Source organism: Novosphingobium sp. GW821-FHT09E05 (assembly GCF_059416165.1).
Window position 1 is genome coordinate 55692 of the sequence record NZ_JBWKOQ010000001.1, and the last position, 113564, is coordinate 169255.

Here is a 113564-nt window from a genome sequence, read left to right on the forward strand (position 1 = left end):
CTCTCGCGCCGACCGGGCTCGCCGAAGGTCGGCAGCGTTTCGAATTCGTAGATGCTTCCGTACACGGCGCCTATGTAATGGCGCGCGGTCGAAAAATCACGAAGAAACATGCTGTGACACATTAAGGTTACAGTTCGATGGCAGCTGTTGCCGTACCGCCACGACGATGGCGGACACGCTTCGCGCCCTCCCCGGCGATTGCCAGCCTGCCGCCAAGCCATTACGGGCTGGGACATGAGCCAGCAAAACCAGGTGTTGCCCGTAGCCACGATCGGCGAGAATTCCGTCAAGCTCTGGGGCCTCACCATGGCGCAGCGCGTCGGACGGATCGCACGCGCGGCCGGGCTCGAACCCGTCGATGGCCCGCCGACGGGACCGGCGATCCTGTCCAACGCGGCGCATGCCTGGGATCCGGCGTGGTTCGGCAACGTGGTCGGCCGGCCCGGCATGGTGCTGACGCTGGGCGGCGTCCCGGCGCTCGCCCATGCCGCCGACGGCGCGCAGACCGCCCGAATCGCGCAGGCCATGGCCGGGGGCACGCCGCTCGGCGACATCGCCGGACTGGAGGTGATCGCCTACGAGGATGGCCCGACGATCGAGAACAAGACGCTGAGGAAGCGCGAGACGCCGTTCCTCCGCGCGCTCACCCCCGCGACCGTGCGGCCGATCGAGCGCGCCAGCTACTTCGGCGCCTACAAGGGCGTGACCGACGTGCTGACCAAGTATCTCTGGCCCGAATGGGCGCTGGTGCTTACCCGGATCTGCGCGAAACTGGGCATCACGCCCAACATGGTGACGGCGGTCGGCGCGGTGTTCTGCGTCATGGCGACGGTGCTGTTCGCCTACGGGCACTACTGGGCGGGCATGGCGGCGGGGCTGGTGTTCATGGTGCTCGACACCGTGGACGGCAAGCTGGCGCGCTGCACGATCACCTCGTCGTACTGGGGCAACGTGGCGGATCACGGCATGGATCTCGTCCATCCGCCGTTCTGGTGGTGGTTCTGGGCGACCGGCCTCGGCAGCTGGGGGCTGGCCTACGATCCGGCGACCTTCTGGTGGGTGCAGGGCGCGATCCAGGGTGGCTACGTCGTCCAGCGCCTGATCGAAGGGGCCTTCATCCGCTGGAACGGCATGCACATCCACGTCTGGCGCCGCTTCGACAGCCGGTTCCGCCTCGTCACCGCGCGGCGCAACCCGAACATGGTGATCCTGTTCGTCTCGGTGGTCTTCGGTCGGCCCGATCTCGGCCTCATCGCAGTGGCCTGGTGGACCGTCGTCTCGTGCCTGATCCACGCCGTGCGGCTGGTCCAGGCCTCGCGTCTCAAGGCGCGGAGCGGCACGATCACCTCCTGGCTGTCGGAAGGCTGAGCGCATGAACGCGACGATCGAGAAGTTCGGCTGGCCCGCGAGCCTCGTCGCGGAGTTCGAGCATTGGCTCGTCCTCGCCCGCCCCGCCCAGCCGACGCTCGGCGCGCTGGTGCTGGCCGCGAAAAGCGACGCCACCGCGTTCGGCGACATCCCCGCCGAGGCGCACGGCGAGCTCAAGACCGTCACCGCCGCCATCGAGGCCGCGCTGGGCGCGGCGGTGGGCTATGCGAAGCTCAACTACCTGATGCTGATGATGGTGGACCCCCACGTCCACTTCCACGTCATTCCCCGCTACGAAGGCGGGCGCGCATGGCAGGGGCGCGAATTCGTCGACTGCGGCTGGCCCAAGGTGCCCGACCTCGGCCACGCGGTGGCGCTGGAGGGCGAGGAGCTTGGCGCGCTGGTGGATTGGCTGAAGGGGCACTTTGCCCAGGCGGCTTGGACAAATTCGACGTCCGCCGAATGACCGAGACGGGTGGTTATCGGTCGTTATCGTTTCAATCAGGCAACTGGCAGCTTTGACAAGTTTTATCAAAAAGCCAGTAAGGCATGAAAAATACGAAATATTGTTGACCGCATTGACCGCATTTCCAAAATAATGCCAAAATCGGAAATGCAACAGAACTGATCATCATAGGCAAGATACACGATAGGAACAAAGCCGTAGGGATACTGATGTATTCTGGAGAAAAGAAGAATGTCAGGACCGCAGCGGTGAAGGTCACCATAAACGGTATTATGCCTATTACTGTCAGCCAAAAGCGCGCGCGTTCGTGTGCCACCGAAAAAATCCCAAAACACAGCCCGACATTTTTTCCAACGCATTCGCTTCTATCTGGCTTTCAAGCGACCGCAATGGGGCGTTTGAAGACTGTCCGAAGTTGTTCATCGACCTAGCGGCCCGACCCTAAGCCGGGCATCGGGCGCCCGCCACCGATGGGTTTTCACACCCAACTATCGGTCAGCTTGGTCGCGATCTCGATGTCGTTGAGGAAGTCGACCTCGGCCCAGTCCAGTCCCTCGATCGAAACGGTGCCGACCTTGCCGGTGGGGGCGATCGAATCGATCACCTTGAGATACCAGTGCTGGACTCCCTCGGGGGTGCGCATGGCCTGGCGCACGGTCTCGCGGAACAGGTCGACGCCCTCGCCGCGGAAGGCGAGGAAGCCGATCGATTCGGCGTTCGACTGCGCCGCCGTCAGCGTCTTGCCGATGTGGACGAGGCGGCCGTCGGCGGTGCGCTCCACCTTCATGTCGTCGCTGTCGTAGCCTTCGGCCTTGACGTCCACCGTCACCGTGACCGGCCAGGGCCTGCCGTCGGGGCCGAGCGCGCCCTGCTGGACCTTGCGCACGATGTCCTCGGACACCAGCGTGTCGCCGTTGAGGATCATGAAGTCGCCCTGCATCGCCTCGCGCGCGATCCAGCACGAGCCGAGGTTGTCGGCGACCTTGAAGAAGGGATTGAAACGGATCGCGATTTCCACGCGCGGATCGCTGATGGCGGCGAGGTGCTCCTCCAGCATGTCGGTCATGAAGCCGGTGACCACGTCGATCTTCTTCACCCCGCCGCGGGCGAGCATCTCGATCTGCCACTCGATCAGCGAGCGGCCCGAGAAGTCGATCAGGCACTTGGGCCGCTCGGCGGTGAGCGGCAGCAGGCGCGAGCCCTGTCCGGCGCTGAGGAGGATGGCGTGTTCGATCATGGTTCAGGTTCAGTCTGCTTCAGGGGGAGCCGCGCCAGATAGCGACTGCGGCGCGAAAGGAAAAGCTCTGGCGGGAGCGGACCCATCGCTTCGTTCCCCCAACTACGAGTGATCCCTTGCAAGTGACAGCCCCCTCGTCCAAATGCACGCCGATGCCCGCCAAACGCGACCGCCAGGAGAGCGCCTCTCCGCTAGGGCGGATACTCCAGAACACGGCCTGGCTGCTCGGCGGCAAGGGCTTCGGCGCGATCTGCGGGCTCGCCTATCTCGCCATCCTGACCCGCACGCTGGGACTGAAGGACTTCGGCCACTTCTCGCTGATCTTCGGGACGGCGCAGGCGATCACTTCGATCGCCGGCTTCCAGACCTGGCGCGTCGTGGTCCGCTACGGCACCGAACACATCCACAACCGCGACTGGGACAAGTTCGGCAGGCTGGGCATGCTCTGCGGCGTGCTCGACGGCGTCGGCGCCCTGATCGGCTGCGCTCTCGCGGCGGTGACGATCTACGGCTTCGCGCACGTGCTGGAGCTCAACCCCGGCTACATCGACGTCGCCTTCTGGTTCTGCTGCGGCTCGCTCTGGGCGCTGGTCTCGGCGCCGACGGGCATCGTGCGCGCGCTCAACCGGTTCGACATGGCGGTCTACGTCGAGGCCATCGTGCCCAGCGGACGACTGGTCGCCGCCCTCGTCATCTGGTTCACCGGTCCGACCGTCGGCCGGTTCCTGGCGGCCTGGGCGCTGATCGATATCCTCGAGGCCATCCTCTACTGGATCATGGCGCGGCGGCTCTGCCCGCAGGCGGTGCGGATCTCGAACCTCGGCAAGTGGCGCCTGGCGCTGGCCGAGAACCCCGGCGTCACGCGATTCTTCCTCATCACCTATGCGGGCTCGACCATCGATGCGGCCATGAAGAACGGCCCGCTGCTGGTCGTCGGCGGCTGGGTCGGCACCCGCGCGGCGGGCCTCTACCGCCTCGCCTCGCAGCTCTCGCAGGCGCTGAGCAAGCTTTCGACGCTGCTGACCCGCTCGGTCTATGCCGAGGTCGCCCGCGTGCGCGTCGCCTCCAAGGCGGCGGAATTCCGCAAGCTGGCGCTCCAGACCACGCTGATCGCGGGCGCGGCGGGCATCGTCGTCGTGCTCATCGCGGTCGTCGCGGGCGAGCAGCTGCTGGCGATGATCGGCGGCGAGGCGTTCGAGAGCGGCGCGGGCATCCTCGTGCCGCTCGCCATCGCCGCGAGCTTCGACCTCGCCAGCGTCGCCTTCGAGCCGGTGCTCCATGCGACCGGGCGCGCGCGGCTGTCGCTGGTGGCGCGCCTCATCGCCGTCGTGGCGCTGGGCGTGGGCCTGTGGCAGTTCATCCCGATCGGCCCGAGCGGCGCGGCCTGGGCGGTCGCGCTGGCCGGGGCGGTGTCCTATCTCGCGATGGGAGTGATGGCCTGGCGCACGCTGCAGAAGGTCGACGCGGGCCAGATCACCGTCGGCATCGACGAGGACGCGCTCGACTGACCCGACCCGGCTCGACACGGGGGCCAGCCTGCGTATCATGCCGTGATGCCCGCATCCCTCGTCGCCGAAGCCGCCGCACTCTCCGACCGCATCACCGCGCTGCGCCGCGCGGTCCATGCCGAGCCGGAGATCGGCCTCCACACGCCCAAGACCCGCGACAAGATCCGCGCCGCGCTGGCTCACCTGCCGCTCGAGTGGGCGGAGGGGCCCTCCACCACCGGCCTCGTCGCCACGCTGCGGGGCGGTCAGCCCGGCCGCAGCGTACTCCTGCGCGGCGACATGGACGCGCTGCCGATGCCCGAGGAGACCGGGCTGGACTTCGCCTCGACTGTTCCCGGCATGATGCATGCCTGCGGCCACGACGCCCACGTCGCCATGCTGGCCGGCGCGGCGGAAATCCTCGCGCTTCAAGCGGACAGCCTCGCCGGCGAAGTGCGCTTCATGTTCCAGCCGGGCGAGGAGGGCTACCACGGCGCCCGCTTCATGCTGGAGGACGGCCTGCTCGGCGGCGAGGGTTTCGGCCATGCGCTGCCCGACGCCGCCTTCGCGCTCCACGTCATGCCCAATGCGCCGCACGGGCTGATTGGCGGGCGCGCCGGGCCGCTGCTCGCCGCCGCCGACCAGCTGCAGATCACCGTGACCGGGCGCGGCGGCCATGCCTCGATGCCGCACGACACGCTCGACCCGGTGCCGATCGCCTGCGAGATCGTCGGAGCCATCCAGACCATGGTCGCGCGCCGCTTCAGCGTGTTCGACCCGGTGGTGGTGACCATCTCCAAGATCGAGGCGGGCACCGCGCACAACGTGATTTCCGACAGCGCGAAGCTTACCGGCACCATGCGCACGCTCTCGGCGGCCAACCGCGCGCGGCTGAGGGACGAACTGCCGCTGCTCGCCGCCGGGATCGCCGGCGCGCATGGGCTGAGCGCCGAGACGACCGTGCTCGAAGGCTTCCCGGTCACCCTGTGCGACGCGGGCGCGGTGGACTTCGGCGAGAAGGTGGCGCGCGCCATGCTGGGCGAGGGCGCCTTCCAGCGCCTCGCCGACCCGATCATGGGCGCGGAGGACTTCGCCTACGTGCTGGAGAAGGTCCCCGGCGCGATGTTCTTCCTCGGCTTCGCGCCTGCGGGCGACGACTGGCGGCAGTGCTGCGGCATCCACTCGACGAAAATGATGCTCGACGAGACGGTGATGCCGCGCGGCGCCGCGTTCCTAGCGGGACTGGCGACGACTTTCCTGGCGCGCGGCTGGGGCTGACCTGTCGGGCCGGCGTCGGTTGAAGTACCTGCACGCGGCGTCCCTCCTTGAAGGGATGTTCGGCGGCTTGGCGCTCCCTGGCACCACGACGCGGCCTCGAAGGAACAAGCGGGGTCCCCGCCTACGCGGGGACGACGTAGCTTTTTGATCCGGCCTCGCCGATGGGTCGTCCACGCTCCAGCCCCGCCCATTGTCGATCCTCCCGCGCGTCCTGCGCTTGCCAAGCCCGGCGCGGTTTGCTGACCTGCGCGCGACAAACGTGGGAGAGGACATGGACGCCATCGCGCGGCTCGAGGCGATCGAGCGGATCCGCAACCTGAAGGCGCGTTATTTCCGGTTGATAGACACCAGGCAGTGGGACGAACTGGCGCAGGTCTTCACCCACGACATGAAGGTGCTCACTCCCGACGGCCGCATCTGGCTCTGCGGCGGCGAGGCTTATGCCGACAGCCTGCGGACCTCGCTCGAACACGCGGTCTCGTGCCACCAGGGCCTGACCGCCGAGATCGAGGTCCACGACGCCGCCACCGCCTCGGGCATCTGGGCGATGCAGGACGTCATCACCTGGACCCGCGCCCATCCGCGCGAGGGCTGGAAGGCGATTGTCGGGCGCGGCCACTACCACGAAACCTACCGCTTCGAAGACGGCGAGTGGCGCATCGCCACGCTCACCCTGACGCGCCTCAGTCTCCAGATCGAATGGCCCGAAGGAGTACGCGCGGCATGAATGACCTGACATTCGCCGACCACTTCGGCGAAGGCCGCGACGACAACCCCTACTGGAACGAAAGCGTGTGGTTCTCGCTCTCGATCCCCGAGCGCCATGTCCACGGCATGATCCAGTACTACTTCCGCCCCAACATGGGGATGCTCAACGGCGGCCCGGTGCTGTGGGACCCCTCGGGCACCTTCCAGCACGACTGCCTGCACTACCAGTGGAGCCACCTGCAGGCGCTCCCGGCGGGCACGCGCGGCAAGTTCGACATGCAGGCGCGCAATTCGCTCTCGTGCCGGATGATCGAGCCGATGGCGAAGTACAAGCTCGACTACGACCGCGACGGGTTGCTGCTCGACCTCACCTGGACCGCGATCGGACCCGCGCACGAACTGCGCACAGGGGATGCCGGGCAGGCCTCGACCGCGAAGTTCCACATCGAGCAGCCCGGCCGCATGACCGGCGCCGTGCGCCGCCACGGCGAGGAATGGGCCATCGACTGCTGGTCGATGCGCGACACCTCCTACGGCGCGCGCGAGTACGAATCGCTGGCCTGCGGGGGCTACTTCTGGGGCATTGCAGAGGGAAGTGCCTTCCACGCGATCGCCATGGGCGAGGGCACCGAGGCGCGGTCGATCGGTGGCTTCATCTGGAAGGACGGCGAAATGGCCAGCCTCGCCTCCGGCCGGCGCGAGGTGCTGGAGTGGGGCCGGTTCGGCCCGGCAAAGGTGCTGTGGCAGGGCACCGATACGCTGGGGCGCACGATGGAGGCCACCGGCACGATCGACCCCGGCCTCGTCTTCACCGGCTATACCGACCACTCGGTGGTCTGGTCGCTGGTGCGCTGGGACTGGGACGGCGTCGAGCACTGGGGCGACAACCAGGAATTTTCCCCCGCCGAACGCTTCCGCCGCATCGCGCGCGGCGAGATCGCGCTGGGGAGCCCGCTATGACCCTGGGCCAGATCGTCGTCGTCAACGGCACCTCGGGTTCGGGCAAGTCGACCACCTGCGAGCTGTTCCAGAAGAGCCGCGAGGATTACTGGCTGCTCTACGGCATCGACCACTTCACCGCGCAGACCCTGCCGGCGAAATACGGCCACCACGGGCCGCTCGCTGCGCAGGGAATCGAGGCCGTGCCGGTCGATCCCGCCGACCCCGATGGCCCGCTGCGCTGGCGGTTCGGGCCCGAGGGCACGAAGGCCTTCTCCGCGCTTCACGAATGGATGGCAGCCAGTTCGCGGCAAGGCCTCAATGTCGTGTTCGACCACCTGCTGATGAGCGACCCGCCGGTTCTCCAGGACCTCGTCGCCCGCACCGCGGGGCTGCCGGTGCTGCTGGTGACGCTCAAGCCGCCGTTCGCAGTGCTGGAACGCCGCGTCGCCGAGCGGCGGATGGACAAGAAGATCCCCACCGACCTGCTCGGCGAGGATGCCGTGCGCAAGATCGTCGACCGGCTGACCCGGCTGCGCACGTGGTTCTACGAGGAGGTCTATCGCAACGCGGTTTCGGACCTGATTATCGACACGTCGGTGCATGGGCCGGAGGCGGTCTGCGCGATGATCTCGGCGCGGCTGGCCGAGGGGCCGGGCACGGCGTTCGATGAACTGCGGGCGCATTGGTCGTCATCCCCGGCTTGACCGGGGAGCGCCGGGTACCCTTGAGGCGATAGCTCGCCATGGGCCACTGCGGCGCGGCGCCTGGCCTTGAGTCGGGCGCGGCCTTGCCAGCGGTCCCGGATCAGGTCCGGGACCGCTGGCGGGTTCACAATGTTCGGCCCCGGGCGGCAGGACTGACTGATCCTGCTGTGGGGAGCCGTCGTACCCTCAAATCGTCGTCCCCGCGCAGGCGGGGACCCCGCTTGTTCTTTCGGGCCTCGGAGTAGAAGCGGGACCCCCGCCTTCGCGGGGGCGACGGTGGTCTAAAGGACGGATTTCTGCCCCCGCGCCCCCATCAGGCCCGCACGTCGGCCCATTCCGGATGCCGCCTGAACGCCACGTCCACGTAGCTGCACAAGGGCCCGATCCTGAACCCTTCCTCGCGCGCGTCGGCGACCATGGCCTCGACCAGCCGCATCGCCACGCCGCGCCCGCCGATGGCGGGGGGGACCAACGTGTGCTCGGCGTAGCGGACCCCGCCGCGCTCCGACCAGGTCAGGCGGCCGATGTGGTCGCTGTCGGCGATGTGGGCTTGGTATTCGCCGGTCGAGCCGGTCTCGTGCTTGGTGATGGTGACGCCGACCATGGACGGTTCTCCTCGTTGAAGTGCACGCGCGCTTGACGGAAACGGTCCGCGCTTTCAGGGCATATGGTCATGCAGTTCAACTCCGACAATGCCGCCGCCGTCCACCCCGCCGTCTGGAAGGCGATGATGGCGGCCGACGCTCCCGACGCGCCCTACGACGGCGATGCGCTCAGCCGCACCCTCGACGCCGCGTTCACGCAGCTGTTCGGGCGCGAGTGCGCGGTGCTCTGGGTAGCGAGCGGCACGGCGGCGAACTGCCTCGCGCTCGCATCTCTGGTGCCGCCGCACGGCGCGGTCGTCTGCCACCGCGAGGCGCATATCGAGATGGACGAGGCCGGCGCGCCGGGTTTCTTCCTCCACGGCGCCAAGCTGCTGCTCGCCGAGGGCGCCAGCGCCAAGGTCACGCCCGAGGCGCTGGCGGCAGTGATCGACCCGATCCGCGACGACGTCCACCAGGTCCAGCCCCACGCGATCTCGATCACCCAGGCGAGCGAATACGGCTGCGTCTACCGCCCCGCCGAGGTCGCCGCGATCGCCGCCTTCGCCAAGGCGCGCGGGCTCGGCCTGCACATGGACGGCGCGCGTTTCGCCAATGCCGTCGCGCATCTCGGCTGCTCCCCCGCCGAGGCCGCGCGCGGTGTCGACGTGCTGAGCTTCGGCTTCGTCAAGAACGGCGGCATGGGCGCCGAGGCCATCGTGTTCTTCGACGTCGAGGCGGCGAAGGTCATCCGCTACCGTCGCAAGCGCGCCGGGCACCTGCAGAGCAAGGGTCGTTTCCTGGCGGCGCAGATTCTGGCGATGCTCGAGGACGACCTGTGGCTCGACAACGCGCGCGCCGCCAATGCCGCTGCCGCCGGGATCGCCGCCGCCGCCCCTGAACGCCTGCTCCACCCGGTGGAGGCGAACGAGGTGTTCCTTGCCTGCACCGCCGACGAACGCGTGGCGCTGCGCGAATCCGGCTTCGCCTTCTATGACTGGGGCCCGGACGCCGCGCGGCTGGTGACCTCGTGGGACGCCAAGACCGGCGACATCGCGGCGCTGGCCCGGGCTATCGCCGGGCTATGAGCGCGGGGCACGAACCGGCGCCGTCGCTGCTGCGGCCGGCGGTGGCGTTGCCGTTCCTGATCGTCGCGCTGATCTGGGGGTCAACCTGGTGGGTCATCACCGGCCAGATCGGCGACGTGCCGGCGAGCTGGTCGGTGACCTGGCGTTTCGCGCTGGCGACCCCGGCGATGTTCCTCGTCGCCGCGGCGATGGGGCGCAGCCTGCGGATCGGGCGCGACGGGCAGGGCCTCGCGTTTCTCGTCGGGCTGACCCAGTTCTGCGGCAACTACAACTTCGTCTACCGCGCCGAGGCGCACCTGACCTCGGGCATCGTCGCGCTGATGATCGCGCTGCTGCTGGTGCCCAACGCGCTGCTGGCGCGCCTGATGCTCAAGCAGCCGATCAGCGCCCGCTTCGCCATCGGGAGCGGGATCGCCATCGCCGGCATCGCCCTGCTGCTCCTCCACGAATCGCGCGCCGCCCCGACCGGAGAAACCGGTGGCAGCGTCCTCGTCGGCATCGGCCTGGCGCTGGCGGCGATGCTCTGCGCCTCGGTCTCGAACGTGATCCAGGCCAACGAGGTCGGCAGCCGGTTGCCGATGGTGAGCCTGCTGGCCTGGGCGATGCTCTACGGCACCCTGTGCGACGCCGGGCTGGCGCTGGCGACCTCGGGCCCGCCGGTGCTGCCGAGCGGCACGAGCTACTGGCTGGGCACCGCCTACCTCGCTTTCGCGGGTTCGGTGGTGACGTTCCCGCTCTACTTCACGCTGATCCGCCAGCTCGGCGCGGGCCGCGCGGCGTACAATGGCGTCGCGGTGGTGGTGATCGCGATGGTCTTCTCGACCGTGCTGGAGGGCTACCGCTGGTCGCTGCTGGCCGCAGGCGGCGCGGCGCTGGCGACCGTGGGCCTCGCGGTGGCGCTGAGCGCGCGCAAGCCCTCGACGTAACTGGGATAGCGCGGCCGCCAGCCCAGCACGGCCTTCGCCTTGCCGTTGGCGACGCGGCGGTTCTCCGCATAGAAGCCGCGCGCCATGGGGGACAGCCCGGCCTCGTCCAGCGATTGCAGTGGCGGCAGCGGCAGTCCGGTGAGGCGGCATGCTTCCTCCACCAGCCGGTTCTGCCCGCAGGGCAGGTCGTCGGCGAGGTTGTAGGCCCCGCCCGGCGCGGCGATCCCGGCGAGCACGCCGGCGGTGATATCCTCGACATGGACGCGGCTGAACACCTGGCCCGGCAGGTCGATCCGGTGCGCGCGGCCTTCCGCCAGCCGTTCGAAGATCGAGCGCCCCGGTCCATAAATCCCCGGCAGCCGGTAGACCCGCGCGCCCCGCGCCAGCCACTCGGCGTCCGCCTCGGCCCGCGCGGTGCGCCGCCCGGTGCCGACCGGCGCCCCCTCGTCCACCCATGCGCCGCCGGTGTCGCCATAGACGCCGGTGGAGGAAAGGTAGGACAGCGCCGTGCCGCGCAGCGCGTCGCCGTAGAGGTCGAGCACCGGGTCGAGCGGCTCGCCGCGTCCCTCGCTGCCGGGCGGGACGGAGGAGAGCACATGGTCGGCATCGGCCAGCGCGACGCGCACGCTGCCTGCGTCGTCGAAAGCGAGGGTGCCCTCGCTCCCGGTGGAGACGACTTCCCAGCCCCGCGCCGCGAAACGGGCGGCGATGGCGCTGGCGGTGTAACCGAGGCCGAAGATGAACAGGCGAGGCATCGCGGCCAGACCTAGCATCCCGGCGCGGACCCGCAACCCTGCGCCGAAATCGCTCCACCGCCGCTGGCAATCCGCCTCCGAGCGGTTAAGTATGCGGCATGGATATCGCCAGCAGACCCTCCGAGCCCGTGGACAACACCCAGGTCGCCGACGCCGCGCCGCCCCCAGCGGCGCCGCCGGTCATCCGCCGCGAGGACTACCTGCCGCCGGCCTGGCTGATCCCCGAGGTCTCGCTCGACTTCCGCCTCGGCGTCGAGGCCACGCATGTCGTTTCGAAGCTGACGGTCACTCGCAACCCCGAAGGCAACGGCACTGCCACGCTCCGCCTCAACGGCGACCAGATCGTCCCGCTCGCCGTCCGCGTCGACGGGCGCGACATCAAAGACTGGCGGCTCGACGGTGCCGACCTGCTGGTCGAACTCCCCGGCGAGGCGCACCAGGTCGAGGTCGAGACCAGCGTCAATCCCGCCGCCAACAGCCAGCTCATGGGCCTCTATGCCTCGAACGGCATGCTCTGCACCCAGTGCGAGGCCGAGGGCTTCCGCCGCATCACCTTCTTCCCCGACCGCCCCGACGTGCTCTCGACCTATTCGGTGCGGATGAGCGGCGACAAGGCGGGCTTCCCGATCCTGCTCGCTAACGGCAACTGCACCGCCACCGGCGATGCCGAGGACGGCACCCACTGGGCCGAGTGGCACGATCCCTGGCCCAAGCCGAGCTACCTCTTCGCGCTGGTCGCCGGCGATCTCGTGGCCAACCACTCCACCTTCACGACCTCGGGCGGGCGCGTGGTCGACCTCAACATCTGGGTCCGCCCGGGCGACGAGGACCGCACCCAGCACGCGATGGATTCGCTCATCAACTCGATGAAGTGGGACGAGGAAGCGTTCGGGCGCGAATACGACCTCGACCTGTTCAACATCGTCGCGGTGTCCGACTTCAACATGGGCGCGATGGAGAACAAGGGCCTCAACGTCTTCAACACCCGCTACGTCCTCGCCGACCCGGAAACCGCCACCGACGGGGACTATGACGCGGTCGAGGGGGTGATCGGCCACGAATACTTCCACAACTGGTCGGGCAACCGCGTCACCTGCCGCGACTGGTTCCAGCTGAGCCTCAAGGAAGGCTTCACGGTGCTGCGCGACCAGCTGTTCAGCGCAGACATGGGCAGCGAGGCGGTCAAGCGGATCGAGGACGTGCGCGTCCTGCGCATCGCCCAGTTCCCCGAGGACTCCGGCCCGCTGGCGCATCCGATCCGCCCGGATTCGTTCCAGGAAATCAGCAACTTCTACACCGCGACGATCTACAACAAGGGCGCCGAGGTGATCCGCATGATGCGCACCATGGCGGGGCCCGAGCGGTTCCGGCAGGGCACCGACCTCTACTTCGAACGCCACGACGGCGAGGCCGCGACCTGCGAGGACTTCGTCAAGGCGATCGAGGACGGCGCGGGCCTCGACCTCACGCAATTCCGCCTCTGGTACTCGCAGGCCGGCACGCCGCAGGTCTCGGTGGAGCTGGACCATGACGGCACCCGGACGACCCTGAACCTGACCCAGAGCGTCCCCGCGACGCCGGGCCAGCCGGAAAAGCAGCCGATGCCGATCCCGCTGCGCATCGCCCTCTACGACCGCGACAGCGGCGAGCATGCGGGCGAGCAGCTGATCGTGCTCGACACGGAGTCCGGCAGCTTCACCTTCGACGGTTTCGCGAAAGCGCCGGTGCTGTCGATCAACCGGGGCTTCTCCGCCCCCGTCGCCATCGACTTCCAGCGCGCCGCCGAGGACCTCGTGTTCCTCGCCGCGCATGACGACGATCCTTTCGCCCGCTACGAGGCGATGCAGGGCCTCGTCGTCCAGCACCTCGTCGCCGGGGTGAGCGGGCGGCTCGACGAGGTTGCGCGCGCGCAGGGTCGGACCGCGATCGGCGCGGCCTTCGCGGCGGTGATCGCCGATCCCGCGCTCGACGACCTGATGCGCGGCGAACTGATGATCCTGCCCGCCGAGACCTACCTCGCCGAGCAGCTGGCGATCTCCGATCCCGGCGCCATCCATGCGGAGCGCGAGGCGCTGAAGGCTTGGCTCGGCGCCGAGTGCGCCCAAGCGCTGAAGGCCCTCCACGACCGCGCGGTGGCGGTGCCCTATGGCCGCGATGCCGCGGCCCGGGGCGCGCGCAAGATCAAGACCCAGGCGCTAGCCCTCATCGCCGCCGGCGATCCGGCCGAGGGCGCGGTGCGCGCCTTCGCGCAGTACCGTGCGGCCGAGACCATGACCGACCGCCAAGGCGCGCTGATGGTCCTCGCGAGCCTCGACGCTCCCGAGCGCGCCGAGGCGCTGGCTGACTTCCACAAGCGTCACGCCGGCAACGCGCTGGTGATCGACAAGTGGTTCTCGCTCCAGGCGGGCTCGTTCCATGCGGGCGTGCTCGCGCATATCCGCGAACTGGCCGCGCACGGCGACTTCACCGTGACCAACCCCAACCGCGTGCGCGCGCTCTACATGGCGGCGGCGGGTAACCCGCAGGCGTTCCACGACGCAAGCGGCGAGGGCTACCGCATGATCGGCGACCTGATCCGCCGCCTCGACCCGGTGAACCCGCAGACGGCGGCGCGCTTCGTGCCCGCGCTGGGCCGCTGGCGCCGGATCGAGCCGGTCCGCGCGGCGATGATGCGCGAGGAACTCGAACGCATCGCCGCCGTGCCAACTCTCTCGCGCGACGTGCGCGAGCAGGTGACCAAGAGCCTTGGCTGACGCCGTCGAAGTCAACCGCGCGCCGCTGCTCGAGGATCTGCCGCACGGCTTCCTCGGCCGGCGCGGCGGGGTCAGCACCGGGGACGTGGCCGGCCTCAACGTCGGCCTCGGCTCGGGCGACGAGCCGGCGCTGATCGCCCGCAACCGCGAGCTGGCGGCCGACGCGGTGCTGCCCGGCGCCCGGCTGGCGACGGTCTATCAGGTCCACTTGGCCGATTGTGTAGTGGCAGGAGACTGGCCCGACGCCGGGCGCCCCCACGCCGACGCCCTGGTTACCGACAGGCCCGGGGTGCTGCTCGGCATCCTCACCGCCGACTGCGCGCCGGTGCTCTTCGCCGACCGCGAGGCGGGCGTGATCGGCGCCGCCCATGCCGGTTGGAAGGGCGCGATCGGCGGTGTCACCGACGCCACCGTCGCCGCCATGGAGGCGCTGGGCGCCCGGCGCGCCGATATCGTGGCGGCGGTGGGGCCCTGCATCGCGCAGGCATCCTATGAAGTGGACGAGGCGTTCGCGGCGCGATTCGTCGCCGAAGACGCTGCCAACGCCCGGCATTTCCTTGGCGGAAGGGCCGGTCATCACCAGTTCGACCTCGAAGGCTACGTCCTCGAACGCCTGCGCCGGGCCGGCATCGCCGCAGCGGAGGGACTTGCGCTCGACACATATAGTGCACCGCAGCAATTCTACTCCTTCCGCCGGGCCACGCATCGGGCAGAACCGTCCTACGGGCGGCAGATATCGTTGATCGGATTGGCTTGATTACTTTCCGATCTACTGTCGGCTTGCTGCCCGCAGCCGTCCATCGCCGACCAAAAAGGCGGTTGGCACGATCGTCTTTCGCGTATATCAGGCCCGCAAAGTCGGAAGAGAGCCGGGCCGCGTCCGGTACTTGAACCGACACGGGGGATTTCCAGGCTACCATTGGTCAGGATAGACCTCCTGCCGGTCCCCCGGCAGTGGGTTGTCGAAAGCAAGGCAAGGGCAGACATGGCAGAAACAGAGGGCGTGCGGCGGCGCGATTTCATCAATATCGCCGCAGTAAGCGCCGCAGGTGTCGCGGGCATCGGGATCGTCATCCCGCTCATCAGCCAGATGTCGGCATCGGCCGACGTCCTCGCGGCTTCCTCCACCGAGATCGACATCTCCGCGATCAAGGCCGGCCAGGCGATCAAGGCTGTGTTCCGCAAGCAGCCCGTCTTCGTGCGCAACCTCACTCCCAAGGAGATCGAGGAAGCCAACGCGGTCGACACCGGCTCGTTGCGCGATCCCCAGACGCTTGCCGAACGCACCAAGGAAGGCAAGGAGAACTGGCTGATCACGATGGGTGTCTGCACCCACCTGGGCTGTGTGCCGCTCGGCGCCGGCGAGGGCGAGATCAAGGGCGAGTTCGGCGGGTACTTCTGCCCCTGCCACGGTTCCGCCTACGACACCGCCGCCCGTATCCGTAAGGGCCCCGCGCCCAAGAACCTCGAGGTTCCGGAATACGCCTTCACTTCAGATACCGTCGTCCAGATCGGTTGAGGCCAAGAGAGAGGATCACGAACATGAGCTTTCCCTGGGCCAACGAATACAAGCCGAGCCATCCCTTCATGCAGTGGATGGACGAGAGGCTGCCCCTGCCGCGCCTCGTCTACAACTCGGTCGGCGGCGGCTATCCCGTGCCGCGCAACCTCAACTACTTCTGGAACTTCGGTTTCCTGGCGCTGATCTGCCTGGTCATCCAGATCGTCACCGGCATCGTCATGGCCATGCACTACGCGGCCAACACGGCGGTGGCGTTCGACACGGTCGAGATGACCGTGCGCGACGTGAACTGGGGCTGGCTGATGCGCTACATGCACGCGAACGGCGCCTCGGCGTTCTTCGTGGTCATCTACGTGCACATCTTCCGCGGCTTCTACTACGGCTCGTACAAGGCCCCGCGCGAGATGGTGTGGCTGCTCGGCGTCGTCATCTTCCTGCTGATGATGGCCACCGCGTTCATGGGCTACGTGCTGCCCTGGGGCCAGATGAGCTTCTGGGGCGCCAAGGTCATCACCGGCCTGTTCGGCGCGATTCCCTTCGTCGGCGAGCCGCTCCAGCAGTGGCTGCTCGGCGGCTTCGCGCCTGACAACGCCGCGCTCAACCGCTTCTTCTCGCTGCACTACCTGCTGCCGTTCGTCATCGTCGGCGTGGTCGTGCTGCACATCTGGGCGCTGCATATCCCGGGCTCCTCGAACCCCACCGGCGTCGAGGTCAAGACCGAGAGCGACACCGTTCCGTTCTACCCCTACTACATCGCCAAGGACGGCTGGGCCGTGGGCGCCTTCCTGTTCCTGCTGGCCATCGCGGTGTTCTACTACCCGAACCAGCTGGGCCACCCGGACAACTACATCCCGGCCAACCCGATGAGCACCCCGGCGCACATCGTTCCCGAATGGTACTTCTGGCCGTTCTACGCGATCCTGCGCGCCTTCACCCAGGACTTCTTCATCATCCCGGCCAAGCTGATGGGCGTGCTCGCCATGTTCGGCGCGATCCTGGTGTGGTTCTTCTTGCCCTGGCTCGACCGTTCGCCGGTCCGCTCGGGCAACTACCGCCCGCTGTACAAGAAGTTCTTCTGGTTCGGCCTGATCCCCGCGATGGCGGTCCTGTTCTACTGCGGCGGCGCCGCGGCGGCGGAGCCCTACGTGATGATCAGCCAGCTGGCCGCGCTGTACTACTTCGCGCACTTCCTGATCATCCTGCCGATCATCTCGGCGATCGAGAAGCCGCTGCCGCTGCCCTACTCGATCACCGAGTCGGTCCTCGGCGATGACGACGCCGCCCAGCTCGCTCCCGTAGCGACCGCCTGATCAGCCAGAACGAAAGACGAAAGACATGGCACGCATTCTCTCGATCCTCGTCGGGCTGTTCTTCACGGTGGCATTGGCCTGGTCCTTCGGGCTCGGCTTCTACACCTGGGCGACCGACCCGGCCGGCCCGACCGCCGAGCACGAGTTCCACCTCCACCCCAAGGAAGTGGCCTTCGCCAGCGACGGCGCGTTCGGCAAGTTCGACAAGCAGCAGCTCCAGCGCGGCTTCCAGGTCTACAAGGAAGTCTGCTCGGCCTGCCACTCGCTGAACCACGTCGCCTTCCGCGACCTGGCGCAGCTCGGCTACTCCGAAGGCCAGGTGAAGGCGATCGCCGCCGGCTTCCAGGTCCCGGGCACCGATCCCACCACGGGTGAAGTGAACTCGCGTCCCGGCATGCCGACGGACTACTTCCCCAAGCCCTTCGCCAACGACATCGCCGCGCGCGCCGCCAACAACAACGCGGTTCCGCCCGACCTGTCGCTGATGACCAAGGCCCGCCACGACGGTCCGGCCTACGTCTACTCGCTGCTGACCGGCTTCCAGGCCCAGCCTGCCAAGCTGCTGAAGGAGTTCCCGGACTCCAAGACGCCCGCCGGCCTGCACTACAACCCGTACTTCGCGAACCTCAACCTCGCGATGGCGCCGCCGCTGACCGGCACCGGCCAGGTCGAATACGGCCCGGGCAACCCCAAGCCGACGGTCGACCAGATGGCGAAGGACGTCTCGGCCTTCCTGATCTGGACCGCCGAACCCTCGCTCGACAAGCGCAAGCAGACCGGCCTCGCCGTGACCCTGTTCCTGCTCTTCGCGACCGTGCTGGGCTACATGTCCTACCGGAACATCTGGGCCGGGAAGAAGCACTGACGTCGCCTGAGAAGACTGTTAAAGGCTCCGCGCCCCGTCATCCCAGCGATGGCGGGGCGCTTCGCATTTGCGGCGACCCAACGGAGAATACCAACGTGACGCTCGAAGACCTGCGCGAACTCGTCCGCACGATCCCGGACTTCCCCAAGCCCGGCATCCTGTTCCGTGACGTGACCACGCTGATCGGCGATGGCCCCGGCTTCGCCGCCGCCGTCGGCCACATGGCGGAGCGCGCGCAGGCTGTGGGCGCGCAGGTCATCGCCGGTATCGAGGCGCGCGGCTTCATCTTCGGCGCCGCCGTCGCCGCGCGGATGGGCCTGCCTTTCGTGCCGGTGCGCAAGCCGGGCAAACTGCCGGTCCCGGTCCTCGCCATCGACTATGCGCTGGAATACGGCACCGACACGCTCGAGGTCGATCCCGGCGCTGTCCCGGACGGCGCGAAGGTGGTGGTGATCGACGACCTCATCGCCACCGGCGGCACTGCGCTGGCGGCGGTCGAACTGCTGCGCCGCGCCGGCGGCACGGTGGCGGGGGCGCTGTTCGCGATCGACCTGCCTGAGCTCGGTGGAGCGCAAAGGCTGCGCGATGCGGGCGTGCCGACGGATGCCTTGCTGGCGTTCGAGGGGCACTGAGACACCCGTCGTCCCCGCGAAGGCGGGGACCGCTGGGTGCCCTTCAGGCGATACCTAGCCGACAGCCTCGCCGAGAACAGGGCGCGGCTCGGCCAGTGGTCCCCGGTCAACCCGGGGACGACGGGCTAGCTGAGGGACGACCCTCAGGCCGCCACGGTATCCTTAGCCGCCTTGCCCTTCTTCGCCGCGGGTTCCGGCTCCAGCAGCGCCTGCACCGCCTTCGACGTCGCTACCGTCCCCAGTTCGGTCAGCGCGAAGACATTGGCCTCGATGTCGGCGAGTTCGTAGAGGTAGTTCACCATGACCCCATGCGACTGCTTCTGCCCATTGGCGGAGAGGTCGGCATTGGCGTGGACCGCCTCCAGCCGCGCGCCGTTGCCGAGGTGGAAGCGCGCGACCGGGTCGGCGGGCTGGCCGCCCTTGCCCTTGCCCTCGACGAGGAAGCGCGCGGCGAGCTGGCGCAGGTCCCTGGCGCCCGGCACCGGGGCATCCGCCGCCTGTTCCTTGCCCAGCCACTTGGCGAAGCCCGGCACCGGCGAGAGCGTGGCGAAGGTCTTGAGGTGCGGCAACTCCTCCTTGAGCAGGCCGACCACGCGCTTGATCAGGTGGTTGCCGAAGGGGATGCCCTTGAGGCCCACCTGGCAGTTGCTGATCGAGTAGAAGATCGCGCAGTTCGCCTCGCGCGGGTCGATGGTCTCGCGCTCCTCGGAGATGATCTGGTGGATCGCGCCGGGGATCTGCGGGGTCAGCGCCACTTCGACGAAGATCAGCGGATCGTCGCGCATCTGTGGGTGGAAGAAGCCGTAGCAGCGCCGGTCGACCGGCTCGACGCGGCGCCTGAGGTCGTCCCAGCCCTGAATCTGGTGGACCGCCTCGTAGCGGATGATGCGTTCGAGCAGCTGGGCCGAGCTGTCCCAGCCGATCCGCCGCAGTTCCAGGAACCCGGCGTTGAACCACGCGGTGAAGGCGTTCTCCAGATCGCGGTCGAGTGCCAGCAGCCCCGGCGTGGTCGCCGCGCGCGGCACCGCCAGCAGGTCCTCGCGCAGCCCGATCAGCCGCTGCGTGCCCTGCGGTGCGAGGTTGAGCTGGTTGATGAGGCGGCGGCTGGGCGACTTGCTCGCCGCGTTGAGCGCCAGCGCCGAGGCCTCGTCGCGCTTCTCGGTCCACCGCGCGATGGCCTTGTCGATCGCCTTGGCGTCGGCGGGGTGCAGGTCGTGGATCTTGCCGAGGAAGTCCTGCCGGGCTTCCAGGTCGCTGGCCTCGTAAAGGTCGAAGAAGGCGGAGGCCAGCGCCGGTCCGGAAGCCCGCCCGCGCAGCGAGAGCAGCGCGTCGGCGAGGTCGAGCAGGCTTTCGCCGCTGTCCTGCCGGGGCGCGACGCCGATGCCGCGCAGCATCTTGCCGAGCCCGGAATTCATCAGCAGGTCGAGCGGGCTGCGCCGCCGCCCCGCCGCGCCTCCGGCGGTGCCCGAAGCCGGACCATCGGAGGGGGCGCGGGTCCGTGAAGTGTTCATGGCGATCTCGATCCTGTGCTTCTGCTGGGCACAGGCTATCATCGCTCCCGCTTCGAGAGAATACGGTGAAGCCGGCAGGATGGCACCGGAACGGCGCAAGTCCCGCCGTTTGCGGGCCTCCTCCGCAGAGAAGCCGCCCGGGCGATTGTCCGCCGGGGCAAGAGAGTCGTTGACGAGGCGGGCCCGCCCGTGGCAAGCGCCTGCGACCACAAGGCCCGGGCGGGTATAGCTTAGTGGTAAAGCTCCAGCCTTCCAAGCTGGCTATGCGGGTTCGATTCCCGCTACCCGCTCCAGCCTTTCACGACATCTCGGGATGAGAAGAAATCCGCCCGTCGGGGCCGGATGCAGCCGTGGGCCAAACGGCGCAGCGGGGTTTTCAGGTTTTGGACGAAGCACTCGACAAAGCGGTATCGCAGGCGATGACCGACGCGGCGCAGCGAGCGATCCTACCCCGGTTCACGCCCGGCAGCGCGCTGTCCTCTCACTACAAGTCCGCCGGGGAAGTCGTCACCGCCGCCGATCGCGAAAGCGAGGCGATCCTCGGCGAACATCTGTCCCGGATCATTCCCGGCGCCCGTCTGGTGGGCGAGGAGGCGGTCCATGACGATCCCTCGCTGCTCGACGACCTTTCGTCCGCCCACTGCTGGATCATCGACCCCCTCGACGGCACCGGGAACTTCGCCGCCGGAACCGGGCCCTTCGGGGTCCTGGTTTCGCTCGCGCAGGACGGGATTCCGATCGGCGGCTGGCTTCTCGATCCGCTGACGGGGCGTTTCTGTTCGGCGCAGTCCGGCAAGGGCGCGCGCATCGATTTCGAGCCCTATCGCGCCGCCGCTCCCGGAACTTCCCCGACAGCCGCCGTAACCCGCCTTTTCGCGGACGCCGAGCAGCGCGGCCACATCACCTCGGCGCTCTCGGCCGATTACCGGGTGGAGGATGCCCCGCGCTGCGCGGCGGATGTCTACCCGCAGATCGCCGCGGCCGGAATCGATGTCGCGGTCTTCACGCGCGTCTTGCCATGGGATCATGCCGCCGGCGTGGTGTTCCTGAACGAAGCCGGCGGCCTTGCCCTCAGGCCGGACGGGCGGGGCTATCGATGCGACGACACGTCCATCGGCCTCGTCGCGGCGAACTCCCATGGGGCCTGGCGCCGCGCCGCGGCGGCTCTGGGGCAGGCGCAGATCCGGCTGGAGCAGGTTGCCATACCGGGGTGATCCGGCATCTCCCGCGTGCATCGGGAGCGCGGTCACGCATTGAAATTGCGACAAATTGATCACTCAGTCTGGCAGGCGGCAGCGTAGGGTCCGCGCCCGTTTCGCACTGCCCTGCGATGACAGGTGCCGAATATCCGACGAAGGCCGCTCGTCCACCACATTGGCGTCTCGACATGGCCAAACTTAGCCGGGAGTTTGGTGCAGCGCCGAATGCCAGGCAGATCGCGCTCGCCGAAATCGTGGATGAGCCGACGTTGCAAGCCGCAAAAGTGCCTAACCCCATGAAAGAAATTATTCTTCCCGGTGACGGCAGACCCGGTTGCACCGGGTGGCGAGCATTCTAAAGGCTTTGAAAACTAAACAGGGGCTCTCATGCTTATTTCACCCACAATCGATGCCGGAGACCGCATCGCCATCATCCGGCGCGGTGCCGAAGTCGTCCAGATCGAGGCCGACGCGCTCCAGCGCCTGGCCAATGTGCTCGACGATGCCTTCGTCGAGGCCTGCTCGCTCATTCGCGGCATTTCGGGCCGTCTGGTCATCACCGGCATGGGCAAGTCCGGGCATATCGGCCGCAAGGCCGCCGCGACCTTCTCCGCCACCGGAACCCCCGCGAATTACGTGCACCCCGGCGAAGCCGCGCACGGCGACCTCGGCATGCTCGTCAAGGGCGACGTGTTGATGGTGATTTCCAACTCGGGCAACACCGCGGAACTCAAGGCCTTCCTGACCTACGCCGAGGCATTGGGCGTCCCGGTGATCGGCGTCGCCTCGCGGATCAATTCGCTGGTCATGCGGTATGCCGCGGTCAAGCTGTGCCTGCCCGAAGCCCGCGAGGCCTGCAGCGCGAACATCGCCCCGACCACATCCACGACGCTGCAGCTCGCGCTGTGCGATGCCCTGGCCATGACGGTCATGGAACTGCGCGGCTTCTCGCGCGATGGCATGAAGCTTCTGCACCCGGGCGGCGCGATCGGGCTTCGCCTGCTGCCGGTCAGCGAAATGATGCACACGGGCCCCTCGATGCCGCTCATTGGCGCGGAGACCTCCATGGCCGATGTCCTCTCGGTGATGACCTCGCGCGGGTTCGGTATCGCCGGCATCGTCAGCGCCGACGGCGAGCTGCTCGGCGTGATCACCGACGGCGACCTGCGTCGCAACTTCGAGCGCCTTCAGGACTGCTGCGCCGGGGACGTCATGACGCCGTCGCCCAAGACGCTCGACTGCGACATGAGCGCCGAGACCGCGCTGGAGATGCTCAACGACGAGAAGATCACCGCGGCCTTCGTCCACGAACCCGGCAGGAACAATCCCATCGGCATCGTCCATATCCACGACTTCGTCCGTGTCGGCCTGAGCTGACGGTCGGTAGAACAGCCATGACACTGCCCAGCTTCGCCATCATCATCCCGGCGCGTTACGCATCCACCCGGTACCCCGGCAAACCGCTCGTGCCGCTCACCGGCAGCTCGGGCGAAGCCAAGACGCTGATCCGGCGAAGCTGGGAATGCGCCAGCGCCATCGACGGGGCGGTCGGCGTCTGGGTGGCGACGGATGACGAGCGCATCGCCGACGAGGTGCGCAGCTTCGGCGGGCAGGTCGTCATGACCGACGAGCGATGCGCGAACGGCACCGAACGGTGTGCCGACGCCATCGCCCGGCTCGGCGATGTCGCGGACGTCATCGTCAACCTGCAGGGAGACGCGCCGCTGTCGCCGTCCTTCGTGGTGAAGCAGCTGGTGCAGCGCCTCGATGACGACCGCGATCTGGTGATGACGACGCCGGGCCTGCGCTGCGCCCGCTCGACGTACGAGCATCTGTCCGAGGATGCCGCCAACGGCCGTGTCGGCGGGACGACGGTGGTTTTCAACCGTTCGGGACATGCGCTCTACTTCTCCAAGCGGTTGCTGCCGTTCCTGCCGGCGCATGTCGAAGGGCAGGACTTTCCGCCCGTGCACCTGCATCTTGGGCTCTACGCCTACCGCCCCCATGCGCTGCGGCTCTACGCGGCGGCGGAGACCTCGAGCCTCGAGCAGTTCGAAGGGCTCGAGCAGCTGCGCTTCCTCGACATCGGCCAGACCGTCGGCGTCGTGCAGCTCGATCCGCTCGACTGGGATTCGATCGAACTCAACAACCCGAGCGACGTCGCGGCGATCGAACGCATCCTTGCGCAACGCGGTATCGTCTGACCCGGTCCCGTCTTGTCAGATACCGATACCCCAACCCCGAAGAGCGCCCTGCGGAAACGATGGCTCAGGGCACGGGTGCATTTCGACGCCCTCAAAGGTGAGCCCGCGGCCTACTTCACGGCAGTGAAGTCGCGGATCTGCGGGCTCAGGCTACGCTCCCGCAACCAGTTCTCGGCGCTGCTGGGCCATTCCGCGTCCGCCTACGACCTGTGGATCGCGTCGCGGGAGCCGGAGCGGCTGGGGCAGCTGGCGACCACAGGCCGCGGGGCAGGTCCGCAGATCACCGCGGTGATCGACTGCCGGCGCACATCGCGTGGCGTCGATCGCTCGATAGCCGCTTTGCAGGCGGCATCGAGCGACGGTATCGTCATACTCGGAGCCGACGAGCCTGTCCGGCACCGGTGCGACGGGGTGACGGCGCTCGCCGACGTTCCGGCACTGGCCGGCTATCTCGCGGCGCTGGACCGCGAGAAGGTCTGGGTGCTGTCGATCGAGGCGGGCGACCGCGTGAGCACCTGCGCGATCGGGGCCTACCGCGCGGCCATCGCGGCCAGTCCCGCGGCCCGCCGGTTCTACGCCGACGACGATCTCGTGGACCATCGCGGCCGCCGCCACTCCCCGCATTTCAAGCCCGCCTGGAATGCCGAGCTGATACGGCACTTCGACTATGCATCGGGCGCCAGCGTTTTCGCGTGCGATCCCCGGCTGATCGGGCAGGCGTGGCCTGCCGGCGAACGGACGGGGAGCGAACCGGTCCGCATCCCTCATGTGCTGCACCACCGCCTGAGCCGGCCCGGCGCGCGCCCGGCCGCCCCGGCGGCGGGTTTCAGGTTGCCGCACGTGACCGTGATCGTCCCCTCGCGCGACGCCGAGGCGCTTCTGCGCAAATGCATGGAGGGCCTGGCGGCGACGCGCTATCCCTCGTTCGACTGCATCGTCATCGACAATGCCTCCACCGATCCGGGCGCGCTTGCCTTCCTCGGCGAGATCGAGGCGGGCGGGGCCACCATCATCCGTGAGCCCGGCGCCTTCAACTACGCGGCCATGCACAACCGGGCGGTACGGCATGCGCGCGGCGAAGTGCTCTGCCTGCTGAACAACGACATCGAGATGATCGAGACCGACTGGCTGGAGCGGATGGTGGCGCATGCCATCCGCAGCGACGTCGGCGCGGTGGGCGCCAAGCTGCTTTACCCCGACATGACCATCCAGCACGCCGGCGTCGTCACCGGCGTCGGCGGCGGCGCGGCGCATGCCCACAGGGCGCAGGATGACCGCGACCCGGGCTATTTCTCGCGTGCGCACCTGCCGCAGTTCGTGTCCGCCGTCACCGCAGCCTGCATGGTCGTCGAGCGCAAGAAGTTCGATGCGGTCGGCGGCTTCAACGCGGAGGATTTTCCGGTCGCGTTCAACGATGTCGACCTGTGCCTCAAGCTCAACCGCGAGGGGTGGCAGAGCTTCTACGAGCCGGGCGCGGTGCTGATCCATCACGAATCCAAGTCGCGGGGGCAGGACGACACCGAAGCCAAGCGCATCCGTTTCGCCGGCGAGCTCGCGGCGCTCAAGCGCCTGTGGCACACCGACCTGGAGCGCGACCCGTACCACCACCCCGAGCTCAGCGCGTTCTGCGAGCAGTTCGTGGTCGGTCTGTGACAGCGCCCCTCGATCTTTCCGGGGTGTGCCTGTGCGCGGCCGCGTCGGTCAACGTGTCGGCCACCCTGCGCGCGCTCGTGCGCTGCATGGAAGCCGCGGACTTCGGCGAGGTCGTCCTGTTCACCGACGCGCGCGACATCGCGCCGCCTCCCGGCATCCGCATCGTCGAAATCGAGCGGCTGGCATCGTCGCAGGCCTACTCGGCGTTCATGCTCGAGGAGCTGCACCGTTGGGTGACGCGGGACCATTGCCTGGTGGTGCAGTGGGATGGCTTCATCCTCGATCCCGGGGCGTGGGATCCCGGTTTCCTCGCGTTCGACTATATCGGGGCGCCCTGGCCGCAGTTCAGTGACGGTCACGACGTCGGGAATGGCGGCTTTTCGCTGAGAAGCCGGCGGCTGCTCCAGGCCTGTACCCGCATTTCATACGGGCCGCGAGAGCCTGAGGACGTGGCGATCTGCCGGTCCAATCGCGCCTATCTGGAGAGCAGCGGCATCCGGTTCGGCGATGCCGACACGGCCTCGCGCTTTGCCTTCGAGCGTGACCGCCGCGCGCCGCGCAGTTTCGGCTTCCACGGCGTCTTCAATCTTGTCGACGCGGTGGGGGCCGACGCGTTCTGGGACATCTACAGCGAGCTCGACGATCGCCGTACCGTCTGGGTGGACTTCTGGCTGATCGTGAAAACCTACTTGCGAAGGGGAGGGCGGCTGAGCCGGGCGCTGAGGATCATCGGACACCGCTGCTTCGGCGCCTGACGGATCGCATCGGGCCGTGACCGGGGGCGACGCAAGGCCGCCCATTTTGCGCCGATCGCCGGCGCGTCAGGCGACCTTTTCGAGCCCTGCCGCTTCGGAGCGAAGGTAGAGATCGCGCTCATGAAGCCAGAGGTCGGCATAATCGACGTTCTGCCACTCGTCGAACCACGGTCCGCCGTTGGTGAAATGGATCACGCGCGGCAGCTTGTCGGGCCTGGGATATTCACCCTCGAGGAAGTTCCAGTCGAGCGGCAGCGCTCCTATGTGAGACTGGTCCGCGATCCATTCGAAGCGGTGCAGGAATGCCGGCGAAGCGCTGTTGACGACCTGTGGCGTGAGCGCAAGCACATCGGGGTGCGCGCAGTTGAACACCATGAACGACGACCAGTTCTTGCGCGGGTAGGTCGTCTGCTGCTTGCCGTCCATCTTGATCGAATGGGAGGGGTCGTATTCGTGCTGAACGACGTACACCGCCTTTTCCGGATCGAGGCCGTCGAGGACACCGCGAATATCCGTGGTGTAGAGGAAGTCGCAGTCGCAGAACACCACCCACCCCTCGGTCTGCGCCGCAAGGTACGGCGTAAGAAAGCGGGTGAGAGAAAATTCAGTCGTCGCAGTGGCGTCGAGAGGGCGAGTGTATAGTCCCAGTTCACGAACTACTGATTGTCTTATGGGATAGACCAGAATTTCGTCATTAGAATGACGCAACAGTGAATATCGAGCAACTTGCCAGGCTATATCTTCGCGCGTATCGTATCCGACGAATATCTTGGCAGGAATTGTTTCGGTCATTGCAGGCACTGCGCTCTGGATCCTAAAAGTTGATCTGTCGGCATAAGATAAAGGGTTTCAAGCCTTTGTGGTTGCCTTGAGCAATGATGGATGCGGCGCGGATGTCAATCCGCAAGATTGTCGCACTTACGGCAAGACACCTAAATTTCGACGCTATGCCGTGGACAAGCGACGGGCGCCCGGGATCGGCGTTGCCCTGAATCGGCGTTTGCGCGTAGGGCGATGCCACATGGCACAGTAGCAGGCAGGGCACCGGGTTCTTGGGCGGGCAGACGATGACGCAGTTGGTTGGACCGCCCCTTGCGTTTCCGCGATGCCCGAGGGTGTCGGCGGCGCGCCGGCAGGCGCGGGGGCCCGATGCTTAAGCTGCCGATCGCCCCGCCCGGCGGGCAACCCGGCAATCCTCGGCGCGGCGAAACCGGAGTGCGCGCGTGGCTGGACAGGCTCGGCGGAGTCCTCGCCGATCGCCGGTCGGTGCGCCGTGCAAAGCGGGCCATCGCGGGGTCGCCCTGGTTCGATGCGGACTGGTATGCGGCCCGCAATCCGCGTGCGGCGCATGATCCCCTCGGGCATTACTGCCGCCGGGGCTGGCGGGAGGGCTGCGATCCCGGGCCCGGTTTCAGCACCAGCGGCTACCTGAGCACCCATCCGGACGTGGCCCGCGCGGGCGTCAATCCGCTTCTCCATTTCGTGACCACCGGCCAGTGGGAGGGCCGATGGCCGGCGGGTTCGATGCCGGGCGGCAAGGAACGCTTCCCCCGCATCGATGCGGCGAGCCAACCCGGCGCGGCGGCCGGGGAGCCGGGGGCGGTGTTCCTCGTCGACCTCGTTCAGGACGTGAGCGTGCTGCGGCCGCTGATGCTGCTGGCCGCCGACCTGGAGCTGACCCTCCTGATCCTGCTGTCCGGCAGGTTCGCGTTCCTCGACCGGGAGGGCGCGTGGCAGGACGAGATCGCGGCGATCGCGGACCGGACCGGGGCAAGGGTCCTCGTCTTCGGGTCGGCGCCAGAGGCCGTGGGGGTCCTTCCCCGGCGCGGCCTGGTCTTTTCGGCGAGCGAATCCTCCGCGCCTGCGCACGCCCTCAACCACGCCGTTTTCACCCAGGCGTCGCTGCACCTGCGCAAGGTGACGGTACAGCATGGGTTCGAGTGCCTGGGCTTCCGGCACAACCGCGAGCACGACCGCGTCCACGGGGAGACCATCCGCTTCGCTGCGGACAGCGTCTGCGCGTGGTATGCCCTCCCGGCGCTCACCGCCTTCGAGCAGGGCGGGGGCACGGGCCTTCGCGTGACGGGGCCGACGAGCCTGCTGTATCCGCCCCCGGCGGAGCGACCATCGCCTGCACCTGGCGGCGGTTCCGCTCCCGGCCTGATATGCGAGAACCTGCATTCTGTGCGCTATTCGGCGGATGAGGGACTTGCCGGCGAGTTCCTCCACGGACTTTCGCAGCTTGCCGCGGCGGAAGGCGGACGAACGATTTCGCTGCGCCCGCACCCCGCCGGCGCGTTCATCGCCAACCACCGCGGCGCGCTGCCCGGCAGTGTCCGGCTCAAGGAAGGACCGCTCTGGAACATCGGGCTGGAGCATCATGCCTATGCGATCTGCTCGGCGTCGTCGTTTGCGATCGACGCCATGCTGGCAGGACTCCCCACGGCGATCTGGCAGGACAGCAACGGACTTGTCGACACCTCGGCGTTTGACGGCCTGCCCAAGGTTTCCAGCCCCGCCGAATGGATCGAATTCGCGCACGAGGCCCGCGCGAAGCCCGATGTGTTCACAAGCAATCAGTGGAACTGGCTGGAGGGCCTGGGATTCGTGACGGACCCCGCGAAAGTCCGTGAGCAGTTCACAAGGCTGTTCGACGAGTTCGCCGTCCGCCATCGCCGCCTTGATTGATTTTAGCGCCGGCGCCTTCTAACGGACCGGCCGACGGCAGTATGCAGGCGCGGATTTTTTGGCGGGGAACGGGCCGCTCGAGATGCCCATCATTCTTAGAATTTGCGGCTCAATTCTTAACGGGACAAGGTTTGAACATGGAAGTCACGCTCTCCAACAATGTTACGTTCGCAAACGACAAGCCATTTGTTCTCATTGGCGGAATGAATGTCATCGAAAGCGAAGAAATCGTCATGGAAGTGGCGCAGACTTTCGTGGATATTTCGAAAAAACTTGGCATTCCCTACGTGTTCAAGGCTTCGTTCGACAAGGCGAACAGGTCCTCGATAACCTCGTTCCGGGGGCCGGGCCTCGACAAGGGGCTCGAAATCCTGAGCGCCGTCAAGTCGCGCTTCGGCGTTCCGGTCCTGACTGACGTTCACGCGCCCGAGCAGGCGGCCCCGGCGGCGGAAGTTGCGGACATCATCCAGTTGCCGGCATTCCTCGCGCGCCAGACCGACCTTGTCGTGGCGATGGGCAGGACCGACGCCGTCATCAACATCAAGAAGCCGCAGTTCCTCGCCCCGCACGAGATGCGCCACATCATGCGCAAGTTCGCCGAAGCCGGTAACGAGAAAATCATCCTGTGCGAGCGCGGCAGCTCGTTCGGGTACAACAACCTCGTCGTCGACATGCTCGGCATGGATTCGATGAAGCCGATGGCGCCGGTGGTCTTCGACGTGACGCATTCGCTGCAGAAGCCCGGTGGCCGGGAAGACAGCGCGGATGGACGGCGGGCGCAGGTGGCCGCACTGGCGCGCTCGGGCATGGCGCTGGGCATTGCGGGCCTGTTCCTGGAAGCGCACCCCGACCCCGACCAGGCCAAATGCGATGGCCCCTGCGCGCTGCCGCTCGATGCGCTCGAGCCGTTCCTCGCACAGGTGCTGGCCATCGACCGGACGGTGAAGGCGCTCGCCCCCATCGTCACCGGCTGAGCCAGCGGCTCGCCGGGCATTCACGTATTGCTGATCGCTTCCTCGTCGCAGAGGACCTGCATCAGCGCTTCGGCGTCGCGAATGCGCTGCCGCGCGGCCGGGTTGCGTTCGGCGGCGGGTTCGGCGTTGCGTGAGCCGGCGTCGTCCTGCGCCCGTTCCGTCTCGCTGTAGTGCTTCAGGAACAGGCCCATGACGTGCTTGACCCCTTTCGGCGCGATCTCCCGGCGATCGGCCTCGAAATAGGCCGAGCAGGTGAAGGGCGAGGTGATGATCTCGTAGGAGGGGTAGTAGTCGCACAGGGCGTTCTGCGCGGTGACCTGTTCGGCCGCGATGCGCAGGATCGCCTTGGAGTAGGCCGTGGAGAGCGCGACATGCCGGTCTTCGGCGGTCGCGTTCAGGGGCACGGGCGAGACGGTGACGATCACCTTGACGTCCGGATTACGTGCCCGGATGAAGTCCAGGCTCCACTGCAGATCCTCCACGACCTCGGGCAGGCTGAGGTTGTGGAAGCTGTACCTGTCCTCGTCGTAGTGGCCTCCGGCGACACCGGGGGCGAGCGGGAACACCGCTCCGTCGCGATTGTCCGACCAGATTTCGGTCAGGCCCAGCGTGAAGACGAATACGCTCATCTCCTCGATCGCGGCGCGCACCGCGGCAAGATGGACCTCGCGGTCGAGAGCGACTTCGCGCTCGCTGACGTAGCCGCCCGGCAGGATCTGCGGCCGGAAAGGATCGACCCAGCGGCCATCCGGGGTCTGCCAGGCGGAATCGAGCGGCTCGAACTCGCCATAGGCACGCTGGAGCAGCTGGCGCAGCTGGCGGGCACTGTAGATATTGCCGTAGCGCGCCGAGAACAGGCCGTAGTTCAGCCTGCCCGCGAGTTCTTCGGTGAGCAGCGGGTGGGGCTGCTCGGTGACGAGAAAATTGAAGCCGGCCTGGGCGAGGAAGCGCGCGACGTGCTGCGCGAAGCAGCTGCCCGCCGTCACCACCTTGTCGCTCATCTGGATGCGGAACGAGGGTTCGCCGACCGGATCGAACAGGGCGATATCGTCGAGCGCGGGTTCCTTGCGCCAGAACTGGTAATCGGGTCGGCCCACGTAGGGATGACGCTTAGACACGCAGTTCCTCCTTAAGGTGTTCGAGGACCAGTCTGCCATAAGTGGCATTGCCGTGGGTAGGGTCCTTGTTCCACAGCGTCCGCAGCAGGAACCCATCGTCGTCATGGCTGTTGGCCGGCGGGGAAATGAGCTCGATGCCGTGCTTGCGATAAGCCTCCCGCATCGCCGCGCACAGCACCGCGTGGAGTTTCAGGCGCACGCTGGCGGGCGCGATGCCGGCCTCGATGAGCGGCGCGAAGGCGCTCGGCAGCTTTGCGCGTTCGTCGAACGCGAGGAAGGGCGGGGGAGGCGCGAGCGCGTGCACCGCGCAGTTGAAGTGCGATCGCACCTCGATAGCCCGCTGCAGCGCGGTCTGCAGCCGCTTGGCGAGCAGGTCCTCGATCGCCATCGACGGCACGAGAGTGCGCCCGGGTTCGATGGTCTCGAACGGCGGCCACACGAGGTCGAACTTGGGATCGGTCTCGATCAGCCCGAGAATGTTGTGCTCGGTGCCGCCGAACGCGAGCACCAGATGCCGCGGGCGATAGCCGGCGAACGCACTGAAATCGATCTTGCGCGCGCTGGCCGTTTCGGCAGCCTTGTTGCGCACGTCGATGGCCACGAAATCGTCTTCGCCCGCGGCTTCGATCGCGCGGGCCAAGGCATTGGTATGGCTTTCGCCCAGGATCAGCACCGCAGCGCCGAACTGTTGCTGAGCAGTCATGACTGGCGGCATCTCCCTTGCAATTGGCCATAAGTGTCTGTCGGCCAGGGCGGCTCGTTGACACAATATCAAGCCATAGGCCATAGCCGCCACCCCGCCCTAGAGCCTAAATTTCGGAAAACCGGCGCAATGTCTTCCAGAAGTGATGCAGAAAACACCGGCGGCTCGCAGCAGCGAATTTGCCTGCTGATAACCGGGATGCACTCCGGGGGCGGGGCGACTTTGGCTCACGTTCTGCACCTGCTGGGTGCGGACCTGCCGCGCACGATACGCAAGCCCGGCAATTCTGCGGGGAGCGCGGTCGAGGGCCATTGCGAGCAGCTGGCCTTCGTCGCCCTCAACGACGAAATACTCGCCTCGGCCGGAACGGGATGGAAGTCGCCCGACCCGGTCAATGCGGACTGGTATGCCTCGACGCGCATGGCGGGTTTCAGGGCGCGCGCGATCGCGCTCGTGGAAGCGGAGTTCCAGGAATCCCCGTTCTTCGTCCTCAATGATCCGCGCATCGCGCGTCTGCTGCCGTTCTGGCAGGACGTCCTGAAGGCGTGCCTCGTCACTCCGGCGGTCGTCGCGCTGTACCGCGAGCCCGAAGATGTCGCGCGCGACCTGCAGGCCGCGCATGGGCTGCATCCCGACATCGCCCGCCTGCTGTGGCTGCGCAATCATGTCGAGGCCGAGCGCGCGACGCGGGGGATGGCGCGTTCCCACGTCCAGCTGGCCTCGCTGTTCGACGATTTCGAAGGCGTCGTGACAGGCATCTCCCGGGCGACCGGCGTCGCCTGGCCGGCATTTTCCCCGCGCGTTCGCAACGACATAGGCCAGTTTCTCGAAGAACGGGCGGCCGATGTTTCGGGCAGCCCGGCCAAGGTGCCGGGCGACCGCAGCTGGATCGCCGCGGCCCGGACGGTCTTCCGGGACTGGTCGGCGGCGGGCGAAACGCCGGAAGGCCAGCAGCGGCTGGACGACGTCCACGCCGCTTTCGACAGCGCCATGGACCATCTCGGCCGACCGCTGGACGCGATGATCGCCCTGGGCGAGGAATTGCGGCGAAACCAGGCCAGCGTCTCCAATCTCCTCGCCCAGATCGACCAGTTCGAGGCGCAAGTGCGCGAAGGGCGCTCGGAAGCGGAAGCGAGCCTGCACGGCCAGCACAAGGCCGAGCTTGCGCAACTGAACGCGGCCCTGCAGCACGCGCAGGCCGACCACGCGGCCAGTCTCGAGGCGATGCGCGCGGCGCATGACGCCGAACTGGCGCAGTTGAAAAGCGAAGCGGCGGCAGTTCGCAGCGACGAGGCGCAGCGCAGCGAGGACCGCTGGGCGCGGATATTCTCCTCCAACCAGCTGGCCCGCGAACGACTGGCCGAGCAGAATGGCGCATTCCAGCGATCCATCCTGCAGCTGACCGACGAAATGGAGGCCCTGCGCGGCCGGCTTTCCGCGAACGATGCCGAAATCACCAGGCTGGGCACGCTGGCGATAGCCCACGAGGCCGAGATCGTCTCGGCCCACATGGAAGCGATCGCCGACATGCAGGCGAACATCGTCGAGCGCAACGCGGTCGTCCGCAAGCTCCGCGACAATCTGCAGAATCGTTCGGAGACGATCGAAAAGCTGCGCGAAAGCCTGGTGGCCCGCGATGTCACCCTGGCGCAGATGCGGAGCCGGATCGAGCGCGATGCGGCGCTGATCGCGAGCGCGCCCAAGGGCCGGCTCAAGCAGGGCTGGGCTCACGACCTGCTGGCGGGCGGGCTGTCCCCGCGCATGGCGTTCTCCGCCAAGGCGAGACGGGACGCGGCGCAGCGGCGCAAGGCACGCGAAATCCTGGGGCGAAGCGCGCTGTTCGACGCGGAATGGTACAAGACCCGCTACCCCGACATCGTGGCGGCGGGCCTGGACCCGCTCGATCACTTCATCCGGCTGGGAGGCGCGGAGGGCCGTCATCCGAGCGAAGAGTTCAACAGCAAGTGGTATCTCGATCAATACCCCGATATCCGTGAAGCCGGGCTGAACCCCCTGCTTCACTATCTGGAGTATGGCCTGGACGAGGGGCGCCTGTCGCGCTCGCTGGTCAAGCGCCCTTCGGGCGAGGCGGTGTTCAGTGCGCCCCGCTCCGCTGCGGGATCGCCGGTGCCGGAAAAGGCGGCGGTCAAGGCGGTCGCCGCGCAGAGCGAGTTCGAAGTCGCCTGGAAGGCGCGCGGCACGCAATGGACCGACCTCGCCGCGTCCCGTGCCTGGCTGACGCAGGCGGAGCTTTCGGGGCGCACCGATGCGACCGCGGTGGCCATCGGCTCGCAGGTGATCGGACTGGCCGGACCCGGCCCCTCGAAAACCACGCTCGAAAGGATCCGGCTCTTCACCGCGCTGCGGGAGGACTTGTCCGAAGGCGCCCGCTCCCTCCACGTCGGCGGTGCTTCGCCGGAGCAGGGCGACGCCGTTTGCGAGGCGCACGAATATCTGACGCGGGCCGGTCTCGGGATCGACCTGCTGGCGGACGTGTGGTTCGCCGGAGAAGCCCTGATGCGGATCCGGATGGACTGCGGGAGGCTCGGCGGTCCGGGTGTCGTGCGGGCCTACCAGTTCTCGCTCGCGGGCGAGCTGGCATGCTGCGGCGAAGGGCTGCTGGCCGGCACGGCGTCCGACATGATCGACGTGAAGATCGAAAACCAGCTGCTCGGGTTGCTGTTGATCGTCAGCGATGACGACGCGGCCGTGCGGCATGCGGTGGTCCTGCCGTTCCCGTCGCTGGTGCGCGGAGGGTTCCATTACGGCGAACTCGCCTGCGTGGAGGCGGCCCCCGGCTACGTCAGTTCGCTGTCCGACTATTGCCACGGGCTGGCGCTCGAACACTATGGCTGGCCGCAGGCCCCGGCGAGCCGGTCGGTCGGCCGCATCGCCGTCGACCTGCGCGGCGCCACCGGCATCGAGCCCATCTTCCGCCAGGACATCATGGGTGCGCTCACCGCCCAGTACGGTGTCCGGGCAAGCGCGGTCGGCGGCCGGGAGGACGGCGCGATGTCCGATCTTGCGCAGCGCCTGAACCGCGAGGACCAGGGCGAGGCGGCGGCCGCCCGCGACGCCGGAGGCGCGACCCTTCAGCTGCCGGCGGATTGCCTGCCGTCGCTCTACAGCTTGGTGTCGCGGCGTATCGGGACCCAGGGGGCGGCCACGAGCTACTGCGTGGTCGACGCGGCGTCGCTGACCCCCAATGCCCAGGTCTGCATGCCCGTCCCCTCGGTGGCCATGGCGCGCCTCCAGCATCCCGACCTGCCGGCGCAGGTTCCGCTGCTTCTTTCGGATGCGAGCGACGCGGGACAAGAAGGCGGCGGCGCCATCGCCGCCCCGCTCGCGGTGCGTTTCTACAATCCGCTCGCGTGGCAGATCGACGCCTTGATGCCCGTGTCGCCCGACCAGGACTTGCCGCTGGCGCCGAGGACGGGCCAGGCTTCCGACGGTCCGGAGCCGCTGGTCACGGCGATCATCGACCTTCCTGCCGGCACGTCCCTGCCCGAACAGCTGGTGGCGTCGCTGGCATCCCAGGACTTGGCCTCCCGGCTGGAGGTGATCCTGGCCTGCGGCGAGGACGGTCTGCCAGGGGAGGGCACGGCGGCAGACCACCATGCGGCGGCGTTCGCCGGCCCCCTGCGCCGCAGCCTCAGCAAGGGCGCGACGCGCGCCGCGCGGCTCAACGCGGCCGCTGCCCTGGCACAGGGGCCGTATCTCCTGCTGCTCGATCCCGAGGTCGTGCTGTTCGATCCCCGGACGGTCGCCGCCCTCCTCGCGACGGCGATGCAGCCCGGCGTCGGTTCGGCGGCATGTGCGATCGTGACCGAGCGCGAGGGGATGGAACCCAGCGTGCATTCGGCGGGCTATTTCCCCACCCGCATGGGCCTTTACGCGGACCCGTTGTTCGAAGTCTCGCAGTTCGACGTGGCCCGGGCGCTTCCGGCGGCGACGTATCCGGTGGCGGCCAACCAGCTCAAATGCTGCATCGTGCCCGTCGAAGCCTGGAACGCGCTCGGCGGCCTCGACGCGGCGCGCTTCCCGGTGGCAAGGTTCGACCTCGATTTCGGGTACAGGGCGGGCACCCGTGAATTCATCCATTATTGCACGACGCTCATCAGGGCCTCGAGCACACGGGAAGAATTCAACGCCGATTTCCCGGATGCGATTTCCGACCGGGCGATGCGCGTCGCCGCCTGGCAGCCATTGCTCGACCAGGTGACGGTCATCAGGGAACTGCATCGGTGAAGATTCAGGTGCTCGTACAAGGCGAGCAATGGCTCGACCGTGCAGGGGTTCGCATCCGGTATCGCCGGATCGCGCCGCACCTGCTTCCGCTCGGCAGTTCGCTGGCGGTCGACGTGATCGGTGCCCAGCTGGACCGCGACCGGGTCGGCGCGGATGTCGTCATCCTCAGCAAATGCACCGATGCGCGGGGGCTCGCGGTCGCGGAAGTCCTGCGGGAGCGGGGCGCGATCGTCGGCATCGACCTGTTCGACGACTATTTCAGCACGCGGACGGGCCCCTGCCTCACGCATCGCGAGACGCTGCGCGACATGGCGGACCGTGCTGACTTTTTCCTGTGCTCGACCCCGCGCATGCGCCAGGTCGGCCGCGAGTTCGCGCCCGACATGCCGGTCCACGTGCTCAACGATCCGTTCGATGCATTCGACAAGGAGGCTCTGGCGCTCCGTCTCCAGGCGAAGGCGGAACGGGCCCTGTCGTCGCGCAGGTTCGACGTGCTCTGGTTCGGCAACGGCGATAATCCGGTCTTCCCCGTGGGCCTTGCCGACCTCGCCGCGTTCGGCTCGTCGCTGCGCAGCTTCTCCGAGCGCGGCTTCGACGTCAGGCTCAGGGTCCTGACGAACTTGCGGGCGCTCAAGGTCGAGAATCTCGCTCGCCTGCGCAACCTTCCGTTGCCCGTGACCGTCGAGGAATGGAGCGAGGAGGCCGAACGCCGGTATCTGGACGAGGCGCTCGTATCCTTCATCCCGGTGAATTTCCAGAATTTCAGCATCGCCAAATCGCTGAACCGGGGCGTCTCCGCCCTGACCGGCGGCACCCAGGTGCTTTCGACCGGCTACCAGCTCTACGGCGGGCTGGGGGCTTTCATCTACTCCGATCCGGAAAGCCTTATCGACGACCTCGCCGGGGGGCAGCTCAAGCTGGGGCCGGCCACCATCGAGGCCCTGGGAAGGCAGATGGACGATCTCGCCGATCCCGCCACCGAGGCCGCGCGGCTGAACACGTTCATGCGCGAGCTCGAGCCGGCCCGGCGCAGGCCCTCGCATTCCAGGCCCAGCAATCGCTTCGCGCGGGCGATCCTGCACGGGCGGGACTCGTCGGCCGCGGTGCACGCGCTGTGCCAGAAGCTGGGATGGTTATCGATCGCGAGCCCGTTCACCGTGTTGCAGCGCTCCTTCGACGTGAGCATCGGCTTTGTCGACGGCGGCCAGCACCTCCACATCCGCTTCTCGCGCGAGGGGCTGAAGTCCGTGCGTCCCGAATGGCGCGCCAGGATCCAGGAAATCGCCGACCCGCTCGGACGCTATGTCGGACAGATGGAAATCCCGGACGTTCCCGCCGCCCACGTCATGCGGCACCTGCGCCCCGGCATGATCGAGAATCGCTCCGGGCGCATCCTGCATTACGTGAACGTCATGAAGGCGAGTGAAGACCTCGTCGGACAGATTCTCGAGGACATGGTGCTGACCCGCTCGGAAAAGGAAGCCCCGCTGATGGGCCTGCGTGCAACCGTCGCCCAGGCGGTCGCCGCCGAATGAGCGCTTATCCGTCCGATCCAGGCCGCGCTCCTTGCGCGGTTTTCCTGTTCGATCTCATCCAGGACGTCAGCGTCCTGCGCCCCATCGTGCGCATCCTGGCCGCGGAAACCGATCTTTCCCTGACCCTGCTGGTGTCGGGACCCTTCACCCGGCGGGACAAGTCGGGGGTGTGGTATGCCGAACTGGAGGAACTCGCGGACCATGCCGGAGCGCGGCTGGCCGGGTTCGACAGTCCGTTCGCCGCGTACCAGCATCTCCAGGGCTCGAGCGGCCTGCTGTTCTCGGCAAGCGAATCGAACCTGCCGGCACATGCGACCAACCATAACGTGTTTCTCGCCGCGCCCCCGGCCTTCACCCGGATCACCGTCCAGCACGGGCATGAATGCGTGGGCTTCAACCAGAACCGCGAGCAGACGCTGGCGCATGGCTCGGCGGTCCGCTTTGCCGCCGACGTCGTGTGCGGGTGGGCGCCGGTGGAGCAGATGCGGCACCTGTGCCCGTCGGAACGCGACAAGTATTTCGAGCTGGGTCCCCCGCTGGTCCTCAACCGCCTGATCGACCGAAGCCTGCCGATGGCGGGGCTGCAGACCGGCCTGATCTGCGAGAACCTGCACTCGGTGCGCATGCGCACCACGGGCAGCTTCCAGATGACCTACCTGGAAACCCTGCTCGCGTTCGCCGGGGCACAGGCGCGCGAGGGGCGCCAGGTCGCCCTGCGCCCGCATCCGGGCGGGCAGTTCGTGCTGAAGAACAAGATTCCGCTGCCGGACAACGTGGTCCTCGCGAACAATCCGATGTTCAAGACCGACCTCCAGCGGTTCGCCTACGGCATTTCCGCACCCTCGTCGGTGCTCATCGACATGGTCCTGGCCCGCATCCCCACGGCGGTGTGGTGCGATGCCAATTCCATCATCGACACGTCCGGCTATGCGGGCCTGACCACGGTCACGACGATCGAGGACTGGAAGGCCTTCGCGGACGCCGCCGTCCGCGACCCCGCACCTATCCTCGAGCGGCAGGCGAAGTTCCTGCGCCGCACGGCGCTCGACGTATCGCCGGCGCTGGTTCGCGATCGTCTTCTCGACCTCGTCCGGGGGTTGTTGGCCCAGAACCGGCGTGACGAGACGCGAGCGTCCGGCACGGCGCCGGCCCGCGTTCTGCTTGTCGCCAACGGGGTGATCCCGACCCTTCACATCAGCTTCCTGAAGCCGCTGAAGGCGCTCGAGGATGCGGGCGCGGTGGCCGTTCGGGTGCTCACCGAAAAGGAGATCCTGCAGGCGGGCGGCAAGGGCAAGGAACGCGACCCGGGCAGGGGAACGGCGTTCGCGCTGGCCCAGATCGAGGCGTTCCAGCCGGACATCGCCGTGTTCTGCCGTTACAGCGGACCCGACGTCGAGCCCATGGTCGCACGGCTCAAGGCGGCGCATGTGCCGGTCGTCTTCCACATCGACGACGATCTCCTGCACGTTCCCAAGGAACTGGGCGAAAAGAAGTTCATCGAGCACAACCGGATCGAGCGCACATCGACCGTGCGGTTCCTGATCGAGCAGGCCGACGTCGTCTACTGCTCGACCCGCCGCCTGCGTGAGCGGTTCGTCGAGATGGGCTTCGAGCGGGAGCTCTATGCAGGCAGGATCTACTGCTCCCGGGACATCGTGGCGGAAGCGGAAATGCGGCCGGTGCGGACGATCGGCTTCATGGGCAACGACAAGACGCCGGAACTGACCGGCCTCATCCCGGTCATCTCGGATATCCTCACCCGCTACCCCGAAATGCGGTTCGAGCTGTTCGGCTCCATGGCCATGCCCGAGGAACTCGCGGTCTTCGGCGACCGCGCGGTCGCTTTCCCGCCGATCGGCGATTACGACCTGTTCGTCGAGAAGTTCCACCAGATGCGCTGGGACATCGGCCTGTGCCCGCTCCACCCCACGCCTTTCAACATCGTCAAGGCGGACACCAAGTGGGTGGACTATACCTCGATCGGCACCGCCGTCGTCGCCAGCCGGGGCACGGCCTACGACCAGTGCTGCGAGGATGGCTGCGGGTTGCTGGTGGAGGGCCCCGAGCAATGGCGCGAGGCGCTGGAAAGCCTGCTCCGCGACCCTCAGGCCCGCTACGACATGGTCCGGGCGGCCCAGAAAAAGGTGCGTGAGCATTACGCGCTCGATAATCTGACCGCGCAGGTCCTGAACGTGTTCGAACAGGCGCAAAAGCGGAACCTGCAGGCCGGTTTCTAGCCCGCTATTCACTTTTTCGAGGGGCTCGGCGCCGCGCCGGACCAGCGCCGCGTAACGGCAGGCGGAGTTTGCGAAACGTCCTGCCGCGGCATTCCTCGAATGTTTTGTGGTCTGTGTATCGTTATCCTCTTTTTTCTACAGGTTAGCCCGGTATTCTGTTGCAATTCGCCGGTTTTCCCGATGATGTGAAATTGGGGAAATCACGTTGTAATCGGGTGTGAAATGTTGGCATCGAGCCTGGGGGCAATCAATGCTTCGGTGGAAGCGCGTGGCTCACGATATGCCACGTGCGGTGAATTGACGGGTTGGCTGCCGAAGCCAGCTCGCCGTTCCATCGCCGATGAGATCATTCTCAGCATCGACGGGCAGGATGTGGCGCGGATCGCGCATCGCTTCGACGCGGCCCTTGCCCAGCAGCAGCAGGAGGGCGGGCAGAGCCGGATCGCGTTTTCGGTGACCATACCCGCCGAATACTTCGGGCGCACCGTCCTGATGGGGCTGCGCAACAGGGCCGGAGGGCAAATCGGGGACGGCAAGATCCGCCTCGATATCGATGCTGACGGCAACGCCTACCTGGCCTCTCTGAGCGAGACCCAGTTGCAGATGCTGGCGCGCGCGCCGCAGTTCATCCGGGACGGGAAGCCAAAGCGCGCTCAGGCGATCTACGGGCGAACCTGTTGCGCCGAGCTGTTCGCGGACTTCCAGGCGAGCCTGGCCGCGGCCCGCTGCTTTGCGGCCGCGATGGACTACGATGCTGCGCAGATCGTTTTGACCCAGGCGCTCCTGCCGGCGGTCGGCGACTACAATTCGCTCACCCAGGTCGGAAAGGTCCTGCTGGCCCTCGACCGCCACGCCGAGGCGGAGGACCTGTTCGATCGCGCGATTGCCATCGACCCCCAGCGGTTCGATGCCCGCAGCGCCAAGATCAAGGCCATCATCGGCAGGGAAGACTGGCCGCTCGCGCTGGCGGAAGCGCACAGGCTGCGCCATGCCACGCCGCCGGAGACGCCGCAGCTGGCCGAACTGGGCGGCACCATCGCCTGGCTCTACCTCAATATTTCCGAGCCCGAGCGCGCGCTCGCCGAATCGACGATCGCGCTCCTGCAGTTTCCCGGGAATGTCCGCCTCATGCAGATGAGGGGCGATGCTCTGGTGCGGTTGTCGCGGTACGAAGAAGCGATCGAGGTCTACAAGCGCGCGCTGGTCGGCAACGAAAAGTCTCCCCTGCTTCGCAAGCGGGTCGCCAGCGCGCTCATGTTGATGGGTGAATTCGGCGAGGCGGCCGACCAGGACGTCGGGCGCATGTCGACCCCGACTTTCGCCAAGTTGAACAACGTTCCGCAGGACGTCCCGCTCTGGCGCGGCGAACCGCATCTGCCCGGGAAGCTGCTCGTCTGGTCCGAGGTGAATTTCGGGGTCGGGCAGAACCTGCTTCACGCCAGCCTGGTGCCCGAACTCGTCGAGATCGGGCTCGAGGTGATCCTGGAAGTCGAAGCGCGCCTCGTCCCGGTCATCAGGGCCGCCATGCCCGAGATCGAGGTCGTCGCGCAGGTGGCGCCGGGCGAGACGCGGGGCGAATGGATGGAAGGCGTGGTTCGCCAGATTCCGATCGGATCGCTGTCCCGCTACCTGCGGCGCGAGCTGGAGGACTTCGACGCCTCGAAGCCTTACCTCTGGCACGATCGCCCGCGCGCCGCGGGTCTGCGCGCGGACCTTCTCGCCCAGGCGCCGCGCGCCAGGTTCCTGATCGGGATTTCCTGGACATCCAACAATCCCTACGTGGGTGACGACAAGTCGGTTGCGCTGGCCGACCTGCTGTCCTCGCTCGATCTGCCGGGCGTGGCGTTGGTGAACCTGCAGTATGGCGATCACGCCCACACCATCGCCAAGGCCGAGGCCCGCACCGGCATTTCCCTGCTGCAGGTCGACGAGATCGACAACACCGACGATCTGGCCGGGCTATGCGATCTCATGGGCGCGCTCGACATGGTGGTGTGCATCGGTCACACCACGGCGCACCTGGCCGGCGGCCTCGGCATTCCCAACCTGGTGATGGTGCCCAGCTCGCCGTTTTCCCATTGGCTGGGGGCGGGCGAGAGATGCGTCTGGTATCCGGGCAGCACCGTGCTTCGCCAATCGAGCGCGCAGCGGGGCGACTGGACGGGCGTGCTCACCGAAGTCCAGCAGCGCGTGGCGCAGAAGTTTCTGGGTATCCCCGATACGGGTGCCGCTCTGCCGGCGCCGGCTGGGGATTGCATCGCCAATTTCTGCCGCAACGCGCTGCAGCTGGCGATGCTCGGGTATCATTACGACGTGGTCGCCACGCTGATTTCATTCATAGAGCGTAGATATCCGCTCCATGCGGCGCTGATGGAGGATGTCGGCGATTGCCAGTTCCGCATCGGTGAATTCAGCCGCGCCATTCGAAGCTTCAACGCGGCTCTCGTCGCGGGCGGCGAGAAGGCGCAGCTGACGCGGAAGAAGGCGCTTGTCCTGCTGGAGAACTACGATCTCCAGTCAGCCGAGGAACTGCTTGCCACCCTGTTTCACGAGCATCCGGAAATTCAGGCTTCCAACCCCGAGCTGGTCGTGATGCATGCGCAGGTGCTGGCGAACCAGCGGCGCTTCGGCGAAGTCGTCGGCACCCTGTCTGACCTGCTGGCGCGCGAGCCGGGCCATGTCGAGGCGGCCCTGACGAGCGCGCATGCGCTGTCGCAGAGCGGAGAGCACGATCAGGCGAGGGTCATCCTGCGCAGCGCGCTCGAAGTCGCGCCCTCGGCCGAGATCGAGCGCGCGCTCGGTGTCGAGATCGGCCATGCGGGCATGCCGGAGCTGGCCGTCCGGGCGCTGGACCTGACGCTGGCGCGTGAACGCGATGCGGTGGGGGTGTTCTGGCGCGGCCAGTTCGCCGCGAAACGGCCGGGGGCCACCGCATTTCGCATGGGCAAGCTCGATGGGAGCCTGCCCGAGGAGGCGTCTGCCGGTATCACCGTCTACGTGTGCATGGATACCAGCTACTGCATGAAGTACCTGCGCGCGATCGCCGGCTCGATCGTCGAGAATGCGCCGTCGACCAAGCTTCACGTTCACATCGTCAACCCGCACGAAGCCGCCCTCAACCTGGCCGACGTCGCTCGAAGGATCATGGGGCCGGGCCGCTTCAGCTGCTCGTTCGAGCAGACGAAGCTGTTCGGCCTCAAGGCCGAGGCCCGCAAGACCTACTTCGCGTCGATCCGCTTCGTCAGGCTGGCGGAGATCATGCGGGCCTGCCCGGGCACGTACTACGTCATGGACGCGGACAATATCGTGCGCGGCGAGCTTCGCTCCTGCATCGCCCTGACCCGCGGTACCGACGTTCTCATCCGCAACCGCTTCACACTGCGCCCGCACCTTGCGGTTGCCGCATGCGGCATCCTGCTGAGCGATACCGACGCCGCCCGGGATTTTCTCGATCGCACGGCTGAGTATATCCTGACAGCGTTCGGGACCGGCGACGTGGCCTGGTTCCTCGACCAGATCGCCTTGACGATAGCGATGAACGAAAGTCCGTCGGCGCGCGGATCGGCACTGATCGTCAAGCAGCTTCCCGCCTCGCTTCTCGACTGGGACTTCTTGGACGAATCGCTCGTGTGGACCGGCAAGGGAAAGCGTCGGTCGCGCAACGAGCGCTACCTGCAGGAGTACCAGCATTATTTCGAAACCTTCGGCCAATCGGCCACCCAGATGGCCTGACGCCGGGCGGGGTGAAAGGCGGTCCCGGTCCGTCCGAACAGGACGATCGGTGCTTCCGGCAAGACCCCGCCCGGCGGCATGGCGGCGGCCGGAAGCGTGACGGCATCGCCTTGCGACGATGGAAGAAATGGCACCCCGGCGCCGTTTTCTCCTTTCGCTCGCTGGCCGGGCAGGCCATGCAGGCGGTTCGTCCGCCTGAGCGCGCATGACCAGCATATGAGGATCAAGAGTACCCGCGAATGGCCAAGAATATCCTGATTACCGGAGGCGCCGGCTTCATCGGCACCCACCTCACTCGCCTTGCACTGGCGGCCGGACACAAAGTTCGCATCCTCGACAACCTCTCGCCCCAGATCCACGGGGCGGAGCCCGATTTCGTGGCGGCACCGGGCGCGGAGTTCATCCATGGCGATGTGACCGTGCGCGCGGACCTGGAGCAGGCCCTCGCGGGTATCGATACCGTCGTGCACCTCGCGGCCGAAACCGGCACGGGCCAGTCGATGTACGAGATCGAACGCTACTACCGTGTCAACGTGCAGGCGACCGCGGTGCTGTTCGACATTCTCGCCAATGCGCCGCACTCGGTGGAAAACTTCGTCCTGTCGTCGAGCCGGTCGGTCTACGGCGAGGGGGCGTACCTGTGCTTCGCGTGCGACGCCGACGGAAAGCGATGCTTCCCGGCAAGCCGATCGGCCCAGCAGCTTGCCGCCCACGACTGGACGCCCAAGTGCCCGGCCTGCGGATCGGCGCTCGAGGCGACGGCCACGCAGGAAACCGACAAGCTGGCGCCCGCGTCCATCTACGCGGCGACCAAGCTCGCGCAGGAGGACCTGGTGCGCGTGGGCGCGGCCGCGCTCGGGCTGGGCTATGCGATCCTGCGTTTCCAGAACGTGTTCGGCGAGGGGCAGTCGCTCGGCAATCCCTATACCGGGATCCTGTCGATCTTCTCGACCCGCATTCGCCTCGGCCAGTCCCTGCCCGTCTTCGAGGACGGCGAGGAAACCCGCGATTTCGTCCACGTCGAGGATGTCGCCAACGCCGTGCTGCGCTGCGTGGAGACGCCGGTGCGTTCGGGCGTCACGGTCAACGTGGGCCAGGGCGAGGCGACCTCGATCATGGACGTGGCCAAGCTGCTGTCACGCCTGATGGGCTCGAGCATCGAGCCGCATGTGACCGCGCAGTACCGCGTGGGCGACATTCGCCACAACTATGCCGACAACGCCGCCCTCGCGGCGGCGACAGGCTTCGTACCCCGGATATCGCTGGAAGACGGCATGCGGCGCTTCTGCGACTGGGTCGCGACGCAGCCCATCCCGGAGGACCTTCTGGACAAGGCCAATGCCGAGCTGAAGGCCCGGAACCTGATGGGCTGATCCCGGCGGAACGGCGGCGGCATGGAATTAGCCGGCGTCGTTCCCTTTCGGCCCGGTGCAAGATGCTGCCCGCCGGGTATCGCGGGCAGGCGCTCCATGATCCGGGTTGGTGAGGGCGTCGCCGCGGTGGCCGGAGGTGTCCTCGTCGATTGTCCGGGCAACCGTCCCGGGCCTGCGCGTTATTCCCGCAGGTCGCAGGGCAATCCACACCGACCCGAGGATCAACGATGACGCCTTCACGCCGCAGAAGCCTTGGCTCGACGATCGGGCTGCTTTCGTGTCTCGCCCTGGGCACATCGTGCAACGTATTGCCCGCAAGGGCGGACGTCGTGCCGCCCCCCCTGCGCACTCTCCGGGACTTCGGCGCGCAGGGCGACGGTGTCACCGACGACACGGCGGCGCTGCGCAGGGCGCTGGCGAAGTCGGACCAGTTCTGCCTCGACGGCGAGGGGCGAACGTACAGCGTCGCGGGGACCCTGCGTGCGGACAGGAACGTGTGCCTCGTCAACATGCGGCTCGCCCAGCACCAGGCGGGGTTCGACACGCGCAGCCTGATCCACGGCTCGTGCCCCGGGATCGGCGATCCCAATGCCATAGTGTCGTGCGGCGACCCGGCCATTTCGGGCGAGGTCCCCGCGAAGCTGAACGACTACCTGAGCGTGCGCACGCTGCTGATCCGCCCCGACGACCGGGATGGCAGCCTGTCCGTATTCCTGAAGAACGTCGCGATCGACAAGGGAAGCGATCCGCGATCGGGCTCGCGCCCCGATGCCGCCGGCATCTGGATCGAGCAGGCCAGCAGCATTTCGATGACCGACGTGGAAATCACCGGGGCGGGCAAGGGCTTCGGCCTGCTCATCTCGGCATCCCGTAACATCACGCTGACCCGTCTCAACGTGCATGATCTCACGTGGGCGCCCTATGCCGGAGACACTGATCTCACCGTCCCGGGCGTCGCGGCGAGAGGCTGGAACACGCTTCCGATCCGCGAATTTCGCCTAGCCGGCCAGGACGGCGCCACGAAGACGGGCTTCCAGGGCGTTCGTGTCCAGGAGCAGATCAGCTGCGTCATGATCGTGCGTTCGCACCACATCGTCCTGCGCGATGCCCGGATCGCGCGCTGCGGCGCCCGGTTCGCCGAGGGCTTCATCCCCTGGCAGGCCGACGGGCTTTCCGTTGGCGGCACGTCGTCCGACCTGACGATCGAGGGCGACACGCGGATCGCATCGACATGGGAGGGCATCGACCTCGTGGGCGGCGCAGACGGCATCGACGGCGTGCGCATCAAGGGAGCGACGATCTCGGACAGCTTCAGCTTCGGCGTGAAGTGGGGCTACAAGCTGACCAACGCCGTGCTCGAAGACACCACCATCACCAATGCGGGACTGGCCGGGGTGGTCATCTATGGACCGGTGCGCGAGGCGACGGTGCGCGACGTGCGGGTTTCCGGGGTAGGTTCGGTACGCTTTCCCGGCGGATTTACCTCGCCCTGGCGAGACGACAGGGCGGGGCTGATGATCGCGAAAGGAGCGATCCCGGGAACCGAGGATCTCTATCCGCGGGACGTCACGATCGATCGTCTTTCTGTCGATGGCGGCACCGGCTGCGACCAGGCCTATCTCGACAAGGGCGGGACGCGGATCCGGGTCGCGCACGCGAAGCTGAAGGGATGCAGGCTCGCGTCGACGCCGCGTTGATCCCGGACGGCATGGCAATGCCCGCATATGGTCCGCGACGCCGGGTCACGGGCCATACACGGCATTTCCGTCAGGTCAGTTCACGCCCACCGAGTTGGTGATGTTGATGATCGAGAACGCCATCTGCGTGATGATCGACACGAACTTCTGGAGGTCCACGCCCGGCGCGTTCGACACGTAGACGATGTCGCGGTTGTGCATGTGGAAGCCCTGGGCGAGGAAGAAGCTGCCCGGATCGCTCATGTTGATGCGATAGACGACGGGAACCTTGCCGTCGGGCGTGGTGCGCGCGCCCTGGAACTCGGGGCCGAGTACGGCCGGATCCTCGAGGCGGAAGATGAAGACGCCCTTCACGTCGGCCCGGCTGTCCTGCAGGCCGCCGACCCTTCCGAGCGCCTGGGCCAGGGTGATGCCGGTCGCCTCGAACGGCATTTCGGTGCTGATGCCCGTGGCGCCCATGGAGACGAAGCTGTAGGGCTGGAAGATCGCCGTGACGACGTCGTCGCCCTTCAATCTCACGTTCTGTCGCGGATCGCGGATGACGGCATCCATCGGCAGCGAGACGACCTGCGAGCCGCGGGTGATCTGGATGGTCACCTTGTCGACCTGCTGGCGCACGCCGCCCGCCGTTGCCAGCACATCGAGGAGGCGCTCGCCGCGCGGGGTGAGGGGGACGCGGGCGCTGGTGGTGACTTCGCCGATCACCGTGACGTTCGACGTGGCGTTGCGCGCAAGTCCCACGATCACCTGCGGCTGGTTGGCGACGCCCTTGAGCCGTGCCTGGATCTCGGCTTCCAGCTGGCGGAAGGTCTTGCCCGCGGCGTGGAGCTTGCCGATGAACGGGAGCGAGACCAGTCCCTGCTCGTCGACCATCTGCTGCGGCAGGTCGGTGCTCTTGGCCGTTTCGAGGGCCGTGGCCTCGGTCAGCGCCGTGGTGCCGCCCAGCATGCCGAACAGAGCGGCCGGCGGTGCTTCCCAGATCGTCACGTCGATGACGTCGCCCTGGCCGATGATCGTCCCGACGGGGACGCCGTCGCCCAGAACCTCCGAGAACAGGGGGGCACGCTCGGCCTGCGCCAGCCGCCGGGCAATGGCGTCGGTCACCTGGATGACCTGGATGTCGCTGGCGGCGATCGAATCCGACTTGGCGGACACGATGCCGCGCGTGGAAGGCCCACTGCTGCCCAGCGTGTTGCAGCCGGCCAGGGCAAGCACGCAAAGTGCCGCGCCCGCGCGCAGCATCAACCGGGAACGGGAGAACGTCATGGTCCGTGAACTATCGGCAACAGCAGGCATCAATGATCCACTCGTCGTTTGCACCCCGCGTTTAGGGCGCGGTACGGATTAATTCAAACTGTCTGGTTCGACAGATTTTCTGCGATCAGGGGATATCTTTCCCATCCTGCTCGGCGGCGACCTGTTCAGCGGTGCGTACAGGGGTGCCTTGCGGGTAGGTCCTGTTCAGGGCGGCGAGCGTGCTGGCCTCGAATCCCGCGCGGCATTCGGGGAATTCCTCCAGGTAGATCTCGTTGGCGATCCACTGGACCCCCACCTTAACGATCTTCGCCGGATTCCCGGCAATCACGGCGTTTTCGACATCGAAGCGCTTGGTGACGACGCTTCGCGCACCCACGATGCATTCGCGCGGCACGGTCACGGCCTTGGTGATGTAGGCCCCTTCGCCGATCCAGGCGTGATCGCCGATGAAGATGCCGTCGGAAACGTCGAGATAGTCGCCGCTTGCCTTGTCGAAGATGAGGTGCGGATATTCCCCGCCGCGCACCATGATCGATTTCGAAAACATGCAGTTGTTGCCGATCTCGACGACATTGCCCGAGTTCGAGAGGATGATGCGGCTGCGGCTTCCGACCGAGAAGAATTCGCCGATCGTCAGCCGGGCGCCCGAACAGGTCCACCGGCGCGCGCCGATATCGACACGCAGGTTGGCAAGCAGGGCCTGCTTGCCGATCACGATGCGGTTCTCATGCCCATGTATCGAAACCACGAGAGTCTGCGGCTGACGGGTGCCCGCGATCTCGATCACGTTGCCCGTGCCGCGGATGTCGCCGACGAGGGTGATGTTCTTGCCCAGCTTGATGCTGTTCGCTTCCAGGTCGCAGATCAAACCTGGTGACGTCCCGGTTCCCCTGTCGGGTGCCGGCTTCTCCGGTACCGCCTTCTCGGGAGGTCCCTGCTCGGGTTCCGGGCTGGCAACCGGCGCGGGGGCGGCCGATTGCCAAAGATCCCGCAGTCCTTCGGCCAGATTGCGCAACAGTGCCTTCGGCATTTCAACTCCACTTCGGGGCATGGGGCATAGCCCATGCAACGTGTGCCCGTACACTCGGCAACCGGAGTTTGTCGAGTTGGCGCGACGAGGGTGCGCGCGCCCGCGGCACGGCTCGTCGTGATGGGAAACCGCACGCGGTTTAGCGATTGCATCGCCTCGCGTTTCCGCTCATTAGACGCACTTTCTGCCCCCGCAAGGGGCTGGACAGCATTGCAAATACCGGACCATGGCACGAATGACATTCGAAAGATTAAAGAGCATCAATCGCCTTTTCGCTGTCTTTGTGATCATTCCGGTATTCCTGGCGATCATATACTTCAGCTTTTTCGCCAGCGATGTTTACATTTCGGAATCGAAGTTCGTGGTCCGCAGCCCGGAGAAGCCCTCCGCGAGCGGGCTGGGCATGATGCTGGCGGGCGCGGGCGGGTTCTCCGCCGCGAGCGAGGAATCCAACGCCGCCAAGGCCTTCGTCGAATCGCGCGATGCGCTGCGGGCGATCAACACGCACGGCGAGTTCGCCAAGGCGTTCGAGCGGCCGCACATCTGGTTCGCGGAGCGGTTCGACCCGGTCGGCTACCGCGGGTCGTTCGAGGATCTGTTCAAATACTATACCGGCCGGGTTAAGCTCGAAAGCGACGTGACCACGTCGATCTCGACCCTGACGGTACGCGCGTTCACCGCCGAGGATGCCCACCGCATCAACGAGCAGCTGCTGCGCGTGACCGAGGGGACCGTCAACCGGATGAACCGGCGCGGCCGCACCGACATGATCCGGTTCGCGCAGGTCGAAGTGAACGATGCGAAGGACCAGGCCCGCCGGGCGTCGCGCGCTCTGGCCGCCTATCGCAATCGCGAAGGCGTCGTGGATCCTGAAATGGAGGCTACCGCCAAGCTGGAGATGATCTCGAAGCTCCAGGACGAGGTCATCACGACCCGCGCCCAGCTCGCCCAGCTTCGCGAATTCACGCCGCAGAATCCCCAGATCCCGGTCCTGATGAACCGCAGCAAGACACTGGACGAAGAAATTCGCCGGCAGATGGGCACTCTCGCCGGCGGCAACAAGTCGCTGGCCGCGAGCACCGTCGAGTTCCAGCGGCTGTTCCTCGAGAACGAATTCGCGGACAAGCAGCTGGCCGCGACGCTGGCCTCGTTCCAGGAAGCGCGCAACGATGCGCGTCGCCAGCAGGTCTATGTGCAGCGGATTGCCGAGCCCAACCTGCCCGACGCCCCGCTGGAGCCGCGGCGCTGGCGCGGCATCCTGGCGACGCTGGTGCTCGGCCTGGTCGGCTGGGGCATCGCCTCGATGCTGGTCGCAGGTATAAAAGAACATGGCCAGTGACAGCCTGACAGGGGGCGGCAGCATGCGCCGCTTCCTCTTTGCCCTGACGGTCCAGCGCCGGGTGCTGGGCGCCCTGGTCCTGCGCGAGATCGTGACGCGCTACGGCCGCAACAACATCGGCTTCCTGTGGCTTTTCGTCGAGCCGATGCTGTTCACGATCGCGATCACGACGCTGTGGACGGCGACCAAGGCCGTCCACGGTTCCGACCTTCCGATCGTCGCCTTCGCGCTGACGGGCTATTCGTCGATCCTGCTGTGGCGCAACATGCCGGGCCGCTGCATCGGCGCGCTCGAGAGCAACAGGTCGCTGCTCTTTCACCGCCAGGTCCGCATTCTCGACGTCTACGTCGCGCGCATCCTGCTCGAATTCGCGGCCACCTCGTCCAGCTTCGTCCTGCTCGGCATCGCGTTCTGGGCGGGGGAGTGGCTACTGCCGCCCGAGGATGCCATGGAGGTCGTCGGCGGCTGGTTCCTGCTGGCCTGGTTCGGCTGCGCGCTGGCGTTGACGCTCGGCGGCCTTTCCGAGAAATTCGATCTCGTCCAGAAGCTCTGGCCGCCTACGTCCTACCTCATTTTCCCGCTTTCGGGCGCCGCGTTCATTGCCGATGCCCTGCCGCAGAAGGCGCGGGACATCGTGCTGCACCTGCCCATGCTGAACTGCGTCGAAATCATTCGCGAAGGCTACTTCGGCACGAAGATGACCGCCCACTACGACGTTCAGTACGTCGTCATCTTCAATTTGATACTGACGCTGTCGGGTCTCGCCCTCGTGCGGCAGATCGGGCAGGAATCGGACTCCGAATGATTCGTCTCGACAACGTCACCAAGCAATACGATTCGAACGCGGGGACGCGCACGATCCTCAGGGGCATCAGCCTGACCGTCCAGCCGGGCGAGCGTCTTGGCATCCTGGGTCGCAACGGCGCAGGCAAGTCCACCCTGATCCGCGTCATCAGCGGCGCCGAACCTCCCACCAGCGGCCGCGTGGAGCGCACGATGAGCGTGTCCTGGCCGCTGGCATTCACCGGAGGCTTCCACGGCAGGCTGACCGGCGCGGACAACCTGCGCTTCATATGCCGCATCTATGGCGCCGATTTCCGGGACAAGATCGCGTTCGTCGAGGAGTTCACGGAACTCGGCTCCTACCTGCACGAGCCGGTCCAGGTCTATTCGTCGGGCATGCGCGCGCGCCTTGCCTTCGCCATCTCGATGACGATCGATTTCGACTGCTACCTGATCGACGAGGTGATGGCGGTCGGCGACGAATCCTTCCGGGAAAAGTGCCAGCACGAACTGTTCGAGAAGCGCAAGGACAAGGCCATGGTCATGGTCTCCCACAGCCGGCGGTATCTCGAAAAGACCTGCGACCGTTTCCTCCTGTTCCGCAACGGGCTGACCGAGGAATACGAGGATTTCGACAAGGCCTATTACGAATACAAGGTCATGCTCCGCGACAACCCGACGATCTGAGATCCCGTCTTCGGCCACGCAGGCGCCGACCTGCGGGGCAGCGCCCGCGCCATCGCGGCGCGGCGCAGGTGCCGCCCATGCGCAACTTGGCGACAGAAACCATCGGTTCCTCGCTTTCGATGACGCATGGCCTCGCGATTGCGAATAAGGCAAGTCGGGCAATTGCCGTGGATCGGCCTCGCCTGCCGGCGATGCGGATTCGCAGCAGGGGCTTTCCGTGGGCCGCGCCGGGCGCGGTCGATATACCGGGCTGGCTTCGACGGCGCTGCGCGTCCGCCGGGACAGACAACCGGAAAAAAGGTTCAGGGTGTATGAAAGACGCAGCTCTTCGCATGCGCTATTCCGCGTCGGCGGTCAGGACGCTGGACGTCGAACTCCAGGCCCTCGAAGCGCTGAAAGAGGCCTTGCGCGGGCCTGATCTGGGCGGGTCCGTCGATCGGGCGGTCAGGGCGCTGGTCGCCACGCGCGGGCGGGTGATCGTCACCGGCATGGGCAAGAGCGGGCACATCGCGGGCAAGATCGCGGCGACCATGCGGTCCACCGGGACATCTGCACTTTACCTCCACCCCGGCGAGGCGAGCCACGGCGACCTGGGCATCATCACCAAGCAGGACATCGTCCTCGCGCTCACCTGGTCGGGCGAGACGTCGGAGCTGGGCGATATCCTGCATTACTGCAATCATTTCGGAGTGACGCTGATCGTCGCCACCTCGCGCGCGGACAGCACCGCCGCGCGGGCGGCGAATATCTGCCTCGTCATGCCGGCGGTGCGCGAGGCCTGTCCGAACGCGCTGGCGCCGACATCGTCGACGACGCTGCAACTCGTGCTCGGCGATGCTCTCGCGGTGGCGCTGATCGAGGCGCGCGGGTTCACCTCGTCGGACTTTCGCGTGTTCCACCCGGGCGGCAGGCTCGGCGCGCAGCTGAGCACGGTGGGCGAGATCATGGGCACGGGCGATGCCATCCCGCGCGTCGGCGGGGACGCCTCGCTGACCAGCGCGACGATCGAGATGAGCCGCAAGCGCTATGGCTGCACGGCGGTCGTCGACGAGGCCGGCAGGCTGGTGGGCGCCTTCACCGACGGCGATCTGCGGCGCTGCATCGCCGTCTACGACCTCAACGACAATATCGGCCTGCACATGTCGCCCAATCCGCTGGCGGTCGCGCCCGATACGCTGTCGTCCGAGGCGCTGCGGATCCTCAACGAAAACGCCGTCTCGGTGCTGTTCGTGGAAAAGGACGGCAAGCTGGCCGGGATCGTCCACATGCACGATATCGTCCGGGCCGGCGTCGCCTGATCGGGGGCAGAGCGGCCGCAAGGCGGTGTGCGGGCGCGTCCGGGCGCACGCCGGGCGGGCATGTCGGCATCGCCCCGCACAGGCCGGCTCGCGATGGTCGATGAAGTGATCCTGCGGCTAGGCGATCCGCTCTCGGCCTGATACCGCGCGACCATGTTCGTCATCGTCCGCCAGGACACTCCATTCGCCGCCGGAAGGCTGCCGCGCCGGACCGCAGGCCGCATCGACCCCCGCCAGCGACGGCGGCCGGCATGACCTCGGGCGCGCCTCGACCGGCCCTGCTGCGTGCACCGCCGTTTCCGGACGTCGACGCATCGGTTTCCGCGCCGCTGCCCGCTGCGGATGCCCTGTCCGATGCCACGGGGCTCGATCCCGCGGCGCTCTTCGCCCTGGTGCGCGAGGCGCGCGTGGGGGGGCGGTTCTGGGCCGATCCGGCCGACCTGCCGCGCCACGCCGGCACGGTCCTGCGCCCGCGCCGCATCGCCGAGATCACCGCAGACGGGGACGCCCTGACCGGCACGGCCCCAGGCTCCGCGCTGTGGATCGCGCCGAGCGGAGGGGCGGACTGGGGCAAGGCTCTGGAACGCCGCGTCGCCGCGCACGGCGGCGACTGGCGGGGCGACGTCGATCCCTGGTCGGTGCTGCCGGGCGCGGGGCGGCTGGTGGCGCACGGGGACGACGAATGGGTGGCGCTTGCCCGCATCGCCGGCGTGGCGGTGACGGTGCTGTCGCCCGGCCGCTTCGGTGCTCCCGGCGATGACGACGGCGTGCTCGACCGGCTTGCCGCCAGCGCCCTCGTGGCCGCCGCCTGGCGTGATCCGTTTACCGGCGCCGCCGCGACGATCGAGGCGACCGTCGACCTCCTTGCGACATGGCGCGCGATGCTTTCGGCAAACCGCACGATCGCCGCCGCCTGCGGCATGGCTTGGTGGAAGCGCACGGAAATCCGGCGATTCCTGTGGCACCCGCAGCGACCGACAAGGATCGTCCGGCGCCCGGCGAAGGCGCTGGCCGTGGCGGGAAAGGCGGGCGGCGCCGTCGCCATCTGGCCGTCCCGCGTCTCCGCTTCGCTCATCGAGAATGCGCGCGAGCGGGGTGTACCGCTGGTGCGGGTGGAGGACGGTTTCGTGCGTTCGGTGGGGCTCGGCGTCGATCTGGTCCCGCCGTCGTCGGTGGTGGTCGATGCCTCGGGCATCCACTTCGACCCATCGGGTCCGAGCGACCTCGAAACCATCCTGAACGATACCGAGGTCACTCCGCGGCTCGCCGGGCGGGCCCGAAGCCTGTGCGAGACGATCGTCGCCGCGGGCATCAGCAAGTACGCCGCCGGGCCGGGTGCCGCCGGCGCCGCCCCGGTTCCCGAACGGCAGCCGGGCCGCCGCCTCGTCCTCGTTCCGGGGCAGGTGGAGGACGACATGTCGGTGCTGGCGGGCGGCGGCGGGCTCACTTCCAACCTCGAACTGCTGCGCCGCGCCCGCGCGCTCGAACCCGGCGCCGAGATCTGGTTCCGGCCCCATCCCGATGTCGACGCCGGCCACCGCAATGGCGCGGTGCCCGATGCCGAAATCCTGGCCCACGCCGACCGCATCGTTCGCGGCGGCGGCATGGCCCCGCTGCTCGAGGCGGTGGACGCGGTGCATGTGCTCACCTCGTTGACCGGGTTCGAGGCGCTGATGCGCGGGTGCGAGGTGACATGCCATGGAACGCCGTTCTATGCCGGCTGGGGCCTCACCCGAGACCTGGGAGACATTCCCCCGCGCCGGACGCGCCGGCTGACGCTCGACGCCCTGGTGGCCGGTGTGCTGATCCTGTACCCGCGCTATCTCGATCCTGTTACGGCGCTACCGTGCCCGCCTGAGGTGCTTGTGGCGCGCATGGCGGACGCGGGTTCGGGCGAGGAGGGCCCAGGTTCGATCAACCGCCTGCGCTGGATCGGCCCCCTGCGCCGCTGGCAGGGCAAGCTGATGGCGGCTTTCAGATGACCTACCGAACGACCGAGGTGATCCTCGACATTTCGCGCCTGATCTCGCGCGTGCGCTATTCGACCCCCTCGGGCGTGGACCGCGTGGAAATGGCCTACGCACGCGGACTGCTGGCGCATTACGGCGAGGGACTGGCCTTTGCGGCGGTCCACCCTTGCGGCCTCTACGGCCGGCTGGAGCGCAAGGCCGCGCTGGCCTACCTCGACGAGCTGGAGCGCCGCTGGTCGAGCGAGGGCGACAGCCCCCGGCAGCGGTCGCTGTTATCGGTCCTGCCGCAGCTCGCCGCGCTGCTGCCTTCGCGGCGCGGGATCGGATCGGGCGGCGTCTACGTGCAGGCCTCGCCGCATCACCTGATCAAAGCCGGCAAGGTGCGCCGCATCCTCGCGCGCGAAGGCGCGAAGTTCCTCTGCCTCGTGCATGACCTCATCCCGATCGAGTTTCCCGAATACGCGCGGCCCTCGGGCGCGGCGCTGCATCGCCGCCGGATCGAGACGGTGGCGCAGGCCACGGCCGCGACCGGGGGGGCGGCGATCGTCAATTCCGCCGCGACCGGGCGCTCGCTCGAGCCATGGCTGGACCGCGGGGTGGCGGTCCACGTCGCGCTGCTGGGGACCGAGACGCTGCCTCCCGCGCCGCCGGAACCCGGCGACGGCCGCCCTTACTTCGTTTGCCTGGGCACCATCGAGCCGCGCAAGAATCACTTGCTGCTGCTGAACCTGTGGCGCCATCTTGCCGAGACCGTGCCGCCGCAAAGCGTCCCTCGCCTGCTGGTGATCGGCCGCCGGGGCTGGGAAAACGAACAGGTCGTCGACATGCTGGAGCGCTGCCCCGCGCTGGTCGGCCATGTCGAGGAACTGGGCGGCTGCCCCGATGCGCGTCTGTCCGCGCTGCTCCGCGGCGCGCGGGCCCTGCTGATGCCGTCCTTCGCCGAAGGCTACGGGATGCCGGTGGCGGAAGCCCTGTCGGTGGGCACGCCCGTGATCTGCAGCGACCTGCCGGCGCTGCGTGAAGTGGGAGGTACGGTGCCCGACTACCTCGATCCCCTCGACGGGCCGGGCTGGAAGGCCGCAATTCTCGACTATGCAGACTATGGGGCGGGGCACGCCGCGCAGATGCTGCGCTTGCCGGGCTGGAAAAACCCCAGCTGGGAGGAGCACATCGCGATCGTGGCCCAGGCGATCGAGGCGCTGCGGAAGACCTGAGCCGCGGCGCGGAGGCCGGCCGCGGCCCTCCTCAGTTGCCCAGGCGGCCGGTGCTGTCGTAGCGCAGCGAGGTATAGGGCACCTGCACGTAATCCAGCACGGAGTAAGCGGCCCGGCCGATCGTCGAGCGCGATTTGGCGAACAGCAGCTCACCCAGGTTCAGGCCGACCCCGACGAACAGGTGCCGCTTGGGGACGATGCCCTGCTCGCGGTCGCTGTTGAGGAAGTCGGACGCATAGTAGCCGACCTGGAGGTCGAGATACTTGAACGGGCTGTTCTCCAGCTTCTCGAACCCGGAACCCTTGAGCGAGAACATGAAGCGTTCCTGCTCGTAGTGCTTTTTGCCGACATGGCTGTAGATCTGGTCATTGGGCATGATCTCGATCTTGAAGGCGAGCTTTTCCTTGAGGCCGGGGACCGTGTTGCGCAGGACCGAGAACGTCGCGCCCGCGACGTTCATGACGATGTCCTGCATCGAATAGCCTGCATCGGGCTCGATCGCGTCGGATACCTCGTTCAGTGCCATGAGCCCTGCCGCCAGCACGCCGGCGGTCACCGCGTCGCCCTCGGAACCGCCGGTGTTGCGGTGGATGCGGTAGTGCAGGAGTTCGGCGATGAGGTAGCTGTTGAAGGCGTGGGTCAGCTTGTCCATGCCGACGGTCTGGGTGTCCTTGCCGAACCAGCCCTCGTCATGGAAGTGGAATGGCGCCGTATCCTTGAACAGCTTGGGGATGCCCTGGGCGAGGACATAGCCGCCAAGCAGCAGAATCTCGGTCTTCGAGCTGCCTGCCTGCGCAAAGAACCCCTTGTGCGTGGCGTATTCACGCCGGACGTGTCCGGAAGGAGTGAGGCGCTGGTCGTCGGCAGGGCCGATGCCGGAACCGGTCGTTGCCATCGCCTCAGGGTCGTGCGCCAGCCCCAGATTCATCGCATCAGGCGCAAGGAGGGCCGGAATTGCCAGGGTGTCGTCCTGTGATCCGGTGGCCTGGACTTCGGCGAGGCTCCATCCCTCCGGCGGGCTCGATGCGGCGAGCGGAGCGACATCCAGGCCGGGGACCTGGAGCAGCGGAGCATCCTGCGACCGCGGCGCCAGCGCCGAACCCGTATCCCCGGTATCGGCGACGAGAGGCGCGGCCTCGATCGCCTCGGCCCACGCCGGGGTTGCGGGCAGGCACGCGATCAGCGCCAGTGCGGCGCGGCGACGATCGATATTCCTCATAAGCTTCCCTGTCGCATGTCGCCGCGCGAAGAGCGCGGCGCAATGTTCGAGCCATGCGGTGCGGTCCGCCGGTCAACTGCATTCTCTTGCCCGTCCTGGCCCGGCGGGCAACCGCAATTTCAAATACTTGTCACAGTTCGGTCAAGGATTTTTCCCCGTACCGGAAATGCGGTCAGCGCTTGAGGGACTTGATTCTGGAGCCGAGCAGGCGATCGAGGAAGATCGCCGAGATGGCATAGTTGCCGTTCTCGTCGACATAGTGATGGCGCATGTGATGACGCTTAAGCGCGGCGCCGATCCCGGTGCGCATCGGCCACTGGTGGCATGCATAGTGCACGCTGTCGTAAAGCACGTAGCCACTCATGAACCCCAGGAATACCCAGGTCCCCGCCGCGCCCAGCAGCGACGCCAAGGCAACCCAGACCAGCGCGCCGATGGAAACGCTCACCGGCAGCGGCATGAGGCCGCGCATCGGGTCGTTCGGATTTTCGTGGTGGTTGCCGTGGATCAGGTAGACGAGCCACTGCACCACCGGAAGCTCCGTTTCGAGATGGAACAGGAAGCGGTGCATGGCATATTCGAACAGCGCCCAGACCAGCAGGCCGGCGCCCACCAAGGCCACCCCTTCCAGTAGAGTTGCAGAACCCCATTCCGTCCAGGCGATCAGCGGTAGCATGACTGCCCAGCTCAGCGCGAAGGTCCGCGGCGAGATTATCGTAAGCTTTTCGAGTCGCTCGCTTTTGAACAACCTGACGCGTTGCGGACTGGTAATGGGAGAGGGCATTGGCCTCCATGCTGGACAACAGGTGCAGTTAACTGTCAAGTCCAAACTCCTTCAGGCGAGTTGAGCGTATGACAAGAGGTTTGCGGCACATGGTGCTTGGGGGATGACGGAGACGATGTGTCGGAACCGTATTCTTGTGACCGGCGCATCGGGCGGACTGGGCGGTGCCCTCGCCCGGTATTACGCCCGACCGGGCGTGGAGCTTAGCCTGTGGGGCCGGGATGTCGCCCGGCTGTCGGCCGTGGCGGCGGAGTGCCGGGACGCGGGCGCCGAAGTGACGGTGCGTTCGCTGGATATCACCGATGTCGAAGGCGCGCTTGCGGCTCTGGCGGCGGAGGACGACGCCGCGCCCTTCGTGCTCGCACTGCTGGCCTCGGGTCGGGGCGACGTGCGGGCGGCGGGTGACCGGGTCGAGGATGCGGCGCTCGTGGCGCGGCTGGGAGTGGTCAACTTCACCGCGCCGGCCGCCATGGCGGCGCTGCTCGCCGGGCGCATGGCGGCCAGGGGGAAGGGCGGCATCGTGCTGGTGGGATCGGCGGCCGCCTTCCACGCCCTGCCTTTCGCGGCCGCCTATTCGGGGACCAAGGCAGGCCTCGCGCGCTTCGCCCAGGCGCTGCGGTTGAGTGTGCGCGGCCATGGGGTGGGCGTCACGCTGGTGTCGCCCGGCTTCATCGACACCGCTGCCGGGCGCAAGGTTCCCGGACCCAAGCCCATGCTGATGCAGCCCGGGGCGGTGGCGGCGCGCATTGCACAGGCCGTGCGGCGCGGGCAGGCGCATCTGGTGCTGCCCTGGCCTTTCGCCGTGCTGCGCTGGATCGACCGCCTGCTGCCCGGGCCCCTGCGCGACCGCGTGCTGCTGGGTCTCACCCCTCCGGAGAAGTGACCGGCGGGAAAGGTGCCGCCGCGCCCAGCACCGCGTCCAGGATGGCGTGGTGGAGGCCCGCCGGCGTCAGGTCGATACGGCGGTTGTCGCCGCGCTCGATCCGGCCTTCACCGTTCATCCGCAGCATGACGTAAGGCGTGTGGCGGTCGCCGCCCGGAGCGGTGGCGCCGGGGATGCTCGGCCGATGGTCGCCGAAGAAGACCAGCAGAGCCGGACGCTTCAGCGCGCCGATTCGCTCGGCGAGCGTGGCCAGCATCGCGTCGCTGTTGCGCGCGAGGCGCAGATAGCCGGGCACGAGGTCCCGCGCCCCGGGGGCGCCGTCGGGAGCCCACGGCCCATGGTTCTCGATCGTCACGGCGTAGATCAGGCTGGGCTGCGCCGCGTCCCGCGCGAGCGCGGCGATCTCGTCCGCCATCGCCGCGTCGGTGACGTAGCGCCCTTCTCCGGGCGCGGGCGGTGCGAAGCGGTCCTCGCCGACCAGTTCGGCGAAGCCCCCGGCGGGCATGATCCGGTCGCGCCCGTAGAAGCGCATGTCGTGCGGGTGGACGAACAGGCTGCGCCAGGTCCTCAGACGCGCGGGCAGCGCCCATGACGCCTCGCCCAGAGCGGTCAGGAACGGATCGTAGCGCCGGAAGCCGAGTGCCTGCTCCTCGCGCCCGAACAGCACGCCGTACTCGGTGCGCATGGTATAGGCGCCGAAGCCGCTGACGTTCAGGTTGCCCCACTGCCACGCGGTCTCCCGCGCGCGGGCCAGCGCGGGCAGGGCGAGCGCGGGATCTCCGAACAGCTCCACCGGATCGGCGAAGCTCTCGCACTGGATGACCACCAGCAGGTCCGGAGCATCGCCGCGCGCGGGCCGTTCCGCCTCGGGGCAGGGGGGCGGGTCGCAGCTCTCGCGCCAGCGCAGCCAGTAGAGCAGCAGCGTCGGCAGCAGGCCGAGGCGGTGGGTGTCGGCATGGGCGTCGGGCACGGGGACGAGGCGGGCCGGGGCGACGAGGCGGAGCGAGAGCGTCAGCGCCGCGAGGCCGCCCGCCAGCAGCGCAAGGCCGGAGAGGTGCCTGTCGAGGTCGGCGACGGAAAGCCAGGCCACCCCTCCCACCAGCACCGCCGCCGCCGCGGCGACGGCCGCGCGCTGCCAGATCCGGACCGCCGAGAGATAAAACTGTGGATGGCGGAAAATCGCGCCCACCAATGCGAGATCGGAAAACAGCAGCGGCTCGCCGAGCATGGCGTGCTTGGCATTGGAGGCTAGCGCCAGCAGCGCCAGCACCGCCAGCGCCAGCACCGTCGCCACCGCGTCGTTGCCGCACAGGGCGAGGAAAAGGCCGTAGAGCGCCGTCGTCATGCAGGCGAGCAGCCACAGCCCGGCCGGCGCGCGCAGGGATCCACGCCGTGGCCTTACCAGCGCATCGAGAAGGCCGGCGCCGCCGAGCAGGGCCGCGAATGTCAGTTCGTCGAACGTCACTGGATTGCTGCACCATCATCGGCGCCGGGCCCCTGCCCAGGTCGCGGGGATGGGCTCATAGCGGCAGCGGGCAAGGCTGTCATCCGATGTCTCCGTCTTGTGGGTGGGCGAGAGGCAGGGTTGCCGCGTGCCGCCCGCACGACTAACGGCTTGAAGAACATGCCGGGCAAGTTTCGGTTCAAGTATCTGTCGGTAAGCATCTGCTGGATGTCATTACGGAGTACATTTTTTCGAATGCCTGAACTTCGTATCGGCGCGACCGAGTCTTTCCAGGTCCCGGACGGTCCTTCGGATCGCGACGGCCGGCAGAATCGTGGTCGCCGCACCGTATTGCTGCTGCAGGGACTCATGGGGCCGCTGTTCCGCCGCCTCGGCCAGGAGCTGATCCGTTCGGGGCATGCGGTCCACAAGGTCAACTTCAACGGCGGCGACCGCGTGTTCTGGCGCCTGCCCAACGGCGTCGACTACCGCGGATCGCTGGAAGATTGGCCGCAATGGCTGTCGCAGCTGATCCGCGAGCGGGGCATCACCGACGTCGCGCTGTTCGGCGACTGCCGCGACCATCACATGCCCGCGACCCGCGTCTGCCGGGAACTGGGCGTGCCGGTCCACGTCTTCGAGGAAGGCTATGTCCGGCCTGACTGGGTCACGCTGGAACTCGGCGGTGTCAACGGCCACTCGTCGCTGCCCCGCGACCCGGTCTGGTATCGCGAGACCGCCGCTGCCCTGCCGCCCGTGCCGCCCCATGCGCAGGTCCCTTCCTCGTTCCGACGCCGCGCCGCCGAGGGCCTCCTTTACAACGTCGCCGACGTGCTGACCCGGTGGCATTATCCGCACTGGACCAATCATCGACCCTGGCATCCGCTGGTCGAGGGCATGGGATGGATGCGCAAGCTGCGGAACCGCAAGCAGCGCGAGGCCACCGGCGCCGCGCTGATCGCCCGGCTGGCATCGTCGCAGGAGCCGTATTTCCTGTTCCCGCTGCAGCTCGATTCCGACGCGCAGATCCGCCTGCATTCGCCCTTCGCGGGGATCGCCGACGCGCTCAAGCTGGTGCTTGGCTCCTTCGCCGGGCATGCGCCCGCCGACACGCGGCTGGTGGTCAAGGAGCACCCGCTCGACAACGGAGTGCGCGACTGGCGTCAGGAAACCGCCGACATGGCGCGGCGCTTCGGGATCGAGGGCCGTGTCGACTACCTCGGCTGGGGCGATATCGTGCCGGTCACGCGGCGCGCGCGCGGCGTCGTCACCATCAACAGCACCAGCGGTACCCTGGCGCTTGCCGAGGGCGTGCCGGTGGTGGCGCTGGGCCATGCGGTCTACGACATACCGGACATTACCTACCAAAGCGGCCTGGACGCCTTCTGGCGCGATCCCGTCGCCCCGGACGAGCCGACCTTCGCCGCTTTCCGCCGCGTGCTGGTCGAGCGTTGCCTGATCCCCGGCGGCTTCTTCTCGGAAGAGGCGCTGGACAAGGTGGTGCGTCACGCCGTTGCCCGCTTCGAGGGACGCCTGATCGCCTCGGAGTAAGGCACGGTCCGGGATGTCCGGCCCAGAACGGCCGAGGGGAGGCCGGGCGCTTTCACGCCCGCCCTCCCCCGCCGGTTTTGCGGGATGATCCGCCGCCTCAGAAGCGGTAGGTGCCGCTGACCGTGAAGTTGCGCGGCGCGCCGTAGCGGTACTGGCTGTAGAAGCCGATCTGGCTGTAGTACTTCTTGTCGAACAGGTTCTCGACGTTGCCCTGGACCTGCAGGTTCTCGGTAAACGCATAGCGGGTCATCAGGCTGACGAGGGTGTAGCCGTCCTGCTGGAAGCGGAAGGCGGCGTTGGTGACCGGGTTGGCGCCGGCCGAATAGGCCTTGCTGCGATAGTTCACGCCGCCGCCGAAGGTCAGGTCGCCGATGGTGTAGGTGGTGAACAGCTTGAGCAGCTTGCGCGGCTGGTCGGTATTGACCTTGGCGCCGTCGGCGTCCTCGATCTTGAACTGGCTGTAGCCGAAGTTCAGGTTCCAGCCTTCGAGCGGCTCGCCGGTGACTTCGACCTCGAAGCCCTTGCTGGTGGCGCCGGCGGTGGCGATGTACGGCTGCTGGGGCAGGCCGCCCGGCGGGGTGATCTCGGGCGCATTGACGTCGATCTGCGCCAGATTGTTCTGCTTGATGCGGAACAGTGCGATCGAGGTCTGCAGCGCGTCGCCGAAGAACGAGTTCTTCAGGCCGATCTCGTAGGAATCGCCCTCGATCGGGGGCAGCTGCTTGAGGTTGGCGTCGATCGCGCTCTGCGGAGTGAAGATGCGCGTGAAGCTGGCGTAGGCGCGCATGCCCGGGACGATGTCGTAGAGCGCGCCGACGTAGGGAATGAACACGCCCTTGTCGCCATAGTCGACCGCGGCGCCGTAGTTGGTGCCGGTCTGCTTCCAGCTGGCGATGCGGCCGCCGCCGATGATCTTGAGCTGGTCGGTCACGTTGGCGCGCAGCGCGCCGTAGACGCCGGTCTGCACGATCTTCTGGTCGACGGCGAGGAAGGGCACGGTGGTGAAGCCCGGGTCGGCGACGGTCGAGCCGCCGTCCGACACGAAGTCCGGGCCAGACGGGAAGGAATTCGCGGAAAAGCTGTTTGTATAGAGGTTCTGCACGCTGCGCAGCGCGCCGATGACGACGTCATGGTCGCGGCCGAGCAGGTTGACGGAGCCCTTGAGCTGGCCGTCGAAGCTGTTCTGGATGCTCTCGCCCTCGTCCTTGTAGGGGAAGGCCGACTGGATCACCCCGGTGTTCACGTCGACGGTGCCCGAGAGGTACAGCAGCTTCGCCTGCTCGGCGTTGCGCATGCGGTTGTAGTTGAATGTGAACGACCACTTGTCGCCGATTTCCTGGCGGACGGTGGCGTAAAGGTTCTGGTTGGTGGTGTTCCAGTACGACCAGTCGGCCGAGGTGCTCTTGGAGCGATCCCAGTCGGTGGTGGTGCCGTCCGAGAAGAACGTCGGCAGCGCGCCCCAGGCGGGAGCACTCGGGGTGCCGCGCTGGTGGCTGATGCCCAGGCGCAGCAGCGTGGTGTCGGTCACGTCGGCGTCGATGGTGCCGTACACCAGCCACTTCTTGTTATGGTAGAGGTCGATGTAGCTGTCACCCTCCTCGTAGCGGCCGACGACGCGGAAGCGCAGGCGGCCGTCCGCGGTGACCTGGCCGCCGATGTCGGCCGAGGCGCGCCAGGTGTCCCAGCTGCCGTAGCTGCCGTTGACGTAGCCCTTCAGTTCGTTGCTGTCGGCGTGCTTGCGCACCAGGTTGACAGAGGCCGAGGGGTCGCCCACGCCGGTGAGCAGGCCGGTGGCGCCGCGCACGATCTCGACGCGGTCGTAGATCGAGACGTCGATGTTGGTCTCGCCCTTGCCGCCCGCGAGGGTCCAGGCCAGCGGCACGCCGTCGATCTGGTAGTTGGTGATATCGAAGCCGCGCGCGAAGAAGTTGTTACGCACGTCGTCCACTTCGGCGACGGTGACGCCGACCGCGTTCTGGATCACGTCGGCCACGCTGATCAGGTTCTGGTCGAGGATGCGCTGGGCGGTCACGATGCTGACCGACTGCGGGGTCTCCTGCACCGACAGGCCGAGACCGGTGGCGGTGTCGATCTTGTCGGCGATGGTGTACTTGCCGGTGACGACGATCTCGTCCGCTCCAGGACCATTGTCCTCCCCGGCGGTCTGCGCGGCGGCAGGCATGGCGTAGACGGCGCACGCGCCGCCGATCATGAGTGCGATCCTGGATTTCATGTGACGATCCCTGTCTGGTCTGCGCCGGCTACCCCATCGCGGCCGGTGCTCACGGGCTCTCTGGAAAGCCCGAATTGCTGCGCCCGCTAATAGGATTGCGGATCATTCGCAATAACAAATTGAAGCACGCTGGAACCATAGGGATCGGAGAACAAGGAAGGCTGCTGGCCCCGGTGCGGTGCGCGGGGGGATCCGGCGATTTTTCGCTCCGAATTCAACGGTGTGACATAATAGAGACCAGCCGCAGAAATCGATTGTCGCGGACCCGCGGCATGGCCGGGTCAGTCGCGGTGGAAGAAGGCCGGCCGTCCCTCGAGGACGTTGCGCGCCATCTCGCCGCGGTCGTGGAGCGCGAGCGGGCCGCCGGGATAGGCCTCATCCCAGAACTCCGGGTCGGCGTACTGGGCGAGGGCGTTTTCGTAGCGGGCGAGACGTTCGGACTGGGCCGAGAGCAGAAGCGCCGCGCTGCGCACTTCGACAAAGTCGTCGCCCTCGCCGTCGCGGACGATCCGCGAGAGGTCGGGCCGCGCGATCGCCTCGAACCAGCCGGCGGCGAATTCACGAGCCAGGGCGGCGGCGTCAGTCGTCATGGCGCTCGGCGCGGGCGTTGAGGTCGGCCCAGAGCTTCTCGGTCCCGGCTTCCTGCGCCTTGTTCACGTATTGCGAGGCGACCAGCCAGCCCTTGATGTACTGAAGCGGCAGGACGCAGCCGATGCCGAGCAACGGGAACGAGGTCAGCAGGTGGACCCAGAACGGCGGCTCGTACTTCACCTGGAGCCACACCGCGAAGAACGTCAGCGGAAAGGCGACGATGCACAGCGAGAAGAACGCCGGTCCGTCGTCCGGCGCCGCGAATCCATAGTCGAGCCCGCAGTTGGGGCACTTGTCCTGCAGCTTGAGCCACTTGCGGAACATCCGCCCCTGGCCGCAGCGCGGGCACAGGCCCCTGAGGCCGCAGTGGAGTATCCACCTGCCCTTTTCCGGGCGCGGCGTCTCGGTCTGGTCGGGTTCTTCCATGTCACGAACCTGCTGTTGCGGATTGCCGGGAATCGGCTGTTGCTGCATATGTGTTTTGCATGCATACAAAGTCAATGCAAACTACGTCGCAAAAGTGGTTGCCTCAACTCGGGGGCAGCGAAGGGCCGCTCTACCTGGCGATATGCGCCGCCATCGCCCGCGACCTCGATCAGGGCAGGCTGCGCCCCGGCGACCGCCTCCCGCCGCAGCGGGATCTCGCCGAAGCGCTGGGCCTCGATGCGGGCACGGTCTCGCGCGCCTATGCCGAAGCGCGGCGACGGGGGCTGATCGACGCCGAAGGCCGGCGCGGCAGCTTCGTGCGCGAACAGGGCGCCGGGGCTTCGGCGGCGGTGGTCGTGCAGCCGTTCGACACCGGCATGAACCTGCCCCCGATCCCGGCCGGAAGCACTTTCGCGACCACGTTTTCGGCCAGCCTGCAGGAAGTGCTGCAAGGCCCGACGGCGGCCAACCGGATGCAGTACCAGCCCGCTGGCGGAGCGCCGGAGGACCGGCTCGCCGGCGCGCAGTGGCTTGGCGCCTCGGGCATCGAGGCGGGCGAGGACACCGTGCTCGTCACCAGCGGCGCGCAGACCGCGCTCCATGCGGTCGCCAGCGCGGTGCTGGAGCCGGGCGACGCCGTCTGCACCGGACCCTTCGTCTATCCGGGGTGGAGCGCGATCTGTCGCCGCCGGGGCGTCTCGATCGTGCCGCTGACGGCGGACGAACACGGCATCGACCCCGACGCCTTCGAGCATGCCTGCGCCGTCTCGCCGATCCGCGCGATCTATCTCGTGCCGGACAACGACAACCCGACCACCGCGACCCTCCCCCTCGACCGCAGGAGGCGCATTGCCGAGATCGCGCGGCGACACGATGTGCTCATCATCGAGGATGACCCCTATTCGCGCCTCGGCGGCCAGGGCATCGCGCCGCTCGCGGCACTGGCGCCCGAGCGAACCTGGCATATCGCCAGCCTGTCGAAGCTGATCTCGCCGGCACTGAGGATCGCCTACCTGCGCGCGCCGCTGGTGCGCGACGCGCTGCGGCTCGCCACCGATACGCACGAGACCACGATCATGCCGCCGCCGCTCAACCTCGCGGTCTGCACCCGGTGGCTGCAGGACGGGACCTGGGCCGGGCTGGTCGGCGAAGTGCGGGAGGAATGCACCGCGCGCCTTGCCATCGTCGCAGATATCCTGCCCGCGGGCAGCTACCGCGCCGCGCCCTCGGGCTATCACCTCTGGGTGCCGCTGGAGCAGCATACGCAGTCGTTCGAACTGGTCGCCGGCCTGCGCCCGCTGGGCGTTTCCGTCGTATCGAGCGAGCAGTTCCGCGCCGGTCCGGCGGGCGGTGCGGCGGCGGTGCGGCTGTCGATCGGCGGCAGCCTCGACCGGCAGCGGCTGGCCCGGGCCCTCGGCGTGCTCGATGCGATGCTCCACCACCGGGCGGGGCGGGCGAGTCCACTGGTATAGCCACGAACCTCCCGGAGTGGGGGTGGTGAGGTCTGTTGTCGCTCTGGCGAGGATGACACGAAATTTCAGCCGCATCGGCAAACCGGCTTCTGCTTGGCAAGCTCAGGCCCTAGGAACACCTCCAAAGCATCGGCGGCGGCAGGAGAGCGAGCCTTGAAACATATCCCGTGGATCATCCTCGCCCTCGTCGGGGCGGCGTGCCTGGCCGTGCTGGCGGTGTCGCGCGGCGAGCCGGTCAACGCGCTGTGGATCGTCGTCGCGGCGGTGAGCACGTTCCTTGTCGCCTATCGCTACTACGCGCTGTTCATCGCCCGGCACGTCATGGCGCTGGACCCGCGCCGCGCGACGCCGGCGATCAGCCGCGCCGACGGGCTGGACTACGTGGCGACCGACAAGCGCGTGCTTTTCGGCCACCACTTCGCGGCCATCGCCGGGGCCGGGCCGCTGGTCGGGCCGGTGCTGGCGGCGCAGATGGGCTACCTCCCGGGCACGCTGTGGATCATCGTCGGCGTCGTGCTGGCGGGCGCGGTGCAGGACTTCATGGTCCTGTTCATCTCGATGCGCCGCGACGGCAAGTCGCTGGGCGAACTCGTCCGCATGGAGATGGGCCCGGTCGCAGGGGCCATCGCACTGGCGGGCGCCTTCCTCATCATGGTCATCATCCTCGCGGTGCTGGCGCTGATCGTGGTGAGGGCGCTGGCGGAGAGCCCCTGGGGCACGTTCACCGTCGCCGCGACGATCCCGCTGGCGCTGGCGATGGGGATCTATACCCGCTGGATCCGGCCGGGCCGCATCGGCGAAGTCTCGGTGCTGGGCTTCCTCGGGCTGATCGCGGCCATCGTCTACGGACAGGCCATCGCCGCCTCGCCGGTCTGGGGGCCGATCTTCACCTTCACGCCCGAGCAGCTGTGCTGGATCCTGATCGGCTACGGCGCGCTCGCCTCCCTGCTGCCGGTGTGGCTGCTGCTGGCCCCGCGTGACTATCTCTCGACCTTCCTCAAGATCGGCGCGATCGCCGCGCTCGCCATCGGCATCGTCGTCATGGCGCCGCCGCTGCGGATGCCGCCGCTGACTCAGTTCGTCGGCGGAGGTGGCCCTGCGTGGTCGGGCGGGCTGTTCCCGTTCCTGTTCATCACCATCGCCTGCGGGGCGGTCTCGGGCTTCCACGCGCTGATCGCCAGCGGCACCACCCCCAAGCTGATCGGCAGCGAGGCCGACGCGCCGTTCATCGGCTATGGCGCGATGCTGATGGAGGCCTTCGTGGCGATCATGGCGCTGGTGGGTGCATCGATCCTCGATCCGGGCATCTACTTCGCGATGAACAGCCCCGCCGCCGTGCTGGGCACCGACGCCGCGAGCGCGGCCGCCGCGGTGACTGCGATGGGCTTCCCGATTTCCGCCGACACGCTGGTCCAGACCGCGCGCGACGTGGGCGAGCACACCATCGTCTCGCGCACCGGCGGCGCGCCGACGCTGGCCGTCGCCATGGCCGAGATCTTCAGCCACGTCGCGGGCGGTTCAGCCATGAAGGCCTTCTGGTATCACTTCGCGATCCTGTTCGAGGCGCTGTTCATCCTCACCGCGGTCGACGCGGGCACCCGCGCCGGGCGCTTCATGCTGCAGGACCTGATCGGCATGGTGGTCCCCTCGTTCCGCGCCGGGACCTCGTTCATGCCGGGCGTTGTCGCGACGGGCCTGTGCGTCGCGAGTTGGGGGTTCTTCCTCTACCAGGGCGTCACCGACCCGCTGGGCGGGGTGAACACGCTGTGGCCGGTGTTCGGCATCTCCAACCAGATGCTCGCCGCCGTGGCGCTGATGCTGTCCACCGTGGTGCTGTTCCGCATGAAGCGCCAGCGCTACGCCTGGGTCACGGTGATCCCGACCGTCTGGCTGCTGGTCTGCACGCTGAGCGCGGGGAGCCTCAAGCTGCTGTCGAGTGATCCCGCCGTCGGGTTCCTTGCCCATGCCGCGAAGTTCGGCGCGGCGCTGGAGGCGGGCACGGTGCTGGCGCCCGCCAAGTCGATGGCGCAGATGGAGGCGATCGTGTTCAACGACCGGGTGGATGCCGCCTTGTGCGCCGTGTTCCTCGCGGTCGTGCTGTCGCTGCTGTTCTTCACGGTGCGCACCTGCCTTGCGGCGTTGCGCGATCCGCTGCCCAGCGTCAGCGAGACGCCGGTGCGGCTGGTGCCCGCATTGTGACCGGGTTCGTCCCCCGCCTGCGCGAGATGGCGCGGCTCATGGTCGGCCAGCCGCCCTACGAGGTCTACCTCGCGCACATGGCCCAGCAGCATCCCGAGGCGGCGCCGATGACCCGCGTGGAGTTCTTCCGCAACCGGGAGAATGCGCGCTTCAGCGGCGCGGGCGGGGGAAAGTGCTGCTGAGCCCAAAGGTCTGCTGCCCAGGCTGCAACCCACACCTCGTCATCCTCGCGAAAGCGGGGATCCATCTGATGACGGTGCGACCTGAGGCTCCATCAGTTGGGTTCCCGCCGTCGCGGGAATGACGAGGCTATGGGGATTGGACCCCGTCAGCCCTTACCCCTCCTGCACCGCGCTCCATTCCGCGAGGTCGGCGGATTCGCCGATGAGCGCCAGGCCGTGGGCGATCGAGGTGAGTTCGTCGCCGCTGTGGAGGCGGTCCTCGCCGAAGCGCATCTCGAAGATGCGGCGGACGGCCGGGATCAGCGAGGAGCCGCCGGTCAGGAACACCCGGTCGATGCCCTCGGCGCCCACGCCCGCGTTGGCGAGCGCGGTGTCGAGGGTCAGGGCGATCTGCTCGAGGTCGGGGGCGATCCAGCTTTCGAATTCGGCACGGCTGACTTCGGCCTCGATGGCCAGTTCGGGGCTGTCGAAGCGGAAACCGGCGTGGGCATCGCTCGACAGGCTGCGCTTGAGGCGGCCGACGGCTTCGTAGAGCGGGTAGCCCAGTTCGTGCTCGACCACCGCGATCATGCGGTCGATGGCGGCGGTGTTGGTGGCGCTGCGCTGCAGCTTGGCGAGCTCGGCCAGCGTGCGGCGGTTGCGCATGAGGGCGAGGCGCGACCAGTCGCCGAAGTCGGTGAAGTGGCCGTCGGGGATTTCCAGCACCTTGTCGAACGAGCGGTAGGTGCCGCCCTTGCCGAGCATCGGCAGGACCAGCTTGTCCATGATGCGGAAGTCGAAACGGTCGCCGGCGATGCCGATGCCCGCCGAGCCCAGCGGCACGCAGCGGCGCGCCGATCCCGGCGCATCGACCTTGACGATAGAGAAGTCGCTGGTGCCGCCGCCGAAGTCCGCCACCAGCAGCGTCGCCGGACGGTCGAGCCGCGAGGCATGGCCATAGGCGGCGCCGAGCGGTTCGTAGACGTAGTGGACCTCGCGGCCGAGCGCGGCGAACATCGCGTCGTAGCGGGTGCGCGCCAGCGCCTCGTCCGGGCGCGAGCCGACGTAGCGGACCGGGCGGCCGACGACGATGCGCTCGGGCAGGTTCCTGAGCGCCGCGCCGCCGTGGGCGACGAGGTGTTCGAGGAAGGTGCGCCCCAAGTCCTCGAAACGCATGCGCTTCTCGAAGATGGTGGCCTGGTCGAACAGCGGGTTGGCGGCGACCGACTTGAACGACTGCAGGAAGCGGCTGCCCTGCGGGAAGTCGAGGAACTCGGCGATGGCCCAGGGCCCGGCCTCGTGGGCCACGCCGCCGGGCCGGTCGCCGTCCTGCCAGAAGCACAGCGCGGTGCGGAACACCGAGGCGCTGCCGCCGGGCGCGCGGAATTCGACGAGATCGGCGTCGCCCGTGCCGGTGGTGAGTGCGACGACCGAGTTGGTCGTGCCGAAGTCGATCCCCAGGGCCTTGGCGGGCGTTACGGCGGACATGATGTGGCTGTTCCTTCTGGCCGCAAGCGGGCGGGCCTATGCCAGCGGGTGGGCCTGGATGCAAGGCGCCGCGCCCACTGCGGAACTGGATACAAGCCGGCGAGTGGCTGGCGAAGAGGTCTCGCCTCGAGGGTAAGCAGCGGTCCCCGCCTTCGCTGGGACGACGAGAAGCTCAGGGCTTGCGGCAGAACCAGATGAGGTGGTGATCGACCTTGTTGCCGATCTGCGCGCGCACGTTCACTTCTTCAACCTCGAAGCCGGCCTTCTCGAGCGCGACGTTGAACGAGGGTTCGGGTGTCGCGGACCAGACGGCAAGGATGCCGCCGGGGGTGAGCGCGTCCATCGCGGCCTTGAGGCCATTGTCGCCGTAGAGGTCGTCGTTGAGCCTGCGGGTCAGACCCTCGGGCCCGTTGTCGACGTCGAGCAGGATCGCGTCGTACCCCTCGCGGGCGGTGCCGATCAGCATCGCCACGTCGTCGTTGACGAGGACCACGCGCGGATCGTCGAGGCAGCCGTTGGTGTGGCCGCGCATCGGGCCGCGGGCCCATTCGATGATCTCGGGCACGATCTCGGCCACGGTCACCTCGGCATCGGGGCCGAGCACGCGGAGCGCCGCGCGCAGGGTGAAGCCCATGCCGTAGCCGCCGATCAGCAGCTGCGGCGCCGGGCGATCCGCCAGCCGGTCCAGCGTCATCGTCGCCAGTTCTTCTTCCGACGCGCAAATGTCGGTGCTCATCAACTCGTTGCGGTCGAGCAGGATCGCGAAATCGTCGCCGTTGCGCACGAGCTTGAGTTCCACGCCGTCGGGGACGCGCGCGGTGCCGATGAGTTCATCCTCGAGCTGGGGAGCGATCATCGGGCACCTTTCTGACGGACCCGCAGGGCCCCAAACGTCTCGCGCGGAATTACTTCTTGCGTGCCTTGCGCGCCGCGTAACGGGCGTCGCGGGCAGCTTTCTTTTCTTCCTCGGTCAGCGGCGGCGGCGGGGCGGCGGCTTCCGCTTCCTGACGCGCCTTCTCGGCCGCGGCGGCCTTTTCCGCGATCTTCGCCTCGCGTGCGGCCTTCGCGGCCTCGCGCTTCGCGGCCTGCGCGGCTTCGCGCTCCGCGGCCTTGGCGATACGCTCGGCCTGCACCGCCGGGTCGACCGGGGGCTTGGACTTCAGGAGCTGGAGGGCCTTGGCCCGCGCCTGCGCGGCGGCGTTGACCCGGTCCTGGATGCCGGGTTCCTTGTATCCTGCCATTAACTGCTACCTAGTTCTCTCAAGTATCAAAGGAAAAGGGAGCGGCCCGCCGAAACCGGCGGGCCGCTCCCTTCAACCCGTTCAGGCGGGCTGGAGGTTGACGGCCGAGGTCTTGCCACGGCGATCGGTTTCCAGCTCGTAGGAGACGCGCTGCTCCTTATCGAGGGTGCGCATGCCAGCGCGCTCAACGGCCGAGATGTGCACGAAGGCGTCGTCGCCGCCGCCTTCAGGCGCGATGAAACCATAGCCCTTGTCGGCGTTGAAGAACTTTACTTTTCCGGTGATCATGGGACGCATTCCTTGTCCGAGGTTGACGGGCATGCACCAATGCGGCGCATCCCGGCTTCGCGAAGCAACTAAGGGACAAAGGGAGCAGCTGAAGCGGCCCGATATCCGTCGATGGCGACATCAGCGTGGCAGCCTATAGCACATAATCAGCAGATAGCTATCGAAGCCTCGTATGACGCGTCGGCCCGTGCAGAAAGGCGGGCCGGCAGCGCTTTCAGGGGATGTTGGGCCCTCGGAGCCGGTGTGCCGGCTGCTTTTACGGCGAAATCGGGCATCGCGCTCGGCCTCGCATTGCCGAGGCTGGATTGTCGCGGCGGAGCACGCCTCCTGCGTCGCAGATAACCGAGGCAGGTGTTGCCCCGGCGAATCGCCGTGGCGCCCAGCCGTTCGCGATGTCGGCCTGGCGCACGCCTTCGATCGCGTCGGCTTTGCCGGGCCCGCGCGATCCCCCCGATCCGGCCGAGCGCGAGGGCGGCCCGCGCGCCGCCGCCGCGCGTCATCATCCGCAGGTCCATGCAGGCCATCCCGGTGTCGACAGACCGACCCAAAACCTGCGTATAGTGGCGTGTCCGGGCCAGCGGCCCGATACGAAGGCCATCGCTTCGACACGGGGAGACCGGCATTGAGCAACATCGCGAGCCGCGAATACCAGATGTTCCCGGTGCTGGGCGCCGCCGAGATCGCCGAGGCCCGGCGCTTTGCCAGCGGTCCCGAGCGCCGCTTCGAACCCGGGGAACCGGTCTATGCGATCGGCGACTGCGGCGCCCCGACCTGGCTCGTGCTGGAAGGCGGCATCGACGTCCTGCGCCGCGACGGGCTCAGCCGCGAGGCACCCATCACCACCCATGGCCCCGGCCAGTTCACCGGCGAGATCAACCAGCTGGCGGGGCGCCCCTCGATTGCCGGCGGGCGGGCCGGAGAGCAGGGCTGCACCGCCGTGCCGATCGACGCCGCGCACCTGCGCGCCCTGATGATCGGCTCGGCCGATCTTGGCGAGACGGTCATGCGCGCGTTGATCCTGCGCCGGGTCGGGCTGATCGAGCAGGGCGGCGCGGGCACCGTTCTCATCGGCGTGCCCGGCAGTCCCGACATCCTGCGCCTCGGCGAGTTCCTGCGCCGCAGCGGCTACCCCTACCTCGTGGTCGATGTGAGCGAGGACGGCGAGGGCAAGGAGATGGTCGAGCGCCTCGGCGTCGCGCCCGAGGAATATCCGCTCGTCGTCTGCCCCACCGGCCCGATCCTGCGCCGCCCGGCCGAAACCGAACTGGCCGCGTGCCTCGGCATGTCGGCGCAGATCGACCCCGACGCGGTGCAGGACGTCGCCATCGTCGGCGCCGGGCCGGCGGGCCTCGCGGCGGCGGTCTATGCGGCGTCCGAGGGGCTTTCGGTGATCGTGCTCGACTGCCGCAGCATGGGCGGGCAAGCCGGGGCCTCGGCGCGGATCGAGAACTACCTGGGCTTCCCCACCGGCATTTCCGGCCATGCGCTGGCGGGCCGCGCCTTCAACCAGGCGCTCAAGTTCGGGGCGCAGATGGCGATTCCCGTGGAGGTCGAGGGCCTCGAACAACGCGAGGGGCACCTGCGCCTCGGTCTCTCGGACGCGCGCAGCGTGAAGGCGCGCGCGGTGGTGGTCGCCTCGGGCGCACGCTACCGGCGTCCGGCGGTCGAGGGGCTGGAGCGGTTCGAGGGGGCAGGGGTGTCCTACTGGGTCTCGCCGATCGAGGCGCGGCTCTGCGCGGGCGAGGAAGTGGCGCTGGTCGGCGGCGGCAACTCGGCGGGGCAGGCGGTGGTCTACCTCGCACCGCAGGTGAAGCGGCTGCACATGATCGTGCGGCGCGACCTCGGCGAGACGATGTCGCGCTACCTGGTCGACCGCATCGCCGCACTGCCCAACGTCGAGGTCCACATGGGCGCCGAGGTCGTCGGGCTGGAAGGCGACGCACTGGGCGGCCTTGCGGGCGCGACCATTCGCTGCAACGCCGACGGCTCGCTGCTGCGCCAGCCGCTGCGCCACCTGTTCCTGTTCATCGGCGCCGATCCCAACTCGGACTGGCTGCGCGGCGCGGTCGAGACCGACAACCGCGGCTTCGTCATGACCGGCGGCCCCGCGGGGACCGGCTGCGAACCGCTCGAGACCGGGATGCCCGGTGTCTTCGCCATCGGCGACGTGCGTGCCGGCTCCACCAAGCGGGTCGCCGCCGCGGTGGGAGAGGGCGCGGCGGTGGTCGCGCAGATCCACGCCAAGTTCGCCGCCAACCGGAGGGAAGCGCCATGACCGGCTGTTCGCACACCATGACCATCAACCAGGTCACCCCCAGCGCCAAAGGCTGCGAGGAGTGCCTGAAGACCGGCAGTTTCTGGGTCCACCTGCGCCTGTGCCGCAGCTGCGGCCACGTCGGCTGCTGCGACGATTCGCCCAACCGCCATGCCCGCGCCCACTTCGCCGCGACGCACCACCCGATCATCGAGGGCTACGACCCGCCCGAGGGCTGGGGCTGGTGCTATGTCGACGACGTCGAAGTCGACCTGCCCGACCAGACCCCGCAGCTGGGGCCGATCCCGAGATTTTTCTGAACACTCCCCTGCCGCGCGGCGGCGGGAAGCAGGGTGGCGGCTTGGGCGTTGCCGCCCCCTCCGTCAGGCGTGTGGCCGACCCGCGAGCGCCATGCGGTCCAGGCATGAAAAAAGGGGCGGATCGCTCCGCCCCTTTTGGGTGTCCCTTGCGGGACCAGCCTTTGAACCCTGGGCTTACTTGCCGAAGGTCGCGAACTGTTCGTTGCCGACGAAGCCGAACTTCGTGACCTGCGAGGCCTTGATGACCTGCAGAACCCCTGCCGACAGCTCGTAGCTGGCTTCCGGCTCGGGCTGGAACTGGAGTTCCGGCTCGGGGGTCATGCGGGTGGTGGCCTGCAGCGAGTTGTTGAGCGTCACCGCGTCGATCTGGGTGCCGTTCCACATGATCTTGTCGTCCGCCGTGAGAACGACCTTGTTCTTGACAGGGTCGATCGGCGGCGGGGTGTCCGTCGGGGGGGTCGCCACCGGCAGATCGATGTCGATCGAGTGGGTCGCAACCGGGATGGTGATGATGAACATGATGAGGAGAACGAGCATGACGTCGATCAACGGCGTCGTGTTCATCTCCATCATCGGCGCGCCATCATCCTTGCCGCCTGACATTGCCATGAGAAGTTACTCCTGTTCCTGCCTGAACGTCAGCCGTTCGGGTCGATCGGGTTGGTGATGAAGCCAACCGTCGGATAACCCGAAATCTGGACGTTGTAGATCGCACCGGCCACGCACCGCCACGGAGCGGCGACGTCGCCGCGGATGTGGACCTGCGGGATCAGTTCCGGATTGGCCATCAGAGCCTGGGGGCCGCCTTCACGCTTCACGATCGCATCGAGACGCTTGAAAGCTTGGTCGCGCAGCTCTTCCGAGGTGACCGGAGTGACGTTGTTGAAGTAGATGCGGCATTCACCGTTGCGCGCGGCACCGGTATAACCCGGCTCGCCGGCGCTACGACCGGATGCGTCCGTGGTCGAGACGGTGAGGAGCAGGTTTTCGACCTTGTCCTTCGATTCGACCGCGGGGATGACCGGGATTTTCAGCTTCTCGATCGTCTGGATCGCAACCGGAACCGCGATCAGGAAGATGATCAGAAGCACCAGCATGACGTCGACGAGCGGCGTCGTGTTGATGTCGGACATTGGTGCGTCTGCACCACCTCCGCCCGTGGATATCGCCATAGTCTTATCCTAATCCTTGCGTTGCCTGGGGGCCGGCGGCGGACCTTCGCATGCTTGGTGCCGCCACCCAACTCCCGAACGGGGGCGGACCGGGCTGGCCGGTCCGCTGACCCGTGCTCCTTACGACTTGAGCGGAGCAGCAGCCGGCTTGGCCGGAGCGGCAGTGGTCTTGGCGGGAGCGGCGAGGACCGGCTTGACGGCACCCTTCGAGGTGATGTTGGCGAGCACGTCGTTCGAGAAGCCGGTGAGCAGCTCGGCGATGCGCTTGTTGCGGGCCTGCAGGTAGTTGTAGGCGAGCACGGCCGGAACCGCGACGAGCAGACCGAGCGCGGTCATGATCAGAGCTTCACCGACCGGACCCGCGACCTTGTCGATCGAGGCCGAACCGGCGAGACCGATCGCGATCAGCGCGCGGTAGATGCCGACGACGGTACCGAACAGACCGATGAACGGCGAGGTCGCACCGACGGTGGCGAGGAAGGGCAGGCCGCCGGCGAGGCGAGCGTTGATCGATGCTTCCGAGCGGGCGAGCGAGCCGTGCAGCCAGTCGTGGGCTTCGAGGCTGTCGGTCATCTTGGCGTGCTGGTCTTCAGCGGCGAGGCCGTCGTCGACGAGCTGGCGCCAGGCGCTGTTCTTGTCGAGCTTGGCAGCGCCTTCGCGCAGGGTGGGCGCACGCCAGAACGAGGTGCGGATGACGCCGAACTGGCGCAGGATCTTCGACTGCTCGAACCACTTGGTGAAGAGGATGTAGAACGAACCGAAGGACATGATGCCCAGGATGATGACGGTCGCGTAGGCGATGAAACCGCCCTGTTCGAGCGCTTCCATGAAGCCGAACTTGTTCTGCGGCGCGCCCGCTCCGGCGGCGAGGATGTCAACGATAAACATGCGAATTACCTCTCAAGAAGAATGCAGGAGTAGGTCAGGACCAAAAGGTGCCGTCCCGACCGCCTTGGATTAGTTGAGCTTGTACACGATCGCCGTCGAGTACGACGAAGCGATCGGGGTGCCCGCAGCGTCGAGCGCCGGATCGAAACGCGCATAGCGCGTCATGCCGTCGCAGGCCGCCTCGTCGAGGTCGGGGCTGCCGCTGGAGCCCGAAACCGAGCAGGCGGTGACCCGGCCGTCCGGTCCGATCTGGACGCGAACGCCGACACGACCTTCGCGCTCTTCACGAGCGGCGCGGGTCGGGTAGTTCGACTGGATACGACCAGCCCAGCCCGCCTGGCCCTTGGGCTTGACGCCGCGGGCCTTGGAAGGTCCCGGAGGCGGCGGCGGGGGTGCCGGCGGCGAGGCGGTCTGGATGACCACCGGCGGCGCCGGGGGAGGCGTGATCACGGTCTGCACCGGAGGCGGTGAAGGCGCGATGTTGATCGGCGGAGGCGGCGCCACGATCGGTGGCGGCGGCGTATCCGGCTGCTCAGGCGGAGGCGGCGGCGGCTCCTCCTCCTTCGGTTTCTCTTCCTTGATGTCCACGGTGGTCACCTTCTTGATGACCTGTTGCGCCGCCTTGTAGGCCAAGCCGGTGACAAGCGCATAGCCGACGAAGACGTGGATCAAGGCGACAATGACAAGAGCAGTAATCTTGCTACTGCTCATTTGCTGGTCAGCGTAAGCCATTCAGACGCATCACTCCATTACCAAGCCCCGGACCCGTCGCGACAGGAAAATCCCGACAGAACGTGTCCAAGGGCGCCCATGGCTTCCCCCAAAGGAGGAATCCATGACGAAACTCAATTACCCACCCTGACGGCTGACAGTCTGCCTTTCCGAGAACGAAACCCGACGGGAAGGCGAACCGCGGGGCATTTTTAGTATTTTTGCCCCATTTTGCAGGCTTCTTAGCGGTGAAGCCCACCCCACGCAACGCCTTATCGCCGCCGCAGGAGTTAACGCACAATTCATGCCGCGTTAGATCAAATTGATCCAGTGCAATTTTGAGTCTGCATCGCCATGCGGCTATAAGCCATCGCGTTTCCACGGAGATTATCCCCCATGTCGTCGAAATTCCAGCACCTTGCGGCCGGTCTCGCGGGTGCCTATCTGGCGCTGGCCCCGCTCGCCGGAGCCGCCCAGGGCGTTCCCGCGGGCCCGCCGGAGGTCACATATGCCGACATCGCGGATCTTGCCGATTCGGCGGCGCTGGTCGTGCAGGCGCAGGTGGCGAAGATGGTTCGCGTCGAGGATGCGCGCGCGCCGGGCCTGACGCCGGGCTACGGCCGCTTCTACATCCAGGCGAAGACCAGGGCGCTGCTCACCGGCAAGACCGCGCTGGGCGAATCGGTTAGCTACCTGGTTGACCTTCCGCTCGACGCCAGAGGCAAGGCGCCCAAGCTCAAGAAGCAGGACGTGTTTCTGTTCGCCCGCGCCGTCCCCGGCCGTCCGGGCGAGCTGCAGCTGGTCACGCCGACCGCGCAGCAGTATTGGACCGTGCGCGGCGAGGCGCGGCTGCGCGCCATCCTGCAGGGCCTGACCGCACCCGATGCCCCCGCCCGCGTGACCGGCGTCCGCGAACTGCTCTACGTGCCGGGCAACCTGGCCGGGCAGGGCGAGACGCAGATCTTCCTCAACACCAAGGACGGCTCGGCCGCCTCGATCACCGTGCGCCACGAACCCGGCGCGGCGCCGGTCTGGGGGGTGTCGTTCTCCGAACTGGTTGCCGACGCGGGCCATCCGCCGCAGCGCGACACGATAGAATGGTACCGCCTCGCCTGCTTCCTGCCGAACCTGCCGCCCGCCCGCGCCAATGTCTCGGAAAGCTACGCGGCGCAGCAGCAGGCGCTGTCCGACTACCGCATGGTGCTGGGCGAGCTCGGGGTGTGCGCGCGGACCTTGCGCTGACCTATCTGCAAACGCCCGCTGGAAATTCCCTCCCGCCTGCCTTAGTGCGCGCTCCCGAAAAGGAGCTTGCATGGTCGAACCGCTCAATATCGCGCTTGCCGGACTGGGAACCGTCGGAGGCGGCGTCGTCCGTCTCATCGAGACCAACGCGGAGCTGATCGCGCGGCGCGCGCGCCGTCCGATCCGCATCGCCGCCGTCAGCGCGCGCGACCGCACCAAGGATCGCGGCGTCGACCTCTCGCGCTACGACTGGGAGGACGATGCCGCCGCTCTCGCGGCGCGGCCCGACGTCGACGTGGTGGTGGAGATGGTGGGCGGCTCGGACGGTCCGGCATTGGCGCTGGCGCGCAATGCGATCGCCGGGGGCAAGAGCCTCGTCACCGCCAACAAGGCGATGATCGCGCACCACGGTCTCGAACTGGCCGCGGCTGCGGAAGCGGCGGGCGTCGCGCTCAAGTTCGAGGCGGCGGTGGCGGGCGGCATCCCGGTCATCAAGGGGCTGAGCGAAGGCGCGGCGGCCAATGCCATCGACCGGGTCTACGGCATCCTCAACGGCACCTGCAACTACATCCTCTCGACCATGGAGGACACCGGCCGCGACTTCGCCGACGTGCTCGCCGACGCGCAGCGCCTGGGCTACGCCGAGGCCGACCCGACCTTCGACATCGAGGGCATCGACGCGGCGCACAAGCTGTCGATCCTGGCGGCGATCGCCTTCGGCTCGCGCCTGCGCTTCGACGCGGTCGAGACGATGGGCATCGCCTCGGTGAAGGCCGCCGACATCGAGCAGGCGCGCGCGCTCGGCTACGTTATCCGCCTGATCGGCATGGCCGGCACCGACCGCAGCGACGGCACCTGCCGCCTGTTCCAGCGCGTGCGCCCGCACCTCGTGCCGATCGACCATCCGCTCGCGCATGTCGACGGGGCGACCAACGCGGTCGTCGCCGAGGGCAACTTCATGGGCCGCCTGCTGTTCCAGGGCGCCGGCGCCGGTGACGGGCCGACCGCCAGCGCGGTCGTCGCCGACATCATCGACATCGCCAAGGGCGAGAAGGGCGCTGCCTTCGCGATGCCCGCCGCCGAACTGGAAGCGATGGAGCCGGCGCCTTCGGGCCACCGCATCGGCAGCTCGTACATCCGCTTCACCGTGCCCGACCGGCCCGGCGTGCTGGCCGACATCACCGCGGCCATGCGCGATGCCGGGGTCTCGATCGAGAGCCTGATCCAGAAGGGCGATCCCGACCAGGACGGCGAGGTCATCCTCGCGGTCGTCACGCATCCGGGACCGGAAAGCGCCGTCACCGAGGCGATGCGCATCCTCGACGGGTCGGACAGCCTGACCGCCCAGCCGCTGGTGATGCAGATCATCGGCGCCTGAGCGGAAAACAAGCGGGGCCCCCGCCTTCGCGGGGGCGACGGAGTTTTGAAACGGGCCAACCACCCGGATCATAAACCCTCGTCGCCCCCGCGAAGGCGGGGGCCCCGCTTTATCTTTCAACCTACCCCTCAGGGCGCGCGCAGTTCTCCCTTGGCGATCTTGTCGGCGTCGGAGCCGGCGGGGGCCACGGGAATCGTCGAGAGGTCGATGATGTAGGGCTGCTCCACCGAGCCGAAGGTGGCGGTGGCCTTGCCCTTGAAGATGCCCTTGCCCGCGACGTCCGGCGTGTGGAGCCGTCCGTCGTTCAGCGCCTGGTCCGACATGGGGTCGGATTCGCTGGTGGAGGGGACGCGGAACTGCTCCTGGTTGGGGCCGCAGACCACGATCTCGCCGGCGCGGGTGGGAGCGGCGCAGCGGTTGCGGATCTTGTCGGGGGTGATGCGCCCCGCCGCGCCGATCATCTTTTCCGCGATCGCGCGGTCCTCCTCGGAGGGGGAGGAAGTCTGTGCGGGATTCGATTGCGCCATCGCCGGGACGGGGGCGATTATTGCGGCCGCGAAAACGTAGAGCCAGCTTCTCGACAATTCAAATTCCTCTGTCTAAGCGGTTTTAAACCCTTCCTCCCTGGATTAATCCGGAGTGAACATGTCCGAAAACACGACCCCCGCCAGCAAAGTACTCGACCGCGTCCTGGTCCTTGAAATGGTGCGCGTTACCGAAGCTGCCGCCATCGCCGCGTCCCACCTCATTGGCCGCGGCGACGAGAAGGCCGCCGATCATGCAGCTGTCGAAGCAATGCGCAAGGCTTTTGACACGCTGTACATGGACGGCACGGTCGTGATCGGCGAGGGCGAACGCGACGAGGCCCCGATGCTGTTCATCGGCGAGAAGGTCGGCGGCGCGCCCGGCAAGGGTCCGAAGATCGACATCGCGCTCGATCCGCTCGAAGGCACCACGATCACCGCCAAGGCGGGGCCGAACTCGCTGGCGGTGCTCGCGGCTGCGGAAGAGGGCGGCCTGCTCAACGCGCCCGACGTCTACATGGACAAGCTCGCGGTCGGCCCCGGCTACCCCGAAGGCATCATCGACCTGAACCGGACCCCGACCGAGAACGTCACGGCGGTGGCCGCCGCCAAGGGCGTGAAGCCGGAAGACATCATCGTCTGCGTGCTCGACCGTCCCCGCCACGAGGCGCTGATCGCCGAGCTGCGCGGCATCGGCTGCGGCGTCGTGCTGATCGGTGACGGCGACGTCGCGGGCGTCATCGCGGTGACCGACGAGGACACCACGATCGACATGTACATGGGTTCGGGCGGCGCGCCCGAGGGCGTGCTCGCCGCGGCCGCGCTGCGCTGCGTGGGCGGCCAGTTCAACGGCCGCCTGCTGTTCCGCAACGACGACGAGCGCGCCCGCGCCCGCAAGTGGGGCATCGAGGACCTGGGCAAGGTCTACAAGCTCCACGACCTCGCCAAGGGCGACTGCATCTTCGCGGCGACCGGCGTCACCAGCGGCTCGCTGCTCGAAGGCGTGAAGCGCCGCAAGGGCGGCAAGATGACCACCGAGAGCGTGGTCATGCGCGCCAGCTCGGGCACCGTGCGCTGGATCAAGGGCGAACACCGGATCTGATCGGGCCGCAGGGGCGATTCCGAAAAGGCCGGCTCCGGAAAATCGGGGCCGGCCTTTTCGTTTGCCGGCAATGCGTTGGGCCGCGAAAGCCGCATCCTTTGGCGCACAAACCGGGCCCGACTATTGCAATCCGGCGACACCGGGCTACAGGGCCGGTCCCAACGACCGACCGCCAGGAACCGTCACGGGGATTCGCCAAATGAAGATCATGTCCGGCAACAGCAACATGCCGCTCGCCCGCGCCATCGCGGGTTATCTCGAGCTGCCGCTCACCGATGCCAGCGTGCGCCGGTTCGCCGACGAGGAAATCTTCGTCGAGATCCATGAGAACGTGCGCGGCGAGGACGTCTTCGTCGTCCAGCCCACCGCCTTCCCGGCGAACGACAACCTGATGGAACTGCTGATCTGCATCGACGCGCTGCGCCGGGCCTCGGCCAAGCGCATCACGGCCGTCGTCCCCTACTTCGGCTACGCTCGCCAGGACCGCAAGCCCGGCCCGCGCACCCCGATCTCGGCCAAGCTGGTCGCCAACCTGATGACCGAAGCCGGGGCCGACCGCGTCCTCTCGGTCGACCTGCACGCCGGGCAGATCCAGGGCTTCTTCGACATCCCGACCGACAACCTGTTCGCCGCGCCGGTCATGGCCGCCGACATCCAGGCACGCTACGGCGACCAGTCGCTGATGGTGGTCTCGCCCGACGTCGGCGGCGTGGTGCGAGCCCGCGCGCTCGCCAAGCGGCTCGACAACGCGCCGCTCTCGATCGTCGACAAGCGCCGCGACAAGCCCGGCCAGTCCGAGGTCATGAACATCATCGGCGACGTCAAGGGCCGCGCCTGCATCCTGATCGACGACATCATCGATTCGGGCGGCACCCTGTGCAACGCCGCGCAGGCGCTGATGAACGAGGGCGCCGCCAGCGTCACCGCCTACATCACCCACGGCGTGCTCTCCGGCGCGGCGGTGTCGCGCGTCACCAATTCGGCGCTCAAGGAACTGGTGATCACCGATTCGATCCAGGCCACCGACGCCGCCAAGGACTCGGACAAGATCCGCATCCTGACGATCGCGCCCCTGATCGGCGAGGCCATCCGCCGCATCGCCGACGAAAGCTCGGTCTCCAGCCTGTTCGACTGAGGTCAGGGCGGGAGCTGTTACGGCGGCCCCGCGCTCGGCAGGCATTTCGCCATCCCGTGAGGGGGTGCCGGCGGGGCTTCGTGCTCAATTAAAAATCCTCGTCATCCCCGCGAAGGCGGGGATCCATCTCTCGCCGGTGCGACCGGGCAGGGCATCAGCTGGGTTCCCGCCTGCGCGGGAATGACGGGAGATTCGCGGACCGTCTTCCCGCGCCCCTCACTCCCAGGGCCGCGCCTGTCCCGGCTCGATGCGGTGCAGCGCTTCCAGCCGGCGGGCCTGGCGCGATTCGAGCGCCAGCGTCAGGATCGGCTGCGGCGTCCTGACGAACTGGCGCGGCGACATGCCGAACAGCTCGGTGAACTCGTGGATGAGGTGGCTTTCGTCGTAATAGCGCAGCGCCATCTCCTCGCCCTCGTTCTTGTCGGCGACGCCGCGCAGATGGCTCGCCATGTCGAGCGCGCGGGCGCGGCGCAGGACCTGCTTGGGCGCCATGCCGAAGTCGCGGCTGATGATGCGCTCCAGCTTGCGGCGGTCCACCCCGCAGGCGGCGGCGGCGGCGCTCACCGACATGCCCGGGTCGCGGAAGGTGATCTCCTCGAACTGCGAGGTGATGGGGTCGGGCAGGCGCCCGCCCATGTGCTCGACCCGCTTGCGCACCATGCCCTCGATCGCCTGCAGCCACTGTTCCGGAGAGCCGTCCGCGTCGAGAATGTCGAGGATGCGGCTCGACGGACTGGCGACCATCCCGGTCGGCACCAGCATGTCGATGAAGTCGCCGACGCGCGGCCCGTGCAGCGCGGTGCAGGCGCCGGGCCGGATCGCCATGCCGACGCTGATGAAGCTGCCGGTGACCGCAATCGGCATCCGGCGGGACTGCGGGCCGAAGAAGAGCGCCTCGCGCTGAGAGGTGACGACCCCGGCGGCGGTCTCGGCCCGCCATTCGCCGGCCAGCTGGATGCGCACGACGGCGGTGTCGTTGAACACGCCGCACGACAGCGTGTAGTCGGCGGGGGCCTGCACGATGGTCACATAGAGCCGGGCGATCCACGGCGCGAGGTCGAGCGCCGGCGCGCGGTTGTACGACAGCGGTTGTCCGTCTTTTGTCACACCCTGTTGCGGCGCGATCCGGGGATCGACCGCCGGGCGGTTCTTGCGCTGCATGCCCACTCCAGCCGCGAATGCCCTGTAACGCAGATAAGCGGCCAGTAGAGGCGCGGCAATGCAGGAAAACTCACAAGTTCCGTTAGAATTGTCGGTATCGGACAAACCCCGGGATTTACTTCGGGACCTTGACCGCATCGGGCCGGTGCGGGCAGGGAAGCGCCATGAAGATCGAACACGACATCGCTCTCGCCCTCAGGCTCGCCGATGCGGCGGGCGAGGCGATTCGCCCGCACTTCCGCACAGGCCTCGCCGGCGACCGCAAGGACGACGCCTCGCCCGTCACCGTGGCCGACCGCGCGGCGGAAGAGGCGATGCGCCGCATCCTCAAGGCCGAAGCCGCGCGCGATACCATCATCGGTGAGGAATTCGGCACCGAGCAGGGCACCTCGAACCGCACCTGGGTGCTCGACCCGATCGACGGCACCGTCTCGTTCCTCGGCGGGCGGCCGGTGTTCGGCACGCTCATTGCGCTGCTGGTCGACGGCTGGCCGGTGCTCGGCGTCATCGACCAGCCGATCCTGCGCGAGCGCTGGGTCGGCGCCAGCGGCCATCCCACCACCTTCAACGGCCAGGAAGTGCGCACCCGCCCCTGCCGCGCGCTGTCCGACGCGATGATGGCGACCACCGGCCCGCAGTACTTCGACGACCACCAGGGCGACCATTTCATGGCGCTGGCGGCGAAGACCGATCACAAGCGCCTGATGTTCGGCGGCGACTGCTACAACTACGGCCTGCTCGCCAGCGGCCACATCGACCTCGTCTGCGAGGCCGGGCTCAAGCTCCACGACTGGGCGGCGCTGGTTCCGATCGTCGAAGGCGCCGGCGGCACCATGTGCGACTGGAACGGCGAGCCGCTCAACATCGAATCGGGCGGCGAGGTGCTGGCGATCGGCGATCCCGCGCGGCTCGAGGACGTGGTCGAGGCGATGGCCTGCCACCACCACCACTGACGCCGTGGCGCGCGTGCTGCGGCTGTTCGTCTACGGCACGCTCCAGCCGCAGGGCGGCACCGCGATGGGCGACTGGATCGCGGCGCGGCTGGTGCGCAAAGAACCCGCCAGCGCGCCGGGGCGGCTCTTCGCCATCGGCGGCGCAGGCGGCTGGTACCCGGCGCTGCTGCCTGCCCGAGGCGGCGGCCGGGTGCGCGGGACCTTGTGCGACCTGCGACTGAGGCCCGGCGAACTGACCCGGCTCGACCGTTACGAGGGCCGCGAGTACCGGCGCGTCGCGGCCCGCGTCCGGACGGCATCGGGCCGGCGGCTCGCGGCGCAGCTTTACCTGTGGCGCATCCCGCTGCTCCCGGGAGCGCCCGGCATCGGCGGCGGCGATTTTCTCGGCTGGCTGCGCGCGCGGCGGCTCCGGGCGTTCTCCTGAGCAAGGCGCTTGCCTTTCGGCCGACCGTACACTAAGGGCCGCGACTTCAATCGACACGGATGAATTTCCTTCGGGAGATTCGCGGGTCGGCCTGGCGAAAAGGGCTGCCAAGGCCGGCGGGACGTGTCCCTGACCAAGGAGACGAAAATGCCCAAGCTGAAGACCAAGAGCGGCGTGAAGAAGCGCTTTCGCCTCACCGCGACCGGCAAGGTAAAGCATGGCGTGGCCGGCAAGCGCCACCGCCTGATGAACCACAACGGTAAGTACATCCGCCAGAATCGCCGGACCGACGTCATCTCCGATGCCGACGCCAAGACGATCAAGAAGTGGGCGCCCTACGGGCTCAACTGAGGAGTACTGACCGATGAGCCGTATCAAGAGGGGTGTTACCACCCGCGCCAAGCATAAGCGGATCCTGGAACAGGCCAAGGGCTACCGGGGCCGCCGCAAGAACACCATCCGCGTCGCACGCCAGGCCGTCGAAAAGGCCGGCCAGTATGCGTACCGCGACCGCAAGATCAAGAAGCGCACCTTCCGCGCGCTCTGGATCCAGCGCATCAACGCTGCCGTCCGCGCCGAAGGTCTGACCTACTCGCAGTTCATCCACGGCACCAAGCTGGCCGGGATCGAACTCGATCGCAAGACCATGGCCGACCTCGCCATGAACGAAGGCGGCGTGTTTAGCACCGTCATCGCGCAGGCGAAGGCAGCACTGCCCGCGGCGGCGTAATCCGCCAAGGCACGAAGGTCTCGCTTCACAGCGCGATTTCAAGGGCGTGGATGGCTGGTGCCGTCCGCGCCCTTTTCGCGTCTGCTTTCCGGATTGGAGAGGGTTTCACGCGGAGGCGCGGAGAAGAACAAGATTGGTATCACGCAGAGACGCAGAGGCGCAGAGGGGTTGCGCTTGCGGCGAAGCCGCCTTCGTATCGGCGCCGCGTGTGCCGCAAGGTCGGCAAGGAGAGAAAGCGACCATCTCTGCGTCCCTGCGTCTCTGCGTGAAATCCTCTTGCGTTGCGATCTACGCCTCTTCTCCCTAAGGAGCGCGGGGCCGAAGCATCAGATGGGTTCCCGCCTTCGCGGGAATGACGAGTTTTTTGGGGTAAGTATCGTGCTTGATATCGACCAGGTGATCGCGCAGATCGACGGAGCCGGAACGCTGGAAGCGCTGGAAACCCTACGTATCCAGTACCTCGGCAAGCAGGGCTCGATCTCGGGCCTGCTCAAGACGCTGGGCGCCATGAGCCCGGAGCAGCGCCAGGTCGAGGGGCCGAAGATCCAGGCCCTGCGCGAAGGCGCGAGCGCCGCCATCGCCGCCCGCAAGGACGCACTGGAAACCGCCGCGCTCGACGCGCGCCTGGCGTCCGAGACGATCGACCTCTCGCTCCCCGCGCCCGCCGCGCCGCGCGGGTCGGTGCATCCGATCTCGCAGGTCATGGACGAGCTGGCGGAAATCTTCGCCGACCTCGGCTTCGCGGTCGCCACCGGGCCAGAGATCGAGGACGACTGGCACAACTTCACCGCGCTCAACATGCCCGAGAGCCATCCGGCCCGGGCGATGCACGACACGTTCTACTTCCCCGACCGCAATGACGACGGCCGCGAGATTCTGCTGCGCACGCATACCTCGCCGGTCCAGATCCGCACGATGCTCAAGCAGGGCGCGCCGCTGCGGATCGTCGCGCCGGGCCGCGTCTACCGCTCGGACAGCGACGCCACGCATACCCCGATGTTCCACCAGATCGAGGGCCTCGTCATCGACAAGGGCATCCATCTGGGCCACCTCAAGTGGACGCTGGAAGTCTTCCTCAAGGCCTTCTTCGAGCGCGACGACATCGTCCTGCGCCTACGCCCCAGCTACTTCCCCTTCACCGAGCCTTCGGTCGAGGTCGACGTCGGCTATGCCAACGCCGGCGGCCGCCGCGTCGTCGGCGGGTCGGGCGATGCGCCGGGCCATGCCTGGATGGAAGTGCTGGGCAGCGGCATGGTAAACCGCCACGTCATCGCGGCGGGCGGCATCGACCCCGAGGAATGGCAGGGCTTCGCCTTCGGCATCGGCGTCGATCGCCTCGCCATGCTCAAGTACGGCATGGACGACCTGCGCGCCTTCTTCGACGGCGATGTGCGCTGGGCCTCCCACTACGGATTCTCCGCCCTGGACGTGCCGACCCTTTCGGGCGGCGTCGGCACCCCGGTCTGAGCGGAAAGGATAAGACATGAAGTTCTCGCTCTCCTGGCTCAGGCAGTACCTGGAAACCGAAGCGTCGATCGAAGAGATCGCCGCGAAGCTCAACGCCATCGGCCTCGAAGTCGAAGGCGTCGAGGACCCGGCCGAAAAGCTCGCCGGCTTCCGCGTCGCCAAGGTGCTCACCGCCGCGCGTCATCCTGACGCCGACAAGCTGCAGGTCCTCTCCGTCGATACCGGCGAAGGCGCCCCGCTGCAGGTCGTGTGCGGCGCGCCCAACGCGCGCGCCGGCATGATCGGCGTGCTCGGCCTGCCCGGTGCGACGGTGCCGGCGAACGGCATGGTGCTGCGCAAATCCGCCATCCGCGGCGTCGAATCGAACGGCATGATGTGCTCGACGCGCGAGCTGGAGCTGGGCGAGGACCACGACGGCATCATCGAATTGCCGCAGGACGCGCCCGTCGGCACGCCCTTCGCGCAGTACCACGGCGCCGACCCGGTCATCGACGTGGCGATCACCCCCAACCGCCCCGACTGCATGGGCCTCTACGGCATCGCCCGCGACCTCGCGGCGGCGGGCCTCGGTACACTCAAGCCGATCGAGGCGCTGGAGATCGCCGGCAGCTTCCCCTGCCCGGTCGAAATCCGCATCGAGGATGCCGAGGGCTGCCCGGCCTTCTACGGCCGCGTCATCAGGGGCGTGACGAACGGCCCCTCGCCGCAGTGGCTGCAGGACCGGCTCAAGTCCGCCGGCCAGCGGTCGATCTCGGCGCTGGTCGACGCGACCAACTACGTGATGCTCGCCTATGGCCGCCCGGCGCACGCCTACGACCTCGCCAAACTGAACGGCGCCGTCGTGGCGCGCCGCGCAGGTGAGGGCGAGAGCGTCGTCGCGCTGAACGAGAAGACCTACACGCTCGATGCCGAAATGACGGTGATCGCCGATGAGGCAGGCGTCCACGACATCGCCGGCATCATGGGCGGCGCGCACTCGGGCTGCGGGGACGACACCACCGACATCCTGCTCGAAATCGCCTACTTCGACCCCGAACGGATCGCCAGGACGGGCCGCAAGCTCAACCTGACTTCCGACGCGCGCGGCCGGTTCGAGCGCGGGATCGACCCCAATTTCCTCGACACCGGCCTCGCCCACCTGACCCAGCTGATCCAGACGCTCTGCGGCGGCGAGGCATCCGAAGTGGTGCGCGTCGGCGCGGCGCCGGCCACCCCGAAGATCGTCCACTTCGCGCCTTCGCTGGTCGAGAAGCTGGGCAGCGTCACCGTCGCACCGGGCGAGCAGCAGCGCATCCTCGAAAGCCTCGGCTTCGCGGTGGTCGCGAGCGAGGAGCAGGGCGCGCTGAGCTGGGCGGTCACCGTCCCCGGCTGGCGCCCGGACATCGACGGCGCCGCTGATCTCGTTGAGGAAGTCGTGCGCATCCACGGCCTCGACAAGGTCGAGAGCGTGCCGCTGCCGCGCGCCGAGGGCGTCGCCCGCCCCACGGCCACGCCGGCGCAGACGCTGGAGCGCCGCGTGCGCCGCGCCGCCGCCGCGCGCGGGCTGCAGGAGGCCGTGACCTGGTCGTTCCTGCCCGAGGCTGCGGCGCAGGCCTTCGCGGAGGAGGACCTGTGGGTGCTCGCCAACCCGATCAGCGAGGACATGAAGGCGATGCGGCCCTCGCTGCTGCCGGGCCTGCTGATGGCCGCAAAGCGCAACCTCGATCGCGGCGCGTCGTCGCTGCGGCTGTTCGAAGTGGGCCGCCGCTACCTGCGCGGCGCAGGCGGCGCCAGCGACGAGCGTCTGGCGCTCGGCCTGGTCCTCGCGGGCGAGAAGACCGCGCGCGGCTGGGCCACCGGCAAGGCCGCCGCCTTCGACGCCTATGACGCCAAGGCCGAAGTCGTGGCGCTGCTCGCCGAGGCCGGCGCCCCGGTCGACAAGCTGCAGGTCATGGGCGAGGCGGGGCCGCAGTTCCACCCCGGCCAGTCGGCTACGCTGCGCCTCGGCCCCAAGACCGTGCTCGCGCGCTTCGGGATGCTCCATCCCAGGCTGGCGAAGCAGTTCGACGTCGAGGGGCCGGTCGCCGTGGCGGAGATCCATCTCGACGCCATTCCGGCCCGCAAGGGCGCGGCCAGCTTCGCGCGCGTGTCCTACGCGCCGCCGGTGCTGCAGGCGGTGACGCGCGACTACGCCTTCCTGGTGCCTGCGGCATTGCCCGCCGGAGACCTGCTGCGCGTTGTGCAGGGCGCGGACAAGGCCAACATCGTCGCCGCGCGCCTGTTCGACGACTTCCGGGGGCAGGGCGTTCCCGAGGGGCAGAAGTCGCTGGCGCTCGAAGTCACGCTCCAGCCGCTCGACAAGAGCTACAAGGACGAGGACATCAAGGCCATCGGCGACAGGGTGACCGCCGCCGCCGCCAAGCTCGGCGCGGTGCTGCGGGGCTGACGAAACGGGAGATCGCCGGTGACTGACATGGATTTCACGACCATCTCTTCCGGCGATCTCACCGCCCGGATCAACCCGCTCGGCGCCGAGCTGTGGTCGCTGACCGACAGCCACGGCCGCGGGTACATGACCGATGCCGACCCGGCGTTCTGGACCGGGCACGCGCCGCTGCTGTTCCCGATCGTCGGCGCCCTGAACGGCGACCGCTACCGCGTCGATGGCCGTGAATACACGCTCAAGAAGCATGGTTTTGCCCGTCGCTCGCAGTTCGAGGTGGTCGAGGCCGGACCGGACCACGCCCTCTTCCGCCTGACGGACAGCGCAGCGACGCGCGCGGTCTACCCCTTCGCCTTCGTACTCGACATGGCGTTCCGCATAGGCCCTGACGGCCTGCACATGGAGGCGCGCGTCTCCAACCCCGGCGACGAACCGCTGCCCTTCAGCTTCGGCTTCCACCCCGCCTTCGCCTGGCCGCTGCCCGGCGGCGCCGCCAAGGCCGACCACGCGGTCGCCTTCGAGCAGGGCGAGCCCCAGCCCATCCGTCGCATCGAGCCCGCCAGCGGCCTCGTCCTGCCCGAGCCCGTCGCCACGCCGGTCGAAGGTCACCTGCTCTGCCCCGACGCCGCACAGTTCGAGGCCGACGCGCTGATCTGGGACCGCCTTTCCAGCCGCGCGCTGACCTTCGGCGCGGCGGGGGCGACGCAACTGGCGATCGCCTTCCCCGATACGCCGATGCTCGGCATCTGGCAGAAGCCCGGCGCCGCCTACCTGTGCATCGAGCCCTGGCAGGGCATCGCCGACCCGCTCGGCTACACCGGCGACTTCCGGGCAAAACCGGGCGTCATCACCCTGCCGCCGGGCGAATCGCGCAGCTTCCGCATGGATGTGGCCGTCCTCTCGGCCGATTGAAGGAAACCGACATGAAGACCGTACTCGTCACCGGCGCCACTTCGGGAATCGGCGAAGCCTGCGCGCGGGCCTTCGTCGCCGCCGGCTGGCGCGTCGTGGGGACAGGCCGCCGCGCCGAGCGGCTGCAGGGCCTTGCCGATGAACTCGGCCCTGACCGCTTCCAGCCCTGCGTGTTCGACGTGCGCGACGAGGCCGCCCGCGATGGGGCGCTGGCGGCGCTTCCGGGTGCGTTCGCCGAGATCGACTGCCTCGTGAACAACGCCGGCCTCGCGCTCGGCGCGGCGCCGGCGCAGCAGGCGGACCTCGCCGACTGGAAGACGATGATCGACACCAACGTGGTCGCGCTCGCCTCGCTGACACACAAGCTGCTGCCGGGGCTGATTGCCCGCAAGGGCGCGATCGTCATGCTGTCCTCGGTGGCGGCGACCTATCCCTACACCGGCGGCAACGTCTACGGCGGCACCAAGGCCTTTGTGCGCCAGTTCGCGCTCGGCCTGCGCTCCGACCTCTCGGGCACCGGGGTGCGCGTGACCTCGATCGAGCCGGGCATGGTCGAGACCGAGTTCACCGTCGTGCGCAACGGCGGCGACCAGGGCGCTTCGGACAATTTCTACGCGGGCGTGAACCCGCTGACCGGCGAGGATATTGCCGAGACCGTGCTGTGGGTCGCCTCGCAGCCGGGGCATGTGAACATCAACACGCTGGAGCTGATGCCGGTGAACCAGTCGTTCGCCGGGTTTCAGGTCGCGCGCGAGGGGTAAGGGGAAGTTTGCTCCCCACCCTTCGCGGGGATGACGGGGACTAGGGCGTGCAATGAGCGCGCGAGGCCACAGCGCGCGCGGGCGACGACAGTAACGGGGTCTGGGGCTATGGCCCCAGGTCTTCCCCCTGGCTTCTTCCCCTGTTGCCGCGCGGGCCCAGCGCAACTAAAGCGCGCCGATGAGCAATTCCCACCATTCCTCGCGGCGTACCTTCGCGATCATCTCGCATCCCGACGCCGGCAAGACCACGCTGACCGAGAAGCTCCTGCTGCAGGGCGGCGCGATCCACCTGGCCGGACAGGTCAAGGCGCGCGGCGCGGCGCGGCGGGCGCGGTCGGACTGGATGAAGATCGAGCAGCAGCGCGGCATCTCGGTGACCAGCTCGGTGATGACCTTCGAGCGGGACGGGATCACCTTCAACCTGCTCGACACGCCGGGCCACGAGGATTTCTCGGAGGATACCTACCGCACGCTCACCGCGGTCGATTCGGCGATCATGGTGATCGACGCGGCCAAGGGCATCGAGCCGCAGACGCGCAAGCTGTTCGAGGTCTGCCGCCTGCGCTCGGTGCCGATCATCACCTTCATCAACAAGGTCGATCGCGAGGGCCGCGCCTGCTTCGACCTGCTCGACGAAGTGGCCGACATGCTGGCGCTCGACGTCTGTCCGATGTCCTGGCCGGTCGGCATGGGCGGCGTGTTCGAGGGCATCCTCGACATCGCCAGCGGCCGGATCAGCCGTCCCGAGGGGCCGCGCAAGGAATTCCTCGGCCACGTCGACGAGGGCGCGGCGCTGCCCGGTGCAGTCGCCGAGGAACTGGAGCTGGCGGTGGCCGGCTACCCCGAGTTCGATCTCGAGCACTACCGCGCCGGTAACCTGACGCCGGTCTACTTCGGCTCGGCGCTCAAGAACTTCGGCATTTCCGAGCTGATCGACGCGATCGCGAAGCTCGCCCCGCCGCCGCGCCCGCAGGCCTCGGACCAGGGCACGATCGAGCCCGGCTTCAAGGAAGTCACCGGCTTCATCTTCAAGGTCCAGGCCAACATGGACCCCATGCACCGCGACCGCATCGCGTTCATGCGGCTGGTTTCGGGCACCTTCAAGCGCGGCATGAAGCTGACGCCCTCGGGGCTGGGCAAGCCGATCGCGATCCATTCGCCGATCCTGTTCTTCGCGCAGGACCGCGAACTGGCCGACAGCGCCGAGCCGGGCGACATCATCGGCATTCCCAACCACGGCACCCTGCGCGTGGGCGACACCCTGTCGGAGCGCAACGACGTACGCTTCATCGGGCTGCCCAACTTCGCGCCGGAAATCCTGCGCCGCGTCCAGCTCAAGGACCCGACCAAGACCAAGCAGCTGAGGAAGGCGCTCGACGATCTGTCGGAAGAGGGCGTGATCCAGGTGTTCTACCCGGAGATCGGTTCGCAATGGATCGTCGGCGTGGTCGGACAGCTGCAGCTCGACGTGCTGATCTCCCGCCTCGAGGCCGAGTACAAGGTCGAGGCGATGCTCGAGGCCTCGCCGTTCGACACCGCGCGCTGGATCAAGGGCGATGAAAAGGCGCTGCGCGACTTCGCCGAGATCAACAAGATGAACCTGGCCAAAGACCGCGACGGCGACCCGGTGTTCATGGCCCGCTCGTCGTGGGACGTGAACTACCAGCAGGAGCGCAATCCCGAACTCGCCTTCAGCGCGACCAAGGAACGCTGAGTGCACGCTAACTGGGCGCTAACGGCACCTTAAACGCACCTGATCGGACCGATACGGAACCCGGCGGGGCTCCGGCGGATTGTCACCAGGGCCAAGCCATCGGATGTCCGCGTTGCAGATCAAGTTCGCCAGCTACAACATCCACAAGGCCGTCGGGCTCGACCGGCGGCGCGATCCCGAGCGCATTCTGACGGTGCTGCGCGAGATCGACGCGGATGTCGTCGCGCTGCAGGAGGTCGACCGCCGCTACGGCCGGCGCATGGCGGTGCTGCCGCTCGACGTGATCCACTCCGCGACCGACTACGTGCCGGTGCCGATGTCGATGAAGCCCGACAGCCTCGGCTGGCACGGCAATGCCATCCTCGTGCGCAAGGGCATCGAACTGGTCGAGGCGGCGCCGGTGCCGCTGCCGGTGCTCGAGCCGCGCGGCGCCATCCGCGCCGACCTGCGGATCGAGGGGCGGCTGCTGCGGGTGGTGGGCATGCACCTCGACCTTTCGGGCCTCAGGCGGCGCCATCAGGTCCGCAGCGTGCTCTCGCACTGCGCCGATTGCGCCGAGCGGGTGCCGACGGTGATGATGGGCGACCTCAATGAGTGGGCGCAGCGCGGCGGCTGCCTTCGCGAGTTCGACGACGCTTGGCGCGTGCTTGCGCCTGGCCGCAGTTTTCCCTCGCGCCGACCGATGGCCTTGCTCGACCGGATCGTCATCTCGCGCGAATGGGAAGTGCTGGGAACCGATGTGCATCGGAGCCCGTTATCCGCAACGGGCTCCGACCATTTGCCGGTCTATGCCTCGCTCGCGTTGCCTAAAATTTAGGCACGTGCACAGGAATCGAGCGATACTACGTGTATTTCCCTCGACGTGCGGTTTGTTCTGCTTCTGAAACGCCGCGAAAACTTACCAACCGGTAAAATGGCACACCCTTTGCATTGCATATCCGAAGCCGGCGCTGGGGCCGGTGGCAAACAGGGGATAGGCATGAAGTTCATCATAGCCATCATCAAGCCCTTCAAGCTCGACGAAGTCCGGGAGGCGCTCGGGGCAATCGGCGTTGCCGGGATGACCGTGTCCGAGGTGAAGGGTTTTGGTCGGCAGAAGGGCCAGACGGAAATCTACCGCGGCGCCGAATATTCGACCAACATGCTGCCGAAGGTGAAGATCGAGGTCGCAGCACCCGATGACCTCGCGCCCAAGATCGTGGAAACGATCCAGCAGGTCGCGAGCACCGAAGCCATCGGCGACGGCAAGATCTTCGTCCTCGACCTGGCCTCGGCAGTGCGCATCCGCACCGGCGAAGCCGGCGACACCGCGCTTTGAGGGGGATTTCCATGATGAACCGCAAGCTTATCAGCGGCGCCGGCGCGATCGCGTCGCTGTTTGCCGCCCTGCCTGCCTGGGCGCAGGAAGCGGCAGCCGCCGCTCCGGCCGCCCCGGTGCCCAACCCCGGCAACAACGCCTGGATGATGACATCGACCGTCCTGGTCATGATGATGATCCTTCCCGGCCTCGCGCTCTTCTACGGCGGCCTCACCCGCTCGAAGAACATGCTTTCGACGATGACCCAGATCGGCGGCGCCGCGGCGCTGGCCATGCTGATGTGGGTGATCTTCGGCTATGGCCTCGCCTTCGGTCCCGAGGGCAACCAGTTCATCAGCTGGGGCAAGTTCTTCCTCGCCGGCATCACGCCTGACTCGACCGCCGCGACCTTCTCGGACGAGGTGATATCCGAATACATCTTCGTCTGCTTCCAGATGACCTTCTCGGCGATCACCGTCGCCCTGGTCCTGGGCTCGGTCGTTGAGCGCATGAAATTCTCGGCCGTGATGGCCTTCACCTTCGTGTGGCTGCTGCTCGTGTACTACCCGATCGCGCACATGGTCTGGGAAGCGCGCGGCGTGTTCTTCGTCATGGGGGCCCTCGATTTCGCGGGCGGCACCGTCGTTCACATCAACGCGGGCGTCTCGGCGCTGGTCGCTGCCCTGATCCTGGGCAAGCGCAAGGGCTATCCGAGCGAGCCGATGCCGCCGCACTCGCTGACGCTGACGTTCGTCGGCACTGGCCTGCTGTGGGTGGGCTGGTTCGGCTTCAACGCCGGTTCGGCTCTGGAAGCCAATGGTTCGGCCGCTCTCGCCATGATCAACACGTTCGTCGCCACCGCTTCGGCTGGCCTGTTCTGGATGCTTGCCGAGAAATTCTCGGGCCACAAGGGCTCGGCGCTCGGCTACTGCTCGGGCATCATCGCCGGCCTCGTCGCCATCACGCCTGCGGCCGGTAACGCCGGTCCGTTCGGTGCGATCGTGCTGGGCGCAGTCGCCTCGATCATCTGCTTCATCTTCGTCTCGAAGGTCAAGCCGGCTCTCGGCTACGACGACTCGCTCGACGCCTTCGGCATCCACGGCGTGGGCGGCATTGTCGGCGCCATCGGCACCGGCATCGTCTATGCCCCGTCGCTCGGTGGCCCTGGCCCCGCAGACTTCAACATGGGCGGTCAGCTCGTGACGCAGGTCTCGGCGGTTGCGGCGACCATCGTCTTGGCGGTCGTCGGCACCACGATCGCCATGTACGTCGCCAAGGCCATCACCGGCCTGCGGGTCTCTCCGGAAGTCGAATCCGATGGTCTCGACATCGGCGAACACGGCGAACGCGCCTACAACTGAGTTCATTTCCACAGTTTGGCGGCGGCGGGTACTTCTCCTCTCCTCCTATTCGTCGTCGCCAACCGATGTTCCTCCTGCGAACACAAACTATGAAGGGCCGGAGCCAGCCGCTCCGGCCCCTTTTTTATGTCCATGGCGGAGGTATCCGCGAAAACCTTGTGGTCCGCTCACGCCTATGGGAAGCTGCGCCGGGCAGGTTCCGGCACGCAATTTCGGGCACACGGGGGGAGGGCGCATGAAATACGTCACGGCCATCATCAAGCCGTTCAAGTTCACCGAGGTGAAGGACGCGCTGAGCGCCGCCGGAGTGTCCGGGCTGACGGTGTCGGAAGTCAGCGGCTACGGACGCCAGAAAGGCCAGACCGAAATCTACCGCGGCGCCGAATATGCGAAAAGCATGCTGCCCAAGGTCCGCATCGAAGTGGCTGTGCCCGATTCGCTGGAGAGCAGGGTGGTCGAGATCATCCGCCAGTACGCCAACAACGACGAGATCGGCGACGGCAAGATCTTCGTCTTCCCCCTGGCACAGGCGGTGCGGATCCGCACCGGCGAGCAGGGTGACGATGCCCTGTGATTTAGGCGACCGGCGGCGGAAACGGTCCGAACGCCGGTCGCGGCGCGTCAGCCTCCTGCCGAAAGCATGTCTATCAATTGGCGAATCGGCGTGACGTCGTAGCCCGCGCCGGCCGCTTTCGAGGCGATCACCGCCGGGCTGTCCCCGGCCTTGGCGCGGGCCAGGGCCCACAGCAGCGTCGAGCGCGTGCCCGACCGGCAATAGGCCAGCACCGGACCGTCGATGGCCAGCGCCTGTTCCATCGCATCGACCTGCGTCTGGCTGAAACCGGAATGGGTGACGGGAATCGCGACGTAGTCGATCCCGGCCGCCCGCGCGGCGGCCTCGATTTCGTCACCCGGGGTCTGGTCGTCGCTCTCGCCTTCGGGGCGATTGTTGATGATCCGCACGATCCCGAGGGCCGCGGCTTCGGCGATCGCGTCGGTGCCGATCTGCGGGCTGGCGAAGACGGTGTCGGTGATCTGGCGGAACATGGCCTGCATTCTCCGGTATGATTCCTTGTCGACGGGCAGCCCGCCGTTGCGGTCATCAAGACGTTCGAGACCGAACAGGCAAGCCAAAACCGTGGCTTCAAATCGAATATTCCACCGAACCAGACCCAAAAGGGCGCGTATTTCCGTTCGCTATTGATAACGGACTCGTGTAAGAGACGTGATCGCAGGAGAGCGCCGGGCCACGCCCGGTCGCTTTGTCTGAGGCTCGGCGTGCTACGTCCACACGTCCGGGCGAATGCTTATGGGGCGCAGCGAAGGTACGTTCGTAGACATGGGTTTTGACAGAGGTCGTCGCGGAAGGGGACGCGACAAGCGGGATCGGTTTGGAGAGGACGAGTTCGACCCGTTCTTTGCCGGACAGGATCGTTTCGGCGGCGGCGGTGGCGGTGATCGCTTCAGCGGTGGCGGCGGAGGCGGTGATCGCTTCGGCGGCGGCGGTGGTGGCGGCTTCGGCGGCGGTGATCGCTTCGGCGGTGGCGGCGGCGGTGGCGGTTTCCGCAGCGGCGGTGGCGGCGGCTTCGGCGGCGGTCCGCGCGGCGGTGGCGGCGGCGGTATGCCTGCCCAGGTCGTCGGCCAGGGCCGCGGCGTCGTGAAGTTCTTCAACGCAGCCAAGGGCTTCGGTTTCATCCAGCGCGAAGAAGGCGGCGATGATGTGTTCGTTCACATCAGCTCGGTGGAGCGCGCCGGTCTCGAAGGGCTGGCGGAAGGTCAGCAGCTCGAATTCCAGCTCGTCGATCGCGGCGGCAAGGTCTCGGCCACCGACCTGTCGGTCGTGGGTGACGTGATCCCTGTCGCCAAGCGTGAGCCGGCCGCACCGCAGCGCGAGCTGACCGGTGAAAAGGCCACCGGCACGGTGAAGTTCTTCAACTCCATGAAGGGCTTCGGCTTCATCACCCGTGATGATGGCCAGCCGGACGCATTCGTGCATATCAGCGCGGTGGAACGCTCGGGCCTGTCCGGCCTGAACGAAGGCGACCGGGTGGAGTTCGACATCGAGGTCGATCGACGAGGCAAGTACTCGGCGGTCAACCTGAAGGCGCTCCAGGCCTGACCTTGCCTGCACTGATCCCGGTCGTTTGACCGGAGGACTGCAAACATCTAAATGCGCGCAAATGGCGGTCCGATGGGGCCGCCATTTGTCGTTTGCGATCTTCACACGCTGAATCTGTTTCGAGGATAACCGACATGTCGATCACTCCGCTGATGCCCGTCTACCCCCGGTGCGACGTTCGTCCCGTTCGCGGTGAGCATTGCCACCTGATCAGCGACGATGGCCGTCGTTTCCTCGACTTCGCCAGCGGCATCGCGGTCAACGCGCTCGGCCATTCGCACCCCGGCCTGATCGGCGCGATCCAGAAGCAGGCCGAGACGCTGATGCACGTGTCCAACCTCTATGGCAGCCCCCAGGGCGAGGCCGCGGCGCAGCGGCTGGTCGACCTGACGTTCGCGGACACCGTGTTCTTCACCAATTCGGGCGCGGAGGCGGTGGAATGCGCGATCAAGACTGCGCGCGCCTATCACCAGTCGGCCGGCAACGACCACAAGTTCGAACTCATCACTTTCAACAACGCCTTCCACGGCCGCACAATGGCGACCATCAGCGCATCGAGCCAGGAGAAGATGCACAAGGGCTTTCTGCCGCTGCTGCCCGGTTTCAAGTATGTCGAATTCAACGATCTCGAGGCCGCGAAGGCCGCGATCGGTCCGAACACGGCGGGGTTCCTGGTCGAGCCGATCCAGGGTGAAGGCGGCATCCGCATCGCTTCCGATGAATTTCTCCAGGGCCTGCGCGCGCTGTGCGACGAGCATGACCTGATGCTGGTGCTCGACGAGGTCCAGAGCGGCGTCGGCCGTGCCGGCACGCTCTACGCCTACGAGCAGTACGGCATCGAACCCGACATCCTCTCGACCGCCAAGGCGATCGGCGGCGGCTTCCCCGTCGGTGCCTGCCTCGCGACCGAAAAGGCTGCGCGGGGCATGACCGCCGGCACCCATGGTTCGACCTACGGCGGCAATCCCTTCGCCATGGCGGCGATCGGCGCGGTGCTGGACGTGATCCCCGACGAGGCGTTTCTCGCCGACGTGCGCGCCAAGGGTGAGCGCATCAGGGCGCGGCTCGAGCAGTTCATCGGCAACTACCCCGATCTCTTCGAACTGGTGCGCGGGCGCGGGCTGTTCATCGGCCTCAAGATGAAGGTCGAGCCACGTCCCTTCGTCGCCCACATGCGTGACAACCACCAACTCCTTACGGTCTCGGCCGGGGACAACGTGGTGCGTATCCTGCCGCCGCTGGTGATCGACGACAGCCACATCGACGAATTCATGGACAAGCTCTCTGCCGCCGCGGCGAGCTACCAGCCGGAAGAGGTTGCCTGATGGCCAGGGATTTCGTCGACCTGACCGACGCGGGCGGCGACGCGATCGCCGCGATGATCAACGATGCGATCGACCGCAAGGCGGCGCGCCAGGCATGGCCGAAGGGCCGTGCCGATGCGGATGCGCCTCTAGCCGGGCAGGTGCTGGCGATGATCTTCGAGAAGAACTCGACCCGCACCCGTGTCTCGTTCGACATGGCGATGCGCCAGTTGGGCGGCTCGGCGCTGATCCTGGAATCGGGAAGCACCCAGCTGGGACGCGGCGAATCGATCGCGGACACCGCGCGCGTACTCAGCCGCATGGTGGATGCGATCATGATACGCACCGACGACCATGCAAAGATCGAGGAATTGGCGCACTACGCCGAAGTGCCGGTGATCAACGGCCTGACCGACCTGTCGCACCCGTGCCAGATCGTCGCCGATTTGCTCACGATAGTGGAGCGCGGCTTCGCGCTTCCAGGGCTGCAGGTGGCGTGGCTGGGGGATGGCAACAACGTCGCCAATTCGCTGGTCGAGGCGGCGGGGTTGATGAAGTTCACGATCCGTCTCGGCGGCCCGGCAGGCTACGAGGCCGACGCCGGCTTCATTGCGCGTGCGCGGGCGGCTGGCGGGGAAGTCATCCTGACGCAGGACCCGCGCGCGGCGGTGGCAGGCGCGCAGGTCGTCGTTACCGACACCTGGGTCTCGATGGGCCAGGCGGGCGGCGAAATCCACATTGCCGCGATGCAGCCCTACCAGGTCGATGCATCGCTGATGGCGATTGCCGATCCGGGCGCGATATTCCTTCACTGTCTTCCTGCGCATCGCGGCGAGGAAGTGACCGACGAGGTCATGGACGGCCCCCGGTCGGCGGTCTGGGACGAAGCGGAGAACCGCATCCACGCGCAGAAGTCCGTGCTTCTCTGGGCGCTGGGCAAGCTGTGATCGACGACGATCTCCTGCGCCGCGACGACACCGGCTTCGACCGGGTGCTGGCCTTCACCCTGCATGCGCGCCACGCGCGCGGCCGGCTGGTGCGGCTGGGACCCGTGCTGGAGACGGTGCTCTCCGCGCATGACTATCCCCGGGCGGTCAAGCATGTCCTGGCCGAGGCGCTGGTCCTGACTGCGCTGATGGGATCGTTGCTCAAGGAGGAAGGTGCGCAGATCACCTTCCAGGCGCAGGCCGAAGGCGGCGCGGTGGACCTGCTGGTCTGCGACTATCGCGGCGGCGAGGTTCGCGGTTACTTGCGCCATGATCCGGAAAAGGTCGAGGCATTGGAGCAGGACTGCTCGCTGCAGGCGATCTTCGGCACCGGATACCTGGCGATCACGTTCGATCTGGCGGTGACGGGTGAGCGGTATCAGGGGGTCGTGCCGCTGGAAGGTGCTTCGCTGGCCCATGCCTGCGAGAACTACTTCGCCCAGTCCGAACAGGTCCCGACGCTGATCCGTATCGCGGTGCGTTCCAATGGCACCCGTTGCGTGGCGGGTGGCCTGTTGGTCCAGCACTTCCCCGATGGCGAGGAAGGCAAGGAGCGGCTGCATGCGAAGGACGATCATCCCGACTGGGAGCACGTCGCCATCCTGGCCGCCAGCGTGCAGGAAGCGGAACTGGTCGACCCGGTACTCAACCTCGAGCAGCTGCTTTGGCGCCTGTTCCACGAGGAAGAGGAGGTGCGCGTGGAGCCCCTGGCGCTGCTGGAACGCGGTTGCCGCTGCAGCGTCGAGCATTACCTGGGTATCCTCTCCAGCTTCCCTGAAGACCAGAGGGCCGAAATGCGCGACGAGGACGGGACGATCCCGGTGGACTGCGCCTTCTGCTCGAAGATCCTGCGCATCCCGGCCTGAACGCTTCCCGGTAGTCTGCCGGAATGGCCGCGTTCCCGCCGCGCGCTTGAATTTCGTGCACGTCCCACCGATATTGCCGGTGGATCCGGTGCGGGAGTCCAGGGGACATGAGTTGAAAGCCGCTCTTTCGGTGCTGTCGATGGCAGCTCTTGCCGCCATCGCGCTGCCTGCGCATGGCCAGAAGTCGCAGTTGGGCATGCTCGACGAACTCGAGCGTGGCGGCTGGGAGCTGCGCGAGCGCGGTGGCGACGGCTCGGTTCGCAACATCTGCCTCGATAATGCGCGGCGTCTCATACAGCTGCGCCATCCCGGATTGCCTTGCAGCAGCGTCGTTGTCGAGGACAGCGCGGCGCAGGTGACCGTCCAGTATACATGTCGCGGCCAGGGCTATGGGCGTACGCAAATCCGGCGGGAGACCAACAGGCTGATCCAGGTCGATACCCAGGGTATCGTCAACGGCCTGCCGTTTTCCTATTCTGCGGAAGGGCGCCGGACGGGCGCATGCACTGGCTGAGCGGCGCAGTTGGTCGTTGCCGTCACCGCCTGGCAGGAGTAGCGGGCGGAGCATGCAGAACGTGAATTCTTCCGAACCCAGGCAGGCCGTGGTGCTGCTTTCCGGCGGCCTCGATTCCATGGTTTCCGCCGGAATCGCGCGGGAGCAGGGCTTCGCGGTCAATGCCCTGACCATCGACTACAACCAGCGTCACCGGCGTGAACTCGATGCCGCAGCAGAGATCGCGGCGTTTATCGGGGCACGGCGGCATGTCGTCCTGCCGCTCGACCTGCGCCGGTTCGGCGGTTCGGCCCTCACCGACGATATTTCCGTGCCGAAGGACGGCGTCGGCGAGGATATTCCGGTCACTTATGTGCCGGCACGCAACCTGGTGTTCCTGTCGCTCACGCTGGCCTGGGCGGAAGCGATCGGCGCGCACGACATCTTCATCGGCGTCAATGCGCTGGACTATTCGGGCTATCCCGATTGCCGGCCGGAATTCATCTCCGCCTTCGAGAACATTGCGGGCCTGGCCACCAAGGCGGGCGCCGAAGGGCAGGCATTGCGCATTCACGCGCCGCTTCAGTTCATGGGCAAGGCCGACATCGCGCGGGAGGCCGATCGTCTGGGGCTCGATCCGGGTATGAGCTGGTCGTGCTACGATCCGCAGCGCGATGGAAAGGCCTGCGGGCTGTGCGACAGCTGCCGCCTGCGCAAGGCAGGCTTCGCAGACGCTGGTCTGGTCGATCCGACGCCTTACGCGGCCTGACGTTTCCCATTTACGGGATATTGCAGCTCCCCGGTACCAGAGGTGCCGGGGCGTTTTTTTGTGTCGTATGACCTACAGTGCGGAATTCAGGCAAAAGAAAAGGGGGCCGGATTGCTCCGACCCCCCGATCTTGTCCGTTGCCGGATCGATTACATGCCCGAACCCGGACCGTAAGTGATCTCGACGCGACGGTTCTGCAGCTCGCGCACACCGTCTGCGGTGGGAACGCGCGGGTTGCTTTCGCCGAAGCCCTGGCTCGAGATCGAGCCGTCGGGGATGCCGTGGCTGGTCAGGTACGAACGGACCGACGCGTTACGACGCTCCGACAGACCCTGGTTGTACTTGGGCGTACCCGAACGGTCGGTGTAACCGGCCAGCATGATCGGAACGCTGTCGCAGTTGCCATAGGCACTGACGGCGCTGTCGAGGATGGTGGCGGCTTCCGGCGTGATGTCCGACTTATCCCAGTCGAAGAACACGATGTACGGACCCTTGTTGCAGACCACCGGCGGAGGCGGGGGCGGCGGGGGCGGCGGGGGCGGCGGGGGCGGCGGCGGGGGTGGCGGCGGAGCTGCCGGTTCGCCGAAGTTGTACGCCAGCGTGCCGAGCAGCGAGTGCGAGCGCCAGCGGGTGCTGATGCTGTCGCCGGCCGGACCCACGAGGTCGACGTTGTCGACGTTCATGAAGCGGTACTTAAGACCCACGTCCCAGTGCGAGCTGAGCGGAGCGCGGATACCCGCGATCGCCTGCCAGGCGAAACCGGTGTCCGAATCGTCGATCACGTCAGCGTGAACGCGACCCACGCCGGCACCACCGCCGACAAAGCCCTGAAGGCCGTCGTCGGGACCGAAGTCGAGCAGGCCGTTGACCATGAACGACAGGTTGCTGGCATCTGCGCCGCCGGAGTTCTTGATCGAAGCCTGGCGATAGCTGGCTTCGGTTTCAAGACGGAACGGACCGAAGTCGTAGCCAAGAACGGCACCGCCGTCGAAGCCCTTGTTGAAGTCGATCGAATCGGCATTGTTGACACCGTTGATGTCAACATCTGCGTCTTCGACGATCATGCCGCCGAAGTCGCCTTCAAGATACCATGAATCGTCGCGTGCGAACGCGGGCGTGGCAATGGCTGTCGAAGCCAGTGCCAGACCAATGACGAGTTTCCTCATACGTTTCCCCTACTGAGAGATTTGGAGCCACCGAGTGCGAGAGTGTCTAACCCCTCGGCAATCCGTGTGCAAGCGCACATTGAGCCTGACTGTTGCAAGAATGTCGCGTTTTCGAGGGCTTGGGTGCCGCTTGCGACCTCGATGTCCGAAATCTCTGCCACCCCTAAGAACACCTGTTTTTGCACCCGTTACGCCGATGGGAGGATACCCAAGGCTTGAAGAGCCGAGACCAGATCATTGATCGCGGCTCGAGCCTCCCCATCAACACTCGTCCCTCCAAGTGGTTCCAACGGAAGCAAAGCTTTTCTCCAATATCCCGAAAAAAGCATCTCGCAGCCCGCCGAACGGTCGAAGATGCGCATGCCGTCGACCGGAGCGAGGTAGATCCAGGCGCTGCCGCGGCGGGTGGCGATCTGGCTGTCGTGGCCCTCCCATTCACCCGTCGCGCCCTCGGACACGAGCCAGGTTTCGCCTTCTAAGGAATTTCCCGGAGATGCCCCCGCCACGCCCCTTACCGAGCAATGGAGCAGGATGTCGGCAAGGCCCAGCGCTTCGTTGACGAAGACTTCCTTCTGCGCCTGCCCGACATGAAGCAGCGGGAGGGCGAAGCGGGAAGTGGCGCTGGTGAAGGCGATCGGATCGGTCATCGGGAACTCCTGTGTCGTGCTCGGGTCAGGAAAGGCTGCAAAGCAGCAGTGGCAGCGACAGGGCGTGCGTGCCCTGCTGCCGGACGTGGATCGCGACGGCTGGGCCCAGGGATGCCAATTCGCCGCGCAGCTGCGCCGTCAGGATCAGTTCGGGTGAAGTGGTCGACCACCTCGCCAGCGGCGCGGCGAGCGGGCCGGCGGTGACCACGTAGCTTTCGGATTGCTCGACCAGAGGCACCTCGATCCCGTTCTGCCACGGCCAGCCGCCCCTGGCGCGGCGGGTCCACGAGAGGTGCCACGAGCCATCGCCGGAAATCGCCTTGCGCGGATGGACGGGCGCAAGCGGGCGCAAGGCGATGCCGTCGAGCAGGACCGGGGTTTCCACCGGTTCGATGTCCCCGCGCCCCAGAGCGACCACACGTCGGCCGGCGCCCGATCCGAGCACGCCCGCGTCCAGCGACACAAGGCTGGTCCCGAGCAGCACGAAAGCCTCGTTTTCGCCGTGGGTGCCGATGGCCGCCTCGGTGCCGCCGCGGCCCCGCAGCAGGCCCGAGAGGCGCCATTCGCCGCCGCCCAGCGCAGTCGCATGGAGGAACTGGACGATTTCCTCGCCGATCAGCGCCAGGTTGGCACCCTGCGCAAGTTGCAGGGTGTCGATCGAGGCGAGTTGCGTCGCCGGGTCGAGGAGCGAAACGACCGGTTCCGAACCCCGGTCCATGAACAGCGGATCGGCGGCGGGGAGCACCGACCGCGCGGTGCCGATCACGGCCCGGGCACGGCCGCTCGGGCCCAGCAGCAGGAGCTGGCCGTCCCCGCGATCGGCATAGAGCGCGTCGCCGCTCCAGTTGGAGCCGGTGCCCGAGACGGCCGCGAGGCAGCGGACCGTGTCGGGCGAGCCCGTCGTGCCATCGAAGGGCATTTCGAACGCGGCGATCCGAGTTTCACCAGCGGGTGCATCGATCGGCGGATTGCAACGCCCGGCGTCCGAGCCGAGGGCTGGCGTCATGTCGGCCCCTGTCGGAAGAGCACGCTCGAGGGCGAGTTCGATGCCGCTTTCGCGCCATTCCCATTCGCGCACCCGCCACAGCCCCGTGATGCCCGGCAGCGACACGAGGGCGCCGGGGGCGACTGCCGGGTCGAGTTCGCTGGTGCGCCAGGAAATGCGCTCGCGGGTCCAGTCGAGGCGCCGGGCCGTGCTTTCTATGAGCGTGCGGGCGGTGGCGGCGTCGAGTGCGGCGGGAAGGTCGATCGTGCCCGGCTCGCCCGCGGCGGGGCGGCCGCTGGCGCGCTGGACACTGGCCTGGTAGTCGCGGCCGAGGTCGTAGTAGCGCAGGATCGCCGGGGGCTGGCCGGATGGGGCCGCGCGGTGGCGCGTGAAGCCCGAGGCGGCGCCGAACTCGTCGTTGCCGACGGCGATGGCGGGATCGGCGAGGGCGATGACGGCCTCCTGCCGGCGCTCGCGGGCGATGACGAGCCGTTCACCGGCAGCATCGATCTCGAGCGGCAGGACCTGGTCGAAGGTCTCGATGTCGGCAGCGGGCGCGCCTTCGCTGGTATAGCCGGCGACGCCCGCCAGCGGCACCGAGGCGTCGATGCCGCCCGGCACTTCGCCGACCACGGCCTGCAGGTCGAAGCTCTCGTCGGCGATCACCTCGAAGGTGAGCGAGGGGATGCGGTTGTAGAATTCGGAGAGGTCGAGGTTCTCGAACACGGTATAGGCAAGGCCGCGATAGGCGGGGCAGCGGTCCTCGCCTTCGGCTGCCGCGATCAGCGGGTCGGGCGGCTGGTCGCCTGCGCCGGTGTGGATGCGCAGGGTGCCCGCGACCTTGAGGTCCTCCGCCTCGCCGCGCAGCAGCTTGCCGTCCGCCCAGATCCGCCCGACCCGCAGGATCGGGCGGCTGGCGAGGGCGACGGCGAAGTTGGCGGTATAGCTGTAGGTGGTGAGCGCGGGCGCGCCCTTGCCGCCGCCCATGGCCTCGCTGTGCTCGACAAGGTCGGTCGCCCAGATGACCGAGCCGGCCACGCGCATGCGGCCGAAATGGCGGGGGAGCACCTGGCCGTAGGTCGAGGTGGTGATCGCCAGTTCCTTGAGGCGCGGCCCCTGGCGACGGGACGGGCCGAACAGCGCGGTGTCCACCTGCCGGCCGACCAGCGAGCCGATGGCGCCGCCGATGGGCCCGCCGAGCATCGTGCCGAGGCTGCTGAATACGAGGGTCGCCATGTCAGTTCCTCATCGATCGGGGGTTGGGGGCGGCAGGCGCCAGTGACCGGTGATCGGCCAGCCTTCCGGCAGCGGGCCGTGCACGACCTTGCGCAGGCCGGCGTGGGCGTGGATCACGGACCGCGCATCGGCGGCGATGGCGAGGTGGAACTGGCACGCCGATGGGCGCAGCATCAGCACGTCGCCGGGCAGGATCGCGCCGCTGGCCGCCGTCAGCCCAAGCTCGGCGGCAAGGCCGGAGACCTCGGGCGACCGGCGCATCCGCAGTGCATAGCCGCCGGGCAGCGATACCGGCCGCCCGAGCGCGGCGGCGAGCACGCCCACGCAGTCCAGGCCGCTGTGGGCATCGCGTCCGTGGAGGCGGAACGGCGCGCCGACCAGCGCCAGCGCCGCCCCGGCCAGTTGCTCGCCGGTCATGACGCCGGGCCGGGGTAGCGGGTGAGCATGTCGTTGCCGGGAAGGAAGGGCTCGCCCCGGAAGTTCGCCGCGTTGCCGAACCGGGTTGCGCAGGTATCGAGCGTGTGGTCGCAGCCTTCGCGCAGGAAGGCGCGTGCGCCGATGGGAATCGCCTCGTCGAGCGGGACATCGAGGACCAGGCCGCCGGCTCCGGCCGGTCCCATGACGCCTGCAACCACGCCCGCCTGCGGACCATCCAGCCAGCGCAGCGTGCCGCCGGCGTGCAGGGCCGCGTTCGAAGCGTCCTCGAACGTTGCTGCGTTGGCGGTCAGGTCGATGGCAGCAAGGCGCACCTCGCGGGTGACCTTCTGCGGATTGAGGTTGCATCCCGGACCGCAGAACGCGGCGCGGCAGGCGGGGCTCGTGCGCGGCACGGGGTCACGCCACAGTTCCGCCTTGCGCGAGACGAGTTCGGCAGAGAAGGCGCCGTCCTCCTCGGCGACGGTGCCGATGGTGCCGGCATAGAGCATCTCGCTCTCGCCGGTTTCCCAGTCGATTAGCCCGATACGCACCTGCGCGCCGTCGAAACGGCCGGCGGCGAGGTCGCCCCCATCGATCGCCTCGTGGGTGAGGGCGCCGCGCACTTCGGCGCTGTCGGGCTCGAGATCGGCGGACTTGCGGATCGAGCTGGGCACCATCCCGGGCGAGGCACGGTGGAGCACGCCGTCGAGCCACAGGTCGCGGTCATGCGTGGTGAGGCCGATCGTCACCCCGTCGCGGCGCAGGATGCGCCAGAACGTGGCGACGGTCTCGAGATCCTCGGCAAACCAGGTCCTGGTCATGACGCCTCCCGGATCTCGACGATGGGCACGCTCGGCGCCTCACCCGCTGCGAAGGCCGAGCCGGAGACTTCGAGGCGATCCTCGGCGAAACGGACGGGAACGTCGAACAGGAAGCCAGCGCGCACCACGGCGCCGGTTTCGGGGGCCGCGTCGAAGACCACCGTCCCGCCCTCGCCGAGCGTCCAGTTGCCCACCTGCGGCGTGCCGTCCACCGAGACGCAGATCGTCGCGAGGTCGGGGCGGGTGATCCGGCGCAGCTGGGCGTCGCCGCCGCCGCCGTAGCGCTTCACCAGCGGGAAGTCGGTGCGCAGGCCGTCGCCCGTGCCGATCTGCTGGTCGAGCGGTGTCGGCGCGGCGGTCATGCCGTGGGAGCTGAAGTCGCTCGGGTCGCGCAAACGGAAGCCGCGCGCGGGGCCGCGGCGGGCGCGGTAGAAGGCGATGAGGTCGCCCAGCTCCGCTTCCGAGCGCACGCCGGGACCGACGTCGAAGCGCAGGCGCGCGTTCGACCACAGGCTGCTCCGCCGCTCGAAGCCCGAGGCGGTGACCGAGACGCTGGTGGAGAATTCGGGGACCACCGTCGCGTCGCGGCCGAGCGCGAGGGGGTAGAGCACGTCGTCGAAGGCCTGCATGGGGTCGGCTCCTGGGGGTTGGGGAAGGCGCACGTATCCGTCGCGCGCCACCTGCGGCAGCGCCCAGACGACGATCTCGTGGGGACCGCGCAGGCGGGCTTCGTCGATGCCGGCGTCGATGCGCCGCCATTGGCCCCGCTGCTCGGGCGCAAGGACGAAGCCGGCGAGGTAGTCCTGTTCGTGCGGCGGATAGCCGAGGCGGGTGTCGATCTCGGCATGGGCGGCGCGGCGCAGGCCGTCGGCGCCGGCGGTGAGCCAGTCGTAGTCCTCGACCTGCAGCCGGTCGAACGCGGGGGAGGCCCAGCCGAGCGGCAGGTTGGCGCGTTTCAGTTCGGGCATGTCCGGCGCGAGCAGGGTGGGGGTGAAGACCAGCGCCAGCGCCTCGACCGGAGCCGGGGCGGCGGCGGTGCGCACGGCGGCGACGAGATCGGCGGTGGATTGCGCCAGCAGCGCGCCGGCCTGGTCGAGCAGGGCCTTCTGCGCCGCATTCATCGGCGCGCGCATGTCGGGGATGGCGGCGGGCGCGCCGCCGAGCGCGGCACTGGCGGCGGCGTCGTAGAGGCAGATGCGGCCATCGCCGAAGGTCCACCACCAAGGCTCGCCCACCTGGAAGCGGACCGGCGCGCCGGCCTCGGCCATGAGCGCGGCGAAGGCGGCTGCGACCGACCGGAGCCACGCCATCGCCGCGCCATTGGCGGGGGAGAGCAGTGTCGAGGGCGGGTCCCAGCCGGTCAGCGCCGGGTTGCCGTCGCAGTCACGCTGCTTCCAGGCGGGCGGGCAGTGCTGGTCGAGCAGTTCGTAGGACAGCGAGGCGACCGGGCTGAAGCCGGTGGCCACGCACTCGGTGAAGAAGGCGCGGTGCCAGGCGCGGGTCGGGGTATTGAGCGGATCGCCGGAGGTTCCCGCGAGGAAGGCGCCTCCGTTTCCCGCGAGCCGGAAGTAATGGCTCATGCCCAGGTAGTGGACGACCGAACCGCGATAACCGAGCTGGCGGACATTGCGCAGCAGGCGCGCAGGCGTCTGGACGCAAAGGTCGTCATAGCCGGTGGCCAGGGCGAGGCCGTTCACGGGCACCATGACGTCGCCGATCTCCAGCATCGCGCGCTCGCCGTCGGTGGTGATCGCGCTCATCTCGATCCAGCCCTCGGCCTCGGCCGGGAGGGGATCGGCGCTGGCGCCGTCGTAGCCGGGCGGGGCGAAGGAGATGAACATCCGCTCGATCGCGCGCGGCCAGACGCGGTCGGCTTCGGAAGGCGTGAAACCGCCGTGAAGCCGCGCGAAGTCGAGCGCGATCAGGGCGTCCTCACCCGAGCCTTGCGCATAGTTCCAGAGCCGCACGTACCAGGTGCGCGCCGCGCCCGACTCGTCCCGGCCCTCGATCGTCAGCGTCGGGCCGTTGACCGCGTCGAGCGGAACGATCCCGGCGGAGCGCCAGCGGAAGCGCAGCGAGGTATGCGAATAGTCGCGGTCGGCGCGGTAGGCGAGCAGCGGGTGGTCGAGCCTGTCCTCGCTGTCCCAGATGAGGCCGCCGAGGTCCGCCTTGCGCAGGAACGCAGCGTCGACGCGCAGGCTGTCCGGGCCGGTCGACACCACCGCCGCCATCATCGGGCGCGGGAAGTTGACGGTCCAGAAGCGCGGGTCGAAGCGCATGATCCAGTCGCTGGCCTGATCTTCGCGACGGCTGGCGAGCCAGAATGCCATGTCTGTTCCCCTCAGTACGTCAGCGCGCGGCGCACCGCGCTCGCGACCTGGCGCGAGGAGCGTTGCAGCGACTGCGGGGTGCTGGCGCCGCGCGGCGCGGTCACGTTGATCGCCACGCGCACGTCGCGCCCGCCTGGGCCGCCGCCGGTCTCGATGCGCCCGGCCGAGGTCGGCACGAACAGCTCCGGCCCGCGCTCGCCCACGACATAGCCGCGTCCGGGCGCGACATTGCCGCCGGTGGCGCGGCCCGGCAGGCCAAGCACGCTGGAGAACAGGCCGGACAGGTCCAGCCCGCCCGCACCGCCGCCGCCGCCCAGCGCCGCCGAGGCGAGCGTCCGCGCGGCCTGCCCGGCGATCGCATCGAGCGCGGTGGAGGCGGTGCGCTTGAGGTCGTCGAAGCCCAGGCTCCCCTTGCGGATCGCGCCGGAGAGGCCGCGTTCCAGCGCGTCGCCCGCCCGGGTGAAGCCCGAGGCGAGGTCGCCGTCCACGACGCCGCGCATCTGCGCGATGTCGCGCGTGAAGCCATCGGTGCTGGCGCGCACTTCCACCAGTAGGGTGTCGATTTCATCGTCCATCATCGTGCTCCATCAGCCGTTGCAGGGCCTGCCGGTCGAGGCCGGGGTCGGGTGCGCCGGGTGCAAGCAGCCCCAGCGCGGCGGCGAGTTCAGCGGGCGTCGCCGCCCAGAATTCATGCGGCCGCCAGCCCAGCGCGCGGGCGGCGAGGCCGCATAGCGCCAGCGCGGCGGGGGCGAAGCGGCTCACGGCGCGCCCTTCAGGATCTGCGCCAGCAGCGTGCGCAGGGGCGCGGCGCAGGCGGCGAGGCCCTGGGCCACGATGGCCTCGCCCACCGCCTCGCGGGTCAGGGCATCGCGGTCGGCGAGGCAGTGCCAGAACAGCGCCGCCATCTCGGTCAGCCGCAGTTCGCCCGCCCCGGCGCGCTCGACCAGCGCGAACAGGGGCCCGAGTTCCTCCTCGGCGGCGACCAGCGCGGTGAAGCTGGGGCGCAGGAGATGCGGGGTGCCCGCCACCGCAAGGCTCGCCTCGCCGCGCAGGGAGTTGGCGGCGCTCATGCCGGCAGGACCTGGCCCGAGCTTTCGAGCTGCAGCGTGTAGTTGCGCTCGCCGTTGAAATCGCCGGCATAGTCGAGCCGCTGGACGAGGAATTTCCCGCGCAGCTTCTCGCCGTCCTCGAAGCTCAGCTCGTAGTCGTCGAGCGTGCCGGCCATGGCGTTGGCGCGGACTTTCGCCTCGGCGGTGCTGCCGAGGAAGATGCCCGCCGCGCTCACCGAGACCGAGCGCACCCCCGCGCCCGACAGCAGCTCGCGCCAGCCGCCGCTGTCCTTGGAAGTGACGACCACGGCGTCGCCGGTCACCGACATCTGCGTCGTGCGCAGCCCGGCGACGGTCTGGTAGGTGGCGGGGGTCCCGCCGGCGGAGATCTTGAGGAGGAAGGCGCTGCCTTTCTGGGCGGTCATGGTTCGGGCTCCTTGGTTGGGATCTGGCGAGGGGCGAAGGGTCAGGCCGCCATCAGGCGGAAGCGGTATTCGAGCAGGATCGCGCGGCGGCTCTCGCCCCGCTGCTCGGCGCGGGCGCGCAGGAACTGGATGGTGGCGACCTGGAGCGGACCCTGCGTGCGCGGCAGGCTCTCGACCCGCGCCTCGATCAGGGCGACGAGGTCGGCGGCGGCGTCGGGGCGGTCGCCCCGACAATGGAGTTCGAGCGCAATGCGTACCTCGCGGCCGGGCGCGGTCTTGCAACTCCAGTCGGCGCTGGCGCTCGAGGCGATGGCGAGCCAGGGCAGGCTGGTGCGCGAGGGCGCTTCCTCCACCACGGCGTTGAGGCGGGCGGCCAGCGCCGGATCGGCGGCGAGCCAGGTGAGCAGGGCGGCGCGCAGGGGCAGTTCCATCAGGTGTCCTTCGCGAAGAGGGGCCAGACGAGGCCCGGGCGGCGCCAGCGGCGCTCGTCCCGGCGCGCGGCGAGCAGGCGGTTGGCGGCATGCGCGGCGCCGAGGCGGCCTGCGGCGGCTGCGAGGCGGGCTGCGAGGCCGTCGAAGGCGGCGACGGCGCGGATCATGCGAGCCTCAGCCGTCGCCACGGCCGCCACAGCGCCGCCACCGAGGCGGGCGGGAGCGGGGCCGCGCCGCCGTTCTCGCGCTCGCGGTGCTGGTGCGCGGCAAGGCGGATCACGCCGTGGCGCAGCGCTTCGGGCAGCGCGTCCCAACTGGGCGCGAGGCCGGCGGTGAAGCGCACCGCGACGCGGGTCGCGCTGCCCTGCACGCGCAGCCGCCCGGTGCCGTCGGCATCGAGGTCGGCCTCCCAGCCGGAGGGGGAAAGCGCCACGCGGATGCGGTCCGTGGCCACGCTCTCGAGCGCCGAGATCGCCTGGACGGGGCGCGTGGTCAGCGTCTGCCAGCCGCCGCTGACGTCGATCATTTCCTCGCACGGGGCTTCCAGCGGCAGGATGCCGATGAAGGCCTCGCAGGTTTCGAGCGCGGCGGCGAGGAGGCGGGCGAGCGGGGCGTCGTCGACGGTGGTGGTGATGCCGAGCCACTGCTTGAGCTCGGCGAGCGCCGATGGCGGCAGGACGGCCGGCGTAAGGATGACCCGGTTCATGGGTATCTCCGAGAAATGAGGAGCGGGCAGCGCTCTGATGGGAAGGGAGAAAGTCGCCCGCGCCGCCGGAGGGGAGACGGCGGCGCGGGCCTCGACCCTGGGGTCAGGTCGAGATCTTGAGCAGCTTGATCGCGTCGGAATCGAGCACCTGGCCGCCGATCCGCTTGGTCGCGTAGAAGTGGACGAAGGGCTTATTGGTGAACGGATCGCGCAGGATCGAGGTCGCCGTGCGCTCCGCGATCAGGTAGCCGGCGCGGAAGTTGCCGAAGGCGATCGGCAGGGTGCCGGCAGCGAGATCGGGCATGTCCTCGGCCTCGACCACCGGGTAGCCGAGCAGGCGGTTGGGCTGGCCTTCCATCAGGCCCGGCTGCCACAGGAACGAGCCGTCGGAAGCCTTGAGCTTGCGCACCAGCGCCAGCGTCTTCGCGTTCATCACCCAGCTCGCGCCCTGGCGGTGGCCCGCCTTGAGCGAGTGGACGAGGTCGATCAGCTTCAGCTCGGGCGAGACGTCGAAGCCGGTGGCATTGCCCGAGACGAGGTGCTGCAGCTGGCCGAAGGGGCGGGCGGCGTCGGCGGCCGTGCTGGTCGTGCCGTTGAGGAAACCGCGCGGCTGGTTGATGCCCGAGCCGCTGACGAAGGCTGCGCCTTCTGCGCGGGCGAATTCCATCGCGATCTCGCTCGCCAGCCAGGACTGGACGTCGAACGCGGCGTCGTCGAGCATGGCTTGGCTCGCCGCCGGGTTGGCGTAGAGTTCGCCCGAGGGCGGGGCGATCTCGGCGAAGCTGGGCGTGGCCGTCTCTGGACGGGTGGCCGTCTCGCTGACCCAGCCCGAGGCGGTGCCGCCGGTGGTGACCAGCTTGCGGTAGCCCGCGGTGCCGGTCTGGACGACCTGCGCGATCGCGCGGATCGGGCTGATGTTCTTGAGGCGGGCCGAGATCAGCGCGTCGATGGCGCGCGGGACGGCGAAGCCGCCGTCCGCCGCAACCGCGCCGGAGAGCGACTTGAGCTCGGTCTCGCGGCCGGCGCGCAGGTAGCCCTGGACGAAGCTCTTGACCTCCAGGCTGGAGCCGTCGGCGCTG

General features: G+C 67.9%; 105 protein-coding genes and 1 tRNA gene (2 of these 106 cut by a window edge). 65 read left to right on the plus strand and 41 right to left on the minus strand.

What is annotated here, in order from left to right; all coding sequences use genetic code 11:
• Nucleotides 1-65, minus strand: the start of a protein-coding gene (locus AC07M9_RS00280; protein ID WP_494880349.1) for a diacylglycerol/lipid kinase family protein. 991 nt of this gene lie to the left of the window's left edge; 65 of the gene's 1056 nt are visible here — the first part of the coding sequence; its start codon is at nucleotides 63-65; the stop codon falls past the left edge of the window.
• Between the two features lie 169 nt (nucleotides 66-234).
• Here AC07M9_RS00280 and AC07M9_RS00285 point away from each other — a divergent pair, with 169 nt between their 5' ends.
• On the plus strand, nucleotides 235-1368 hold the full coding sequence (locus AC07M9_RS00285) for a CDP-alcohol phosphatidyltransferase family protein (protein ID WP_494880351.1): 1134 nt from the start codon (nucleotides 235-237) through the stop codon (nucleotides 1366-1368).
• Nucleotides 1369-1372: 4 nt separating this feature from the next.
• Complete coding sequence (locus AC07M9_RS00290) at nucleotides 1373-1834, plus strand: HIT domain-containing protein (protein WP_494880353.1); 462 nt, start codon at nucleotides 1373-1375, stop codon at nucleotides 1832-1834.
• Nucleotides 1835-2312: 478 nt separating this feature from the next.
• Here AC07M9_RS00290 and AC07M9_RS00295 read toward each other — a convergent pair whose 3' ends face one another.
• Complete coding sequence (locus AC07M9_RS00295) at nucleotides 2313-3071, minus strand: phosphocholine cytidylyltransferase family protein (RefSeq protein ID WP_494880355.1); 759 nt, start codon at nucleotides 3069-3071, stop codon at nucleotides 2313-2315.
• A gap of 152 nt (nucleotides 3072-3223) precedes the next feature.
• Between AC07M9_RS00295 and AC07M9_RS00300 the strand changes: the two genes are divergently transcribed.
• From AC07M9_RS00300 to AC07M9_RS00320, 5 genes are all read left to right on the plus strand, one after another.
• Nucleotides 3224-4579: a lipopolysaccharide biosynthesis protein gene (locus tag AC07M9_RS00300; RefSeq protein WP_494880357.1), complete on the plus strand. Its 1356-nt coding sequence runs from the start codon at nucleotides 3224-3226 to the stop codon at nucleotides 4577-4579.
• Nucleotides 4580-4624: 45 nt separating this feature from the next.
• Nucleotides 4625-5836, plus strand: coding sequence for a M20 metallopeptidase family protein (locus tag AC07M9_RS00305; RefSeq protein WP_494880359.1), 1212 nt, complete (start codon nucleotides 4625-4627; stop codon nucleotides 5834-5836).
• 271 nt (nucleotides 5837-6107) lie between these two features.
• Nucleotides 6108-6563, plus strand: coding sequence for a nuclear transport factor 2 family protein (locus AC07M9_RS00310; protein ID WP_494880361.1), 456 nt, complete (start codon nucleotides 6108-6110; stop codon nucleotides 6561-6563).
• Complete coding sequence (locus AC07M9_RS00315) at nucleotides 6560-7504, plus strand: DUF7064 domain-containing protein (protein WP_494880363.1); 945 nt, start codon at nucleotides 6560-6562, stop codon at nucleotides 7502-7504. The genes AC07M9_RS00310 and AC07M9_RS00315 overlap by 4 nt, the downstream gene beginning before the upstream one ends.
• Nucleotides 7501-8190 (plus strand): phosphotransferase-like protein, encoded by a 690-nt coding sequence (locus tag AC07M9_RS00320; RefSeq protein ID WP_494880365.1) that lies wholly within the window; start codon nucleotides 7501-7503, stop codon nucleotides 8188-8190. The genes AC07M9_RS00315 and AC07M9_RS00320 overlap by 4 nt, the downstream gene beginning before the upstream one ends.
• A 313-nt stretch (nucleotides 8191-8503) precedes the next feature.
• Here AC07M9_RS00320 and AC07M9_RS00325 read toward each other — a convergent pair whose 3' ends face one another.
• Nucleotides 8504-8794, minus strand: a complete 291-nt coding sequence (locus tag AC07M9_RS00325) for a GNAT family N-acetyltransferase (protein WP_494880367.1) — start codon at nucleotides 8792-8794, stop codon at nucleotides 8504-8506.
• 69 nt (nucleotides 8795-8863) lie between these two features.
• Here AC07M9_RS00325 and AC07M9_RS00330 point away from each other — a divergent pair, with 69 nt between their 5' ends.
• Together AC07M9_RS00330 and AC07M9_RS00335 are read left to right on the plus strand one after the other, a co-directional pair.
• Nucleotides 8864-9859, plus strand: coding sequence for a threonine aldolase family protein (locus AC07M9_RS00330; protein WP_494880369.1), 996 nt, complete (start codon nucleotides 8864-8866; stop codon nucleotides 9857-9859).
• Nucleotides 9856-10785, plus strand: coding sequence for a DMT family transporter (locus AC07M9_RS00335; protein WP_494880371.1), 930 nt, complete (start codon nucleotides 9856-9858; stop codon nucleotides 10783-10785). The genes AC07M9_RS00330 and AC07M9_RS00335 overlap by 4 nt, the downstream gene beginning before the upstream one ends.
• Here the strand turns inward: AC07M9_RS00335 and AC07M9_RS00340 are convergent.
• Nucleotides 10695-11540: a Rossmann-fold NAD(P)-binding domain-containing protein gene (locus tag AC07M9_RS00340; RefSeq protein ID WP_494880373.1), complete on the minus strand. Its 846-nt coding sequence runs from the start codon at nucleotides 11538-11540 to the stop codon at nucleotides 10695-10697. The two genes, AC07M9_RS00335 and AC07M9_RS00340, sit on opposite strands and share 91 nt — an antisense overlap.
• A 98-nt stretch (nucleotides 11541-11638) precedes the next feature.
• On the opposite strand from AC07M9_RS00340, the gene pepN reads away from it, so the two are divergent.
• The 6 genes from pepN (at nucleotide 11639) to AC07M9_RS00370 (ending at nucleotide 18622) form a co-directional block, all read left to right on the plus strand.
• Complete coding sequence (gene pepN / locus AC07M9_RS00345; RefSeq protein WP_494880375.1) at nucleotides 11639-14293, plus strand: aminopeptidase N; 2655 nt, start codon at nucleotides 11639-11641, stop codon at nucleotides 14291-14293.
• On the plus strand, nucleotides 14286-15050 hold the full coding sequence (pgeF, locus tag AC07M9_RS00350) for a peptidoglycan editing factor PgeF (protein WP_494880377.1): 765 nt from the start codon (nucleotides 14286-14288) through the stop codon (nucleotides 15048-15050). The genes pepN and pgeF overlap by 8 nt, the downstream gene beginning before the upstream one ends.
• 228 nt (nucleotides 15051-15278) lie before the next feature.
• The gene (gene petA, locus AC07M9_RS00355) at nucleotides 15279-15812 is read left to right on the plus strand and encodes a ubiquinol-cytochrome c reductase iron-sulfur subunit (RefSeq protein ID WP_494880379.1); all 534 of its coding nucleotides are present in this window, start codon (nucleotides 15279-15281) and stop codon (nucleotides 15810-15812) included.
• Nucleotides 15813-15835: 23 nt separating this feature from the next.
• Nucleotides 15836-17125 carry a cytochrome b gene (locus AC07M9_RS00360; protein WP_494880380.1) on the plus strand — a complete coding sequence of 430 codons (1290 nt, stop codon included), beginning with the start codon at nucleotides 15836-15838 and terminating at the stop codon, nucleotides 17123-17125.
• Nucleotides 17126-17150: 25 nt separating this feature from the next.
• Nucleotides 17151-17990, plus strand: coding sequence for a cytochrome c1 (locus AC07M9_RS00365; RefSeq protein ID WP_494880382.1), 840 nt, complete (start codon nucleotides 17151-17153; stop codon nucleotides 17988-17990).
• A gap of 95 nt (nucleotides 17991-18085) precedes the next feature.
• Nucleotides 18086-18622, plus strand: a complete 537-nt coding sequence (locus AC07M9_RS00370) for an adenine phosphoribosyltransferase (protein ID WP_494880384.1) — start codon at nucleotides 18086-18088, stop codon at nucleotides 18620-18622.
• A gap of 143 nt (nucleotides 18623-18765) precedes the next feature.
• Here the strand turns inward: AC07M9_RS00370 and AC07M9_RS00375 are convergent, their stop codons facing one another.
• Nucleotides 18766-20175, minus strand: coding sequence for a malonyl-CoA decarboxylase domain-containing protein (locus AC07M9_RS00375; protein ID WP_494880386.1), 1410 nt, complete (start codon nucleotides 20173-20175; stop codon nucleotides 18766-18768).
• A 177-nt stretch (nucleotides 20176-20352) separates the two neighbouring features.
• Here AC07M9_RS00375 and AC07M9_RS00380 point away from each other — a divergent pair.
• The 6 genes from AC07M9_RS00380 to AC07M9_RS00405 all read left to right on the plus strand — a co-directional run bounded on the left by AC07M9_RS00380 (nucleotide 20353) and on the right by AC07M9_RS00405 (nucleotide 25944).
• A tRNA-Gly gene (locus tag AC07M9_RS00380) sits at nucleotides 20353-20426 on the plus strand.
• Nucleotides 20427-20516: 90 nt separating this feature from the next.
• Nucleotides 20517-21347: an inositol monophosphatase family protein gene (locus tag AC07M9_RS00385; protein WP_494880388.1), complete on the plus strand. Its 831-nt coding sequence runs from the start codon at nucleotides 20517-20519 to the stop codon at nucleotides 21345-21347.
• Between the two features lie 372 nt (nucleotides 21348-21719).
• Nucleotides 21720-22709 (plus strand): KpsF/GutQ family sugar-phosphate isomerase, encoded by a 990-nt coding sequence (locus AC07M9_RS00390; RefSeq protein ID WP_494880390.1) that lies wholly within the window; start codon nucleotides 21720-21722, stop codon nucleotides 22707-22709.
• Between the two features lie 17 nt (nucleotides 22710-22726).
• A complete protein-coding gene (locus AC07M9_RS00395; protein ID WP_494880392.1) occupies nucleotides 22727-23536 on the plus strand; it encodes a 3-deoxy-manno-octulosonate cytidylyltransferase in 810 nt (269 codons plus the stop codon).
• A 75-nt stretch (nucleotides 23537-23611) separates the two neighbouring features.
• On the plus strand, nucleotides 23612-25189 hold the full coding sequence (locus AC07M9_RS00400) for a glycosyltransferase family 2 protein (RefSeq protein WP_494880394.1): 1578 nt from the start codon (nucleotides 23612-23614) through the stop codon (nucleotides 25187-25189).
• Nucleotides 25186-25944: a DUF5672 family protein gene (locus AC07M9_RS00405; RefSeq protein ID WP_494880396.1), complete on the plus strand. Its 759-nt coding sequence runs from the start codon at nucleotides 25186-25188 to the stop codon at nucleotides 25942-25944. Before AC07M9_RS00400 ends, AC07M9_RS00405 begins: the two co-directional genes overlap by 4 nt.
• Nucleotides 25945-26010: 66 nt before the next feature.
• Here the strand turns inward: AC07M9_RS00405 and AC07M9_RS00410 are convergent, their stop codons facing one another.
• Nucleotides 26011-26736 carry a hypothetical protein gene (locus AC07M9_RS00410; protein WP_494880397.1) on the minus strand — a complete coding sequence of 242 codons (726 nt, stop codon included), beginning with the start codon at nucleotides 26734-26736 and terminating at the stop codon, nucleotides 26011-26013.
• Between the two features lie 423 nt (nucleotides 26737-27159).
• Here AC07M9_RS00410 and AC07M9_RS00415 point away from each other — a divergent pair, with 423 nt between their 5' ends.
• Together AC07M9_RS00415 and kdsA are read left to right on the plus strand one after the other, a co-directional pair.
• Entirely contained in the window at nucleotides 27160-28632 is a 1473-nt protein-coding gene (locus AC07M9_RS00415; RefSeq protein ID WP_494880399.1) for a hypothetical protein, read from the plus strand.
• Between the two features lie 137 nt (nucleotides 28633-28769).
• Nucleotides 28770-29606 carry a 3-deoxy-8-phosphooctulonate synthase gene (gene kdsA, locus AC07M9_RS00420; RefSeq protein WP_494883850.1) on the plus strand — a complete coding sequence of 279 codons (837 nt, stop codon included), beginning with the start codon at nucleotides 28770-28772 and terminating at the stop codon, nucleotides 29604-29606.
• A gap of 20 nt (nucleotides 29607-29626) precedes the next feature.
• On the opposite strand, the gene AC07M9_RS00425 is transcribed toward kdsA, so the two are convergent.
• The gene (locus tag AC07M9_RS00425; RefSeq protein WP_494880401.1) at nucleotides 29627-30724 is read right to left on the minus strand and encodes a GSCFA domain-containing protein; all 1098 of its coding nucleotides are present in this window, start codon (nucleotides 30722-30724) and stop codon (nucleotides 29627-29629) included.
• Nucleotides 30717-31439, minus strand: a complete 723-nt coding sequence (locus AC07M9_RS00430; RefSeq protein ID WP_494880402.1) for a hypothetical protein — start codon at nucleotides 31437-31439, stop codon at nucleotides 30717-30719. Before AC07M9_RS00430 ends, AC07M9_RS00425 begins: the two co-directional genes overlap by 8 nt.
• Nucleotides 31440-31649: 210 nt before the next feature.
• On the opposite strand from AC07M9_RS00430, the gene AC07M9_RS00435 reads away from it, so the two are divergent.
• From AC07M9_RS00435 to AC07M9_RS00460, 6 genes are all read left to right on the plus strand, one after another.
• Nucleotides 31650-35675 carry a hypothetical protein gene (locus tag AC07M9_RS00435; protein WP_494880403.1) on the plus strand — a complete coding sequence of 1342 codons (4026 nt, stop codon included), beginning with the start codon at nucleotides 31650-31652 and terminating at the stop codon, nucleotides 35673-35675.
• A complete protein-coding gene (locus AC07M9_RS00440; protein WP_494880405.1) occupies nucleotides 35672-37210 on the plus strand; it encodes a hypothetical protein in 1539 nt (512 codons plus the stop codon). Before AC07M9_RS00435 ends, AC07M9_RS00440 begins: the two co-directional genes overlap by 4 nt.
• Nucleotides 37207-39447 carry a glycosyltransferase family protein gene (locus AC07M9_RS00445; RefSeq protein ID WP_494880406.1) on the plus strand — a complete coding sequence of 747 codons (2241 nt, stop codon included), beginning with the start codon at nucleotides 37207-37209 and terminating at the stop codon, nucleotides 39445-39447. The genes AC07M9_RS00440 and AC07M9_RS00445 overlap by 4 nt, the downstream gene beginning before the upstream one ends.
• Before the next feature lie 297 nt (nucleotides 39448-39744).
• Complete coding sequence (locus AC07M9_RS00450) at nucleotides 39745-43179, plus strand: tetratricopeptide repeat protein (RefSeq protein ID WP_494880409.1); 3435 nt, start codon at nucleotides 39745-39747, stop codon at nucleotides 43177-43179.
• 239 nt (nucleotides 43180-43418) lie between these two features.
• On the plus strand, nucleotides 43419-44552 hold the full coding sequence (locus AC07M9_RS00455; RefSeq protein WP_494880411.1) for an NAD-dependent epimerase/dehydratase family protein: 1134 nt from the start codon (nucleotides 43419-43421) through the stop codon (nucleotides 44550-44552).
• Nucleotides 44553-44881: 329 nt separating this feature from the next.
• The gene (locus AC07M9_RS00460; protein ID WP_494880413.1) at nucleotides 44882-46249 is read left to right on the plus strand and encodes a pectate lyase family protein; all 1368 of its coding nucleotides are present in this window, start codon (nucleotides 44882-44884) and stop codon (nucleotides 46247-46249) included.
• Between the two features lie 75 nt (nucleotides 46250-46324).
• On the opposite strand, the gene AC07M9_RS00465 is transcribed toward AC07M9_RS00460, so the two are convergent.
• Nucleotides 46325-47515 carry a polysaccharide biosynthesis/export family protein gene (locus tag AC07M9_RS00465; RefSeq protein WP_494880414.1) on the minus strand — a complete coding sequence of 397 codons (1191 nt, stop codon included), beginning with the start codon at nucleotides 47513-47515 and terminating at the stop codon, nucleotides 46325-46327.
• A gap of 115 nt (nucleotides 47516-47630) precedes the next feature.
• A complete protein-coding gene (locus tag AC07M9_RS00470; protein ID WP_494880416.1) occupies nucleotides 47631-48536 on the minus strand; it encodes an acyltransferase in 906 nt (301 codons plus the stop codon).
• Between the two features lie 361 nt (nucleotides 48537-48897).
• Between AC07M9_RS00470 and AC07M9_RS00475 the strand changes: the two genes are divergently transcribed.
• The 6 genes from AC07M9_RS00475 to AC07M9_RS00500 all read left to right on the plus strand — a co-directional run bounded on the left by AC07M9_RS00475 (nucleotide 48898) and on the right by AC07M9_RS00500 (nucleotide 55827).
• Nucleotides 48898-49875 (plus strand): KpsE/RkpR family capsule polysaccharide export protein, encoded by a 978-nt coding sequence (locus AC07M9_RS00475; RefSeq protein ID WP_494880418.1) that lies wholly within the window; start codon nucleotides 48898-48900, stop codon nucleotides 49873-49875.
• On the plus strand, nucleotides 49865-50680 hold the full coding sequence (locus AC07M9_RS00480) for an ABC transporter permease (protein WP_494880420.1): 816 nt from the start codon (nucleotides 49865-49867) through the stop codon (nucleotides 50678-50680). The genes AC07M9_RS00475 and AC07M9_RS00480 overlap by 11 nt, the downstream gene beginning before the upstream one ends.
• Entirely contained in the window at nucleotides 50677-51345 is a 669-nt protein-coding gene (locus tag AC07M9_RS00485; RefSeq protein ID WP_494880422.1) for an ABC transporter ATP-binding protein, read from the plus strand. Before AC07M9_RS00480 ends, AC07M9_RS00485 begins: the two co-directional genes overlap by 4 nt.
• 332 nt (nucleotides 51346-51677) lie before the next feature.
• Entirely contained in the window at nucleotides 51678-52643 is a 966-nt protein-coding gene (locus AC07M9_RS00490) for a KpsF/GutQ family sugar-phosphate isomerase (protein WP_494880424.1), read from the plus strand.
• Between the two features lie 251 nt (nucleotides 52644-52894).
• Complete coding sequence (locus AC07M9_RS00495; RefSeq protein ID WP_494880426.1) at nucleotides 52895-54625, plus strand: capsular polysaccharide export protein, LipB/KpsS family; 1731 nt, start codon at nucleotides 52895-52897, stop codon at nucleotides 54623-54625.
• Nucleotides 54622-55827, plus strand: coding sequence for a glycosyltransferase family 4 protein (locus tag AC07M9_RS00500; protein WP_494880428.1), 1206 nt, complete (start codon nucleotides 54622-54624; stop codon nucleotides 55825-55827). Before AC07M9_RS00495 ends, AC07M9_RS00500 begins: the two co-directional genes overlap by 4 nt.
• Before the next feature lie 31 nt (nucleotides 55828-55858).
• On the opposite strand, the gene AC07M9_RS00505 is transcribed toward AC07M9_RS00500, so the two are convergent.
• Nucleotides 55859-57046, minus strand: a complete 1188-nt coding sequence (locus tag AC07M9_RS00505) for a DUF2279 domain-containing protein (protein ID WP_494880430.1) — start codon at nucleotides 57044-57046, stop codon at nucleotides 55859-55861.
• Between the two features lie 172 nt (nucleotides 57047-57218).
• On the minus strand, nucleotides 57219-57722 hold the full coding sequence (locus AC07M9_RS00510) for a sterol desaturase family protein (protein ID WP_494880432.1): 504 nt from the start codon (nucleotides 57720-57722) through the stop codon (nucleotides 57219-57221).
• A 244-nt stretch (nucleotides 57723-57966) separates the two neighbouring features.
• Between AC07M9_RS00510 and AC07M9_RS00515 the strand changes: the two genes are divergently transcribed.
• Complete coding sequence (locus tag AC07M9_RS00515; RefSeq protein WP_494880434.1) at nucleotides 57967-58713, plus strand: SDR family NAD(P)-dependent oxidoreductase; 747 nt, start codon at nucleotides 57967-57969, stop codon at nucleotides 58711-58713.
• Here the strand turns inward: AC07M9_RS00515 and AC07M9_RS00520 are convergent.
• Complete coding sequence (locus tag AC07M9_RS00520) at nucleotides 58694-60178, minus strand: LTA synthase family protein (RefSeq protein ID WP_494880436.1); 1485 nt, start codon at nucleotides 60176-60178, stop codon at nucleotides 58694-58696. The two genes, AC07M9_RS00515 and AC07M9_RS00520, sit on opposite strands and share 20 nt — an antisense overlap.
• 348 nt (nucleotides 60179-60526) lie before the next feature.
• On the opposite strand from AC07M9_RS00520, the gene AC07M9_RS00525 reads away from it, so the two are divergent.
• Nucleotides 60527-61708 carry a capsule polysaccharide biogenesis protein gene (locus AC07M9_RS00525; protein WP_494883851.1) on the plus strand — a complete coding sequence of 394 codons (1182 nt, stop codon included), beginning with the start codon at nucleotides 60527-60529 and terminating at the stop codon, nucleotides 61706-61708.
• A gap of 97 nt (nucleotides 61709-61805) precedes the next feature.
• Here AC07M9_RS00525 and AC07M9_RS00530 read toward each other — a convergent pair whose 3' ends face one another.
• From AC07M9_RS00530 to AC07M9_RS00540, 3 genes are all read right to left on the minus strand, one after another.
• A complete protein-coding gene (locus AC07M9_RS00530) occupies nucleotides 61806-63941 on the minus strand; it encodes a TonB-dependent siderophore receptor (RefSeq protein WP_494880438.1) in 2136 nt (711 codons plus the stop codon).
• Between the two features lie 281 nt (nucleotides 63942-64222).
• Nucleotides 64223-64531: a hypothetical protein gene (locus AC07M9_RS00535; RefSeq protein ID WP_494880439.1), complete on the minus strand. Its 309-nt coding sequence runs from the start codon at nucleotides 64529-64531 to the stop codon at nucleotides 64223-64225.
• Nucleotides 64521-64958 (minus strand): DUF983 domain-containing protein, encoded by a 438-nt coding sequence (locus AC07M9_RS00540; RefSeq protein ID WP_494880441.1) that lies wholly within the window; start codon nucleotides 64956-64958, stop codon nucleotides 64521-64523. Before AC07M9_RS00540 ends, AC07M9_RS00535 begins: the two co-directional genes overlap by 11 nt.
• 98 nt (nucleotides 64959-65056) lie before the next feature.
• Here AC07M9_RS00540 and AC07M9_RS00545 point away from each other — a divergent pair, with 98 nt between their 5' ends.
• From AC07M9_RS00545 to AC07M9_RS00555, 3 genes are all read left to right on the plus strand, one after another.
• Nucleotides 65057-66430, plus strand: coding sequence for an aminotransferase-like domain-containing protein (locus AC07M9_RS00545; RefSeq protein WP_494880443.1), 1374 nt, complete (start codon nucleotides 65057-65059; stop codon nucleotides 66428-66430).
• Nucleotides 66431-66583: 153 nt separating this feature from the next.
• Nucleotides 66584-68629: a carbon starvation CstA family protein gene (locus AC07M9_RS00550; protein WP_494880445.1), complete on the plus strand. Its 2046-nt coding sequence runs from the start codon at nucleotides 66584-66586 to the stop codon at nucleotides 68627-68629.
• Nucleotides 68626-68811, plus strand: coding sequence for a YbdD/YjiX family protein (locus AC07M9_RS00555; protein WP_494880447.1), 186 nt, complete (start codon nucleotides 68626-68628; stop codon nucleotides 68809-68811). Before AC07M9_RS00550 ends, AC07M9_RS00555 begins: the two co-directional genes overlap by 4 nt.
• A gap of 153 nt (nucleotides 68812-68964) precedes the next feature.
• Here AC07M9_RS00555 and AC07M9_RS00560 read toward each other — a convergent pair whose 3' ends face one another.
• The 4 genes from AC07M9_RS00560 to AC07M9_RS00575 form a co-directional block, all read right to left on the minus strand.
• Entirely contained in the window at nucleotides 68965-70278 is a 1314-nt protein-coding gene (locus tag AC07M9_RS00560) for an Hsp70 family protein (protein ID WP_494880449.1), read from the minus strand.
• A 172-nt stretch (nucleotides 70279-70450) separates the two neighbouring features.
• Entirely contained in the window at nucleotides 70451-71134 is a 684-nt protein-coding gene (locus AC07M9_RS00565; protein WP_494880451.1) for a spermidine synthase, read from the minus strand.
• Nucleotides 71135-71183: 49 nt separating this feature from the next.
• On the minus strand, nucleotides 71184-71519 hold the full coding sequence (locus tag AC07M9_RS00570; protein WP_494880453.1) for a DUF6481 family protein: 336 nt from the start codon (nucleotides 71517-71519) through the stop codon (nucleotides 71184-71186).
• An 81-nt stretch (nucleotides 71520-71600) separates the two neighbouring features.
• On the minus strand, nucleotides 71601-71807 hold the full coding sequence (locus AC07M9_RS00575) for a cold-shock protein (RefSeq protein ID WP_007684000.1): 207 nt from the start codon (nucleotides 71805-71807) through the stop codon (nucleotides 71601-71603).
• Between the two features lie 622 nt (nucleotides 71808-72429).
• On the opposite strand from AC07M9_RS00575, the gene AC07M9_RS00580 reads away from it, so the two are divergent.
• Nucleotides 72430-74082 (plus strand): FAD-dependent oxidoreductase, encoded by a 1653-nt coding sequence (locus AC07M9_RS00580; RefSeq protein WP_494880455.1) that lies wholly within the window; start codon nucleotides 72430-72432, stop codon nucleotides 74080-74082.
• Nucleotides 74079-74381 (plus strand): UBP-type zinc finger domain-containing protein, encoded by a 303-nt coding sequence (locus AC07M9_RS00585; RefSeq protein WP_494880456.1) that lies wholly within the window; start codon nucleotides 74079-74081, stop codon nucleotides 74379-74381. Before AC07M9_RS00580 ends, AC07M9_RS00585 begins: the two co-directional genes overlap by 4 nt.
• A 174-nt stretch (nucleotides 74382-74555) precedes the next feature.
• On the opposite strand, the gene AC07M9_RS00590 is transcribed toward AC07M9_RS00585, so the two are convergent.
• The 4 genes from AC07M9_RS00590 to AC07M9_RS00605 form a co-directional block, all read right to left on the minus strand.
• Nucleotides 74556-74990, minus strand: coding sequence for an ExbD/TolR family protein (locus tag AC07M9_RS00590; protein WP_007687539.1), 435 nt, complete (start codon nucleotides 74988-74990; stop codon nucleotides 74556-74558).
• Nucleotides 74991-75019: 29 nt separating this feature from the next.
• On the minus strand, nucleotides 75020-75553 hold the full coding sequence (locus AC07M9_RS00595; protein WP_007687537.1) for an ExbD/TolR family protein: 534 nt from the start codon (nucleotides 75551-75553) through the stop codon (nucleotides 75020-75022).
• A 120-nt stretch (nucleotides 75554-75673) separates the two neighbouring features.
• Nucleotides 75674-76441, minus strand: coding sequence for a MotA/TolQ/ExbB proton channel family protein (locus AC07M9_RS00600; protein WP_494880458.1), 768 nt, complete (start codon nucleotides 76439-76441; stop codon nucleotides 75674-75676).
• Nucleotides 76442-76510: 69 nt separating this feature from the next.
• The gene (locus AC07M9_RS00605) at nucleotides 76511-77173 is read right to left on the minus strand and encodes an energy transducer TonB (RefSeq protein WP_494880459.1); all 663 of its coding nucleotides are present in this window, start codon (nucleotides 77171-77173) and stop codon (nucleotides 76511-76513) included.
• A gap of 375 nt (nucleotides 77174-77548) precedes the next feature.
• Here AC07M9_RS00605 and AC07M9_RS00610 point away from each other — a divergent pair, with 375 nt between their 5' ends.
• A complete protein-coding gene (locus tag AC07M9_RS00610; protein WP_494880461.1) occupies nucleotides 77549-78394 on the plus strand; it encodes a hypothetical protein in 846 nt (281 codons plus the stop codon).
• 70 nt (nucleotides 78395-78464) lie between these two features.
• Nucleotides 78465-79772, plus strand: coding sequence for a homoserine dehydrogenase (locus tag AC07M9_RS00615; RefSeq protein WP_494880463.1), 1308 nt, complete (start codon nucleotides 78465-78467; stop codon nucleotides 79770-79772).
• Nucleotides 79773-79900: 128 nt separating this feature from the next.
• Here AC07M9_RS00615 and AC07M9_RS00620 read toward each other — a convergent pair whose 3' ends face one another.
• Nucleotides 79901-80356: a hypothetical protein gene (locus AC07M9_RS00620; RefSeq protein WP_494880465.1), complete on the minus strand. Its 456-nt coding sequence runs from the start codon at nucleotides 80354-80356 to the stop codon at nucleotides 79901-79903.
• Nucleotides 80357-80417: 61 nt separating this feature from the next.
• Between AC07M9_RS00620 and glpX the strand changes: the two genes are divergently transcribed.
• Both glpX and AC07M9_RS00630 read left to right on the plus strand, forming a co-directional pair.
• Nucleotides 80418-81398 carry a class II fructose-bisphosphatase gene (glpX, locus tag AC07M9_RS00625; protein ID WP_494880467.1) on the plus strand — a complete coding sequence of 327 codons (981 nt, stop codon included), beginning with the start codon at nucleotides 80418-80420 and terminating at the stop codon, nucleotides 81396-81398.
• 199 nt (nucleotides 81399-81597) lie between these two features.
• Nucleotides 81598-82533, plus strand: a complete 936-nt coding sequence (locus tag AC07M9_RS00630) for a ribose-phosphate pyrophosphokinase (protein ID WP_494880469.1) — start codon at nucleotides 81598-81600, stop codon at nucleotides 82531-82533.
• Nucleotides 82534-82749: 216 nt separating this feature from the next.
• Here AC07M9_RS00630 and AC07M9_RS00635 read toward each other — a convergent pair whose 3' ends face one another.
• A complete protein-coding gene (locus AC07M9_RS00635) occupies nucleotides 82750-83694 on the minus strand; it encodes a helix-turn-helix domain-containing protein (protein WP_494880471.1) in 945 nt (314 codons plus the stop codon).
• Nucleotides 83695-83858: 164 nt separating this feature from the next.
• On the opposite strand from AC07M9_RS00635, the gene AC07M9_RS00640 reads away from it, so the two are divergent.
• The 13 genes from AC07M9_RS00640 (at nucleotide 83859) to AC07M9_RS00700 (ending at nucleotide 96309) form a co-directional block, all read left to right on the plus strand.
• Nucleotides 83859-84647, plus strand: coding sequence for an inositol monophosphatase family protein (locus AC07M9_RS00640; protein WP_494880473.1), 789 nt, complete (start codon nucleotides 83859-83861; stop codon nucleotides 84645-84647).
• Between the two features lie 13 nt (nucleotides 84648-84660).
• Complete coding sequence (locus AC07M9_RS00645; protein ID WP_494880475.1) at nucleotides 84661-85071, plus strand: gamma-glutamylcyclotransferase family protein; 411 nt, start codon at nucleotides 84661-84663, stop codon at nucleotides 85069-85071.
• 147 nt (nucleotides 85072-85218) lie between these two features.
• Complete coding sequence (rpmI, locus tag AC07M9_RS00650; RefSeq protein WP_007687520.1) at nucleotides 85219-85422, plus strand: 50S ribosomal protein L35; 204 nt, start codon at nucleotides 85219-85221, stop codon at nucleotides 85420-85422.
• Nucleotides 85423-85435: 13 nt separating this feature from the next.
• Complete coding sequence (gene rplT, locus AC07M9_RS00655; RefSeq protein WP_007687519.1) at nucleotides 85436-85801, plus strand: 50S ribosomal protein L20; 366 nt, start codon at nucleotides 85436-85438, stop codon at nucleotides 85799-85801.
• 378 nt (nucleotides 85802-86179) lie between these two features.
• A complete protein-coding gene (pheS, locus tag AC07M9_RS00660; protein WP_494880476.1) occupies nucleotides 86180-87268 on the plus strand; it encodes a phenylalanine--tRNA ligase subunit alpha in 1089 nt (362 codons plus the stop codon).
• A gap of 16 nt (nucleotides 87269-87284) precedes the next feature.
• The gene (gene pheT, locus AC07M9_RS00665; RefSeq protein WP_494880478.1) at nucleotides 87285-89693 is read left to right on the plus strand and encodes a phenylalanine--tRNA ligase subunit beta; all 2409 of its coding nucleotides are present in this window, start codon (nucleotides 87285-87287) and stop codon (nucleotides 89691-89693) included.
• A 27-nt stretch (nucleotides 89694-89720) separates the two neighbouring features.
• Entirely contained in the window at nucleotides 89721-90602 is an 882-nt protein-coding gene (locus tag AC07M9_RS00670; protein ID WP_494883852.1) for an aldose 1-epimerase family protein, read from the plus strand.
• Nucleotides 90603-90613: 11 nt separating this feature from the next.
• Entirely contained in the window at nucleotides 90614-91363 is a 750-nt protein-coding gene (locus tag AC07M9_RS00675; protein WP_494880480.1) for an SDR family NAD(P)-dependent oxidoreductase, read from the plus strand.
• Between the two features lie 178 nt (nucleotides 91364-91541).
• Nucleotides 91542-93077, plus strand: coding sequence for a peptide chain release factor 3 (locus tag AC07M9_RS00680; protein ID WP_494880482.1), 1536 nt, complete (start codon nucleotides 91542-91544; stop codon nucleotides 93075-93077).
• A 112-nt stretch (nucleotides 93078-93189) separates the two neighbouring features.
• Entirely contained in the window at nucleotides 93190-93894 is a 705-nt protein-coding gene (locus AC07M9_RS00685; protein WP_494880484.1) for an endonuclease/exonuclease/phosphatase family protein, read from the plus strand.
• Between the two features lie 162 nt (nucleotides 93895-94056).
• Nucleotides 94057-94395, plus strand: coding sequence for a P-II family nitrogen regulator (locus AC07M9_RS00690; protein WP_007687500.1), 339 nt, complete (start codon nucleotides 94057-94059; stop codon nucleotides 94393-94395).
• Nucleotides 94396-94409: 14 nt separating this feature from the next.
• Nucleotides 94410-95735, plus strand: a complete 1326-nt coding sequence (locus AC07M9_RS00695) for an ammonium transporter (protein ID WP_494880485.1) — start codon at nucleotides 94410-94412, stop codon at nucleotides 95733-95735.
• Between the two features lie 235 nt (nucleotides 95736-95970).
• The gene (locus AC07M9_RS00700) at nucleotides 95971-96309 is read left to right on the plus strand and encodes a P-II family nitrogen regulator (protein WP_494880486.1); all 339 of its coding nucleotides are present in this window, start codon (nucleotides 95971-95973) and stop codon (nucleotides 96307-96309) included.
• Nucleotides 96310-96356: 47 nt separating this feature from the next.
• On the opposite strand, the gene AC07M9_RS00705 is transcribed toward AC07M9_RS00700, so the two are convergent.
• Nucleotides 96357-96782, minus strand: a complete 426-nt coding sequence (locus AC07M9_RS00705; protein ID WP_494883853.1) for a protein tyrosine phosphatase family protein — start codon at nucleotides 96780-96782, stop codon at nucleotides 96357-96359.
• A gap of 292 nt (nucleotides 96783-97074) precedes the next feature.
• Here AC07M9_RS00705 and AC07M9_RS00710 point away from each other — a divergent pair, with 292 nt between their 5' ends.
• The 6 genes from AC07M9_RS00710 to queC all read left to right on the plus strand — a co-directional run bounded on the left by AC07M9_RS00710 (nucleotide 97075) and on the right by queC (nucleotide 102272).
• Nucleotides 97075-97854, plus strand: coding sequence for a cold-shock protein (locus AC07M9_RS00710; RefSeq protein ID WP_494880487.1), 780 nt, complete (start codon nucleotides 97075-97077; stop codon nucleotides 97852-97854).
• Between the two features lie 134 nt (nucleotides 97855-97988).
• Nucleotides 97989-99179: an aspartate aminotransferase family protein gene (locus AC07M9_RS00715; RefSeq protein WP_494880488.1), complete on the plus strand. Its 1191-nt coding sequence runs from the start codon at nucleotides 97989-97991 to the stop codon at nucleotides 99177-99179.
• Nucleotides 99179-100105, plus strand: a complete 927-nt coding sequence (gene argF / locus AC07M9_RS00720; protein ID WP_494880489.1) for an ornithine carbamoyltransferase — start codon at nucleotides 99179-99181, stop codon at nucleotides 100103-100105. Before AC07M9_RS00715 ends, argF begins: the two co-directional genes overlap by 1 nt.
• The gene (hslO, locus tag AC07M9_RS00725; RefSeq protein ID WP_494880490.1) at nucleotides 100102-101010 is read left to right on the plus strand and encodes an Hsp33 family molecular chaperone HslO; all 909 of its coding nucleotides are present in this window, start codon (nucleotides 100102-100104) and stop codon (nucleotides 101008-101010) included. The genes argF and hslO overlap by 4 nt, the downstream gene beginning before the upstream one ends.
• 139 nt (nucleotides 101011-101149) lie before the next feature.
• The gene (locus AC07M9_RS00730) at nucleotides 101150-101524 is read left to right on the plus strand and encodes a hypothetical protein (protein WP_494883854.1); all 375 of its coding nucleotides are present in this window, start codon (nucleotides 101150-101152) and stop codon (nucleotides 101522-101524) included.
• A gap of 61 nt (nucleotides 101525-101585) precedes the next feature.
• On the plus strand, nucleotides 101586-102272 hold the full coding sequence (gene queC / locus AC07M9_RS00735; RefSeq protein WP_494880492.1) for a 7-cyano-7-deazaguanine synthase QueC: 687 nt from the start codon (nucleotides 101586-101588) through the stop codon (nucleotides 102270-102272).
• Between the two features lie 149 nt (nucleotides 102273-102421).
• Here queC and AC07M9_RS00740 read toward each other — a convergent pair whose 3' ends face one another.
• From AC07M9_RS00740 to AC07M9_RS00805, 14 genes are all read right to left on the minus strand, one after another.
• Nucleotides 102422-103438 (minus strand): OmpA family protein, encoded by a 1017-nt coding sequence (locus AC07M9_RS00740; protein ID WP_494880493.1) that lies wholly within the window; start codon nucleotides 103436-103438, stop codon nucleotides 102422-102424.
• A 188-nt stretch (nucleotides 103439-103626) separates the two neighbouring features.
• Complete coding sequence (locus AC07M9_RS00745; RefSeq protein ID WP_494880495.1) at nucleotides 103627-104085, minus strand: DUF2793 domain-containing protein; 459 nt, start codon at nucleotides 104083-104085, stop codon at nucleotides 103627-103629.
• A 25-nt stretch (nucleotides 104086-104110) separates the two neighbouring features.
• Entirely contained in the window at nucleotides 104111-106306 is a 2196-nt protein-coding gene (locus tag AC07M9_RS00750; protein ID WP_494880496.1) for a phage tail protein, read from the minus strand.
• Nucleotides 106307-106315: 9 nt separating this feature from the next.
• Nucleotides 106316-106723 carry a hypothetical protein gene (locus AC07M9_RS00755; protein WP_494880497.1) on the minus strand — a complete coding sequence of 136 codons (408 nt, stop codon included), beginning with the start codon at nucleotides 106721-106723 and terminating at the stop codon, nucleotides 106316-106318.
• Nucleotides 106720-107544 (minus strand): phage/gene transfer agent baseplate hub protein, encoded by an 825-nt coding sequence (locus AC07M9_RS00760; protein ID WP_494880498.1) that lies wholly within the window; start codon nucleotides 107542-107544, stop codon nucleotides 106720-106722. The genes AC07M9_RS00755 and AC07M9_RS00760 overlap by 4 nt, the downstream gene beginning before the upstream one ends.
• Nucleotides 107541-109874 (minus strand): DUF2460 domain-containing protein, encoded by a 2334-nt coding sequence (locus AC07M9_RS00765; protein ID WP_494880500.1) that lies wholly within the window; start codon nucleotides 109872-109874, stop codon nucleotides 107541-107543. The genes AC07M9_RS00760 and AC07M9_RS00765 overlap by 4 nt, the downstream gene beginning before the upstream one ends.
• Before the next feature lie 11 nt (nucleotides 109875-109885).
• Nucleotides 109886-110449, minus strand: a complete 564-nt coding sequence (locus AC07M9_RS00770) for a tail tape measure protein (protein ID WP_494883855.1) — start codon at nucleotides 110447-110449, stop codon at nucleotides 109886-109888.
• Nucleotides 110439-110636: a phage tail assembly chaperone gene (locus AC07M9_RS00775; protein ID WP_494880502.1), complete on the minus strand. Its 198-nt coding sequence runs from the start codon at nucleotides 110634-110636 to the stop codon at nucleotides 110439-110441. Before AC07M9_RS00775 ends, AC07M9_RS00770 begins: the two co-directional genes overlap by 11 nt.
• Complete coding sequence (locus tag AC07M9_RS00780; RefSeq protein WP_494880504.1) at nucleotides 110633-110944, minus strand: gene transfer agent family protein; 312 nt, start codon at nucleotides 110942-110944, stop codon at nucleotides 110633-110635. Before AC07M9_RS00780 ends, AC07M9_RS00775 begins: the two co-directional genes overlap by 4 nt.
• On the minus strand, nucleotides 110941-111348 hold the full coding sequence (locus AC07M9_RS00785) for a phage major tail protein, TP901-1 family (protein WP_494880506.1): 408 nt from the start codon (nucleotides 111346-111348) through the stop codon (nucleotides 110941-110943). The genes AC07M9_RS00780 and AC07M9_RS00785 overlap by 4 nt, the downstream gene beginning before the upstream one ends.
• Before the next feature lie 41 nt (nucleotides 111349-111389).
• Nucleotides 111390-111779, minus strand: a complete 390-nt coding sequence (locus AC07M9_RS00790) for a DUF3168 domain-containing protein (protein ID WP_494880508.1) — start codon at nucleotides 111777-111779, stop codon at nucleotides 111390-111392.
• Nucleotides 111779-111946 (minus strand): hypothetical protein, encoded by a 168-nt coding sequence (locus AC07M9_RS00795; protein ID WP_494880510.1) that lies wholly within the window; start codon nucleotides 111944-111946, stop codon nucleotides 111779-111781. Before AC07M9_RS00795 ends, AC07M9_RS00790 begins: the two co-directional genes overlap by 1 nt.
• Nucleotides 111943-112485 carry a head-tail connector protein gene (locus AC07M9_RS00800; RefSeq protein ID WP_494880512.1) on the minus strand — a complete coding sequence of 181 codons (543 nt, stop codon included), beginning with the start codon at nucleotides 112483-112485 and terminating at the stop codon, nucleotides 111943-111945. The genes AC07M9_RS00795 and AC07M9_RS00800 overlap by 4 nt, the downstream gene beginning before the upstream one ends.
• A 103-nt stretch (nucleotides 112486-112588) precedes the next feature.
• A protein-coding gene (locus tag AC07M9_RS00805) for a phage major capsid protein (RefSeq protein ID WP_494880514.1) crosses the window boundary here: on the minus strand, nucleotides 112589-113564 show its 3' portion. It continues 164 nt past the right edge of the window; 976 of the gene's 1140 nt are visible here — the last part of the coding sequence; the start codon falls outside the window, past its right edge — the gene reads right to left on this strand; its stop codon occupies nucleotides 112589-112591.

Bases quoted from the DNA above. Each gene is read 5' to 3' on its own strand.
- AC07M9_RS00285 (WP_494880351.1), top strand. From the start codon at position 235: ATGAGCCAGCAAAACCAGGTGTTGCCCGTAGCCACGATCGGCGAGAAT.
- AC07M9_RS00290 (WP_494880353.1), top strand. From the start codon at position 1,373: ATGAACGCGACGATCGAGAAGTTCGGCTGGCCCGCGAGCCTCGTCGCG.
- AC07M9_RS00295 (WP_494880355.1), bottom strand. From the start codon at position 3,071: ATGATCGAACACGCCATCCTCCTCAGCGCCGGACAGGGCTCGCGCCTG.
- AC07M9_RS00300 (WP_494880357.1), top strand. From the start codon at position 3,224: ATGCCCGCCAAACGCGACCGCCAGGAGAGCGCCTCTCCGCTAGGGCGG.
- AC07M9_RS00305 (WP_494880359.1), top strand. From the start codon at position 4,625: ATGCCCGCATCCCTCGTCGCCGAAGCCGCCGCACTCTCCGACCGCATC.
- AC07M9_RS00310 (WP_494880361.1), top strand. From the start codon at position 6,108: ATGGACGCCATCGCGCGGCTCGAGGCGATCGAGCGGATCCGCAACCTG.
- AC07M9_RS00315 (WP_494880363.1), top strand. From the start codon at position 6,560: ATGAATGACCTGACATTCGCCGACCACTTCGGCGAAGGCCGCGACGAC.
- AC07M9_RS00320 (WP_494880365.1), top strand. From the start codon at position 7,501: ATGACCCTGGGCCAGATCGTCGTCGTCAACGGCACCTCGGGTTCGGGC.
- AC07M9_RS00325 (WP_494880367.1), bottom strand. From the start codon at position 8,794: ATGGTCGGCGTCACCATCACCAAGCACGAGACCGGCTCGACCGGCGAA.
- AC07M9_RS00330 (WP_494880369.1), top strand. From the start codon at position 8,864: ATGCAGTTCAACTCCGACAATGCCGCCGCCGTCCACCCCGCCGTCTGG.
- AC07M9_RS00335 (WP_494880371.1), top strand. From the start codon at position 9,856: ATGAGCGCGGGGCACGAACCGGCGCCGTCGCTGCTGCGGCCGGCGGTG.
- AC07M9_RS00340 (WP_494880373.1), bottom strand. From the start codon at position 11,540: ATGCCTCGCCTGTTCATCTTCGGCCTCGGTTACACCGCCAGCGCCATC.
- pepN (WP_494880375.1), top strand. From the start codon at position 11,639: ATGGATATCGCCAGCAGACCCTCCGAGCCCGTGGACAACACCCAGGTC.
- petA (WP_494880379.1), top strand. From the start codon at position 15,279: ATGGCAGAAACAGAGGGCGTGCGGCGGCGCGATTTCATCAATATCGCC.
- AC07M9_RS00360 (WP_494880380.1), top strand. From the start codon at position 15,836: ATGAGCTTTCCCTGGGCCAACGAATACAAGCCGAGCCATCCCTTCATG.
- AC07M9_RS00365 (WP_494880382.1), top strand. From the start codon at position 17,151: ATGGCACGCATTCTCTCGATCCTCGTCGGGCTGTTCTTCACGGTGGCA.
- AC07M9_RS00375 (WP_494880386.1), bottom strand. From the start codon at position 20,175: ATGATAGCCTGTGCCCAGCAGAAGCACAGGATCGAGATCGCCATGAAC.
- AC07M9_RS00390 (WP_494880390.1), top strand. From the start codon at position 21,720: ATGCTTATTTCACCCACAATCGATGCCGGAGACCGCATCGCCATCATC.
- AC07M9_RS00395 (WP_494880392.1), top strand. From the start codon at position 22,727: ATGACACTGCCCAGCTTCGCCATCATCATCCCGGCGCGTTACGCATCC.
- AC07M9_RS00410 (WP_494880397.1), bottom strand. From the start codon at position 26,736: ATGACCGAAACAATTCCTGCCAAGATATTCGTCGGATACGATACGCGC.
- kdsA (WP_494883850.1), top strand. From the start codon at position 28,770: ATGGAAGTCACGCTCTCCAACAATGTTACGTTCGCAAACGACAAGCCA.
- AC07M9_RS00430 (WP_494880402.1), bottom strand. From the start codon at position 31,439: ATGCCGCCAGTCATGACTGCTCAGCAACAGTTCGGCGCTGCGGTGCTG.
- AC07M9_RS00445 (WP_494880406.1), top strand. From the start codon at position 37,207: ATGAGCGCTTATCCGTCCGATCCAGGCCGCGCTCCTTGCGCGGTTTTC.
- AC07M9_RS00455 (WP_494880411.1), top strand. From the start codon at position 43,419: ATGGCCAAGAATATCCTGATTACCGGAGGCGCCGGCTTCATCGGCACC.
- AC07M9_RS00465 (WP_494880414.1), bottom strand. From the start codon at position 47,515: ATGACGTTCTCCCGTTCCCGGTTGATGCTGCGCGCGGGCGCGGCACTT.
- AC07M9_RS00470 (WP_494880416.1), bottom strand. From the start codon at position 48,536: ATGCCGAAGGCACTGTTGCGCAATCTGGCCGAAGGACTGCGGGATCTT.
- AC07M9_RS00480 (WP_494880420.1), top strand. From the start codon at position 49,865: ATGGCCAGTGACAGCCTGACAGGGGGCGGCAGCATGCGCCGCTTCCTC.
- AC07M9_RS00485 (WP_494880422.1), top strand. From the start codon at position 50,677: ATGATTCGTCTCGACAACGTCACCAAGCAATACGATTCGAACGCGGGG.
- AC07M9_RS00490 (WP_494880424.1), top strand. From the start codon at position 51,678: ATGCGCTATTCCGCGTCGGCGGTCAGGACGCTGGACGTCGAACTCCAG.
- AC07M9_RS00495 (WP_494880426.1), top strand. From the start codon at position 52,895: ATGACCTCGGGCGCGCCTCGACCGGCCCTGCTGCGTGCACCGCCGTTT.
- AC07M9_RS00500 (WP_494880428.1), top strand. From the start codon at position 54,622: ATGACCTACCGAACGACCGAGGTGATCCTCGACATTTCGCGCCTGATC.
- AC07M9_RS00505 (WP_494880430.1), bottom strand. From the start codon at position 57,046: ATGAGGAATATCGATCGTCGCCGCGCCGCACTGGCGCTGATCGCGTGC.
- AC07M9_RS00510 (WP_494880432.1), bottom strand. From the start codon at position 57,722: ATGCTACCGCTGATCGCCTGGACGGAATGGGGTTCTGCAACTCTACTG.
- AC07M9_RS00525 (WP_494883851.1), top strand. From the start codon at position 60,527: ATGGGGCCGCTGTTCCGCCGCCTCGGCCAGGAGCTGATCCGTTCGGGG.
- AC07M9_RS00530 (WP_494880438.1), bottom strand. From the start codon at position 63,941: ATGAAATCCAGGATCGCACTCATGATCGGCGGCGCGTGCGCCGTCTAC.
- AC07M9_RS00535 (WP_494880439.1), bottom strand. From the start codon at position 64,531: ATGACGACTGACGCCGCCGCCCTGGCTCGTGAATTCGCCGCCGGCTGG.
- AC07M9_RS00540 (WP_494880441.1), bottom strand. From the start codon at position 64,958: ATGGAAGAACCCGACCAGACCGAGACGCCGCGCCCGGAAAAGGGCAGG.
- AC07M9_RS00560 (WP_494880449.1), bottom strand. From the start codon at position 70,278: ATGTCCGCCGTAACGCCCGCCAAGGCCCTGGGGATCGACTTCGGCACG.
- AC07M9_RS00565 (WP_494880451.1), bottom strand. From the start codon at position 71,134: ATGATCGCTCCCCAGCTCGAGGATGAACTCATCGGCACCGCGCGCGTC.
- AC07M9_RS00570 (WP_494880453.1), bottom strand. From the start codon at position 71,519: ATGGCAGGATACAAGGAACCCGGCATCCAGGACCGGGTCAACGCCGCC.
- AC07M9_RS00575 (WP_007684000.1), bottom strand. From the start codon at position 71,807: ATGATCACCGGAAAAGTAAAGTTCTTCAACGCCGACAAGGGCTATGGT.
- AC07M9_RS00585 (WP_494880456.1), top strand. From the start codon at position 74,079: ATGACCGGCTGTTCGCACACCATGACCATCAACCAGGTCACCCCCAGC.
- AC07M9_RS00590 (WP_007687539.1), bottom strand. From the start codon at position 74,990: ATGGCAATGTCAGGCGGCAAGGATGATGGCGCGCCGATGATGGAGATG.
- AC07M9_RS00595 (WP_007687537.1), bottom strand. From the start codon at position 75,553: ATGGCGATATCCACGGGCGGAGGTGGTGCAGACGCACCAATGTCCGAC.
- AC07M9_RS00600 (WP_494880458.1), bottom strand. From the start codon at position 76,441: ATGTTTATCGTTGACATCCTCGCCGCCGGAGCGGGCGCGCCGCAGAAC.
- AC07M9_RS00605 (WP_494880459.1), bottom strand. From the start codon at position 77,173: ATGGCTTACGCTGACCAGCAAATGAGCAGTAGCAAGATTACTGCTCTT.
- AC07M9_RS00610 (WP_494880461.1), top strand. From the start codon at position 77,549: ATGTCGTCGAAATTCCAGCACCTTGCGGCCGGTCTCGCGGGTGCCTAT.
- AC07M9_RS00615 (WP_494880463.1), top strand. From the start codon at position 78,465: ATGGTCGAACCGCTCAATATCGCGCTTGCCGGACTGGGAACCGTCGGA.
- glpX (WP_494880467.1), top strand. From the start codon at position 80,418: ATGTCCGAAAACACGACCCCCGCCAGCAAAGTACTCGACCGCGTCCTG.
- AC07M9_RS00630 (WP_494880469.1), top strand. From the start codon at position 81,598: ATGAAGATCATGTCCGGCAACAGCAACATGCCGCTCGCCCGCGCCATC.
- AC07M9_RS00635 (WP_494880471.1), bottom strand. From the start codon at position 83,694: ATGCAGCGCAAGAACCGCCCGGCGGTCGATCCCCGGATCGCGCCGCAA.
- AC07M9_RS00640 (WP_494880473.1), top strand. From the start codon at position 83,859: ATGAAGATCGAACACGACATCGCTCTCGCCCTCAGGCTCGCCGATGCG.
- rpmI (WP_007687520.1), top strand. From the start codon at position 85,219: ATGCCCAAGCTGAAGACCAAGAGCGGCGTGAAGAAGCGCTTTCGCCTC.
- rplT (WP_007687519.1), top strand. From the start codon at position 85,436: ATGAGCCGTATCAAGAGGGGTGTTACCACCCGCGCCAAGCATAAGCGG.
- pheT (WP_494880478.1), top strand. From the start codon at position 87,285: ATGAAGTTCTCGCTCTCCTGGCTCAGGCAGTACCTGGAAACCGAAGCG.
- AC07M9_RS00670 (WP_494883852.1), top strand. From the start codon at position 89,721: ATGGATTTCACGACCATCTCTTCCGGCGATCTCACCGCCCGGATCAAC.
- AC07M9_RS00675 (WP_494880480.1), top strand. From the start codon at position 90,614: ATGAAGACCGTACTCGTCACCGGCGCCACTTCGGGAATCGGCGAAGCC.
- AC07M9_RS00680 (WP_494880482.1), top strand. From the start codon at position 91,542: ATGAGCAATTCCCACCATTCCTCGCGGCGTACCTTCGCGATCATCTCG.
- AC07M9_RS00690 (WP_007687500.1), top strand. From the start codon at position 94,057: ATGAAGTTCATCATAGCCATCATCAAGCCCTTCAAGCTCGACGAAGTC.
- AC07M9_RS00695 (WP_494880485.1), top strand. From the start codon at position 94,410: ATGAACCGCAAGCTTATCAGCGGCGCCGGCGCGATCGCGTCGCTGTTT.
- AC07M9_RS00700 (WP_494880486.1), top strand. From the start codon at position 95,971: ATGAAATACGTCACGGCCATCATCAAGCCGTTCAAGTTCACCGAGGTG.
- AC07M9_RS00705 (WP_494883853.1), bottom strand. From the start codon at position 96,782: ATGTTCCGCCAGATCACCGACACCGTCTTCGCCAGCCCGCAGATCGGC.
- AC07M9_RS00710 (WP_494880487.1), top strand. From the start codon at position 97,075: ATGGGTTTTGACAGAGGTCGTCGCGGAAGGGGACGCGACAAGCGGGAT.
- AC07M9_RS00715 (WP_494880488.1), top strand. From the start codon at position 97,989: ATGTCGATCACTCCGCTGATGCCCGTCTACCCCCGGTGCGACGTTCGT.
- argF (WP_494880489.1), top strand. From the start codon at position 99,179: ATGGCCAGGGATTTCGTCGACCTGACCGACGCGGGCGGCGACGCGATC.
- AC07M9_RS00730 (WP_494883854.1), top strand. From the start codon at position 101,150: ATGGCAGCTCTTGCCGCCATCGCGCTGCCTGCGCATGGCCAGAAGTCG.
- AC07M9_RS00740 (WP_494880493.1), bottom strand. From the start codon at position 103,438: ATGAGGAAACTCGTCATTGGTCTGGCACTGGCTTCGACAGCCATTGCC.
- AC07M9_RS00745 (WP_494880495.1), bottom strand. From the start codon at position 104,085: ATGACCGATCCGATCGCCTTCACCAGCGCCACTTCCCGCTTCGCCCTC.
- AC07M9_RS00750 (WP_494880496.1), bottom strand. From the start codon at position 106,306: ATGGCGACCCTCGTATTCAGCAGCCTCGGCACGATGCTCGGCGGGCCC.
- AC07M9_RS00755 (WP_494880497.1), bottom strand. From the start codon at position 106,723: ATGACCGGCGAGCAACTGGCCGGGGCGGCGCTGGCGCTGGTCGGCGCG.
- AC07M9_RS00760 (WP_494880498.1), bottom strand. From the start codon at position 107,544: ATGACCAGGACCTGGTTTGCCGAGGATCTCGAGACCGTCGCCACGTTC.
- AC07M9_RS00765 (WP_494880500.1), bottom strand. From the start codon at position 109,874: ATGGCATTCTGGCTCGCCAGCCGTCGCGAAGATCAGGCCAGCGACTGG.
- AC07M9_RS00770 (WP_494883855.1), bottom strand. From the start codon at position 110,449: ATGGACGATGAAATCGACACCCTACTGGTGGAAGTGCGCGCCAGCACC.
- AC07M9_RS00780 (WP_494880504.1), bottom strand. From the start codon at position 110,944: ATGAGCGCCGCCAACTCCCTGCGCGGCGAGGCGAGCCTTGCGGTGGCG.
- AC07M9_RS00785 (WP_494880506.1), bottom strand. From the start codon at position 111,348: ATGACCGCCCAGAAAGGCAGCGCCTTCCTCCTCAAGATCTCCGCCGGC.
- AC07M9_RS00790 (WP_494880508.1), bottom strand. From the start codon at position 111,779: ATGGAACTGCCCCTGCGCGCCGCCCTGCTCACCTGGCTCGCCGCCGAT.
- AC07M9_RS00795 (WP_494880510.1), bottom strand. From the start codon at position 111,946: ATGATCCGCGCCGTCGCCGCCTTCGACGGCCTCGCAGCCCGCCTCGCA.
- AC07M9_RS00800 (WP_494880512.1), bottom strand. From the start codon at position 112,485: ATGAACCGGGTCATCCTTACGCCGGCCGTCCTGCCGCCATCGGCGCTC.